The following is an 89,206-nucleotide window of genomic DNA, read 5'->3' as shown; positions in this document are numbered from 1 at the left end:
TCGCTGAGCTTTTAGGTGAAGTATTAGAAGCAGATACAAAGAAAAACTTACAAGCAAGAGTAGATGCAGAATTTGGAGCATGTGAAGGAAAGAAAGAATTAGCAACTTTAGCTAAACAATTAAACTTAGATGCAATCCATGACACAGTACACGAAATGTGTAAAGATGAAGCAAGACATGGTCAAGCATTCAAAGGAGTATTAGATAGATATTTCTCATAATTAATATATAACACTTTAAATTATTGTCGAAAAAGTCTTTAGTTTTACTAAAGGCTTTTTTTCTTTATATTAAAATATTTTAATAATGTAATTGTTTAACAATATATCATTTAATGTTTTAAATTTTATATGTTTTATAATTAAAATGATTATGAATACTACAGGATAAAGTCTTCATTTTTAGAAAGTATAATTGGATTTTTAAAAATAGTTATTTTTAATAACAAAGTAATTTAATAGGAATATAATGTAATGATTACTTAAAGGCGGTGGTTTTTTGAAAGTCCAAAATATAAAGATATTTGATGATACTTTTGTTTCATCAAGTTATCCTAATAAAAATTTTTCAAATGAAAATGTATTAGTAGTATTGAAAAGAGAAAACTTTGAGTGTGATGAAAATTTAATTAATTCACTTATAAAGTTTAATATTGAAGAAAATATACCTTGTTCAGATATATGTAAAGTAGAGCTTAAACTTTTTGTAAGAAAGATTAGCTGTAATGGAATGTATATTGATATATTATATAATTTAGAAGATTATGATTTTGAATGTGTCGATTATGATACAGCTCCTAAGGGCAATTTATTTAAGAAAAATTTATTCATATCAGGAAAGTCACAAGGAAATTATATAAGTATAGATATAACTGAACTTTTTGAAGAATTTTCTGAACTTGACCTAGAAAATATAAGTATAACGATAAAATCATCAGATAATTATAATGGTGAGGTTATACTTGATTCATCTAGGGGTATTAATGGACCTATTTTAAGTATTTTATATAAGGAAAATTGTTGTTGTGATGGTATAGAAGGACCAAGAGGACCAGAAGGTCCGAGAGGAGAAGAAGGGCCAAGAGGACCAAAAGGCGAAATGGGATCAGAGGGTCCAAGAGGACCAGAAGGTCCAAGGGGAGAAGAAGGACCAATAGGGCCCGTTGGTAAAGAAGGACCGGAAGGTGCACAAGGTCCAAGAGGATATACTGGTGAAATTGGATTAATTGGACCAGAGGGGCCAAGAGGACCAGAAGGACCTAAAGGAGAAAAAGGAGAACAAGGAGAAGAAGGCCCAGAAGGACCAGAAGGGCCAGTTGGTAAAGAGGGACCAGAAGGACCAGAAGGACCAAGGGGAGAAGAAGGTCCGATAGGTCCAGATGGTAGTGAGGGACCAAGGGGACCAGAAGGTCCAAGAGGAGAACAAGGACCAGAAGGATTAAGAGGACCAGAAGGTCCAATGGGAGAGCAAGGACCAGAAGGAGAAAAAGGAGAGGAAGGACCTGAGGGACCTCAGGGGATTCAAGGACCTATTGGAAAAATAGGACCAGAGGGGCCAAGAGGACCAGAAGGACCAGAAGGACCAATGGGTATAGAAGGGCCACAAGGACCTCAAGGAATAGAAGGACCAGAGGGGCCACAAGGAGAACAAGGAGAAGAGGGGCCAGAAGGACCTCAAGGTATTCAAGGATTAAAAGGTGAAAGGGGTCCAAGAGGACCAGTAGGACCAATGGGACCAAAAGGAGATAAAGGTGATAAAGGAGAGCAAGGAGCTAGAGGGCCAGAAGGAATACAAGGGCCTAAAGGAGAAAAAGGGGAACAAGGCCCAGAAGGGCCAGAAGGACCACAGGGAATTCAAGGACCAGTAGGAGCAAGAGGACTAAGAGGAGAAAAAGGAGAAAAAGGAGATCCAGGAGAACAGGGATTAAGAGGTCCAGAAGGACCAAGAGGACCACAAGGTATTCAAGGTGAAAGAGGACCAAAGGGAGATCAAGGAGAGCAAGGTCCAGAAGGAGCAAAAGGATCAGAAGGACCAAGAGGTAAAATTGGCCCAGAAGGACCAAAAGGAGATGTTGGCCCAGTTGGCCCAGTTGGCCCAGAAGGACCAAGAGGACCACAGGGATTAAAAGGAGAAAAAGGAGACATAGGGCCAATAGGACCAATGGGATTAGCAGGACCAAGAGGAGAAGAAGGACCAATAGGCCCGGAAGGACCAGAAGGCCCAGAAGGTAAGGAAGGACCAAGGGGACCAGAGGGGCCAAAAGGAGCTAAGGGAGATAGAGGAGAAGAAGGACCAATGGGACCAATAGGACCAAGAGGACCACAAGGATTAAAAGGAGATAAAGGAGATAGAGGAGAAGAAGGACCAGTAGGTCCAATAGGAGTTATGGGACCTAGAGGAGAGCAGGGCCCAGAAGGTAAGGAAGGACCAAGGGGACCAATAGGGCCAGAAGGACCAAGGGGACCAGAAGGGCCAAAGGGAGATCAAGGAGAGCAAGGCCCAGTAGGACCACAGGGACCAGAAGGACCAAGGGGACCAGAGGGAGCAAAAGGAGCTCAAGGAGAAAGAGGTCCAGAAGGAGAAAAAGGCCCAATAGGATTAAGAGGACCACAGGGACCAGAAGGTAAAGAAGGACCAAGAGGTCCAAAAGGAGATCCAGGAACTCCAGTAACTGATGAATATGCATATATTTCTAGTGATAAGTGTCAATTAGTTCAAGGGCACGATGAAATAAAGCTTTTTGAAAATATAATTATATCAGGAACATCAATACAACATGTTGAAGGAGCAAGCAATATATGCTTAGAGAATGGAAGTTATTTAGTGAACTTTTCAACATCTGTTTCAGGAGAAGTTTGCTCAATTGCTGAGGTAAGATTAATTTTAAATGGAAAGTCAGTTGGTATAGCAGCTAGTGAAATAATTAAAAAAGGTATGCTTATTAATATATCAAGTAGTGCAATAATCAATGTTTGCGATTGTGATAATAAAGCTTTTCTGAAATTAGTAAATGGAAGTAAACTTCCTTTAAATTATTTCTTAACACGTATAAATATAGTAAAAATAATATAATTATTAGATAAGGTATAAGATTTATTCTTATACCTTATTTTAATATAATTTAAATTAAACAGTATAATTATAATTAATTTTATATTAATAAAATGAAAAGTGTAATAATTGAATACAAATTTTAAAGATAATATAATATACTAAAAATAAAGAAAAATTAAATAGGAGGTGTAAATATATGAGTATATTTGTGGTAGTAGCAATTTCATTAATAACATTAAATATTATTTTAGCTTTTTCTTTAATTTTTATAGAAAGAAAAGATCCAACAACAACATGGGCTTGGCTTTTAATATTTATATTATTACCTGGTTTAGGATTTGTAATTTACATACTATTAGGACAAAATTTTAGTAGGCAAAAATTATTTAGAGAAAAGATAGTAAAGGATGTAAATAAGAAAAAGCAATTAAATGAAATATTAAATGATGAAAGCGGACATGATGGTGGAAAAAGATTTTTAGATTTAAGAAGAATGAACTACAATAACAATGGTGCAAGATATACTATTGGAAATGAAGTAGATATATTTATAGACGGTGAAGTAAAATTTGAAAAATTATTAGAAGATATAAAGAATGCCAAAAAATATATTCATATTCAATATTATATATTTAGAAAAGATTTATTAGGTGCAAAAATAATAAAAGCTCTAGAAGAAAGGTTAGCTCATGGTGTAGAAGTAAGGCTATTAGTAGATAGTATGGGATCTTACACTATAACTAAAAGAAAATTAAAAATATTTTTAGAGCTTGGAGGAAAATTTGCTATATTTTTTCCGGGAATTCTTCCACATATTAATACACGTATAAATTATAGAAATCACAGAAAAATTGTTGTAATTGATGGAGAGTATGGATATGTAGGTGGTTTTAATGTTGGAGATGAATATGTAAGCCGTGACAAAAAAATTGGATACTGGAGAGACACTCACGTAAGAATAAAAGGAAAAGCAGTTAATGATTTAAATGAAAGATTTTTATTAGATTGGTGTTATGCATCAGAAGAAAATATAGAAGATTTTAGTACATTTATGCCAAAGCATGAATATACAGGTGGAGATGTGGGAGTTCAAATAGTAACAAGCGGTCCAGACCATAATGAAGAATATATTAAAAATGCATATATAAAGATGATAAATAATGCAAAAGAAAGTGTATATATAACATCACCTTATTTTGTTCCAGATGAGCCAATGTTTGAATCTATAAGATTATCAGCATTATCTGGAGTAGATGTTAGAATTTTAATACCAGGGAAACCAGACCATATGTTTATGAAATGGGCAGCTGATTCTTATATAGGTGAGCTTTTAAAAGCAGGGGCAAGGGTTTATTATTATCAAAAGGGTTTTATTCATTCAAAAACTTTAGTTGTAGATACAGCTGTTTCTAGTATAGGAACTGCAAATATGGATATGAGAAGTTTTTATCTTAATTTTGAAGTTAATGCATTTATTTTTGATGAAAATAAAGCAAAAGAATGTGAAAATGACTTTATGATGGATTTAAAAGATTCTACAGAAATAAAACTTGAGAAATTTGTAAATAGGTCAAGAGGTAGAAGAATTATGGAATCTATAGTAAGATTACTGGCTCCGATACTTTAAAATAGTTATTTTAAAAATTTTTTGATATTATTTTTATTATAAATTAAACAACATAATTAGTTAGTATCTTATAAAATAAAAATGAGCTTAAGGGCTCTTTTTTATTTTATAAGATGTAATAGTCCATAAAATATTATGTTTATGGTAAACTATTATAAGAATTAATAGTAATTTACTATGATTAATAAATAAAATTAGGCTATTTATTAAAAAATTCATGAAAATTAAAAGAGGTGCTTTATGAAAAAACTTTTAGTTAATTTAGGAGATAACTCTTATAACATAGAAATAGAAAAAGGATTAATAAAAAATGTAGGAAACAAAATAAAAGAATTATTTAATTGTAATAAAGTGTTTATTTTAACTGATAAAAATGTAGATAAATATTATGGTGATATAGTAGAAAAGTCATTAGAAGAAGCTGGGTTTGAAACATCAAAATATGTAATTATTCCAGGAGAAGAAAGTAAGTCATTCCACTCTCTTTTACCTATATATAATAAATTATTAGACTTTAGGTTAACTAGAAAAGATTTAATAATAACTTTAGGTGGAGGTGTTGTTGGAGATCTTGGTGGATTTATTGCATCAACATTTTTAAGGGGTATACCTTTTGTACAAATTCCAACAAGTTTACTTTCACAAGTTGATAGTAGTGTTGGAGGAAAGGTTGGAGTTGATTTAGAAAGAGGAAAAAACTTAGTTGGAAGTTTTTGTCAACCAAAACTTGTTTTAATTGATCCATGTGTTTTAAATACATTAGAAGAAAAGTTTTTTAAAGATGGAATGGGAGAAGTTATAAAGTATGGATTCATAAAAGATTTTGAGCTGTATAAACTTTTAAATAGTTTAAATAGCAGAGAAGAAGTTATGGAGAATATAGAACATATAATTTATACTTGCTGTAATATTAAAAGAGAAATAGTAGAAAGAGATGAAAAAGATTTAGGAGAAAGAATGATTTTAAATTTTGGTCATACTTTAGGTCATGCAATAGAGAAAAAATATGGATTTAAAGAGTTTACTCATGGAGAGGCTGTTGGAATTGGTATGTATTTAATTACAAAGCTTTCAGAAAAAAAAGGTTTAGTTTTAAATAATTATTCTGAAAATGTTAAAGAAATATTAGTAAGACATGGTCTTCCATTTAATATAGATTTAGGTGATAAAGATGAAATAATAGAAACTATATCACTAGATAAAAAGAATATGGGAAGTGTTTTAAAGGTTGTAATTATGAAAGAGATAGGAAATGCAGAAGTTTATAATACAACAATAGATTTCTTTAAATAGAAGGGAGAACTATTTTATGGCTAGTATTAAAATTGGAAATAATAAGTTAAGCGGTGAACTTTTAATTCCTCCTTCAAAAAGTATGGCCCATAGAGCGGTAATTTGTGCATCTTTAAGTAGTGAGGAAAGCTTAATTAAAAATATAGATTTATCAGATGATATAATAGCAACAATAAATGGAATGAGGGCTCTTGGAGCTCAAATAGAAATTTTACAAAACTCATTAAGAATAAAAGGAATAAACTTAAATAATAAATCCTTTAAAGAAGATAGAATAATAGATTGTAATGAATCAGGTTCAACTTTAAGATTTTTAATTCCAATTGCTACATTAGTAAATGGAACTAATAGATTTATAGGCAGAGGAAATTTAGGAAAAAGACCATTGAATATTTATTATAATATATTTGAAAATAATAATATTAATTATACATATAAAGAAAATGAACTTGATTTTGTGTTTTCTGGAAAATTAAAATGTGGAGATTTTAATGTAAGAGGTGATGTAAGTTCACAATTTATAACAGGACTTATGTTTACACTACCTTTATTAAATGGAGATTCAAAAATTATTATAGAAGGAAATTTAGAATCAAAAGGATATATAGATTTAACATTAAAAGCACTTAATGATTTTGGAATTATTATAGAAAATAAAAATTATAAAGAGTTTTTTATAAAAGGAAATCAAAAATATAAAGGAAGAGAATATAAAGTTGAAGGGGATTATTCGCAAGGAGCATTCTTTTTATGTGCTGATGCAATAGGAAATAAGGTTTTATGTGATGGATTAAATATTAATTCTCTCCAAGGTGATAAAGAGGTTATAGATATATTAGAAAGAATGGGAGTTAAATTTGAAATAAAGTTAGATAAGATAATTGGTTATTCAAATGAAACTTTTGGTACAATTATTGATGCATCAGGTTGTCCTGATATTATACCTATATTATCAGTAGTAGCAGCCTTATCTAATGGGAAAACAGAAATAATAAATGCAAGAAGACTTAGAATAAAAGAGTGTGATAGACTTCATGCAATAAATTTAGAACTTTCAAAGCTTGGAGCTAAAATAGTTGAAAAAGAAGATTCATTAATTATATATGGAATAGAAAACTTTAATGGAAATGTTGAGGTTTGGAGTCATAAAGACCATAGAATTGCTATGATGCTTTCCATTGCTGCAACTAGATGTAAAGAAAGTATAATACTTAAGGATTTTGAATGTGTATCAAAGTCTTATCCAAGATTTTTTGAAGATTTTAAAAGGCTAGGAGGAAAAGTTGAATGAGCGGAGTTTTTGGAAATAATATAAAGTTATCTATATTTGGAGAATCTCATGGAAATGCTATTGGTATAACTATAGATGGACTTCCTTCTGGTTTTAATATAGATTTAGATAAAATTAATTTTGAAATGGAAAGAAGAGCTCCAGGAAGAAATAACTTATCAACTGCTAGAAAAGAAGGAGACAAAGTAGAAATATTAAGTGGAATATTTAATGAAAAAACTACAGGTACACCTCTTTGTGGAATAATAAAAAATAGTGATAAAAGATCTAAAGATTATAGTAAGCTTAAAAATTTAATGAGACCTGGTCATGCAGATTATACAGGTTTTGTTAAATATAGTGGATTTAATGATTATAGAGGTGGAGGCCATTTTTCAGGAAGAATAACAGCACCAATTGTTTTTGCAGGTTCAATATGCAAACAAATATTAGAAGAAAAAGGAATAAAAATTGTATCTCACATAAAGAGTATTTATAATATAGAAGATGATAGTTTTGATTATACAAATATAAGTGATGAATTAATAAATAATCTTCCAAAAGAAGAATTACCTTTAATAAATAAATCATTAGAAGAAAAGATAAGAGAAAAAATATTAAATGCCAAAAGATCAGGAGATTCTGTTGGAGGAGTTATTGAATGTGCAATAATAAATGTAAATCCAGGAATAGGTGATCCATTTTTTGATTCAGTAGAATCAGTTTTAGCACATCTTTTATTTTCAGTACCCGCTGTTAAAGGTGTTGAATTTGGAGAAGGTTTTAATATTACAAAGCTTATGGGTTCAAAAGCTAATGATGAATTTTACTATGAAGAAAATAAAGTAAAGACTAAAACTAATAATAATGGTGGAATATTGGGTGGAATAACAAATGGTATGCCAATAGTATTTAAAGTTGCAATAAAACCTACTGCTTCTATATTAAAGCCACAACATACTATAAATATAGAAGAAAAAACAGAAGAAGAATTAAATATAGAAGGAAGACATGACCCTTGTATAGTACAAAGAGCCTTACCTGTTATTGAAAGTGTAGCAGCTATAGGGATTTTAGAACTTTTGAAAGGACGATAGCAATGATGGATTTGGAAGATTTCAGAAAAGAGATTGATAATATAGATAAAGAAATTACAAGATTATTTGAAGAAAGAATGGATGTTGTCCTTAAAGTTGCAGAATATAAAAAGAAAAATAACTTAGAAATATTTCATAAGGGAAGAGAAGAAGATGTAATTAATAAAAATATACATAGATTAAAAAATAAAGATTATAAAGAAGAATTGAAGAAATTCTTTATTGAAATGATGGAAATATCTAAATCACTCCAAAAAAGAAAGTTAAATAGAGAAAGTTATGGATTAATTGGGGAAAAACTTTCTCATTCATTTTCTCCTGAAATTCATAAATTTATATTTAATAAGCTTAATATTGAAGGAGAGTATAATTTAATTGAAATACCAAAAGATGAAATAAAAAATATAAAAGAAACATTAAAGAAATTAGATATTAAAGGAGTTAATGTAACAATACCATATAAAGAAACAGTTATTAAAGATTTAGACTTTGTTTCAGAAGAAGCTAAAAAAATTGGTGCAGTTAATACAATATTTAATAAAAATAATAAACTTTTAGGTTATAATACTGATTATTATGGATTTAAATATATGTTAGAATATAAAGGCATTAATGTTTTTGATAAAAAAGTTATGGTTTTAGGAACTGGTGGTGCTAGCAAGGCAGTAGTTATCTATTTATTAGATAATGGTGCTAAAGAAATAATTATAGTAAGCAGAAATAAAAACCAACTATACAAGGATATTAAAAATATAAAAGTTTTAACTTATGATGAAATAAATGATATAGAAGGATATGCACTTATAAATACAACTCCTGTTGGGATGTATCCAAATATTCATAATTCTCCTGTTTCTTTTGAGGTAATTGAAAAATTTGATGTATTAATTGATCTAATATATAATCCACTTAAAACAAAGTTTTTAAAAATTGGTATGGAAAAAGGCAAAGTAACTTGTGATGGACTTATGATGCTTGTATTACAAGCTATAAAAGCAGAAGAAATATGGCAAGAGAAAAGTATTGATAAACAAATTGCATTAGAGATATATAATAAACTTTTAAAACTTTTGAATTGAGGCGAAGTTATGGAAAAGAAAGATAAAATAATTCTTATTGGAATGCCAGGCTGTGGCAAAACTACAATAGGTAAAATTTTAGCGAAAGAGCTTTCGTATAACTTTTATGACATGGACGATTATATTGAAAAAATGGAAGGTAAATCTATTAAAGAATTATTTAGTCATTCAGAAGAAAGATTTAGAGAAGCTGAAACTAAAGCTTGCACGGAACTTATAAAGAAGAAAAGATGTATTATAGCATCAGGTGGTGGCGTAATAAAAAAAGATATTAATATTGATATACTAAAGTCAGGAATTATTATATTTATAAATAGACCAAATGAAAAAATAATTGGAGATATTGATATATCGAAAAGACCATTATTAAAAGATGGAAAAGAAAAACTTTATAAATTATATAATGAAAGATTTCACAAATATAAAAACTCTTGTGATATTGAAATTTTAAATGAAGGATTTATAAGAGATGTTATTAATTCAATAAAACGTAGTTTAAAGGGAAAAATTAAATAAATGTTTATTATATATGTGATAAATAACAGAATTTAGGGGTTAATTATAGCTTATAATAAGTTTTGGAGGGAAGTACATATGATTATTGCAATGAATAAAAATGCAACAGATGATGATATAAAAAAAGTTAGAGAATGTGTAGAAAAATTAGGTCTTAGTACATATTTATCAATAGGAGATAATTATACTATAGTTGGAGCAATGGGGGAAACTGCAATATTAGATGAAAAGAAATTATTAAGATTTGATGGTGTAGATAAAGTAATTAAAATTGAAGAACCTTTTAAAAAAGCAAATAGAATATTTAAACCAGATGATACAATAGTAGATGTTTTAGGTAATAAAATAGGTGGAGGAAATCTTGGAATTATGGCTGGGCCTTGTTCTGTAGAAAGTGAAGAACAAATTATTGAAATTGCAAAAAGTGTTAAAAATTCAGGAGCAAATTTTTTAAGAGGTGGAGCATTTAAACCAAGAACTTCCCCATATAGTTTTCAAGGTTTAGAACTTGATGGACTTAAACTTTTAAAAAAGGCTAAAGAAGTAACTGGTTTACCAATAGTTACAGAACTTATGTCAACTGATTACTTAGATGAATTTGTTGAAAATGTAGATGTAATTCAAATTGGTGCTAGAAATATGCAAAACTTTGATCTTTTAAAGCAAGTTGGTAAAACAAGAACACCAGTACTTTTAAAGAGAGGATTATCAGCAACAATAGAGGAATGGCTTATGTCAGCAGAATATATAATGGCAGGTGGAAATGAAAATGTAATTCTTTGCGAAAGAGGAATTAGAACCTTTGAAACAGCAACAAGAAATACATTAGATTTAAGCGCTATACCAGTTATAAAAAGATTAAGTCATTTACCAGTAATAGTTGATCCAAGTCATGCAGCAGGATACTGGTATTTAGTAGAACCTCTTGCAAAGGCGGCTATAATGGCGGGAGCTGATGGGCTTATGATAGAAGTACATAATGATCCAAAAAATGCTTTAAGTGATGGACAACAATCAATAAAACCTGAAAACTTTGATAATCTTATGAAAAAAATTAAAAGAATTGCAGAGTTTGAAGGAAAAATAATTTAATTGTTAAAGTAGAGAGAGTTTATTCTCTCTATTTTTTTGCTTCAAAATATAATAGATTTTTATTAAATATTTTTTTGTTACTAGGTAAAACTAAATTTAAGTAAATTAAATTTATAAAATATATAGTATTTAAATGTAAAATAAATAAATTTAAATAGGAGGTTTTTATGATTAAAGCAAAGGGTGAAGAAAAGGAAAAGAAAAGAGAAGTAGTTAAGGAACATACAAATAGAAAAAGAAATTTAAAGAAAGAAGAAATTGATTGGGAACTTATAAGGTAGAGTAAAATAGAGAAACTTTAAGTTTCTCTATTTTATTTCATGTAATTATATAGAAAAAATATAAAAATATGTATTAATATAGAGCGAAATTTGTTATTATGTTTTATAAGGAGGGGGAGTAAATGGGTATTGATTATAAGAAGATTGGGAAATTTACATTAATAATTATTTCTAATATTTTGTTTTTAATTTATAGTTATTTTTCAACTATGCTTTGGTTAACAACTTTTACATTTTCAATAGAGGGAATCTCTATTCCTATTAGTGAGTTTTTATATTTCTTTAAAATTGTAATAGTACTTGCTATTATAGCTATTATACCCTTAGTATTTTCAAAGTATTTATTAATAAACATAATAATAACTATAGTAATGGCTATGGGATGGCTTATGACTTCAATAAATTCACCAACAAAAGAAATAATGAATATGAATATCTACGGATTCTCACTTAATATGATTTTAATTGCCCTTATGTCTTATTCAATTATAATAAAAAAACTAAATAAAAAATCAGATAAATTAAGTGTTATTTAGGGGATAATATGGATAAGCTTAAAAAATTAAAAATAATAAAATTTTTGTTATGGTCAGGTCTTATAATTATTCTTATATTAGACCAAAAATCTGTTATAGAAAATACATTAACAATATCATTATTATTTATGATATTAATAGCAAGTATAGATAAAAATATTGAAAAATACTTACTTAAAAAGAATAAATAAAATTTCTTTAATGTTATTTAATAATTATTATTTAATAATAATTAAAAATGGTATATAATATATTTAATGGATAAAGGTTATAACTTAAGGAGGAGAATTTATTATGATTAACAATATGAGAGAGGTTGAAATATTTAATAAAGTAAAAGAAAATGATGTAGTTACTTCGTTTTATATGAGACCGGTTGATAAAGGTGAGTTAAAGAAAAATATGCCAGGTCAATTTATATCAATAAGCCCTATTAAAGAGGGAAAAGATAAAGAAGAAATAAGACAATATAGTTTGTCAATGAAGCCTGGTTCAAATTTTTATAGAATAAGCATAAAAAGAGAAGAACATGGATTAGTATCAAGATATATGCATGACAAAGTAAATATTGGAGATACAATATTCATAACTGAACCACTTGGCGATTTCATCCTAAAAGAAGATAATAGACCAGTAGTTTTATTAAGTGGTGGTATTGGAGTTACACCAATGATGTCAATGTTATATAAATCTTTGGAGGATAAGAGAGATGTAACATTTGTACAAGCTGTTTTAAATTCAACTGCTCATACATTTAAGGGTGAAATTAAAGAATTAAAGAAAAATAATAAAAATATGAAAACAGGTGTATTTTATCAAACACCATTAGATTCTGATATATTAGGTGAAGATTATGATGAAGTTGGATTTATAACAAAGGAATGGATAGAAGAAAACTTACCTAAAGATGGAGATTTTTATTTTTGTGGACCGCTAGGATTTATGAAGCACATATATGATACATTAAAAGGAATGGGAGTCAAAGATGATTCTATACATTATGAAATGTTTGGTCCTTCAAAGGATTTAGCAAATTTATAATTGTATGAATATAATATATTAAGTATAAGAAATTATGGCTGGACTTAGTGATAGACTTTGCCCAGCCATTTTTTATTTATTTTTATTATACTCATCAATTAATTCATATATAGTTTTTGAAGTAGTATCTTTCATTGAATATCCAAGTAGTTTAAGCATATTATCTAGAGATTCTTCTGATGATGTCTCTATTTCTATGTAAGGAAATGGACAAAAATCTTTATCATTTATGTCTATTTCAACTAATCCATCTAAAAGCTTATAACTTTCTCTATATTTTTTTATAGATTGATGAAGTTTAAGACCAAGGGCTTTAAATATTCCTTCTGCCATAATTTTATTATCAACTATAACTTCATTTTCTTCCATTTCTTTAAATTTTCCTTGAGATAACATTTTTTTTGTTGTCATAAATATAATTTCTTTATTATTTAGTTTGTCATTTATAGTTCTAATTCTTGCATAACCTTTATTTTTAAGTAATCTTCCATCTTCAAAATCATAAATATCATTAATTTGATCCTCAGACTTTACAAGTTTAGCATTTAAATCTTTAAGTTTACTTCTCATATGGTCTACATTTATATTTATAATTCTAGTTTCTAATTCTTTTGCCATAAAAGATTCCTCCTAAATTTATTTATTTATAATATTATATCAGATACATATTAAATTATATTAAATATAATAATTTATTTAAGTTATGTTAAAACTAGGTTAGAAAACATTGATATTTGTGAATAAATGATAAATAAATAGTAATGAGTATTAACTTTATTTTAAATAATAGATAGAATTGATTTGTATAAAACAAATTTTTATAAAAACAAAGATTTGGAGGAATTTATTTTGGAGATATTAGGAATATTCTCAGGACTTATAGGTGGATTAGGTTTATTTCTTTTTGGAATGAAATTAATGGGAGATGGTCTTGAAAACGCTGCAGGGGATAGACTAAAGGGAATAGTTGAAAAAGTCACTAGTAATAGGTTTATAGGTGTTCTAATAGGAGCATTAGTTACTGCCATAATTCAAAGTTCTAGTGCAACAACTGTTATGGTAGTTAGTTTTGTAAATGCAGGTATAATGAATTTAATTCAAGCAACTGGTGTAATAATGGGAGCTAATGTTGGGACAACAATAACAGCTCAAATGGTTTCACTTGATTTAGAAAGCATAGCACCATTAGTAATTGGTATAGGTGTATTTATAACATTTATAGCAAAAAGTAAAAAGCATAGAGATGTTGCAAGTATACTTTTAGGATTTGGGTTATTATTCTTAGGAATGGGATTAATGTCAGATGCTATGAAACCAATTGCAGAATCAAATATGTTTAAAGAATTCGTATTTTTAGTTGGAAATAATAGAATATTAGGATTATTAACTGGTGTTGTTATGACTGCTATAGTTCAAAGTTCATCAGCAACAACTGGTATACTTATAGCACTTGCAACAACTGGAGCAATAGATCTTTATGTTGCTATACCAATAATTTTAGGATGTAATATAGGGACATGTGTAACAGCTCTACTTTCATCTGTTGGTGCTAATAGAACTGCTAAAAAGGCAGCTATAATACATCTTTTATTTAATAGTATAGGTACATTAATTTTCTTACCTTTTATAGGAATATTAATAGAAACAGTTCAGGCTATAAGTGGAACTGATATAACAAGACAAATAGCTAATGCTCATACAATATTCAATATTATAGTTACTCTTGTTTTATTACCATTTGCAAATGTATTAGTATTTATTGCAAATAAAATATTACCAGGTGACGGAGAGATAGAAAGAAATGGAGCATTATATTTAGATGAAAAGTTACTTGAAACTCCAGTTATTGCTGCAGTTCAAGCAGAAAAAGAAACTATAAGAATGGCTAATAAAGCTATGGAAAACTTTGAACTTGCCATGAAAGCTTTTTCTGAAGACAATGAATCATACATAGATCAAGTTATTAAAAATGAAGTATTAATAAATACATTAGAGAGAGAAATTGCTGATTATTTAGTTAAAATTTCTCAACAAGAATTATCAGATGATTTATCTAATGAAGTTACATCAGCATTTAATGTAATAAATGATATAGAAAGAATTGGAGATCATGCTAAAAATATAGCAGACTTAGCAAGAGAAAAAATATATGAAAAAGTTACTTACAATGATGAAGATAAACATGATTTAAAAGTTATGTTTAATACTACATTAGAATCAATGGAAATGGCAATAAGGACTTACGGCGAAAAAGACGTTAAAAAGGTTTGTAAAATAGATAAATTAGAAGATGCAATTGATGCTATGGAAAAAGAACTTAGAATTAGTCATATTAGAAGACTTAATAATGGTAAAACAACTGCATATGCAAGTGTAATATTCTTAGATGTTATAAGTAATTTAGAAAGAATAGGAGATCATGCAGCTAATATTGCAGAAAGTATTTAAAAAATAAGGACTATTTAGTCCTTATTTTTGTTTAAATGATTATTTAATTTATTACTATTTGAAAATGTTTTTATTTTATTAAAATTAAAGTCCATAATAATAAATTTATTATTTGATTTCATTATAATAGAATCAGAGGTTATATTATAAAGATTATAATTAACTTCAGGTTTAAAATTTTTACTTTCTCCAGTAGAAGTATTAATAATACTTAAATTATTATAACTTTGGTAAACTATATATTTATCGTTAAATAACATTTCATTTATAGTATCAGAGCAATTTAACTTATAATTATAATATTTATGTTCTGAATTATTATAAATACTAGCTATATAATTATTATCAGAATAACTTAAGTAACCAATAGTATCATTGAAGATGTAAAATTGAAGTATATTATCCATATTTTTAAGTATTTGCTTAATAACTCTTAAGTTTCCAGTTTTAATATTTAAAGATATAATTTGTGGTGGTGAATTTTTTTGCTCAACTATACCATATAGATGATTATCTTTGTAGTAAAAGTCTCTAAGTAATAAAGATGGGGTTTCAGGCATAAATCCATTAAAACTATCTATTATTTCATTAGTTCCTTTTTTTAGTAAAACAACAGCACCATCATAAGAAACTTTTATTGTTCTATCTTCATCAATATCTAAAGTATTTGGAGCATAATTAATATCAAAGTCTAAATTATATTCTTTGTAATTTTTGTCATATTCTAATTTTTTAAATTTACCTTTTTTAGAAATAATATAATCACCAATTATAGTTGTATTATAAGGTTGTGATTTATTATTTAAAATTGTTGTATATAATTTTTGTGATTTTGTATTGAAAAAGTAATTTTCAATCACTATATTATCATTAGACCTATAAATATCAGATGTTTTATTTACGTATTTTAAAATAGGTTTTTCTATGGATAAATTATTATTAAAATCTAATGGTAAAGATACAAAAGTTTTAAGATTTTCATCAGTATTTTTTATTGTGTATATTGTATTTTTATAAAGTAATAAATTATCTTTATATAAAGGAGCTGTTTTATTTAATATTTTATTATTATCTATAGAATATAAATAAATTTTGTTTTCAAAAAGAAATGCGGCTTTATTTAAATCAATAGTAACAGGTATTTCAGCACGAATATTAGATTTAAAAATATTAGTTGATTTATTAGTATTTAAGTCAAGTATATTTATAAAAGAACCTTCTTTGTTAATACCTGAATATATAAGTTTATTATCAGTTACTTCAAAATCTTTTATAGTAAAAAGATTATTAGAATTTTCTACTCCACTTAATAGTAATTGAGTTTTTTTGTTATTTATATTGATAGATATGATTTCTTCAGATATTAAGTCATGTATAAAAATAAAGTTATTATTACTTTTAGCAGTTGTAATATAAATAGATTTATTATTATCTTTATTTAAGTCTTTTAAATTAAAAATTTCCTTTTTGTTATTATTATTTTTATTATAAGTTGTAAGAATTAAATAGTTTTTTTCATTTATATCATTAGTATTTCCGTTTGATGTTGAAAGTGTAAAATAGTAATTTGAATTATTATTAGTAAAAAATATTGAATTAAATTTATTAGAATCATATTTTACAAACAACACAATTACAAAAGCAATAACAATAAATATATATGTTATTATAGTTGTTTTTTTCATATTAATTAGTTAGTCCCTCCTAAAAGTGTTAATAAAATTTTTAAAATTTATGCTTCACCATAAGTAGAGGAAAAGTAAAGAATTCCCGATTTTTTAACTTTAAAATTAAAAAAATCACTTTTATCATTAGGTTTAAAGTTTGTAATCTTATAAATTTTTGAATTTTCTTTTTCTAAAATTTCAGCATCTAAATTAGTTTGAAATTCATTAATTTCAAAATTATATTTAATAGCTTCAATAGGATAGCCAGTTAAAAATAATTTAGATCTAATAGATAGTTCGGGAGTTGTATGAAATACTATAAGTAGTAATGCAAACACACCAATTAAACTTAATAATATTTTTTTTAATTTGATTCTTGACGGATTAAACTCTTTAGAAAACTTTCCCATAAAATACCCCTTATTTAATAAATATATTTACATTATAACAAAATTTACAAAAATTTCTATAAAAATATAGAATATTTATTTTTTTGACTTTTATAAGAGCTAATTTAAAAGAATAAATTTCAAAATTTTTATGTTAAAATATAAAATGTTATTGAAATTTTGGTTGGAGGATTTTTATTTTATGGAGTATATAAATGATATTAATATAAATGAAGCTGTTATACATATTTTAGATAGTAATGGGGGAGAACCTATATTAAATGAATATTCATTGGATTTAAATGAAGATATATATAAATTTATATTTAAACATATAGAAAAGTGTTTTAAAGATGAGGAATTAAAGTATGCTAAATTTAATGAAGGAAGAAGTATTGTAAAAGAAGTAACACAAGATTTTTTAAATGGTATAGATAATGATTTAATAAGCCTTTCAAAAGAACTTGCAAGACAGATGTTTGCAATAATGAATGGAAATACTAATATACCTTCTTGTGATTTAATTATAGCATCTGTAGTAACAGATAAGGGACCTATGATTGCAATATTAAAAATGGATTATATAAAGAATTTTACACATAAAGTAGATTTTATAGATAATAAAATAGGAATTGGAATAGTACCTCAAGCAGCAGGACTTCCAGGAAGTTCTCAAAAGATTCAAAAGGCAGCTTTTATAAAGCCTATAAGGGAAGATGACAAATATAATCTTATGGTGCTTGATAAGCAAAAGAAAAGTAAAAACGAAGATGAATATGGCGCAAATTATTTTATAAATAATTTTTTAGGATGCTCTATAATAACTAATGAAAGAGATATGACAAAAACATTTTTAAAAGCTACAGAAACTTGGACAAGAGAAAAATTTCAAGAAGATGCAGATAGAGCAGAAAGAGTTAGATCAACAGTAAAAAATAAACTTAAAGAGGAAGAAATTATAAATATTGATAATCTTTCGGATGAATTATTTAACAATGAAAGTACAATGAAAAATGAATTTTCAAGTTTTGTTAAATCGCAAGGAATTGAAAATGTAGAAGTAGATAAAACTTGGGTTGAGAAAAAGTTAAAAAGGGTAAGGCTTAAAATTGATAAAGAAATAGATCTTTATATAGATGAAGAAGTTTATAATGATCAAGATAAGTTTGAAATAGTAAGAAATGGTGATGGAAGTATAAATATGGTAATAAAAAGGGTTAAAAATTATATAGAAAAATAAGAAAGTTTATTATTATATTTAAATAATTAAAATAAAATTTAGAAAATATAATTTTTATTAAATAGGGATTAAAATTATCTTACTTGCAAATAATAATGTAGTAAATAAAACAAAGGAGTGGTTTTATAATGGCTACATTAAGATGTGGAGTTAATGAATGTGCTCATAATAAAGAAAACTTTTGTTGTAATCAATCAATAAAAGTTGGTGGAGTTCATGCAAATATTGCTGCACATACAGCATGTGAGAGCTTTGATGAAAAAGGCAATGAAATGACTAGCTCAATTGAACAATCACCAAATCCTAATATGGCAATTAGTTGTAATGTATCTAATTGCATACATAATGAAAATCAAAGATGTGTATCAAATTATGTTGATATATCTTCAAGTGTATCAACTTATGGAAATACTACACAATGTTCATCATTTACTCAAGAATAAAAAAAGTCTTCTACCAATTAAATTGGTAGAAGATTTTTTTACAATATATTTTCTATAGTTATATTTTGTAATTTCATTAATCTTTCAGCATTATATTTAATCAAATGAAGACTCACGAGAGAATTACTAAGGTCTTTTGATTTTACAAGAACAGTAAGTTTAACTGATTCATCAATTATAGAATCTATATCTAGATGATTAAGGTATATTGTGTAGATAAAAGCATTTGATTTTAATAAATCGAGTAATTCTACACTATAATTATAAGCAGTTTCAAAATCATTGTTATCTATTGTTTGTTCTAATTTATTACTTCTAGAAATTATATCTGAACAAAGTGTTTGAATTTTTGAGTCAGAGAAAACAATGAAAGTAGTAACTGTTAAAAATAATATTAAAGATACTATTATATTTTTCATTTAATTCCCTCCTTTTGTGTATTTATCAAACAATTGATATTTAAAGTTTCCTTCTGTATCATAAAGCGCAATTAAAATTTTCTTAATATCGTGTAGTCCATATTTTTTTAATTCTTTTTTTATCCATTCATCATCCTTATTGACCTTAGTTAAAGGATTTTTATTAATCTTACCATCTGAGATTAATATTTTAGGAAGTTTAGGACTTGTTTGATTAGATTTACTATTTTCCTTATTACCTTTAGATTGATTTTGAGTTTGAGAAGTTTGGGAATTAGAAGTACCACTAACGGTATTAGGCAATATTGATATGTGACCATTTGTTTCTAATATTGCATATTGTATTTCTTCCAAATCAAAATAACCAAGTAAACGAATTTCCTCCATAAGTTCATCTATATTAATTTGTTGACTTTTAAGAGCAGAATACATTATTTTGCTTTTATAAATAAGTATAGCAGGTTCACCCTCTATTAATCTTCTTGCAAATTGACATTTTAATTGTATTTGGGATAATAGTCCCTTTAAAAGCAATAAAGTTATTATCGGTACTATACCTAATATGAGAGGAAGCCTAGCATCTTGCATAGGTATAGAAGCTAAATCTGAAATCATTATAGTTATTACAAACTCATAAGGCTGAAGTTCGCCAATTTGACGCTTTCCCATAAGTCTCATTGTTATTACAACTATTATATATAAAATAGTTGTTCTAAAAAAAATATTAAACATAAATAACACCTCATAAATAATATTTGTAAATTTAAGTGTTTTATTCAAAATATAAATATAATAAGTTTTATCAGGGAATAAAAAGTAATATAATTATATTAAAACTAGGTATAGCTACAGGAGGAGTATATATGACAAAATTATATATAACATTAGAAGATAAAAGTTCTGTATCAGTAGATGAGGGATTGAGGTTTAAAGATTTTATAGATAAATATTATAAAGATGAAGAAAAAGATATAGCATTATGTAAATTTAATGGTGAGTATTATGAACTAATGAAGGAAATACCTTCTAGTGGAACATTAGAAAAAGTTTATTTTAATACTGTAGAAGGAATGAATGTGTACACAAGAACATTACAATTTATTTTTATAAAAGCAGCATTAGATTTATTTAAAGATTCAAAAATAACAATAGAGCATTCAATAAGCAAAGGCATTTTTGGAGAAATTCATAAAGAAAAAGCTTTATGTTACGATGACATTATAAAAATAAAAGAAAATATGAAGAATATTATAGAAAAGGATATACCTATAAATAAAATAAAGGTATCAAGAAAAAAAGCAATAGATATATTTAAAAATTATAAGATGGATGATAAAGTTAAACTTTTAGAAAGTGTAGATTTTGAAAATGTAAATTTATATGAATTAGAAGGAAGATATGACTATTTTTATGGAGAAATGGCATACTCAACTGGAGTAATAAAAGCTTGGGATTTAATGTTTTATGAGCCAGGCTTTATATTGAGAAGACCTACTGAGGACAATTTAAATAGTTTACCACCATATAAGGAACAAAAAAGACTATCTAATATATTTTATGAAACAGAAAAATGGTTATCAATATTAGAGGTTGGGGAAGTTGGAAGCTTAAACGAAAAGATACTGTATAATGGTCTTAAAGATTTAATATTAGTTTCTGAAGCACTTCATGAAAAAAAGATAGCAGAAATAGCAGATAGAATATCAGATAAAAGCGGGGTTAAAATGGTATTAATTGCAGGACCATCATCTTCTGGTAAGACTACTTTCGCAAATAGACTTAGTATACAGCTTAGAGTAAATGGATTTATGCCAGTTCCTCTTAGTATAGATGATTATTTTGTAAATAGAGAAGATAGTCCAAGAGATGAAAATGGAGATTATGATTTTGAATCAATATATTCAGTAGATCTTAAAACTTTAAATGAGCACTTAGAAAGGTTGTTAAATGGTGAGGAAGTAGAAATACCAACATATAACTTTAAAAAAGGAAAGAGAGAGTGGTGTGGACATAAAGTTAAGTTACCTCAAAATGGAATACTTGTTTTGGAAGGTATACATGCTTTGAATCCTGTATTAACTCAATCAATAGGAAATGAATATAAGCATAAAGTATATATTTCTGCTTTAACTCAATTAAATTTAGATAATCATAATAGAATACCAACAACTGATGTAAGAAAAATAAGAAGAATAGTTAGAGACTTTTTATCAAGAGGATATGGTGGAGAAGAAACATTAATGATGTGGCCTTCAATAAAAAATGGAGAAAAGAAAAATATTTTTATATATCAAGAAGAAGCCGATGATATGTTTAATTCAACACTTGTTTATGAGATTTCAGTTTTAAAACCATATGCTTTAAATGAACTAAAAAAAATAACAAAAGAAAGTAGTGTATATAATGAGGCTCAAAGGCTTATATCATTATTAAATTTCTTTAAAGAAGTAGCAATAGATAAAGTTCCAGAAAATTCAATACTACGTGAATTTATTGGAGGTAGTTGTTTTTATAAATATTAAAATGAAAGGGGCTTTAAGCCTCTTTTTATTTTAGAATTTTTATATAGTAATATAATTAAAAAAGGTAGTAGTGCTATAAATATTAAAAAATAATAAATTGAAGATAAGAGAGAAACTTGTTAATTTAGTACAAATGTAGTTAAATTATTATAGAAAAAATAAATGAGGTGTAAGGAATGGAAACTAAAGAAGTTAAAGATTACATAAAAACAATATCAAAGTCATCAGCATATTTTATATTTAGAAATGGACCAGTAAAAAAACTTTATGAGGAAGGAAAGTTAACTGATGAGGAAATAAAAGAAATGCAAGAGTATCTTCAAAATCATTTAGCTTATCTTTATAATGTATTATTAGAAGAAAATAATATACAGAAATTTGATTTAATAACATCAACAATGAGTAAATTTTATGTAAATGATGATTCAGTAGTGGAATTAAAAGATGATGGATTTGATAATTTCTTTGAAAGTTTATTTAATCCTGGAAATAATAAAAATAGTGGATTAAAATTAAAAAAATAGTTAAATAAAAAGGAGATTATATATTTTTATATAATCTCCTTTAAATCTGTTATGCTTTTTCTACTTTTACTTTTTTATATTTTAATACTTCATAAAAATCGTCAAAAGATGCTTTTTTCATAGAAAAATTAAAAACTGTTTTTTCAAACTCTAATTTAATTAAGTAACTTTCTTTTGATTTTTCCTTATATTTAACTAAGTTTATTGATTTATAAGGAACATTGTAATACATATAATAAAGTGAACCATGTGTAAGTAATAATTTAGAATTTATAAATATATTTAATATTAAAAGTAATATTATTATAAATGATAATACCTTCTCAATCATTGAACTTTGATCAACACACATCATATAAATACAAGCTATTACAGCAAGTATAATTATATATATAATTGATGATAAATTATAATTTTTAAGGACTACAAAAGGTCCTTCTTTTTTTAGTGCATTTCTTTTAAAATAATTCTTTAAAATAGCAAATGAATAGATAATTATAAAAGCTAATTCTATAATTACAAATAAATCCATAAGAATTCACCCCTTAATTTTAAATTGCATTAACAGTAAGTTAAATATAACATCATTGTATGAACAATAAATTAACAGCTTTTAAAATAAAATTTAATGACTGTATTTAATAGTATTGATAAAAGTTATAATAATGGATTAAACTATAACTAAATAATAGTATTTCATTAAATAATAAAAAATATTTTAGTTTATAAAATTTATTCATAGGATAAGGTGATAAATATGAACAATGTAGGTGTTTTTGATATTTTAGGTCCAATAATGATTGGTCCTTCAAGTTCTCATACAGCAGGTGCTGCAAGACTTGGAAAAGTTGCAAGAGCGGTAGCAGGAGACGAAGTTATAAAGGTAATATTTTATCTTCATGGATCATTTGCCAAAACATATAAAGGACATGGAACTGATAGAGCATTAGTTGCAGGAATACTTGGAATGGAACCAAGTGACAAAAGACTTAGAGATTCTTTAAATATTGCAAGAGAAAAGGGATTAGATTTTTCTTTTGAAGAAGTTGATTTAGGAGATGTGCATCCAAATACAGTTAAATTTGATATGATAACTAAATCAGGAGAAAGAAGAGAAGTTATTGGTTCATCAATTGGTGGTGGTGGAATAAAAATAAGTGAAGTAAATGGAAATAAAGTTGAATTTACTGGAGATTATCCAACACTTATAATAGCTCAAAAAGATGTCCCAGGAGTTGTATCTAAAGTAACTACACTTCTTTATGATAAAGGAATAAATATTGCATTTATGAGTGTGTTTAGAAAGCAAAAGGGACAAGGAGCAAATATGGTTTTTGAATTAGATCATGGAATTGATGATGAAACAATAAATAAAATAAAGAATATAGAACATATAAGCAGAGTAATAATGATAAATCCTGTTAAGGAAGGTGAAGAATAATGCAAGCAAGAAGTGGAGAAGAACTTTTACAAATATGTGAGGAACGAAATATTTCTTTAGCAGAATATGCTATTGAGATGGAGATGGAAAAGTCAGGCGATTCAAGAGAAACTGTTATAGAAAGAATGAGAAAAACTATAAAAGTTATGATTGATTCTGCTACAGAAGGAATGGAAAAGGAAGTTTATTCAGTAAGTGGACTTATTGGAGGAGATGGATATAAAATACATGAATATTTAAAATCAAATAAAACATTAACTGGTACAACAACAGTACTTGCAATGGCAATGGCATTATCATCATCAGAGGTTAATGCATCAATGGGAAGAATAGTTGCTTGTCCTACAGCTGGTTCATGTGGAATACTTCCAGCAGTTATATTGGCAGCTGGTGGTAAGTTAAATAAAACAGAAGATGAACTTATTATGGGGCTTTTTGCATCAGCAGCTATAGGAACTATTATAGCAATGAATGCAACAGTATCAGGAGCAGAAGGAGGTTGTCAAGCAGAATGTGGTTCAGCAGCTGCAATGGCATCAGCAGCTACTGTATATATGATGGGAGGAAGCACAAAGCAAAGTTTAGATGCTGCTGCAATAGTTCTTAAAAATATATTAGGACTTGTGTGTGACCCAGTTGCAGGTCTTGTTGAAATTCCTTGCGCTAAAAGAAATGCAGCAGGAGCTGTTAGTGCACTTTGTACAGCAGATTTAGTTATGGCTGGAGTAGAATCAAAAATTCCATTTGATGATACAGTTTCAGCTATGTATAAAGTAGGAAGACAATTACCACCATCATTAAGAGAAACTGCAATGGGGGGAGTTGCAATAACAAAGACAGGAATTGAACTTAGAAAAAAAGTTTTTGGAGAAGAATAAATATATAGTAATAAGAATGGTTATTTAGAATACTATAATAACTGAAAGTACTATTTAAGGGATTTAAATTGGATTATACGAAATGAATGATTTTAATGAATTTATAAATGAATTTTCATCATTATTTGAAAATAATTTTAATAATAAAAATAATTCAAACTGTAATAATAGTGGAACTTCTAACAATAGTGCAAGTTCAGATCCAAATGAACAGTGTAGTGATGTTCCAGGAGGATTTCAAGATTTACATCCACAAATGTTTGTGCTTATTGGAGATATAATTGGTCAAGTAATGTCAGGAAATATGCCATTTAATATTCAAAACTCTATAGGAAACTGGTTTGAGTTAATAGGACAAGTTATTTTAACATATAGTGCACAACAACAATATTTTCAAAATGGACCAGGAAGATATTATAATAGAAAATATAAAAATGTAGGAAATCCTTTTTGTGAACAAAACCCAACTCCAGATAATGCAAATGATGGAACTACAAGTTCAATAAACACAACAGAATCTACTACAACTAATAAGAATATAAAATATGAAGAAGAAATAAAAAAACTAAAGTCTGATATAAATAATCTTGTTTGTGAAGTAGAATTATTAAAAAGAGAATTACAAGATGTAAGAAAAAGATAAATTTAAAGCTAGGGGAGCCATAAGTTTTGCTGAGATTGAAATTAAAAATTTCTAAACCCTTATTACCTGATATGGTTAGTACCAACGTAGGGAGTGCTTATTTATGAATATAAATATATTTAATAAATTGAGTATAACCTTAAGGTTATACTCAATTTTTATTTTGGAGGGATTTTATAATGAATAAAGAAAAAAACTTAACTTACAAATTATTATTAAGTGGATTGCTTATTGGAATATCTGTACTTTTTGGAACATTTTCAATACCTATGTTTGGAGCAAAAATATCTCCAATTCAACATTTTGTAAATGTTATTTCAGGAATAACTTTAGGTCCTTGGTTTGCAATTTTAAATGCATTTTCTTCATCATTTATTAGGAATATATTAGGAACTGGAAGTTTGTTAGCTTTTCCAGGAAGTATGATTGGTGCATTATTTGCAGGTTTATTTTATAAATGGTTTAAAAATATGTTTTCTGCAGTTATAGGAGAATTTATAGGGACAGGAATCATAGGTGCTATGCTTGCATATCCAATAGCATCTTTATTGCTTGGAAAAGAAGCATCATTATTTTTATATGTAATACCATTTTCATTAAGCTGTATAGTTGGAGCAATTTTTGCATATGCCTTCTTGAAAATATCATTAATAAATAAAATATTAGTTATGAAAAAAGATAATATTTAAATTATTAATATTAGTTTTTAAATGTTTTGATTAATATTAAATAAGATATAGATGTAAATAGAATTTATAAAGATTAATAAATTTTAATGCTACTTTATATAATTATACAAATGACTACTAAACAAAGGAGTGTTACAGTGAAAAAAATTATAATAAATATAGTTTTATTAATAATTTTATTTGGCATACCATATTTACCATACAAGAAAGCAGCAGATTATACATGTTTTGATGGAAATGGAGTTAATTTAATAGTTCAATACAATATAAATAAAGAGGAACCATTAGTTATAAAAGGTTCTTCTTATATAAAAGCATATGCAAGTGTAAATAATTTAAATGATATAAATTATTCAGAAGTTAATGCCATTGGAAATACTCCATATAAAGAATTATCTACATTTAATTTAGGTAAACCTAAGTATGTAGATTTTTTAGTTAAGGGCAGTTTTGTTGATGATATAAATAATATTGATACTTTAACATTAAATGTGTATGATTGGTATCCAATTGGAAAACATATAAGAATTATGGACACAGTATTGTGGCACAGGTATAACTTAAGTTTAATATTTAATTATTTGGTAGTTATAATTATAATTGTTATAATTTATAATATAAGAAAGGTCTTTTTTAAAAGTTTATAATTATTTATAAAAAGGTTGAAAGAAGAGGGATAAGATGAAAAACATAGGGGAAGAAAGAATTTTAATAATTGAAGATGATCAAGATATAAATGGATTAATATATAGAATTTTAACTAAAGAAGGATATAATGTTACTCAAGCTTTTTCAGGCAGTGAAGGAAGATTATGCATAGAACTTTATGATTATGATGCTGTGCTTATAGATTTAATGTTACCTGGAATAAGCGGAGAAGATATAATAAAAAAAATAAGAGAAGAAAAATTTATGCCTATTATAGTTATATCAGCTAAGACGTCACAAATAGATAAGGTAAATGCATTAAAAATAGGTGCGGATGATTTTATATCAAAACCATTTAATATAGAAGAATTACTTGCAAGACTTGAAGCTCAACTTAGAAGGTACAAAAAATTTCCACAAGAAAAGTTTGAAGAAGAAGTTGTTTTAAGATATAAGGAAATTGAATTAGATAAGGAAAAATTAGAAGTTAAAGTTAAGGGTGAGTTAATACCTTTAACAGCAAAGGAATTATCAATATTAAAATTATTATTAGAAAATCCTAATAAAGTGTTTACAAAGGCAAATCTTTTTGAATCAGTATGGAATGAAGAATTTTTAGGTGATGATAATACTATAAATGTACATATAAGTAATATACGTTCTAAAATAAATAAGATAGATAAAGAAAATGATTATATAAAAACAATATGGGGAATTGGATTTAAGTTACAATAATACATGCTAATAATATTTAATTAAGACTTTCTTAATGTTTAATTTAATATATCTTTTAAAATTTACATTAGACTCTATATATAAACATTAATAAGAAGGTGAAAAAATTTTGAGAGAAAATATAGTTATTACAAGAAATGTAACAAAGAAATATATAAATAAATTTGCAGTAAATAATATTAATATGACTATAAAAGAAGGAGATATTTATGGTTTAGTAGGTAGAAATGGTGCCGGAAAAACAACCATAATTAAGATGATTACATCATTAACAGATGAAACATCAGGTGAAATAGAGTTATTTGGAAAAGTAAATAAAAAAGAAAGAATAAAAGAACACTCGAGAATTGGGGCAATAATAGAAACTCCAATGTTTTTTCCGAAATTAAGTGCTAAAGATAATTTAGAATATTATAGAATTCAAAAGGGAATTGTAGAGAAGGATTCAGTTGATAAGACATTAAAAATTGTTGGCCTTGATAAAACAGGAAATAAAAAGTTTAGAGATTTTTCTCTTGGTATGAAGCAGAGATTAGGTTTAGCTCTTGCAATACTTGGTAATCCAGATTTTTTAATATTAGATGAACCAATAAATGGATTAGATCCAATGGGAATTAAAGAGATTAGAGATATTTTAATAGAACTTAATAGAGTAAAAAGAACTACTATTTTAATTTCAAGCCATATATTAAGTGAACTTTCTCAACTTGCAACATGTTATGGATTTATAGATAATGGAGTACTTATAGAAGAATTATCAGCGGAAGAATTAGAGGAAAAATGTAGACATCATATATCTATAAAAGTGGACGACTCTGAAAAGGCATCAGTTGTATTAGAAAAATTAGGCTGTAAATCTTATGATGTATTAAATGGAAATAATTTAAGAATTTATGATTTTATAAATGAACCTTATATAGTTAATTCTATGTTAGTAAAAGAAGGTATAAAGGTATATCAACTCCAAAGGATTGGAAGTAATTTAGAAGATTATTTTTTACAATTAGTTGGAGGTGATAAAAATGCTTAATCTAGTTAAAGCAGAGCTTTATAAGTATAGTAAAAGATCATTTATATATAAGTTACTTATTGCACTTATAGGATTGATTGCTTTAATGATGTTAGGAATTGATTTTTTTGATGGTCAAGGTATAACAAGAGAAATTATTATAGGAAGCTTTGGAATGACCTTTAATTTTATTCTTATGATTGTTATGGTATTTGCAGTTGTTTTTTTAGATGATTATAGAGAAGGTACATATAAAAATATTATAGTGTCAAATTTAACTAGAACTGAAATATATTTAGGAAAATTTATAGCTCAAATAATATTAGCTTTCATATGTATGATTATTTGTATAATAGCATTAATTATAGCATTAATGTTTTTGCCATCTGATGGAATGTCTATAAGTTTGCTAAGCAACATTATAAATAGATTTTTGTGTTCAATACCTTTATATATAGCTGGAATTTCCATTGCAAATTTATTAGCTATAACTATAAAAAGAGGAATAATTTATTTAATATATTATTTAGTCATTGGAAATATAGGTGGTATAGTTTGGATTATGGAGACTTTTGTATGGAAAAAGTTTAATATTCTTAATAATATTTTGCTAACTACATTATTATCTAATGTAGGCTCAATAAATACAAGTAATATAACTTTATTATTTTCTGTTTTAGGTGGAATTATATATACAGTGATATTTACTTCAATAGGAATATTTATATTTAATAGACAGGAAATAAAATAAATTATGAAAATAGATGTTGGTGATTAATTTGCAAGGAATAATAATAGTATTCTTATTATTTATAATTATTATTTTAATAATATTTTTAATTTTACTAATAAGAAATATAAAAGCGCTAAGGTTTGATGTTCAAAAATTAAATAATAGAAAAACAAATGAATTACTTAAGATTAAATATCCTAGTATAGAAATTGAAAAATTAATAATAGAAATAAATAAAAGTATAATTTTAAGAAAAGAGACAGAAGAAAAATATAGATGTATGGATTTAGAACTTAGGCAGGCTATAGCAAATATATCACATGATTTAAGAACGCCATTAACATCAATTATTGGATATGTTCAGTTACTTAAAGATGAAAGTATTGATAAGGATGTAAAAGAAGAATATTTAAATATAATAGAAAAAAGGTCTATAGTTCTTAAAAACTTAATATCAAGTTTTTATGATTTATCAAGACTTCAAGCTAATGAGTATGACTTAGATATAGAAAAAGTTAATTTAAACAATATATTGTGTGAAATAATAGCAGCCTTTTATGAAGAAATATCAAGTAAGGGAATAGAACCTAGTATAGATATAGATGAAAACTCATACAAAGTATATGGCGATAAAAAAGCTATAAATAGAATATTTACAAATTTAATTAATAATATATTAAAATATGCAAAAGACTGTGTAAGCATATCATTAAAAAAAGAAAATGATTATATAATAACTAAATTTTCTAATAGAACAGATGAAATAGAAGAAATAGATGTAGATAGAATTTTTGAGAGATTTTTTACTGTTGATAGAATGAGAACAGGACAAAATACTGGACTTGGGCTTGCTATAACTAAAATTTTAGTTGAAAAACAAGGACATGAGATATGGGCTGAAAAAGATGAAGATTTAAGTATAATTTCTATAATTATAAAATGGAAGATTGTATAAATACAAAAAGTGGCGAAATATTTCGCCACTTTAAATTTATTTAAGTTTATTTTTTTTATCAAAATTTAATTTTAATTCTTCTTCAACAATACCAAGTGATATAAATATAGAGAATAATGTTCCAAATAAACCAATCATTGATACTAAATCATCTGTAAGATTTAATGTTGATTTAATTATACCAATAAAAATAATTGAAACAATACCAAGAATAATCCAGAGTTTACCTAATTGAGTATTTGCAAATCTCCAAGCTTCTTTAGATTTCATAGAGCGCTTTGTTCTAAAGCCATAATTTTCATTTATATCACTTGGGGGATTGATAGCAAATAATACCCCGAAGATTATCATTGCAACTGGTAATAAAAAATCAACGAAATGACTTAATGGACTCATAAAATCTCCTCCTTTTAGTACGAGAAATGTTTTTTATTTATATATATATTATATCATGTAAATGTTATCATATGGTTAATTTAATTAACTAAATTTGTAAAAATAATATTATATTTAAGTGGAATTTGTTAAAGTAAGATGGTATAACTAATTATATGAAATATATGAGGAGGATAGACTAAAATGAATAATTTAGAGAAGGTTTATCATGCTTTATATAAGTTCTATGGATATAAAACATTTAGAGAAGGACAACTTGAAATAATAAATACTATATTAAATAAGAGAGATGTTTTTTGTCTTATGCCAACAGGTGGTGGTAAATCTATATGTTATCAGATTCCAGCAATATTATTTGAAGGAATTACTATTGTAATATCCCCTTTAATTTCACTTATGAAAGATCAAGTGGATAATTTAAAAGAAATAGGCATAAATGGAGTTTATATAAATAGCACATTAAATAATGATGAAATAAAAGAGATACTTAAAGATTGTTCATTAGGTCTTTATAAGATTATATATATATCTCCAGAAAGACTAGAGTCAAATTATTTTAAAAATATGATGAATGATTTAAATATATCTCAAGTTGCTATAGATGAAGCACATTGTGTTTCAGAATGGGGACATGATTTTAGACGGAGTTATAGATATATAAATAAATTTTGTGATAATTTAAAAAGTAAACCAGTTGTTTCTGCATTTACAGCTACAGCAACAGATGAAGTTAGAAAAGATTCAATAAGGCTTTTAGGATTAAAAAAACCTTACATATACTTAGGAGATATAAATAGAAGTAATTTAAATATACATATACTTAAGGAAGCTTATAAAGAAGAAGAACTTAAAAGTATAATAAAGAGTCATGAAGATGAATCAGGAATAGTATATTGTAATTCAAGAAAAGAAGTGGAAATTATATATGAAAATCTTAAAGATTTAGGATATAGTGTTTTAAAATATCATGCAGGAATGTCTGATGAATTAAAGCATGAGTCACAAGAAGATTTTCTGTATGAAAGAAAGTTAGTAATGATTGCAACTAATGCTTTTGGAATGGGAATTGATAAATCCAATGTAAGATATATAGTTCATGTAACATTGCCTAAAAATTTAGAAAGCTATTATCAAGAGATTGGGAGAGGCGGAAGAGATGGAGAAGAATGTGATTGCTATCTTTTTTATTCAAGAGAAGATATAAGGCGAGTTGAGTTTCTAATAAATAAAAGTAGTGTAATTGATAGACGTGAAGTAGCTCTTAGAAAACTACAATCTATAGTTAATTATGCTGAATATGAGGGATGTTATAGAGAATTTATACTAAAGTATTTTGATAATAAATATATTACCGATTTTTGTAATAATTGCACAAATTGCATAAATAGCGATGAAATTCAGGATTTTACAAGAGAAAGTCAAATTATTTTATCAACTATATTTAGAACAAGAGAAAAATTTGGAATATCTGTTTTAGTTGATATATTAAGGGGAATAAAGGGACCAAAAATAATACAAAATAAATTAGATAGTATTACAACTTTTGGACTTATGAAAGAATATAGTAATAAATTTATAAGAGAAATAATAAAAGGTTTAATACAATTTGGATATGTAAATTTAAAGCCAGGAACATATTCTATGCTTATATTAAATAATAAATCAATTAAAGTATTAAAGTCAGAAGAAAAAGTTTTTATGAAAATTGAAAAAGATAGTGAAAAGATATTAAATAAGGAACTATATAATGCTTTAAAATCATGGAGAAGAATTAAAGCAGTAAAAGAGAATATTAGACCTTATATAATATTTTCAGATTCTACCCTTATAGAGCTTGCAAATAAAAAGCCAGAAGATAAAGATGAACTTATGAAAGTTAGAGGTATGGGTGAAAAAAAACTTTTAAAATATGGAGAAGAAATAATAAATTTAATAAAAAGTATGACATAGAGATTATATTTATGGTTATATTATTTTGAAAATACAATAAATATAAAGTAAAAAAATTTTAATAACTTTTAAAAAAGTAAACTGATAGAAATTAAAAATAGATATAGGATTTATAATAATTTATACGAATTATCCTATATCTATATAATATTCTATTAGTTTATTTTTATTTAAATATAATTTAAATAAATTTATACTTTAAAGTTTTAAAATTATAAATTTTTCTTTTTAGCGATACCTGTAAGCATAAGAGCAATTGCCCCATCTCCTGTAACATTACAAGCTGTTCCAAAACTATCTTGAAGTGCAAATATAGTCAAAATAAGAGCAGTTCCAGCCTCATCAAAAGCTAATATACTTATAATTAATCCTAATGATGCCATAACAGTTCCTCCTGGAACACCAGGTGCACCTATTGCAAAAATTCCAAGTAAAAATATAAATAATATCATTGTTGGAAGACTAGGAAGTTTTCCATATAATATTTGTGATACTGTCATTAAAAAGAAAACTTCAGTAAGAACAGAACCACATAAATGTATATTAGAACAAAGTGGTATTGCGAAATCAACTATATCTTCTCTAAGTGATTTGGATTTTCTAGCACACTCTAAGGCCACTGGTAATGTAGCTGCACTGGACATAGTACCAACAGCTGTAAGATATGCAGGGCCATAATATTTAACAACTTCCCAAGGATTTTCTTTTGAAATAATTCCTCCTATTATGTATAAAACAGAAAGCCAAATAAAGTGTCCAAATAAAACTATTAAAATTACAACAAAGAAAATTGGTAATTGAGTTTTTATTCCACCTTCATATGTTAAAGCAGCAAAATTTGTTGCTATAAAAAATGGAAGTATTGGTATAATTACTTTATTTACAATGCTTAATATAATATTTTGAAATTGATCTAATAGTTTTTCAAATAAATCTGATTTTGTCCAACCAGTAGCTAATCCTAAAAGTAATGCTAAAGCTAAGGCGCTCATAACACTCATAATAGGTGGTATATCTAGCTTAAATAATAAATCTGGAAGTTTTTTTAGACCAGATGCATTTGAAGCTATTGAAAGCTTAGGAATTAAATTATATCCAGCAATCATAGATAAAAGTGCTGCAAACACTGATGAAAGGTAAGCAATAAGAACTGTATACATTACAAGTTTACCTGCATTTTCTCTAAGTTTTGCAATAGATGGAGTAATAAATCCTAAAATTATTAATGGAACTGAGAAAAATATAATTTGTCCTAGTATATATTTTATGGTAACTATTACACCAATTACTGAAGTAGAGGCGATATTACCAATTATAATACCTATGACAACTCCTAAAAGAAGCTTAAAAATTAAATTGTTAAATAATTTTTTCAAAAAAATTCCCCCTTTTTATAAATTTTTTATAAGCATAAAAAAACTTCTGCCTCCAAAATACAGAGGCAGAAGTAATAGCTTCCACGGTCCCACTCTGTTTATATGTAAAAACATATAACTCAAAATTATATAACGCTATAACGTGCGTTCACGCTTTAATCTACTTTAAATAAATTTCAATTAAAGAACTCATAGAGGCACTTTGTATTGGTAAATTACTTTAAAGTCTCTCTCAGCTAAAAAGACAATTCTCTGTATAAGTTAAATAGACCATATTTTTCTAATCAAAGTTTTTGATTTTATTTAATTTTATTAAAATATATTTAAATTATATATGAGAATTTTTAGAATGTAAATAGATGGGTATTGTTAAAAGTTATAAATTCTAATTATTTTTGGTATAGATTATATTACTTAATGAATATATTTTAACAAAGGGAGGGGACGCTATATGGATTTTAAAGAGTTTATTAAAAGTGATAGAGAAAGCCGAGAAAAAGAAAAATTTAATGGTACATTTCTTGATTATTTAGAAATAGTTAAGAAGAATCCAGAAATTGCAAAGTTATCTCATAAAAGGCTTTATGACATTATTTTAAAAGATGGAGTAGAAGTTTTAAAGGGAGAAGATAATTATAAAGTAAAAAGAATTTATGGAAATGAAGTAATAAGAAAATATGGATTTTTTAAAGATGACTTTTTTGGAATTGATAAAGTTTTAATGAAACTTGTTAATTACTTTCATTCAGCTGCAATGAGAGGTGAAGAATCAAGACAAGTTCTATATTTAGTAGGTCCTGTTGGAGCTGGTAAATCATCTTTAGTTGAATCATTAAAAAAAGCTCTTGAACATTGTGAGCCTATTTATAGTATAAAGGGATGTCCAATGCATGAGGAACCTCTGCATTTAATTCCTAATCATTTAAGGCCAGAGTTTGAAGAATTACTTGGTGTGAAAATAGAAGGAGATTTATGTCCAGTATGTAAATATAGACTTACACATGAGTATGGAGGTAAATATGAAGATATGCTTATAGAGAAAAAAAATTTCTCTATAAGGTCAAGAAAAGGAATCGGTGTAGTTCCACCAGTTGATCCTAATAACCAAGATACTTCAATTTTAACAGGTTCAATTGATATTTCTAAAATGGACATGTATCCAGAAGATGATCCAAGAATTTTCTCATTAAATGGTGCTTTTAATGTTGGTAATAGAGGAATGGTTGAATTTATAGAAGTATTTAAAAATGATGTTGAATATCTTCACACAATAATTACTGCCACTCAGGAAAAATCAGTTCCTTCACCTGGTAAAGGTTCAATGATTTACTTTGATGGGGTAATTGTAGCTCATTCAAATGAAGCTGAATGGAACAAGTTTAAAGCAGACCATACAAATGAAGCTATATTAGATAGAATAGTAAAAATAGAAGTTCCGTATTGTTTAGAACTTGATGAGGAAGTTAAAATTTATAAAAAGATTTTAGGAAAGAGTAGTTTTAATGCTCATATAGCACCTCATACAATTGAAATAGCTGCTATGTTTGCGATTCTTTCAAGACTTACAGGTTCAAATAAAGTAGATCCTATAACTAAACTTAAAATATATAATGGTGAAGAAATAGTTGAAAAAGGATCAACTAAGAGAATTGATATAGGAGAACTTAGAGAAGAAGCAGGTTCTTATGAAGGAATGAAGGGAATTTCAACAAGATTTATAATTAAATCAATAGATAATGCTCTTTCAAACTCAGAGCATAATTGTATAAATCCACTTAGTATAATGGAAAGCATAATTAAATCAGTTAAAGAAATGGATATTGGATCTGATGACAAGAAAAAATATTTAGGATTTATTCAAGACACAATTAGAAAAGAATACAATAAAATTTTAGAAAAAGAAATTACAAAGGCGTTTATACATTCGTTTAGAGAACAAGCAGAAAGCCTTTTTAATAATTATATAGATAATGCAGAAGCATTTGTAAATAAGAGTAAAATAAAAGATTTATCAACTGGAGAAGAATTAAATCCAGATGAAGAATTTATGAGAAGTATAGAAGAACAAATAGGAGTATCTGAATCATCAGCTAAAGGATTTAGAGCTGATGTAACATCATATATGTTCTATTTAGTTAGAAATGGTGGAAAGATGGAATATACATCTTATGAGCCAATTAAAGAGGCTATAGAAAAGAAACTTATGGCATCAGTCAAGGATCTTTCAAGAATAATAACAAAATCAAGAGTAAGAGATAAAGAGCAAACTGAAAAATATAATGCTATGGTAGAAGAAATGCAAAAAAATGGTTACTGTCTACATTGCTGTGATGTAATCTTAAAATATGCTGCTAATAATTTATGGAAAGATTAGATAAAAATTATGGCTATATTTAGAGATAATACTATAAATCCAATAGACCATGATAGATCTATTGAAGATAGAAGAAGGCATAGGCAATTAGTAGAAAAATCCATTAAAGAGAATTTAGGTGATATTTTATCTGAAGAAAGCATTATTGGAGAAAGTAAAAATAAAAAATTTAAAATTCCTATAAGAGGAATTAAAGAATATCAGTTTGTTTATGGTAAAAATTCAAAAGGTGTTGCAACTGGTACTGGTGAAGAAAAGCGTGGAGATAAAATAGGTCAAGGAAGACAAGGTAAAGGTCAAGGCAATAAAGGTGCTGGTAATTCAGAAGGTGATGATATATATGAAACAGAAGTTACTTTAGATGAATTATTAGATTATATAGCAGAAGATTTAAATCTTCCTAATTTAGATAAGAAGAAATATTCAGAAATAATAAGTGAAAGTGCAGGTAGAAGAAGTGGTTATCAAAGATATGGTATAAGACCTAGACTTGCAAAAAAGAAAACTGTAATGTCTAAAATAGCTAGAAAGCAGGGGAAAAAAAGAGCTATTAAAGAATTAAGGAATAATAATGAACCAGTTGATATTGGAAGATTTCCATTTAGAGAAGATGATTTAAGGTATTACAGAGTTAAACAAAAGCCAAAGAGAGAAAGCAATGCTGTTATGGTGTTTATAATGGATGTATCTGGTTCAATGGATAGTACAAAAAAATATTTAGCAAGGTCATTTTTCTTTGTATTATCTAGATTTTTAAGGAGAAAATATAATAATTTAGCATTTGAGTTTATATCACATACTACAGTTGCTAAAAGAGTTAATGAATATGAGTTTTTCCATAAAGCAGAATCAGGTGGAACTTATATATCAAGTGGACTTAATTTAGCTTTAGATGTTATAAAAGAGAAATATCCTAAAGAGATGTGGAACATTTATCCTGTTTACGCAAGTGATGGAGATAACTGGACTGAAGATAATGAAAATGCTATGGAATCTGTAAAAGAGCTTTGTAGTATTAGTAATATGTTTGGATATGCAGAACTTTTACCATCAACCTATTCAACAACTATGTATTATAGATTTAATAAAGAAATAAAAGAAGATAATTTTGTTACAGTTATAGTAAAAGAGAAAAAGGATTTATGGGAAGCACTTAGACAAATGCTAAGTAAGGAGATGGGGGAGGAGTAGATTTTCTTGGAATATAATTTAAAAGATTTAGAAATGTGGAATGAGAAAATAGAAAAAGAAGCTAAAGCTTTAGGATTAGACTACTATCCTCAAGAGTTTGAAGTAATAGGTTTTAATGAAATGATAGGATATGAAGCATATATTGGTATGCCTTCTAAATATCCACACTGGAGTTATGGAAAAGCTTACGAGAAAAATAAAACTTTATATTCATTAAATCTTACTGGTTTACCTTATGAAATGGTGATAAATTCAAATCCTTGTCTTGCTTATCTTATGAAAGATAATACTTTATTACTTCAAATATTAACTATGGCACATGTTTATGGACATAATGACTTTTTTAAAAATAATAGATTATTTAAAGAAGGAACAAATGCTGATAGAGCATTAGAAATGTTTAAATTAGATGCTGATATAATTAGAGGATATATAAATAATCCTAATATAGGATATGATAAAGTAGAAAAAATATTAGATGCAGCTCATGCTGTAAAATATAGCATAAAAAGATCTATAGGTGTAAAAGAATTAAGTGATAGTGAAATAAGAGATAGAAGAATAAAGGATTATAAAGATAAAATAGTAAATAGAGATTTTCTTGATAGTGATATTAAAATTGAAGAACCAGAAGTTGATAAGATTCCATTAGAGCCAAGAGATGATGTAGTTGGCTTTATAATAGAATATGGAAAACTTGAGGAGTGGGAAAAAAATATTTTAAGAATAGTGAAAAGAGAAACAGAATACTTCTTACCACAAATAGAAACTAAAACTATGAATGAAGGCTTTGCATGTTTTTGTCATTATAATATATTAAAAAATTTAGGATTATCAGAAGATTTATATCTTGAGTTTTTAAAAAGGCATAATGATGTAGTATCTCCAATACCTGGTGGATTAAATCCTTATTATATAGGTTTTAAAATATTTATGGATTTAGAAAAAAGATATGGAAGAGAAAAGGTATTTGAAGTTAGAGCTCTTGAAAGAGATGCTTCTTTTATAAGAAGATATCTTACAAAGGAATTATGTGAGGAACTTAATCTTTTTCAATATGGAAGAAGGAGTTTTGATTTTGTTGTTGAAGAAGTTTCAGATGATATAGGATGGGAAAGTATAAGAGATAATTTAGCATTTTCTTCTGGAATAGGAAGTATACCTCATATTAGGGTTATAGACTTAAATAAGAGAGATTATACTTTAACTTTAGAACATGTTTTTGACGGCAGAGAACTAGAATTATCTTATGCTAAAGAAACATTAAGGTATTTAGGAAAGCTTTGGGGATATAGAGTAAGACTTAATACTAAAGATAGAAATGGAGAAGAGTTTATTCTTATATGTGAGAATGGCAAGGTAGCCATATCAGAAGGGAACAAATTTAAAAGATAAGAATAAAATAAATAGAAAATAATATTATTAGGAGTTTACCGTGAAGTTAAAGGGAAGTAAAACAGAAAAAAATCTTTATAAAACTTTTTCTGGAGAATCAAGAGCTAGAGGTAAATATAATTTATATGCAGAAAAAGCTAGAGAAGAAGGATTTAGATGGGTTGCAGAAATATTTGATGAAACTGCAGGAAATGAATATGCTCATTCAAGAGAGGTTTTTGAAAAATATTTAAGCAAAATTGGTTCAACAGAAGATAATTTAATAGATGCGGCTTATTTTGAAAATGAAGAGGATAAAAATATTTATAAAGAATTTGAAAAAATAGCAGAAGAAGAAGGTTTTGAAGAAATTGCTGAGTTTTATAGAGAGCTTAGAGAAGTTGAAGAAAAACATAAAGAAAGGTTTTTAGCTCTTTGTGAAAGAATAAGGACAGGTAAAATGTTTAAGTCTGATGAAATCACTTATTGGCAGTGTATGAATTGTGGCTATATACATGAAGGAACTGAAGCGCCTGCTGTTTGTCCATTATGTAAATATGAGAGAGCATATTTTAAGCATTATTGTAAGGTAAATAAATAGGAGGAAGCTTTATGTATTGTAGATATCCTGATGGAAATGAATTCTTTTTTAAAGTAGATGTATTAAATGATGAATTAGAAGATTTTAATGATATTGAATTTGATTATAGAAATAAAGATGCAAATGGATGCTTAAAATATAAAGATAAAATAAGCTGTGAAACAGAAATGAAAAATAATAAAAAATTACAAGATGATTTTTTAAAATGGATAAACACTGATGTAGAATTTTCAGATGAAATTACTTTAAATAAGTAATATATGGGCTGTTTTTAGCAGCCCTATTTTTATTTTATATAAAATTAATTTGTATAATAATTTGTATTTAAATTAATGGAATAAAAATTTTAAAAAAAAATAATATAAAAATATAGAACTATTTTGAAGGAGTACTTTATGCCAAAAAAAGCAATGGATGTACAATATGAAGAACTTAGAAGATTATCTGATTTATTAAAGTCCTATGTTGATTCATATAGGTTATTAGTTGCTGGTGCGGCAGAACTTAATAATATATATGGAAGAAAAGATAAGGAAGTTAAAAGTGCAATTAATAGGGTTGATGCAGTTGGAGAGAAGATTGATGAAATAATGGATGTTATAAATAAGCATCAACACAATTATTTAAAATATAGTAAGATAAAAAATGATGTTGTATTTGATAGTTATACAAATGGAAAAGCAAAAAACGGAATAAAGAGCATAATACAGACAGAAATAGATACAGAGCTAAATTTATTTAATGATACAGCAAATACAATAAGAGATGAAGATGAATAAAAAATATCCCAGATACTTAAAAATATCTGAGATATTAAAATACTATAATTTCTTAAGTTTTAATGTGCTTACCATTAAATAAGATCCTAAAATCATAAGTATTACTGGAATAAATACGTTTATATTTTCTATTTTGATATAAAATGATATAATTGCGAATAATGACATAAAACAACCTACTATTGTAATAGGAACTCCAGTAAATACACCAGTAAATGTAGATGCGTTGTATCTAGCTAATCTAAATGCACCACAGATTGGGAATGCTAAAAGAATAGCATAACCTATTATTCCAAATGGTCCTAGATATTTAAAATTAAATAAAGTATAGATTAAAATAGAAGGAGCAACTCCAAATGATACAAGGTCTGCTAATGAGTCTAATTCTTTTCCAAGTTCACTTGACACATTTAAGTATCTAGCAACTCTTCCGTCATACCTATCTACTAATCCTGCAAGCAACACTAATATTGATGCTTGAACGTATTTGCCTTCAAATGTTGAAAGTAGAGAAAGAACTCCACATGATAAATTTATAAAAGTAAATACGTTAGGAATACAACTTTTTTTCATATAACCACTCCTAAAAATCATAAATAACTTACAGTTAGTAATTATAGCATACAAATTACTTAAATATAAGAAAAAATTAAATTTTAATAAAATCTTTAGATAGACTTTAGAAATAATTATTAATTGTATTTAAGTTAAATATAAGTAGACAATATTTTCTTAAAAATGTATAATATTAGTTAACTTTGACTAAAGGGGGAATAATAATGAAAAGGGTACGTTTCATTTATAATCCTTACTCTGGAGAGAACGCAATAATAAATGAATTAGATAATATAATAAAAATATATCAAGAATATGGTTACACAATAATTCCTTATAGAATAGAACGAGGAAGAGATATAAGTGAAGCTTTAGATTGTATTGATAATAATTATGCACATATACTAATAGCTGGAGGAGATGGAACTGTAGATTCAGTTTTAAATGCTATGATGAAAAAAGGTGTTAATATACCTATAGCTATACTTCCTGTTGGTACTGCAAATGACTTTGGTAAATTTATTGATATGCCTCAAGTTGTAAAAGATGCTTGTGTTAGAATTCTTACTTCAATACCTCAAAAAGTTGATATAGGTAAAATAAATAATAAATATTTTATAAATGTTGCAAGTACGGGACTTTTTACAGATGTATCACAGAAGACTGATGTACATCTTAAAAATGCTATTGGAAAGCTTGCTTACTATATAAAAGGAATTGAGGAGTTACCTAATTTTAGAAAATTAAATGTAACTTTAAAATCAAAAGAAGTTAATTATAATGGGGAAATGTATTTGTTATTAGTCTTTAATGGTAGAACAGCTGGAAATCTTAATTTAGCTACTAAAGCTGATATACAAGATGGAAAGTTAGATTTAATTTTATTTAAAGCAGTTCCTGTTATAGAATTATTACCTCTTTTTTTAAAAGTATTAAGAGGAGATCATTTAGAATCAGATAAAGTAATTCACTTTAAAACTGATGAAGTTATAGTAGAATGTGATGAAGATATAGTAACTGATATAGATGGAGAAAAGGGTCCTGACTTCCCTCTTGATATAAAATGTATAAAGGGTGGAATACAAGTTTTAGGATTAAAGGAATAAAATAAAATAATATTTAATAAGTATAAGTAACATAGTTTGTATTTAGGAGTGTTTAATATGATAAGTATTATATATTATGTACAGATTTTACTTATACTTTTTTTATTTTTAATAGCAATAAATAAATTTTATAAAAATTCACCTATAAAAATAAAAATATTTTTTATACCTTGTATGATTGGAATATTTATTAGAAATTTATCTATATTATTTATGAGTATAGTAAAAGACTCATCTTTAGCATATAATTTGAAGGGAATAGTATATTTAGATTATTTAATAGTTCCATTAGTTATAATTTGCATTTATTATGTTTATTTTAGAATAGATAATTTTTCATTTAATAAAATATATTTATTAAGTTTAATATGTATATGTTTATATGTAATATTTATTAAATTTAGTCAAGGAAAAATAATACTAAATAATATGTTTGGATATATGATAAAGTTAAATAATAATATATATATAAATTTATCATTTATTATAATTTTAGTATCATTACTTATTTTGGGAACCTTATTCTTAAATAAGAAAAATGTTTTAAAAGATAAATTAATTGAATTAATGATAATAATAGTCTTTATATTAATAGATATTATACTTATAATGATAGGAATAAATCCTATTCCATATTCTATATTTGGCGAATCTTTAATATTAATTAGCTTAAATAGTTGTGTAAAAACGTTTAAATAATAATAAATGTTATAAAAGTAGTTGCCTTTTAATCTTAATATAATATAATGTAAGTATAGAATAAGTTTATAATATAAAATTATTATTTAAAACTTTAGGCGGTTTTGTGGTATAACAAAGCCATTTTTTATTTTTATAAATTTTAATAAAAAGGATGGTGAATTAATAAATGGAGGTTGGACCCAATTTAAATGACAACCCAAAACTCAATAATGTCTTAAGGGAGACTTCTATTTAATTTACAAACTTTTTGTACTGTCATGATTTAATAGTTTAAAGGTTTCCCTTATAGGCAATAAGGAGGAGAGCTATAATGAAGCAAATGACAGTATTTTCTTATACAGATATATTAGGTAAAAAAATATATGATGAATTTAATGATACTATGGGAGTATTAAAGGATGTATATGTAACAACAGAAGAAGGATATCCAAAAATAATTGGTTATAAAGTAAAGAGAGATGGTTCTATATATCACTATGAATTTAGAGATATAAATTTTTATAAGGCTGATGGAAAAGTAATAATAGATACAAAGGGAAGTAAAGAAATCTTGCCAAGAACTTATAGTTACCTTTTATCAAGACATCTTTTAGATAAAAAGATTGTTGATATAAATGGAAAAAAGGTAGTTAGAGTTGATGATTTAAGAATAGCTAAAATTGCAGGAGAATATAGAGTAGTAGCTGTTGAAACTGGACCGCTTGTTAGATACAAGAGAATGGGGATAAGCTTTTTAGTTAAGCCAATATATAAATTACTTGGAAAAAGTTTTGAAGAAACAGTTTTAATGTGGGATGATGTTGAATCATTAGAAATGATAAATAATAATTTAAAGTTACAAGTACCATATAAGAAGCTTTCTAAACTACATCCAGCAGACCTTGCTGATATATTAGAAGAACTAGATACTAAATCAAGAAAACAAGTATTTGAATCACTTGATGATGATTTAGCTGCAAATACATTAGAAGAATTAGATCAGGAATATAAGGGGAAAATTATTAAGGAATTATCAGAAAGTAAAGCAGCTGAACTTTTAGAAAATATGCCAAGTGATGAAATAGCAGACCTTTTAGATGAACTAGATGAAGAAGAAAGAGAAAAAATATTAGTAAATCTTGAAAAAGAGGATGCTGAAGAAGTAAAAGAACTTTTAGAATATGAAGATGAAACTGTTGGTAGTATAATGGCTAAAGACTTTATATCTTTAAATTTAGATATAACTGTTAAAGAAACAGTTGATATATTAAAAGAGATGCAACCTGACGAAGAAGTTATGTATTATATTTATATAACTGATAATGAGGATAAATTACAAGGATCAGTTTCTTTAAGAGAATTAATATTAAGTGATGGAAGTAATAAATTAAGTGAAATAATGGAGACAAATATCAATTATTTAAAACATGAAGATTATATTGATGAAGCTGTAGAAATAGCGAATAAATATGACCTTTTATCTGTTCCGGTAATTGATGAGGATGAAAAACTTATTGGTATAGTTATAATTCATGATATAGTAGATGAGTATTTATATCCATTATGGAAAAAGAAGAATAGAAAACCAAAAGAAAAGTATTAGAATATATGTGTAGTAATATTGTTTAAATTTTTATTTAAACAATATTACTACACTTTTTAATTTAATTTAAAATTTTATAAAAGTTGTTGACAATAAAATAAAAGAGAATATAATAATATTATAAAACATATCAAAATACTCTGAATTAAAAACTGTGAAAAAGGAAAGTAGTATAAAGGAAGATTACAGAGAGAAAAGTGTTGCTGAGAGCTTTTTATCAAGAATTTATATGAAGTGCCCTTTGGAGTTGTAATCTGAAAGTTTAGTAAGATTTTCCGGATTCGCCCGTTATAGCGATAAAGTATTTTTATGTACTTGAATTTTTAAGGGGAATTATTTTAATTCAATTAGAGTGGAACCGCGGAAGTTACTTCGTCTCTATATTTAGAGAGGGAGTTTTTTTTATACATAAAATTAAAAGTTTTTGGGAGGTATTAATATGATTTACAAAAATAGTTTAGAAATGATAGGAAGTACACCAATATTAAAAATGAATAGTATAGACGAAAATAGTGCAGACATATACGTAAAACTTGAAAAATTTAATGTAGGTGGAAGTGTAAAAGATAGAGCTGCTCTTGGAATGATAGAAAAGGCAGAAAGAGATGGTTTATTAAAAAAAGGTGATGTTATTGTAGAGCCAACAAGTGGAAATACAGGAATAGCTCTTGCAATGATAGGAAGACTTAAAGGATATAAAGTAATTATAGTTATGCCAGATACTATGAGTGAAGAGAGAAGAGCTTTAATAAGAGCTTATGGAGCTGAACTTATATTAACAGATGGAAGCAAAGGTATGAAAGGAGCAATAGAAAAAGCAACAGAACTTTCAAATAAAGATGGATATTTTATGCCACAACAATTTGAGAATAGCGCTAATAAAGAGAAACATTATGAAACTACAGCTATTGAAATATTAAACGATATAAAGGATTTAGATGTTTTTATTGCAAGTGTTGGAACAGGAGGAACAGTTACAGGTATATCAAAAAAATTAAAAGAAGAAATAAAAGAATTAAAAACTGTAGCAGTTGAGCCAGAAAATTCTAAAGTATTAAGTGGAGGAAAACCAGGGCCGCATAAAATACAAGGGATAGGAGCTGGATTTATTCCTGCAATATATGAAAGTAAATATGTTGATGAAATAATTTCAATAACAGATGAAGAAGCATTTGAAGCTGCTAGAGAATTTGCAAAAGAAGAGGGAGTATTAGTTGGAATATCTTCTGGAAGTGCTATAGCTGCAGCTAAAAAGATAGCAAAAAGATTAGGTAAAGGTAAAAAAGTTTTAGCGATAGCACCAGACGGTGGAGAAAAATATTTATCAATGGGACTTTATTAGAAAATTTTAAAATCTAAAGGAGGAACTGCTGTTATGTTTAAAAATTTAAATTATGATTTGGAAAGAATATTAAAAGAAGACCCAGCAGCAAGAGGTAAAATAGAAGTATTATTATTGTATCCATCTGTTCATGCATTAATTGCATATAGAATATCAAATAAATTATATAAGCATAAATTATTTTTTTTAGCTAGATTAGTATCTCAAATAAGTAGGTTTTTTACTGGAATCGAAATTCATCCTGGTGCTACTATAGGAAAAGGTTTATTCATAGATCATGGAATGGGAGTAGTAATTGGAGAAACAGCAGAAGTTGGTGATAACGTTACTATATATCATGGAGTAACATTAGGTGGAACAGGTAAGCATAAAGGAAAGAGACATCCTACTATTGGGAATAATGTTATAATAGGGAGTGGTGCTAAAGTTTTAGGACCTATAAATATTGGAGATAATGTTAAAATAGGAGCTAACTCAGTTGTTTTAAAAGATATAGAAGATGATAAAACAGCAGTTGGAATACCAGCAAAGGTAGTTAAAAAAGTAAATTCTAAAATTATAACTATTAAAGATGTTGAAGGAAAATATAAAGATATATATAATGAAATGATAATTTAAATATAGGTTTTAGAAAGTGTGTTTGAAAATGGATATAAAAAATGAAATTTTAAAATTTTGCAGCAGTCTAAATTTAGATTTAGTTGGATTTATAAAGTGCAGAAAATTTGAAGAACTAAAAGGCTTCTTAAAAGAAAGACAGGATTTAAATCTTCAAAATGAATTTGAAGAAGAGGATATAGAAAAAAGAATAAATCCTAATATATATATGGAAGAGGGGAAGACTATTATATCAATAGCTTTCCCTTATGCTAATTTAGAAAACTTTGAAAATAATGGTTTTTCTATTTATACAAAAGGAGAAGATTATCATAAAGTTTTACATGAATACTTAGAAAAAATATGTGGATTTATTAATAGTTTAGGTGGAAATAGCATAGCGTTAGTAGATAGTAACTCTCTTCCTGAGAGATATATTGCAAGTTTAGCAGGTATAGGCTTTATTGGTAAAAATAATATGATAATAACAGAAAAATATGGTTCTTATGTTTTTTTAGGAGAAATAATAACTGATTTGGAAATATTTGAAGAGGATAAAATTACATTACAAGAATCTATGGAATATAAAAAATGTGGTGATTGTACTATTTGCTTTAAGGAATGTCCAACTAAAGCTATTAATAAATTTAGAAAAAATACTAATATTTGTGTTTCATATTTAACTCAAAAGAAGGACTTAAATGATAATGAATTGAATTTATTAAATGGAAGAATATTTGGTTGTGATAGCTGTCAATTAAAATGTCCATATAATGAACATATAGAGTTCTCAAATATAGAAAGTTTTAAAGTAAAAGAATTTATGAAAAATGATAATGAGGATTTTATAATAAATTTAAACAATAAAATATTTAAAGAATTTTATAAAACTACATCTTGTGGATGGAGAGGAAAAAATATTTTAATAAGAAATGCTATAATAAGAAAGTTTAAATTAAAAAAAGAAAGTATAGATAATATAAAAAGTGAATCTCCTTATATAAATAATTATATAGATAGACTTTTATAAGCATCTAGAATATAATATAGATTGATTAATATTATAGGAAGTGGGTGGGGATTTTATGTTATCACCATTTATGGCGAAGATTATAGGAATGTTACCAGAAAGCTTAGTGGTGTACGTTGGAAAGAAAATTACTGACGGGTACATAAAAAAACATGCAAATTTACATATCAGTGGATATGAAAAAATAAAAGATATAAAAGGCCCTATAGTCTTTATATGTAATCACTTGAGTAATTCTGATGGATTACTTTTAAATAAAATTTTAAAAGAAGACTTTGACCCATATTTTGTAGCTGGAGTTAAGTTATCAGGAGATCCTATAACTAATATAGGTATAAAAATGGTTAAAAATATTCCAATAAAACCAAACACAGCTGATAAGGAAGCTATGACAAAAATGGTTAAAGTATTAAGAGGTGGAGAAAATCTTTTAATATTCCCTGAAGGAACAAGAAGTAGAACAGGTGCTATGATTGAGGGGAAAAAAGGAATACTACTTCTTGCTAAGGTAAAAAATGTAACTGTTATTCCAATAGGTATGTCAGGAACAGAAAAACTTTTACCTATATGCAAAGATGGAGATATGGGTGGAGAGGTTTGGCAAGATGCTGATGTATATTTAAATTTTGGTGATCCAGTAACTTTACCTAAAAAAGAAAAAGAAGAAACAAAGCATGAATATGATGATAGATGTATGGAATTTTTAATGAAATCTATAGCTAAAGAATTGCCAGAAAGTTATAGAGGTGTATACAAATAATATTTTAAGACTCGCTCTAATATTTTTAGGGCGAGTTTATTTAAAAGAAAAAGTGGGGTGTGAATTATGAAGAAGAGAACAAAAGAAATACTTGATATATTAAAAGAAACTTATCCAGATGCAAAATGTGAATTAAATTATAAAACACCTTTTCAATTATTAGTGGCAACTATTTTATCAGCTCAAACTACTGATAAAAAAGTTAATGAAGTAACAGAAAGTCTTTTTAGAGATTATGGAGATTTAGATTCATTTTTAACTTTAACTAATGAAGATCTTGAAAAAAGAATAAAACAAATTGGTTTATATAGAAATAAAGCAAAAAACTTAGTTCTTATGGCAAGACAACTTAAAGAAAATTTTAATGGTGAAGTTCCAAATACAATGGAAGGAATAACATCACTTGCTGGAGCTGGAAGAAAGACTGCAAATGTGGTTTTATCAAATGCATTTAATATTCCATCTATAGCTGTTGATACACATGTATTTAGAGTTTCTAATAGACTAGGATTAGCTAATTCAGAAAATGTTTTAGAAGTAGAAAAGCAACTTCAAAAAGAATTACCTAAGAAAGAATGGTCTTTAACGCATCATCTTTTAATCTTTCATGGAAGAAGATGCTGTTCATCACAAAGACCAAAATGTTTTGAATGTCCTCTTAATCATATTTGTAAATGGAAGGATAAAAAACAATATATGTAAAAAAAAGCTAAGGCTATTTACCTTAGCTTTTTTATATTTTTATGCTTTTTTAGATAATTTATTGTTATATATAAACATAGCTATTGAAGCAATAATTACAATTGCATAACCAATAAAACTAAATTTAGTTGGCACTTGTCCGAATAAAATAAAACCTATAAAGGCAGTAAATATTATTTGTGTATATGAATATATTGAAATTTCTTTTGCTGGTGCATATTTGTATGCTGAAGTTAATGAGAATTGAGCAACAGATGCAGCTACTCCAGCCATTAATAAATAAAATAATTGAATTATACTAAAAGGCTTAAATGTTATGATTACAAAAGGTAATGTAAATAATATTGAAAATAATGAGAAAAAGAATACTATAGTAGGACCTTTTTCACGATTACCTAAAAATCTAACAAAAGTATAAGCTGCCCCAGCAAATATAGCTGAAGATAATCCAACTAAAGCAGGAATTATTTCTAAACTAAAGGAAGGTCTTATTATAAATAAACTTCCAAGAAATGCAGTTATTAAAATTATAAATTGATTTTTTGTAATTTTTTCTTTCAAGAAAAGGCTAGAAAATATTATTACAAAAAATGGTGAAAGTTGATTTAACATATTAGCATCAGCTAATATTAAATGTTCTATTGCATAATAGTTAGCTATAATTCCAAGAGTTCCAAGAAGAGCTCTACCAATTAGAAATTTTCTATTTTCTTTTTTACCAAATAAACTATCACCGCTTTTTCTTATAACATAAAAAGCAACTATACAACTTACAAGATTTCTAAAAAGACTTTTTTCTATTGATGGCAAATCGCCAGCAAGCTTTACAAATGTACTCATAACAGCAAATGAAAGAGCTGATATTATCATAAGTATAATAGCTTTATTTTTATTATTCATATGAAAATCCTCCTATAAAATTTTACTATGATAACAATATACTATTCTACAAATAAATGCAAATTTCATATTAAATTTATGCATTTTATAAAATATAGTGATATAATATTATAAGTTGAAAATTTATATGCTTTTGGAGGTACATTATGAAAGTTGGAGTTATAATGGGGGGTATCTCATCAGAAAGAGAGATATCATTAAACAGTGGAGAATCAATATTAGAAAATATAGATACTAGTAAATATGATGTTTGTAAAATTGTTATAGATAAAAAAGAAGATATAATAAATAAAGTTAGAGATGAAAAAATAGATTTTGCATTACTTGCACTTCATGGTCAATTTGGTGAAGATGGAACTGTTCAATCAGTTTTACAATGTTTAAATATACCTTACTCAGGTTGTGGCCCATTAAGTAGCGCAGCTTGTATGGATAAAGATATGACAAAAAGTCTTTTAAAAGCAGCGGGGGTTAGAACAGCACCTTGGATAAATGTAAGAAGTGTAGAAGAAATAGATTATGATAAAATAGAAGAACTTGGTTATCCAGTAGTAATAAAACCAACACACGGTGGATCAAGTGTTGCAACATTTATTATAAAAGATAAAAGTGAAGTTTTACATGCAGTAGAAGAAGGATTTAAATGGGATACAGAAGTTATGATTGAAAAGTTTATAAAAGGAGAAGAAATAACTTGTCCTATATTTAATGATAAAATGTATCCGGTACTTGCTATAAAACCAAAATCAGAGTTTTTTGATTTTGAATCAAAATATCAAGATGGTGGAGCTGATGAGTTTATAATAAATTTAGAAGAAGATTTACATGAAGAAGTTGAAAAAATGGCTCTTTTAACTTATAGAGCATTAAAATGTTCAGTATATGCAAGAGTTGATATGATAGTAACAGAAGATAAGGTTCCATATATATTAGAAGTTAATACTTTACCAGGTATGACTAAAAACAGCTTATTCCCAAAAAGTGCAGCTGGAATAAATATTTCATATAGTGGATTAATAGATGATATAATTGAAACTTCATTAAAAGAAAAAAGATAATAAACTTTATAATAAAAAAGGCTAAGCTTTAATAGTTTAGCCTTTTAATTTAACCTTAAAACTTTTAAGAATTTATTAAGGAAATGTTATTTAATTATTTAAGAAGTCAAATTTATAATCTTAAATATACTAGTAAAATAGTTTGGAGGAATTAATTTGAGAAGAGAGAGAATTTTAATTGTTGATGATGAAAAAGAGATAAGAGATTTAGTTGAGATATATTTAAAGGGTGAAGGATATGAAACAATTAAAGCCCAAGATGGAGAAGAAGCATTATATTTACTTAAGGAAAATGAAATAGATTTAGTAATATTAGATGTTATGATGCCAAAATTAAATGGTATAGAAACTTGTCTTAAAATAAGAGAAGAAAGTGAAATACCAATTATAATGCTTTCAGCAAAATCAGAGGATATAGATAAAATATTAGGTCTTAACATGGGAGCGGATGATTACTTAAGTAAGCCCTTTAATACATTGGAATTAATAGCTAGAGTAAAATCTCAGCTTAGAAGATATAAAAAGTTTAATAATAAACCAAAAGAAGAATCTGAATTAATGATAGTTATAGATGATTTATGTATAAAGTTAGATACTCACGAAGTGTTTTTGGGAGAAAAGAGTATAAGATTTACTCCAACGGAATTTGATATATTAGTTTTACTTGCTAAAAATCGCGGAAAAGTATTTTCAATGAGAAATATTTATGAAAGTGTATGGGATCAAGAATATATGGAATCAGATAATACTGTTATGGTTCATATTAGAAAAATAAGAGAAAAGATAGAAGAAAATCCAAGAAGTCCTAGATTTTTAAAAACAGTTTGGGGGGTAGGATATAAAATTGATAAATAGAAAAAATAAAAAAGAGAAGGAGCCAAAAGAAAGAAAAAGGGATAAATTAAAAAGAAAATATGAAGACTTTAAAAAAACAAAAATAGGAATTATGCTTAAAGAATTAATTCAAAAATTTGATACTAAAATAAAACAAAGTATTAGATTTGAGCTTATGATTATATTTGCTTTATGTTTTATAATTGCAACAATATCATATGGAATTTTAAATGATATGTTTAAAAATGTTCATACTAAAGCAGAAATTAGGTATGAATATAGTAATATGGAACATAATGCTCAAGATATAGTTAATAAAATAGAACATGAAAGTATAAATAGCGATGTAAAAATAAATAATAAAAATTTCTTTAATAGGTTAATGGATACTTATTCTAATGGGAATGATAAAATTTATATAACAGATATAGATGGAAAAGTTTTGTATAGAAATCAAAATGCATCTGAAGAAAAAATAGATATTTATACAGTACTTAAAAATGTTTCAAAAAATCCTAAAGATGAATATGATTCAAGAGAATATACTATTATATATCCAATTGATATAGGTAATGGGAAATATTACATAATATATACTGGAATTCCTAGTGCAAGAATAGAATATGTTGATTATTTTGTTTCAAATTCTTATTTAGCATTAACTTTATCTATAATAATATTTATAGTAACATTTCTAATTTTAACTAATAAGAAAACAAAATATTTAGATGAAATTGCAAAGGGAATTAAGAATATAGCTGATGGTGATTTATCTCATAGTATAAGTGAAAATGGTAATGATGAAATTGCAAATATAGCTATAAATGTTAATAATATGGCTAAGGAAATAAGTAGTAGAATAGAGGCACAAGAAGAAGCTGAGAAAACTAAAGCAGATTTAATAACAAATGTTTCTCATGATTTAAGAACTCCTTTAACATCTATAATGGGATATATAGGTTTATTAAAAGATAAAAGATATACAGATGAAAAATCAATGAATGAGTACTTAGATATTGCTTATAATAAGGCTGAAAAACTTAGAATTCTTATAGAAGATTTATTTGAGTATACAAAATATAATAATAAAGGAATAAAGCTTAATAAGGTTGATGTTAACTTATGTGAATTTGTAGCGCAAGTTTCAGAAGAATTAAAGCCTTATTTTGAGAGCTCAAGTATAGACCAAATAAAAACTTTAGCTGATGAAAAAATAATAGTAAATATAGATCCTGATAAAATGGTTAGAGTTTTAGAAAATCTTTTAACTAATGCTGTTAAATATTCTTATAAGCCCGGCGCTGTAATAATTGGGGTTTATGCAAAGGATGGATATGCAACAATAGCTGTAAAAAATAGAGGAGAAAATATTCCAAAAGAAAAGATGGATAAATTATTTGATAGATTTTATAGAATGGAAGAATCAAGAAATGCAAGTCTTGGTGGATCAGGTTTGGGGCTAGCCATTTCAAAAAATATAGTAGAAATGCATAAAGGTGAAATTTGGGGAGAATGTTATGGAAATGATATAAGTTTTTATATAAGACTACGAATTAAGTAAATTATAAGATTTTAGTAATTTTTTTAATCATGTAACCTTAAGCTGTTTAATTTAATATCTTAATAAAGAATAAGTATTTTTACTTTTGGAGGAGTTATGCAAGATAAAAATCCTAAAAGTACCTTTGGAATAGATATAAATGAATATAGCCAAGGTGTTGATTTTACAGTATTATCAAGAACTGTTGATTTTCTATATTTAAGAGCTTCTGGATCAGGTAGTGGATATTTTAGAGTTGATAAAAAGTTTTTAGAATATGCAGTAGAAAGTAGAAAATTTTCTATACCAGTAGGAGCATACCATTATGCTATGCCTTCTTATAATCTTTTAACTGCAGATTCACAATGTGATGATTTTATTGATACTCTTCAAAGAGGATTTGGAAATAAAAATTACGGAGATTTATTTCCCGTATTAGATGTTGAAGCACCAATAGATCCTAAAATGAGTACAGATGCTTTAATTAATTGGGTTGATAGATTTAGACAAAGATTTGAGAAAAAAACTAGAAGAAGACTTATGCTTTACACAGGATTATTTTTTATACAGCTTTATAATGACTTTAAATATAGTGACGGAACATATCCTTTAAAAAATATGCCTCTTTGGATTGCTATGTATACAAATATACCAAGTAATCCAAAAGTTCCACCTAATATAGGAGGTTGGACTAGATGGAGAATTTGGCAATTTAGTGAAAGTCAAAAAGTTCAAGGAGTTAATAATCCTCTTGATGCGAATTGGGGACCAAATAATTTAGATATTTTAATGCAACCAAAGCAAGTTAATGGTTTAAAAGCTTGGAGAGATAATGAGTATATTTATGTGTCATGGAATAGAAATAATGATATAGATTTATTAGGATATAATATATTTATAGATAATTATTGGGTTGGAACAGTTGATAGAGATGATACATCTTTTAGAATACCTTTAAGTAAAATTTATAAACCTAATAATAGAGTTTTAAATATTACCATAGAAGCTTTTGATTATGATGGAGAAACATCACAAATTAGAACTTTATATAAGTTGGATGGTAGATTAATATAAAATAATAATTATTAAATTAATAAGAGTCTTTCAAGATAAAAAAATTTGAAAGACTCTTTAATAAATAAAAAAAGTATTAAAAATAAATATGATATGTTATATAATGTAAATGATTAGAAGGGAATTAAAATGAACGAAGGGAGTATATAATGGGTACAGGTGAAGATGGGAAATTAAATAAAAATGATAATATGAGAAAAAAATTAATTATAGGAACTATTGTTATATCTTCAATTGCAATTATAGGTGGAGTTTCATATGGAGTATCAGCCAATAAAATAATAAATGAATGGAATAATAAAATTTATCCAAATGTATTTATTGAAGAAGTAAATGTTGGTGGTATGACAAAAGAAGAAGCAAAATCTGTAATAAAAAATAATTATACAAAAAAAATAGATGATAAAGATATAGTAGTAAATATTAAAGGAAAAGATAAAGAGTATAAAGCAAAGTATTCTGAAATATCACCTAAATATGATATTGATAAGGCAGTAGATGAAGCATTTAATTATGGGAAAGATTCAAGTTTTTTTAAGAAAAATTCTTTAATAAAAAATAAAAATAATTCAAAACAAGAAGTTCAACTTAACTTTAGTTATAACAATAAAAAACTAGAATTATTAGAAAACAAAATAGTTGACAAATTTACTACATTACCTAAAAATGCTAGTATAGCTATAAATGGAGATATTTCAATAACTCCAGAACAAATTGGTTATGGAATAGATAAAAAGGATTTGGATAATAAATTAAAAAAAGAATTAAATGGTGATATAGAAAATCAAACTAAAATAATAGTAGAGAAAAAAGAAGTAAAGCCAAAAATAACTAAAAAAGACCTTTCAAAAATTGATGGTGTTATTGGAGAATTTACAACATCATATAAATCATCAGATTCTAATAGGTCAACAAATATTCGAGTTGTAACAGAATTTGTTGATGGAACAGTTTTAATGCCAGGAGAAGAATTTAGTTATAGTAAAACTAGCCAAAAAGATAAAAGTCTTTATAAAGAAGGAAATGCATATATAAATAATCAAATAGTAAAAGATATTGGTGGTGGAATATGTCAAGTTTCAACTACTTTATATAGAGCTGTAATGAGAGCAAATATTAGGTCAACAGAAAGACATAATCACTCATTAACAGTTGGATATTCAAATCCAAGTCTTGATGCAACTGTTGCATGGGGATATTTAGATTATAAGTTTAAAAATCCATATGATTTTCCAATATATATAAAAGGAATAACTCATAACAAAAATGTAACCTTTAAAATATATGGTAATGTTGATGGATTAAAAGGAAGAAGTTATGATATGACAAATGAAATACTTAATGTTATAAATCCAAAAGAGGAGATAATAAAAGATCCAAATCTTAAAGAAGGAACAAGAATTGTTGAGTCTAATGGGCAAACAGGATATGTTTCAAAGGGATATCAATTAACTTATGAAAATGGTAAAGTCATAAAGAAAGAATTAATATCTACGGATAGTTACGCTATGGTACCGAGAAAGGTTAGAGTTGGTACTAAGAAAAATTAATTTTTTAAATTATTAAACTTTTAATTGAATAAATTTTTATGGAAAAATATAAGAGTTTTTCATAAAATATAAATAATGTATTATTAAATGAAGCAAGTTATAATATATAACTTGCTTTTGTTATAGAAAGATATTGGAGATGTATATATGATTTATAAAATGGTATGTATAGATATGGATGGAACTATGCTTGGAAAGAGAAAATCTATATCAGAAGAAAATAAAATGGCTGTAAAAGAGGTTAGTAAAAGAGGAATTAAAGTAGTTGTTACAACAGGAAGGCTTTACAATAATGCAGCATATTATTCTAATCTTATTGGTGCATCAGATTTTGTAATTGCTGGAAATGGAGCTGTTATAAAGGAAAAATATAAAGATAAACCTATATTTAAAAGCGAATTAGATATAGATATTATAAAGAAATTGCTTATAGCAGCTAAAAAGTGCAAGGTTGTATTGCATTTACATACAATTGATGAAGTAATAACAAATAGTGTTTTAAGCAGTTTAATTGCAAAAATAGTTTTACCAGATATAAGAAATAGAGACTTTCCTGTAAATATTAAAGTTCTTAAAGATTTAAAAAATATTGACGATAGTATAAAAGCATATAAAGGTAAAGTAACTAAATGTATAATGTTTTCACCTTTAAAAGAAAGAACAGAATTATTTAGACGAGAAATAGATAAAATTCAAGGAATAACATATTACTGTTCAGGGGGAAGAAGTATAGAAATAAATAAAATAGGTGTTTCAAAAGGAAATGCTGTAAAAATGTTAGCTAAATATTATGGCATTAGAAGAGAAGAAATAATTTGTATAGGTGATAATGAAAATGATATATCAATGATAGAATATGCTGGACTTGGTATAGCTATGGGAAATGGAATTCCAGAGCTTAAAGAGAAAGCAAATTATATAACAGATACAAATATAAATGATGGAGTTAGAAAAGCATTAGAAAAATTTATATTAAATAAGAGATAGAGAAATACTATTATAGAGGTGATTTTATGTTTAATCCATCTAAAATAGTATTTGATGAGAAATCATTACAATATCCTTTAGGCAAAAAATTATTAGAGAAATTTAAAAAAGAAAATAAAAATATAGTAATAAATAAAGGTGGCAGAGTTACTGGTAAAAAAGGAGAAACACCGATACAAAGTTTTGTATCTGGGAAGAAAACTTTAGTTATAGCAGTTAGAAAAATAACTGAATTTCAAAGTTGTAAGCCATCTGCTCACTATCAATTACCATTATTAAGTGGATGTAGTGGTATGTGTGAATATTGTTATTTAAATACTCAGCTTGGAAAGAGACCATCAAGTAGAATATATGTAAATATAGATGAGATTTTAAATAAAGCATTAAAATATATAGAAGAAAGAAAGCCTGCTATAACTGTATTTGAAGGTGCTGCAACATCAGATCCAATACCTGTTGAAGAATATACTGGTTCTATGAAACGTGCCATAGAATTTTTTGGAGAAAATGAATATAGTTTATTTAGATTTGTAACTAAATTTAAAGATATAGATTCATTAATTGGTGCTAAGCATAATGGAAGAACAACAATAAGATTTAGTCTAAATACAAATAAAATTATAAATGAATTTGAAAGAGGAACCGACTGCTTTGAAGAAAGAATAAAAGGAGCTAAAAAGTTGTACAATGACGGATATAAAATTGGTTTTATAATAGCTCCTGTATTTTTATATGATAATTATAAAGATGAATATTTAGATTTAATAAAAAGAATTGGAAATGAGTTTAATGATAAAGAAAGAAAAATTGAAATAGAAGTAATAACTCATAGGTATACAGAGAGAGCTAAAAATCAAATATTAAGTGTTTATCCAAAATCAAAACTTCCAATGGATAAAGAAAATAGAACTTTAAAATATGGTCAATTTGGTTATACAAAGTATGTTTATAACAAGGAAACATTAGAAGAAGTTAAAAGCTTTTTTGAAGAAAATTTAAAAAAATATATTAGTAATTGTATAATAAAGTATATTATTTAAAAAATAATTTTATAGCATTTAAATTAAAATATTAATATTATAGAGAGGTTTAAATTCTTTGACTAAAGAGAATGGATGTAGTATTATTTTTATTATAAGTTTAAAGATAAACTTTTGAAAGCTTAAGATGAATGTGAATTCATCTTCTTTTTTCTGTTTATATGATTATGGAAGGTGATTTTTTTGAATTTAAATATAGTTATGTATCAACCAGAGATACCACAAAATACTGGAAATATAGCAAGAACTTGTGTTTTAACTGGATCTAAGTTACATTTAATAAAGCCTTTAGGATTTGATATAAGTTCAAAACAAGTAAAAAGAGCAGGTCTTGATTACTGGGATGAATTACAACTTGAGGTACATGAAAGTTATGAAGAGTTCATGAAAAAGTATGGGGATAAAAAAATATATTTAGCAACAACTCATGGTGGAGAACATTATGATGAAATTAAGTTTAATGAAGGGGATTTTATTATGTTTGGAAGGGAAACTTGTGGAGTGCCGGAAGATGTTCATAATGCTCATGAAGGATTAAGAGTACCTATGATTAAGACAAGTACTAGAAGTTTAAATCTTTCAAATACAGTTGCTATTGTTGCATATGAAGCATTAAGACAGATGGGATTTCCTAATATGAAATAAAATAAAGGGGGACTGAGTGAATGGAAAAGATTAAAATTATAACAGATAGTACCGTTGATTTACCAAAAGAGCTTTTGAGTGAATTGGATATTGAGGTATTACCAGTTCTTATAAATTTTGGAGAAGAAAGTTATCTAGATGGTGTTGAAATAACATTAGATGAGGTATTCAAAAGAATAGATGAAGGTGATGTATTTCCAACAACAGGTCAGATTACTCCAAATAGATTTGTGGAAACATATAAAAAATATATTGATGAAGGTTACAAAGTTTTAGCTGTGTTAATGTCATCAGGTATGAGTGGAACATATCAATCAGCATGTGTTGCAAAACAAATGTTAGAGACAGATGATGTATATATTGTAGATTCGCAAACAATAACAGCTGGACTTGGTATTTTAGTTTTAAAAGCAGCAAAGCTTAGAGATAGTGGATTAAAAATAGAGGAAATAGTAAATGAATTAGAAGAAGTAAAACCATATATAAATAGTTCATTAAGTTTTGACTCTTTAGATAATTTAGTTAAAGGTGGAAGACTTCCAAAAGCTGTAAGTGTTGTTACAGGAATGCTTGGAATAAAACTTATACTTGAAGTTAAAGATGGAGTTATGGATGTAAAAGGTAAAGTAAGAGGACCTAAAAAAGCGGTTAAGAGAATTATAAGTGATATGGAAGAACTTGTTCCAAGAAAAGATATGCCAGTACTTTTAGTAGATGTTAATTATGATGAAATAACTCAGCCTCTTAAAGAATATTTAGAAAGCAATAATATTGATTATATAGAAGGACCTGTTGGATGTTCAGTAGGAATACATTCAGGAAATAAAGCAGGTGGATTATTTTTTATAAGTGAAAAATTAAATAAATAAAATATATTTAAATAAAAGAAGCATCAATTTTGATGCTTCTTTTATTTTGTATTAAAAAATATTTTTAGGAAAAGATAAAATTGATAAATTTTATAGAGGTGAGAAATTTATGGATAAAATAAATAAAAATAGAGAAATCTCAGTATTACTGTTATTATTGATAAGTTTATATTTAATTATGTTAGTAGGGGGATGTAAAAATGGAGCAGGATTGGTGCATAGAGGAAAGATAAATGTTGCCCTTATGGCTCAAGATTTTAATGATAAATCATTTGGATTCCTTGCTAAGAAGGGTGCTGATGAAGCAAAGGAGAAATATGATATAGCAACAGAATATGTAGAGTTTTCATCTCAAGTTGAAGGAAGCAATGAGGGAATTGATAATTTACTTAGAAAAACAATAGGAGATACAGCAATGGTAATATGTATGGGAAGGGAAACAAAAGGGGCTGTAGAGAAGGTTGCAAGAGAAAGAAGAGATAAAAGCTTTGCAATAATAGATTCTAAAGTTGAAGAAGCTAATGTTAAATCTATATTATTTAAGCATCAAGAAGGAGCATTTTTAATGGGGATAGTCGCCGGAGGAGAAACAAAAGCTAATAATGTAGGGTTTGTAGGGGCTTTAAATGATGAGAAGGGATTAGAATTTTGCAATGGTTATATAGCGGGTGTAAAAACTGTAAATGAAAAGGCTGCAGAAGGATTAATAGACGGAATAAATACTAGATTTATTCAAACTTATTCAGATGAAAAAAAAGGATATGAGAAAGCTATAGAATTGTATGATCAAGGTTGTGATATATTATTTCAAGCATGTGGAAAAGCAGGATTGGGAGTGTTTAAAGCTGCTAAAGAAAGAGGAAAGTTGGCTATCGGTATAGACGTAGATCAAAAGATAGAACTTCCAGAATATAAAGACCAAATAATATCATCAATGATTAAAAAAGTTGATAAATCCGTATTAAAAGCTTGTAAAGAAATTAAAGAGGGAAGTTTTAAAAGTGGTATAGATAATCTTGAAGAATACGGAGTAAAAGAAGAAATAATAGATTATGCGCCTTCAACAGAACAAAGTGTATCTAACAAAACTATGGAAAACTTAAAAAAATATAAAGAGATGATAAAAAATGGAGAATTACAAATACCAAAAAAATTATATGAAGTTATAGAATTTAAAGCGTAATAATATATAAATAAGTAGATATGTCAGAAAACAATTACAATTTAGTTTGTAAGTAAATTAGTATATGATATAATAATTTAAAAAGAATATTGCTTAGAGTTAATTTAGATGGAGAATAACTCCATCTAAATTAGTTTATATTAAATCATATTAAATTTTTACATATTAAGAAGAGTTAGATTGTAATTTTTTATAGTAATAAATGTGTGTAGAGAAGGGTGATATTATGAAGATGGAGTATTCTATGAATCTTACGCAAGAGCAAAGATTAGTTATGACACAAGAAATGCAAATGTCTATAAAAATGCTTCAAATGTCAGTAAATGATTTAAGAGAATACATAGATAAAGAATTTGAGGAAAATCCAATATTGGACATAAAAGATACAAGTCAGGAAAAGTCTTCAATAAGTGAAGAAAAATTTATGGACAAGTATGATTATAAAGAAATGATAAAATACTTTGAGTTTGATAATTATGGAGCTCAAAGTTATGGAAATTATGATAATGATGAATTATCCCCATTTAATTTTATATCTGAAAAAAAATCACTAAAAGAATATTTACATGAACAACTAATGGAAGTTTATATAGATGAATATACACTAGAAATCGGAGATTATATAATAGAAAATTTAGATCATAGGGGATATTTAGAATGTGATTTAAAGCAAATATGCAATGAACTTAAAATAAGTGAAGAAAAAGGTGAAGAAGTCTTAAAAATAGTGCAAGATCTTGAGCCTTACGGTATAGGAGCTAGAAATATAAAAGAGTGTTTACTTATTCAATTAAACAAATTAGCTTTAGATGATGACATTATAGTAAAAATGGTTGAAGAAAATCTTGAAGATATAGCTGAAAATAGATACGGAGTTATTGCTAAAAAGTTAAATATATCACCTAGAGAAGCACAAAGATATGGAGATATAATAAAAAGGTTAGAACCAAAACCATCAAGAGGATTTTATACTGGGGAAGAAGTGAAATTTATCATTCCAGATGCAGCTATAAGAGAATTAGATGGTGAATTTATAATAATAATGAATGATAGTGTTGTACCTAAGTTATCAATAAATAAAACTTATAAAGATGTATTAACTGATAATGATGAAATTGCATCAAATTATGTAAAGGATAGGCTTAATAAAGCTCTATTTTTAATAAAGAGTATAGAACAAAGAAGAAGCACCTTATATAAAGTTTTAGAAATAATAATAAGAAAACAAAGAGAATACTTTGAAAAAGGATATAATTTTTTAAAGCCTATGACTTTAAAAGAAATTGCAGAAGAATTGCAAGTTCATGAATCAACAATAAGTAGAGCAGTTAAAGATAAATACGTATTAACTGATAGAGGAACAGTTAGAATAAAGGATTTATTTACAACAAGCATTTCTTCATTAAATAGTGAGGATACAGGAGTTATAAAAATAAAAAATAAAATAAAAGAAATTATAGAATCAGAAGATAAAAAGAAGCCTTATTCAGATCAAAATATAAGTGATAAATTAAAAGAAAATGGTATGAATATATCAAGAAGAACTGTGGCAAAATACAGAGAGGAAATGCAAATAAGGTCCTCAAGCAAGAGAAAAAGATTATAAATATAAAATAAAATATTTAATTAAATATAAAACAAAACGTTAAATTAGGGATAAAAATGAAAAAAAATAAAATTTATACTTTAAAAATTAGTTAATATAACTTATAATAAGATTGTGGGACAAAAACATTAAGTATGGGACGCTTTATGACCAAAGGAGTGTTGAAGTTGCAGGAAATATTAAAGCTACAGAAAAAGATAGTTCCTGAACTTATAGAGGTACTCGAGAAAAGGTACAATATATTAAGGACTATATTTTTAAATCAGCCTATAGGAAGAAGAGTTTTAGCTAATGAACTTTTACTTAGTGAAAGGGTAGTTAGAACAGAAGTAAGTTTTCTTAAAGGTCAAGGATTAATACAAATTAACACAGCAGGTATGAATGTAACAAGTGCTGGTGAAGAGATAGTTGATAAACTAAGTGAATTTATTCATGAAGTTAGAGGATTATCAGAAATAGAAAAAGGAATTAAGACAGCTCTAAATTTAAAAGATGTTATAGTAGTACCTGGGGATATAAATGTTAATCAATCAGTACTTAAAGATATTGGTAAAGCAGCGTCTAATTACTTAAGAAAGATAATAAAAGCCAATTCAATTATTGCGCTAACTGGAGGAACTTCAGTTAAGGAAGTTGTTGAAGCTTTTGGAAGTATAAGAAATGTTCCAAATGTTTTAGTAGTTCCAGCAAGAGGTGGACTTGGTAGAAATGTAGAAACACAAGCTAATACATTAGTAGCATTACTTGCTAAGAAAACTAATGGAACTTATAAGATGCTTCATGTACCAGAAAGTGTTAGTTTAAAGGTTTTAAATTCTTTAAAAGAAGAAGACTCTATAAAAGATGTAGTAGATAGTATACACAATGCTGATATATTTATATATGGTGTTGGTGATGCTTTTGAAATGGCTAAAAAAAGAGGTCTTACTGAAGAAAGTGTAAAAAAACTAACAGAACTCAATGCTGTAGGAGAAGCATTTGGATGTTATTTTGATAAAAATTCAACAGTGGTTTCAAGTACAACCGCTATTGGAATAAATATAGATGAAGCCAGAAAAATTAACACGCATATTGTCGTGGCTGGTGGAAAAAATAAAGTTGAGCCGATTATAGCGACTCAAAAAAATAATGAAAATGGTGTTTTAATCACCGATGAAGCTACTGCAAGATCTATCTTAGATATTTTAAGCAGTTGTAACAATTAATTTGTTTATAAAAAAATTTTTTATAAAAGCTATTTTTAGGAGGTATTTACATTATGGTAAATGTAGCAATTAATGGATTTGGAAGAATAGGAAGATTAGCGTTAAGATTAATGATCAACAACCCAGAATTTAACGTTGTTGCAATCAATGACTTAACAGATGCTAAAATGTTAGCTCACTTATTCAAGTATGACTCAGCACAAGGAAGATTTGATGGAGAAATCGAAGTTAAAGAAGGAGCTTTCGTAGTAAACGGAAAAGAAATCAAAGTTACTGCAAATGCTAACCCAGCTGAATTACCATGGGGAGAATTAGGAGTAGACATCGTATTAGAATGTACTGGATTCTTCGCTTCAAAAGAAAAAGCTTCAGCTCATATCGAAGCAGGTGCTAAGAAAGTTGTTATATCAGCTCCAGCTGGAAACGACCTTCCAACAGTTGTATTCAACGTAAACAACGAAATATTAAAAGCAGAAGACACAGTTATTTCAGGTGCTTCATGTACAACTAACTGTTTAGCTCCAATGGCTAAAGTATTAAATGATTCATTTGGATTAAAAGAAGGATTCATGACTACAATCCACGCTTACACAAATGACCAAAACACTTTAGATGCTCCACACAGAAAAGGAGATTTAAGAAGAGCTAGAGCTGCTGCAGGATCAATCATTCCTAACTCAACAGGAGCTGCTAAAGCAATCGGATTAGTTATCCCAGAATTAGCTGGAAAATTAGACGGAAACGCTCAAAGAGTTCCAGTAATCACTGGTTCATTAACTGAATTAGTATGTGTACTTGACAAGAAAGTAACTGCTGAAGAAATAAACGCTGCAATGAAAGCTGCTGCAAATGAATCATTCGGATACACTGAAGATCCAATAGTATCAGCTGACGTTATCGGAATTAGCTTCGGATCATTATTCGATGCAACTCAAACAAAAATCATGGAAGTTAACGGAGAACAATTAGTTAAAGTTGCTTCATGGTACGACAACGAAATGTCATACACTAACCAATTAATCAGAACTTTAGGATACTTCGCTAACTTAAAGTAGTCTATTAATTAGATAGTAAACATAAAGTTTTATAAGTCTGGTTTTGTAGTATAAGGCTATAAGGCCAGACTATTTTAAAATATAGGTATAATTTATTTTAAGAGGTGAAAAGAATGAACTTCAATAAAAAGACTATAGAAGATATCAATGTAAAAGGTAAAAAAGTTTTAGTAAGATGTGACTTTAACGTACCACTAAAAGATGGTGTTATAACTGATGAAAATAGATTAAACGGAGCACTTCCAACTATCAAATATTTAGTTGACAATGGTGCTAAAGTTATTCTTTGTTCACATATGGGTAAACCAAAGGGAGAACCAAAGCCAGAATTATCATTAGCACCAGTTGCTAAGAGATTAAGTGAAATGCTTGGAAAAGAAGTTGTTTTTGCAGCTGACAACAATGTTGTTGGAGAAAATGCTAAAAAAGCAGTAGCTGAAATGAAAGACGGAGACGTTGTTTTATTAGAAAACACTAGATATAGAAAAGAAGAAACTAAAAATGGAGAAGAATTCTCAAAAGAATTAGCTTCACTTGCTGAAATTTTTGTAAATGATGCTTTCGGAACAGCACACAGAGCTCACTGTTCAACAGTTGGTGTTACTGATTTCATAGATACAGCTGTATGTGGATACTTAATCCAAAAAGAATTAAAATTCTTAGGAGATGCTGTTGAAAATCCAGAAAGACCATTTGTAGCAATCTTAGGAGGAGCTAAAGTTTCAGATAAAATTGCAGTTATAAATAACCTTTTAGATAAAGTTGATACTTTAATAATAGGTGGAGGAATGGCTTATACATTCTTAAAAGCTCAAGGATTTGAAGTTGGAACTTCATTAGTTGAAGAAGACAGAATTGAATATGCTAAAGAAATGATTGAAAAAGCTAAAGCTAAGGGAGTTAATTTCTTATTACCAGTAGATCACAGAGTAGCTACAGAATTTAAAGATGTAGAAGCTACTATTACTGAAGATCAAAACATTCCAGCTGGAAGCATGGGATTAGATATTGGACCAAAAACAGAAAAATTATATGCTGATGCAATTAAAGATGCTAAAACAGTTATTTGGAATGGACCAATGGGAGTATTCGAATTCGAAAACTTCAACAAAGGTACAATTGCAGTAGCTAAGGCTATGGCTGATTCAAATGCTACAACTATAATTGGTGGTGGAGATTCAGCTGCAGCTGTAAATATATTAGGATTTGGAGATAAGATGACTCATATCTCAACTGGTGGTGGAGCATCACTTGAATTCTTAGAAGGTAAGGTATTACCAGGAATAGATGCTTTAAATAGCTAATAAGCTGCCTAAATAGTTTTTATAAATAAATATTGCCACTCTTTATAGAGAAAAAAAAGAGTGGCTCTATGTTTTATTAAATTTGGTTAAAAACATTAAATAAATTTAGAGGTGATTTTAATGAGAAAAGCAATAATCGCAGGAAACTGGAAAATGCACAAAACTCCAGCAGAAGCTGTAGAGTTCATTAACGAATTTAAACCATTAGTAAAGGATGCTACTTGTGATGTAGTTCTTTGCCCAACATTCGTATGTTTAGAAGCTGCTGTAAATGCTGCTAAAGGATCAAATGTTAAAATAGCTGCACAAAACATGCACTTTGAAGAAAGTGGAGCTTTCACAGGAGAAGTTGCTCCAGGAATGCTTGAAGCTATGGGTGTTGAATACGTAGTAATCGGACACAGTGAAAGAAGAGAATACTTCAACGAAACTGATGAAACTTGTAACAAAAAAGTTAAAGCTGCACTTAAGCACAACATAACTCCAATCCTTTGCTGTGGAGAAACTTTAGAGCAAAGAGAATCAGGAAAATATGTAGAAGTTTTAGCAGGACAAATCAAAGCTGATTTAGAAGGATTAACTAAAGAAGAAGCAGAAAAAGTTGTTATAGCTTATGAACCAATTTGGGCTATCGGAACTGGAAAAACTGCTACATCAGAACAAGCAAACGAAACTATAGCTTCAATCAGAAAAGTTGTAGCTGAAATGTTCGGACAAGAAGTTGCTGATAAAGTAAGAATTCAATATGGTGGATCAGTTAAGCCAGCTACAATAAAAGAGCAAATGGCTCAATCAGATATCGATGGAGCTTTAGTTGGAGGAGCTAGCTTAGTAGCTTCAGACTTTGCTCAAATCGTTAACTACTAATATTAATTAACTTATTAATATTTAGAATTAACATAAAAGGCAATAGTCATGATTGAATAATAGCAATTCTTTCATACTATTGCTTTTTATTGTTTGTATTATTATATTGTAGTATAATATAAATGAAAAAAGTAGAGTATAATAGTAATATTTTTATTATTTATTAAAGTAAATAAATGGAGGTAGAGTAATGGCAAAGAAACCAGTAATGTTAATGATACTAGATGGTTTTGGAATAGCAGAAGCTTCAGAAGGTAATGCTGTTTCATTAGCTAAAAAACCAAATTTTGATAGATTAGTGAAGGAATACCCACATTCAATGTTACAAGCTTCAGGAATGGCGGTAGGTCTTCCAGAAGGACAAATGGGTAACTCAGAAGTTGGGCATTTAAATATAGGTGCAGGTAGAATAGTATACCAAGAGCTTACAAGAATAACTAAGGCAATAGCTGATGGTGAATTCTTTAAAAATGAAGAATTATTAAAAGCTATGAAAAATGCTAAAGAAAATAATTCAGCATTACACTTAATGGGATTATTATCAAATGGTGGAGTTCATTCACATATAGATCACTTAAAAGGACTTTTAGAGTTTGCTAAAAAAGAAGGACTTCAAAAAGTTTATGTTCATGCATTTATGGATGGTAGAGATGTTGCACCTTCATCAGGTAAAGAATTTATAGAAAAAACTGAAGCTATGATGAAGGAAGTTGGAGTAGGTCAAATAGCTACAATTAGTGGTAGATACTACGCAATGGATAGAGATAATAGATGGGAAAGAGTTGAACTTGCATATAATGCAATAGTTAAAGGTACTGGTGAAACTGCAAACAGTGCAGTAGAAGCTATAGAAAAATCATACCATGATAATAAAACTGATGAATTTGTATTACCAACAGTAATATTAGAAGATGGACACCCAACTACAACAGTTAAAAGTGGAGATTCAGTAATATTCTTTAACTTTAGACCTGATAGAGCTAGAGAACTTACAAGAGCTTTAACTCAAAAAGATTTTGATGGATTTAATGCTGAAAAGTTACAATTAACTTTTGTTACAATGACTCAATATGATAAAACTTTTGAAGGAGTTAATGTAGCATTTAAAGCTCAAACATTAACTAATACTTTAGGAGAGTTTGTTGCAAATAAAGGATTAAATCAATTAAGAATAGCAGAAACAGAAAAATATGCTCACGTAACATTCTTCTTTAATGGTGGAGTAGAAAAGCCAAATGAAAATGAAGATAGAGCATTAATAGCTTCACCAAAGGTTGCTACATATGATTTAAAACCAGAAATGAGTGCATATGAAGTAACAGAAGAGTTAATTAAGAGAATAGATAGTGATAAATATGATATGATTATATTAAACTATGCTAATCCTGATATGGTAGGACACACAGGAGTAATTCCAGCTGCTGTTAAAGCTATTGAAACTGTAGATGAATGTTTAGGTAAAGTTGCAGATAAGATATTAGAAAAAGACGGATCATTATTTATAACTGCAGACCACGGAAATGCAGAAACAATGATAGATTTCTCAACAGGAAATCCATTTACAGCTCATACAACTGATCCAGTTCCATTTGTTTGGGTTTCAAATCATTCAAAAGGAAAATCTTTAGAAGATGGTAAATTATCAGATATAGCACCAACTATGCTTAAAGAAATGGGTATAGATAAACCAGAAGAAATGACTGGACATTCATTAATAAAATAATGTTTAGTAATAAATAATTATAAATAAAATTATGGAACTCACAATATTTATTGTGGGTTCTATTTTTATATAAATATATTTTATATTATATTTTAGTTTTAAATATTAAAAATAAATCTTTTATATATTATTTAATATAAAAATATAGTAAAATAAAATATATTAAATAATAATTAATATTTAGGAGGAGTTATGAAGAAGTTAATAAATACATCATTTATTTATGCAATATTAGCTTTAGCATCTGGGGTTTTTTATCGTGAATTTACAAGAATGTTTGATTATGTAGGAAAAACTACATTATCAGTTATGCATGTACATTTATTTGTAATGGGAAGTTTGGTATTTTTGTTGCTTGTATTATTTGAAAAACAATTTAAAATAACTGAAAATAGATTTTTTAATAAGTTCTTTCTAACATACAATATTGGACTAGCTTTCATGTTTATAATGTTTATTTGGAGAGGAATAGATCAAGTTTTATTATTAAATGGAGGGGCTATGATTTCAGGAATAGCTGGTCTTTCTCACATATTATTTTCTATTGGAATTATAATGATGTTTATTCTTCTAAAAAAAGAAGTAGTAAAAGAAAAATAATATATTAAATAAATAAAAAACAACGATTTTAAATCTATCGTTGTTTTTTTTATGTTTAAACTAAATTTAATTTAAAATAATTTAAATTTAGTTTGAACTCCAAGTTTTAAAGTATCATTTACTATCTCAAAAAAATTTAAAGTTATATTGTAATTATCTTTTAATTTAAGTATTATATCAGAATTAGCTTTATCAACATCTATTGCATTATTACTTGTTAAATTATTAAATATAATGTTTTTATTAATATTTATAAATCCAAGTTTACCACCTTCATAATGAAGTATTCCATTACCATTTTTAGAAAAACAAGAAAAAGTAAGTTTTGCTTCTAAAGGTATGTTTAAATATTTAAATTGTATATAAAGATTTAAATATTTTCCATCAATTAAAACTTTTAATCCTTCTATTTTATCATTTATGTTAGGATCATTTTGTATAGCAAGTATGGCTAAATTAGTTAAATCAACATCAGAAAGTTCTATATTTGATTTTGTTACAATTTCTTTTAAAGAAAAATTTAAGTCATTTGGAATAAGCTTTAGTGCTACTTCTAATGGGTCAACTTTTATCTCTGAAGTTATAGGTGTAACTGGAACCTTTGGTTTAAATGAAAATTGATATAAAGAAAAAGCTCCAAGTATTATTACAATTAATATTATAATAGGTATTAAAATAACTTTGCTTTTATTTTTTGACATAATATCAAGTCTCCTTTAAATTAGCTATATATGTTTATGATAACATAAATTAAATATCTTAAATTTTAATATTATAAAAATAATAGCTAAATATATAAAAGTATTTTATATATTTTTAAAATAAATTATTTCAAATTTAAACTTTATATTTTCTAGTTGTCTTATTTTGTATATCTACCTTCTAATATATAATTTAGAATTTTTATATATTTCTAAATTAATATTTTTATATGCTTTAAAACATAAAAAATAATTATAAAAATGATAAATTAATTTTTATATAGTTATTTTTTAATATTAAATTTTTAAATAATAATTATAATAATATTATTATTTAATTTAATTAAAAGATAAATAAATGTACATATATTTAAATAATTTTATAAATTATCACAATAAAAAATAACTTTAATATTATGATAGTAAGAAATAATATAATTAGGATACTAAAATGAGAAAAAATTATGATTATTCAGTTTGTTTTGATAAGAAAACAGAAGAATTATTTAAAAAGTCAACCTATTTAGGTCAAGGAAATAACGGAATAGTATTTGAACTTCCAGAAAATAAGATAATAAAAATATTCCAAAAGGAAAAAATATGTAAAGCAGAGGCTAATACATTAATTAAATGTAAAAAATCAAAATACTTTCCTAAAATTTATTCATCAGGTTCATTGTATATTATAAGAGAAAAAGTAAACGGTGTACGTTTAGATAAGTACATAAAGAGAAATGGTTTAAGTAAAGAATTAACAAAAGAAATATATAAACTATTAAAAGAATTTAAAAAGCTTAAATTTACTAAATTAGATACAAGATGTAGAGATGTATATGTAACAAAAGATTTTAAACTTATGATGATAGATCCAAAAGGATGTTACAGTAGGAAAGTAGATTTTCCAAGACATTTAATGAAAAAACTTAATAAACTTGGAGTATTAAATACTTTTTTAGATAATATTAATGAGATAGACTCTAAATCAGCAAAGTATTGGAAAATTCAACTTGATAAATATTTTAAGAAGGAAAATATAGAATATTTATAAAGTATAAAAAGTCCTATTAGGGCTTTTTATACTTTATAAATAAAAAATAAACTAATATTGTATTATAAAAATAGATATAATGTTAATAAAAATGAAATAAAATATCAGTTGATTGACATTATCAATAAAAGAGTTATAATATATATATAAATAAAAGATATCAAACTTGTAAATAATATTTAGGGTAATAGATTTAAAGGAGGAGATTACATATGAAACAATATGTAGAAATAGTAGATATAGTAGCAAGAGAAATTTTAGACTCAAGATCATTTCCAACAGTTGAAGTTGAAGTATATTTAGAAGATGGAACAATAGGAAGGGCAGCAGTGCCATCAGGTGCATCAACAGGTATATTTGAAGCTGTAGAACTTAGAGATGGAGATAAAGAAAGATTTAATGGTAAAGGTGTTTTAAATGCAGTTAAAAATGTAAATGACACAATTGCAGATGAACTTATTGGCCTTAATGCATTAGATCAAACATTTATAGATAAAACTTTAATAGAGTTAGATGGAACTAAAAATAAAGGAAAACTTGGAGCTAATGCTATACTTGGAGTATCACTTGCAGTAGCAAGAGCAGCAGCTGAATATTTAGGATTACCTTTATATCAATATGTTGGTGGAGTAAATGCAAAAGTTTTACCAGTACCAATGATGAATATTATAAATGGTGGAGAACATGCTGATAACTCAGTAGACCTTCAAGAATTTATGATTATGCCAGCTGGAGCATGTGATTTTAGAGAAGCATTAAGAATGTGTTCAGAAGTATATCATGCTCTTAAAAAGTTATTAAATGAAAAAGGATATTCAACAGGTGTGGGTGACGAAGGTGGATTTGCACCAAACTTAAAATCAAATGAAGAAGCAATTGAAGTTATAATTGAAGCAATCGAAAAAGCTGGATTTAAACCAGGAAAAGATATATTTATTGCTTTAGACCCAGCTTCATCAGAATTCTTTGAAGATGGTAAATATGTATTAAAACATGAAGGAAAAACACTAACACCAGAAGAAATGGTTGGATTTTATGAAAACTTAGTAAATAAATATCCAATTATATCAATAGAAGATGGTATGGCAGAAGAAGATTACGAAGGTTGGAAAATCATGACTGAAAGATTAGGAAATAAGATACAATTAGTTGGTGATGATTTATTCGTAACAAATACTGAAAGATTAAAAATGGGTATTGAAAAAGGAATTGCAAACTCAATACTTATAAAACTTAACCAAATTGGTACATTAACAGAAACATTAGATGCTATTGAAATGGCAAATAGAGCTGGATATACAGCAGTAATTTCACATAGATCAGGAGAAACAGAAGATACAACAATTTCAGATTTAGTTGTAGCTGTAAATGCAGGTCAAATTAAGACTGGTGCACCAGGAAGATCAGAAAGAGTTGCTAAGTATAACCAATTATTAAGAATAGCAGAAGAACTTGATGATGTAGCTCAATATAGAGGAATGGATGCTTTCTTTAATATAAAAAAATAGTATAAACGTATTTTTGTATAAATTTTCAAGATGAGTATAGAAATAAATTTTTCTTTATGATATACTTATTAAGTTAAATAGTATAAAATTAGCGTTTAGATATTAGGAGGTGTTCCCATGCAAACAGCTTTATTAGTACTTGAGGTTATACTTGGAATTATTGTTGTTGTATCAGTACTTATGCAACCAAGTAAGTCTGATGCATTAAGCGGACTTATTCAAGGAAGTAACAACGATACTTTCTTCTCAAGAAATAAATCAAGAACAAAAGAAGTTATGTTAGAGAGAGTAACAATAGTAAGTATGTTACTATTTGCTATAAACACAATGGTTTTAAATATGATATAACATGTGTGGGAATCACAAGTTAAACTTTAATCTGATACAAACTTAAGTTTGTATCAGATTTTTTTATTATATAAAAATTTTAAAAAATATAAGTATTAAATTCTAATAATCATACAAAACTCATAGGTATATATTAGTATAATTTATGCTAAAACATACTTAAGTGAGGTGTAAATATGAATATTTTAATATTACCATTGCTCTGTGGAATTATATCATTAATAGTATTATTCATTATGAAAAGTAGGATTATAAAAAAAGATGATGGAAATGAAAAGATGAGGGAAATTGCATCACATATCGAAGAAGGTGCTATGGCATTTATAAAAAAAGAGTATAAGTATCTTTCAATATTTGTTGTATGCATTTTTATACTCATTTTTATTTTTTTAAATTATAAAACAGCTATATCATTTTTAGTTGGAGCAATATTTTCTATGATAGCTGGATATATTGGTATGAGGACAGCTGTTAAAGCAAATGTAAGAACAGCAAGTGCAGCAACACATGGAATGAAGGAGGCGTTAGGAATAGCATTTTCAGGTGGTGCTGTTATGGGGCTTTCTGTTGTTGGACTTGGGATTTTGGGGTTAACAGTATTTGCATATATATTTGATTTAAATGCAGAATATATAACTGGTTTTGGTCTTGGAGCTTCATCAATAGCTCTTTTTGCAAGAGTTGGTGGAGGAATATATACAAAAGCCGCAGATGTTGGTGCAGATTTGGTTGGTAAAGTTGAGGCGGGAATACCAGAGGATGACCCAAGAAATCCAGCTGTAATAGCTGATAATGTTGGTGATAATGTTGGTGATGTGTGTGGAATGGGAGCAGATCTTTTTGAATCTTATGTAGGTTCTATAATATCTGCAATAACTTTAGGTTCTGTACTTTCTGTTTCGTTAGGAAAGGAAGCTATATTATATCCATTAGTACTTGCTGGAGTTGGAATTTTATCATCACTTATAGGAATGTATATAGTAAAATCTTATAAAGGAAATGAGCCGCAAAAAGCTCTTAATTTAGGTAGTTTTTTATCAGGATTTATAGCACTTATATTAAGTTTAATAACTTCTTTATATTTGTTTTCTAGCTTAAAGTTATTTATACCTGTTTTAGTTGGAGTATGTGTTGGACTTTTAATTGGAAAAATTACAGAAGTTTATACATCTTCAGATTATAAATCAGTTAAGTTTATAGCTAAAGAAAGTGAAACAGGAGCTGCAACTAATATAATAGCAGGATTAGCAGTTGGGATGAAATCAACAGTTATACCAATACTTTTAATTGTTATTGGAATATTAATATCTTATTTCTTTACAGGAGGTTCAGAAAATTCAATATTAGGGTTATACTCTATAGCTATTTCTGCTGTAGGAATGCTTTCAACAACGGCTATAACTGTTGCAGTTGATGCTTATGGACCGATTGCTGATAATGCAGGTGGAATAGCTGAAATGAGTGAATTAGATGAAAGTGTTAGAGAAATTACAGATAAATTAGATTCAGTTGGTAATACAACAGCTGCCATTGGAAAGGGATTTGCAATAGGTTCAGCTGCTCTTACAGCATTAGCTCTTTTTGCATCATATACCCAAGCTGTTAATTTAGAAACAATAAATTTATTAAATCCATTAACCTTAGTTGGTGTTTTAATTGGTGGTATGCTTCCTTTTTTATTTGGAGCTTTAATAATGCAATCAGTTGGTAAAGCGGCTGGTGAAATGGTTGAAGAAGTAAGGAGACAATTTAAGGAAAAGCCAGGTCTATTAAAAGGAATAGAAAAGCCTGATTATTCAACTTGTGTTGAAATATCAACAAGAGCAGCTCTTAGAGAAATGATAATACCAGGAATAATAGCTGTTTTATCTCCAATAGTTGTTGGATTATTATTAGGTAAAGAGGCCCTTGCTGGATTGATTGCAGGAGGAGTTATAACTGGAGTGATGATGGCTATATTAATGTCAAATGCAGGTGGAGCATGGGATAATGCTAAAAAATATATTGAAGGAGGAGCTTGTGGAGGAAAAGGAAGCGACTCTCATAAGGCTGGAGTAGTTGGAGATACTGTAGGAGATCCTTTTAAAGATACTTCAGGACCAAGTATGAATATATTAATTAAACTTATGACAATAGTTGCAGTTGTATTTGCTCCACTTATAGTTGAATTTGGAGGAATATTATTTTAGATTTTATAAACTTATAATTAGTATTTAAAATAAAAGAGCTAAGTAATATTTAAACTTTATATTATTTAGCTCTAATTTTATAATGAAAATTAATATTTAAAAAAGCTTTTAATATAATTTTCTAATTAAGGAATTATAGTATATAATATGGTACTATATAGGTAGAATAATATATTGTTGGAATGGAGAATATATACTAAGAATAATATAAATATAAAATGGAGGAACACGATGGGAATAAAAGATACATTATTACAATTTATGCAAGAAGATGCATATAAACCAATGGACCTTAGTGAATTAACAGCAGTTTTTGATATAAAGTCTAATGAATATAAAGCTTTTAAAAAAGTACTTAAAACAATGGAAAGAGAAGGGTTAATAGTTAGAAACCAAAAAGAAAAATACTCAACTCCGGAGAGGTCAGGTTTAATAACAGGAAGACTTCAAGGACATCCAAGAGGTTTTGGTTTTTTAATATCTGAAGTAGAAGGGGAAAAGGATGTATTTATCTCTGCATCATCTATGAATAGTGCCATGAATGGTGATAGAGTTTTAGTTAAAATAACTAGAGATGATAGAAATGGTAAGAAAAGAGAAGGGGAAGTTGTTGATGTAATAGAAAGAGCTAATAAAACAATTATTGGAGTTTATGAAAGCAGTAGAAACTTTGGATTTGTAGTTCCTGAAGATACAAGATTACATCAAGATATATTTATTTCTAAAAAAGATAAAAATAATGCTACTGATGGTGATGTAGTATTGGTAGAAGTTATTAAGTGGCCTGAAAAAAGAAGAAGCCCTGAAGGGGTAGTTAAAGAAGTATTAGGAAAAAAAGGTGATAAAGGCCTTGATATACTTACAATAATTAAAAAGTTTGGATTACCAGAAGATTTTCCAACTAAAGTATTAACATTTGCAGATTCAATACCAGAAGAAATAGATAAAAAAGAATATGAAAGAAGAACTGATTTTAGAGATGTAAAAATGGTAACTATTGATGGAGAAGATGCTAAAGATTTAGATGATGCTGTATCAATAGAAAGATTACCAGATGGCAAATTTAAACTTGGAGTTCATATAGCCGATGTTACTCACTATGTTAAAGAAAACAATCCTTTAGATAAAGAAGCTTTAAAGAGAGGAACATCGGTATATCTTATAGATAGAGTAATTCCAATGTTACCTAAAAAACTTTCAAATGGGTTATGTTCTCTTAATCCAAAGGTAGATAGATTAACTCTTAGTTGCATAATGATTATAGATAAAAATGGTAAGGTAGTTGATCATGAGATACATGAAGGTATAATAAGGACAAATGAGAGAATGACATATACTGATGTAACTAAAATTTTAAAGGATAAAGATGAAGAGTTAATAAAAAAATATGATTATCTTTATGATGATTTTTTAGCTATGGAAGAGTTAGCTAATATATTAAACAAAAAAAGAATGAGAAGAGGAGCTATAGATTTTGATTTTGAAGAAGCAAAAATAACTTTAAATGAACTTGGAAAACCAATAGAAATTAAACCATATCCAAGAGAAATTGCAAATAGAATAATAGAAGAATTTATGCTTGCTTGTAATGAAACTATAGCAGAATATATGTATTGGACTAATTTACCGTTTGTATATAGAGTTCACGAAAATCCAGATGAAGAAAAACTTATGAAATTTAGAGAATTTATTTATAATCTTGGATATACAATGAAGATGAGTCAAGATATACATCCAAGATGTCTTCAAGAAGTACTTGAAAAAGTTAAGGGTAAAAAAGAAGAAACAGTAGTTAGTACATTACTTTTAAGATCAATGATGAAAGCTAGATACTCTCCAGAAAGCCTTGGTCATTTTGGATTAGCTGCAAGATATTATTGTCATTTTACATCACCAATTAGAAGATATCCAGATCTTCAAATACACAGAATAATAAAAGAACAATTAAATGGTAAAATTGATGGTGGAAGAGCTAAGAAGCTTATAGGAATAGTTGATTATGCATCAAAACAATCATCAGAAACAGAAAGAGTTGCACAAGAAGCAGAAAGAGAAGTTGATGATTTAAAGAAAGCAGAATACATGGAAGAAAGAATTGGAGAAGAATTCGACGGAATTGTATCTTCAGTTACTTCATTTGGTATGTTTGTAGAACTTCCAAGCACAATCGAAGGTTTAGTTCATATAAATTCATTAGAAGATGATTATTATGTATATGATGAAAATCATCTAGCATTAATTGGAGAAAGAACAAAGAAAATTTATAGACTTGGTGATGAAGTAAAAGTTAAATGTAGCAGAGTTGATATAGAAAATAGAGAAATTTATTTTGATTTATTAGAAGATAATGAAAATGATGAAGACGAAAATACTTTAAAAGAGCTTCAAGAAAAAATACCATATGTTAAAGGAAAAGTAAAAGAGGCTTTAGCTAATGGTGAAATTGAAGAATTGCTTATTGAAAAGGAATTAGAAGAAGAATAGAATATTTAAATTAAAATAAGGGGCTATATGCCCCTTATTTTAAGATGTTTTTATATTATGTTAAAAAATATATATAAGTAAACTATTAAATTGCAGAATTGATAATAAATAAAATATATAATATAATTTTATTAATGTATAACTTTGTATTTAGAAGTAGGTGAACAAGATGGCAAGAAAGAAAAATTCAAATTCTTTAGTAGAAAATAGAAAAGCGAGACATGATTATTTTATACAAGAAACTATTGAAGCTGGATTAGTTTTAGTAGGAACAGAAGTAAAATCAATAAGAAATGGTAGAGCTAATCTTAAAGATTGTTATGCGGAAGTTAGAAATGGGGAAATTTTTATAAGAGGAATGCATATAAGTCCTTATGAACAAGGTAATATATTTAATGAAGATCCATTAAGAGATAGAAAATTACTTCTTCATAAATCAGAAATTGGTAGATTAGCAGGTCTTGTATCAAGAGAAGGATTAACTCTTGTACCTTTATCATTGTATTTAAAAAATGGAAGAGTAAAAGTTGCTCTTGGAGTTTGTAAGGGTAAAAAGAATTATGATAAAAGAGATTCTTTACTTGAAAAAGCTCATAATAGAGAAATGCAAAGAGAACTTAAAAACAAGAATAGATATTAATTTTAAAGAGTATTTTAGTAATTCTAGAGTACTCTTTTTGTTTTATTGATTTACAAGATAAATTAATGTAAATATTGTATAAATATGTTTATACAACGCTAGATTTAGTATTATAATAGTAAATGTGGAAAATATTGAATAAGCATATCGCTAGGGGGAGCTTATATGGAATTTAATAATAGAAATTTAATTATTAACTCACATGAAAGAAGTAAAAAGTATGGAATAAAAGAGGATATAAAAACATCAAATAAAAGCATTAGAAATGATATATTAGAAAAGCTTCTTAAAGAAAACTGTGAACTTATAAAGACATCAAAAATTTATATGGATATATTTAAAGATGTACTAAGAGATGAAAATTTCATAATAGTACTTACAGATAAAGAAGGATGTATATTACATGTGAGTGGACAAGATAAAGTAATAAAAGAATATGAAAAAGTTAATATAAAAAATGGAATGTATATGGATGAAAAGAATATAGGAACAAATGCAATGGCAATAGCTCTTGAGGAGGATAGACCTGTTCAAGTAACTGCAGATGAACATTATATAGATATATTTAAAAGTTTAACATGTTCTGCAGCACCTATACATGGAATAGATGGAAACATAATAGGAACACTTAACTTAACATCTGATTGGACTAATAAGCATCCACATACATTAGGATTAGTGTTATTTGGTGTTAAAGCAATAGAAAATGAATTGGAAAGAAGTCATATTAGTGATGTTTTAAAAGAAACCTATAATTATGTAGGAAGTGTAATAAACAATGTTGGAAAAGGAATAATTACTGTTGATTCTGATGGGAATATTAATAATGTAAATAATTTAGCTATAGAATTATTAGATATTGTACAAGGAGATTTGATAGGAAAGAGAATTGAGAGCATTATTCCAGGATGGAATAATATATATATGAGTTTTAAAAGCAAAAACTACAATGCATATATAAAAGAAATGAAATTATTTAATAAAAAAATAGCTTTAAAAATAAAAGCTATAAGATTAAATAATAAAATTGTTGGCGCAGTTATTATAATTACTAATGAAGGTGAAAGAACAATTAATAAAGATTTAGGTGCTTATAAAACTTTTGATGATATATTAGGGGAGAGCGATGCTATATTAAATGTAATAACAAACTGTAAGATAGTAGCCAACAGTCCTTCTACAATATTAATTCAAGGGGAAAGTGGTACAGGAAAGGAAATTTTGGCACAAGCAATACATAATTATAGTTATAGACGAGAAAATAAATTTGTTGCTATAAACTGCGGTGCAATACCAAAAAATTTAATAGAAAGTGAACTTTTTGGATATGAAGAAGGAGCTTTTACAGGAGCTAAAAAAGGTGGGAAAATAGGAAAATTTGAACTTGCAAATGGAGGAACAATATTTTTAGATGAGATTGGAGAAATGCCACTTGAAATGCAAGTACATCTGCTTAGGGTAATACAAGAAGGTAGGATTTGTAGAGTTGGAAGTGATAAGGAAATTCCAATTGATGTTAGAATAATTGCAGCTACAAATAAGGATTTAAAGTCAGAGGTTAACAAAGGTAACTTTAGAGAAGATTTATTTTATAGATTAAGTGTTATTCCAATACATTTGCCGCCTCTTAGAGAAAGAAGTGGAGATGTAGAGAAATTAATAAAGCATTTCTTAAGAGTGAAAGCTTTTAAACTTAATAAAGAAGTTCCTAAAATAAGCGAAAGTTTATATAACAAGTTAATAAATTATTCATGGCCAGGAAATATAAGGGAACTTGAAAATTGTATAGAAAATATAGTTAACTTAGATGGTGATATGTCCTACGAATTTACAGGAGATATATTGAGCAATGCAATTTCTGTAGATACAAGCAAAAGAAAATGTAAAAAAGAAAAAGATATTAATTATGATAATGAAAATGATGATAAAGGAATATATATAAAAATAGGAAATGGATTTAATATAAAAGATATAGAAAAAACTTTAATTGAAAGAGCAATAAAATTTAATGATTATAATATGAGTAAAACCGCAAAGTCTTTAGGGATAAGCAGAAATACTTTGTATTATAAGATAAACAAGTATAGAATATATTAAAATAAAATATGTTAATTAATATTACAATGTCCTAAAAAAATACAGTACAAAAGTATACATGTAATAATATATTACAAAAATATACTTTTTTATTTGAGTTTAATTTGTTAAAAAAATGACATACTTACAAGGTTTTTTGAGAATTTATTTTAAAATAGGAATATTGGCATGGAAGTTGCTAATATATTTAAGTGTTGATAATAAAAATTAGAATTTTGAATATTATGAATTGAGGGGAGTTTTTTATATGGCAAGATTTACATTACCAAGAGACATTTATCATGGAAAAGGTTCAATAGATGTATTAAAAGAAATAAAAGGTAAGAAAGCCATGATAGTAATGGGTGGAGGATCAATGAGAAGATTTGGCTTCTTACAAAGAATAGAAGACAATTTAAAAGAAGCTGGTCTTGAAGTTCAAGTTTTTGATGGTGTTGAATCAGATCCATCAGTTGAAACAGTTATGAAAGGTGCAGAAGCTATGAGAAGCTTTGAACCAGATTGGATTATAGGCCTTGGTGGAGGTTCACCAATAGATGCTGCTAAAGCTATGTGGATATTCTATGAATACCCAGATTTTACTTTTGAACAAGCTATAGTTCCATTTGGATTACCAGAGTTAAGAAAAAAAGCTAAATTTATAGCTATAGCTTCAACAAGTGGTACAGCAACAGAAGTTACTGCATTTTCAGTAATTACTGACTATAAAGCTAAAATTAAATATCCATTAGCTGATTTTAATATAACACCTGATATTGCTATAGTAGACCCAGAACTTGCAGAAACAATGCCAGCTAAATTAGTTGCACATACAGGTATGGATGCAATGACTCATGCAATTGAAGCATATGTATCAACAATTGCAGATAACTTTACAGATCCATTAGCTCTTAAAGCTATTGAAATGGTTAGAGATAATATAAAGAAATCATATGATGGAGATATGGAAGCAAGAAGTGAAATGCATGATGCTCAATGTTTAGCAGGAATGGCATTTAGTAATGTTTCACTTGGAATTGTTCATTCAATGGCTCATAAAATAGGAGGAGTATTCCATGTACCACATGGATGTGCTAATGCTATATTACTTCCATCAGTTATAGAATTTAACTCAGTAGAATGTGAAGAAAGATATGCAAAAATAGCAAAAATGCTTGAACTTGAAGGAAAGAACAATAAAGAGTTAACAAAATCATTAGTTAAATTAATAAGAAAATTAAATGAAGAGCTAAATATTCCAAAAACATTTAAAGATTATGGAGTAGATGAAGCTGAATTCATATCATATTTAACATACATGGCAGAAAATGCAGTTTTAGATGCATGTACAGCTACAAATCCAAGAAAGATAGACAATGATCAAATGGCTAGACTTTATAAAGCTGCTTTCTATGGAGAAGAAGTTAATTTTTAGTATTTAGTTTCATGGTGAGAAAAGCCTTAGAATACTAGCTAAGCATAAGATTTTTCTTGAAATTTCTAGTGTTAGTCTTGTATTTTAAGACTTTTCTTTTTGAAAATAATCCTTCTATTAATGTGAATAAAGAGGTGTATAAAATTTATGTATAAAATAGTTTCAAAAAGAAAACTTACAGACAATATATATTTAATGGATATAGAAGCTAAGAGAATTGCAAAATCAGCAAAACCAGGACAATTTATAATTATAAAAATAGATGAACACGGGGAAAGAATTCCTCTAACAATAGCAGACTTCGATAAGGAAAAAGGAACTGTTAGTATAGTATTCCAAGTAGTTGGTAAAGGAACTAAAGATTTAGAAAACTTAGAAGTCAATGATTACATAAGTGATTTTGTAGGACCTCTTGGAAGGCCTAGTGACTTCGTGTCAGAAAATATAGAAGATTTAAAGAAAAAAAATATTATATTTATTGCAGGTGGAGTAGGAGCAGCTCCAGTATATCCTCAAGTTAAGTGGATGAAAGAACATGGTATAGATGTTGATGTTATTATAGGTGCTAGAAGTAAAGACATATTAATATTAGAAGATGAAATGAAAAAGGTAGCTAATAATTTATATATAGCTACTGATGATGGGTCATATGGATTTAATGGAAGAGTTACTGATATGTTAAATCATTTAGTTAAGGACTTAGGTAAAAAGTATGATGAAGCTATAGTTATAGGTCCAATGATAATGATGAAATTTACATGTATGTTAACTAAAGAGTTAAATATTCCTACAATAGTAAGTTTAAATCCTATTATGGTTGATGGAACTGGAATGTGTGGTGCATGTAGAGTAACTGTTGGAGATGAGGTTAAGTTTGCATGTGTTGATGGTCCAGAATTTGATGGACATTTAGTTAATTTCGATGAAGCAATGAGAAGACAAGCTATGTATAAAACAGAAGAAGGAAGAGCTATATTAAAGGAAATAGAAGGAGATACACACCATGGTGGATGTGGTCATTGTGGAGGTGAGGACTAATGGATATGAAAGAAAGAATGATTAAAATACCAGTAAGAGAACAAGATCCAAAGATTCGTGCAACTAATTTTGAAGAAGTTTGCTTAGGATATAATGAAGAAGAGGCTATTAAAGATGCTAAAAGATGCCTTCAATGTAAAAATCCAATGTGTAGAAAAGGTTGTCCTGTATCAATAGATATACCAGGTTTTGTTAAAGAAGTTTCAGAAGGAAATTTTGAAGAAGCAGCAAAAATAATTTCTAAATATAGTGCACTTCCAGCAGTTTGTGGTAGAGTATGCCCACAAGAAACACAATGTGAAGGTAAATGTGTTCTAGGTGTAAAGGGAGATGCTGTTTCAATAGGTAAACTTGAGAGATTTGTAGCTGATTGGGCTAGAGAACATAATATAGACCTTTCAGAAAAAGAAGAGTCAAAAGGTAAAAAGGTAGCGGTTATAGGAAGTGGTCCAGCTGGACTTACATGTGCTGGAGATTTAGCAAAAAAAGGTTATGACGTAACTATATTTGAAGCACTTCATGAACCAGGTGGAGTTTTAGTATATGGTATTCCAGAATTTAGACTACCAAAAGAAAAAGTAGTAAAGAGTGAAATTGAGAATATAAAAAAATTAGGTGTTAAAATTGAAACAAATGTTATTATAGGAAGAACTATAACTATTGATGAGCTTTTAAATGAAGAAGATTTTGATGCAGTATTTATAGGTTCAGGAGCTGGACTTCCAAGATTTATGGGAATTAAGGGCGAAAATGCAAATGGAGTATTTTCAGCAAATGAATTTTTAACAAGAGTAAACTTAATGAAAGCATTTAAAGATGAATATGAAACTCCAGTAAGAGTAGGTAAAAAAGTAGCTGTTGTAGGCGGTGGTAATGTTGCTATGGATGCTGCAAGAACAGCACTTAGACTTGGCGCTGAGACACACATTGTATACAGAAGAAGTGAAGCAGAACTTCCAGCAAGAATAGAAGAAGTTCATCATGCAAAAGAAGAAGGAATAATATTTGATGTTTTAACTAATCCAACTGAAATATTAATAGATGAAAATGGATGGGTTAGTGGAATGAAATGTGTAAAGATGGAACTTGGAGAACCTGATGAATCAGGTAGAAGAAGACCAGTAGAAGTTAAGGGATCAGAATTTATTATGGATGTTGATACTGTAATAATGTCTCTTGGAACATCACCTAATCCATTAATTTCATCAACAACAAAAGGACTTGATATAAATAAAAGAAAATGTATTGTTGCAGAGGAACACACAGGTAAAACTTCAAGAGAGGGAGTTTATGCTGGAGGAGATGCAGTAACAGGTGCAGCAACAGTAATTCTTGCAATGGGTGCAGGTAAAGATGCTGCAAATGCAATAGATGAATATTTAAGTAAATAAGTAAGTATAAATCCTTAATTGTATTATTAAATACAATTAAGGATTTTTTGTTTATTAGAATATAAATTAAATTTTACAATAAATTTATTAATTTAATTTAATTAATAGATTTTTATATGTCTAAAATGTAAACAATAAGTTTAAAATAAGAAATTTTTTAAAATATATAGTACAATGTTATTTGTTCAATGTAAACATTAAACACATTGAATTTACATAATATTTTACTAAATTGGACAGAAAGGAAGGCTTGAAATGAATAATAAGAAAAAAGGAATCTCTCTTGTGTTGATTGCAACTCTTTTTTGGGGTATGATGGGTGTTACAAGTAGAACACTTGCAAATTCAGGAATAGATTCAATGAGTATTTCATTTTTCAGATGCTTAATAGCATCAATAGGATTTTCAATATTTTTATTAATTTTTAACAGAAAAGCATTTAGTATTGATTTAAAAGGAATTATAATTAGTGGTATTTATGGAATAGTTACCTTTGGATTATCATTCACTACGTTTAATATTGCAGTGGAAAGAGTACCAATTGCTGTTGCAACAGTACTTATGTTTACTAATCCAATATGGGTAACTATATTTAATGCAATATTTTTTAAAGAAAAAATAACTGCAAGAAAAGCAATAATAATATTACTTGCAATAACTGGTTGTATATTAATTTCAAACATATTTGGTGTTGGACTTGAAAATCTTGACATAGTAGGTCTTTTAATAGGACTTTCAACTGGAATATTATTTGCACTACAACTTGTAATACCTAGATTTTTTGTCGGTACATATTCAAAGGATAGTATGCTTATATATGGATTTATATTTAGTACAATAGCATTAGCATTCTTTACAAACTTTGATGCAATAGGAACAGCCGTAACAAATAATGCATCACCTGCATTTGTTATAGCTAACATATTATCAATAGGTGTATTAAGCACATTTATAGCTAATATAGCATATGTAAAAGCAACTGATTATATAGAAACAGGAGTAGCATCAGTACTTGTCGCGTTAGAGCCGGTATTAGGTAGTTTTTTTGCTTACTTAGTATATGGTGAAACATTAACTGCATTCCAGTTACTTGGCGGTTTATTTATAATAGCAGCTGCAATATGGTTATCACGAATTTCAGATTAAATAAAAATTTTAAAAAGCTACTAGATAAGTTTGGTATCTAGTAGCTTTTAGTATATATTAAATATATAGAATGTTTTAAGTACATTTAAGGGGAAATATTTAAATAGGGAGGCTTTTAGCTATGAAGTCTAAAAATACTAAAGAAAAAATAAATGTATTAAGCTTAATAAATAATACATATAAAAATTTTAAAATAAATTTTTGGGCGTGTACATATTTTGAAATGTGTTATCGAATTTTAACTGCTTTTATATTTGCACCAATTATTTATTTTATACTTAAGTATTTTATGAAAATAGAAGGATTTTTCTCTTTGACTAACAAGGATTTTATAACATTTGGGTTAAGTATTAAGGGATTAATATGTATCTTTTTATTACTTATTATGGCTTTTGGTATGATTTTTATTGAGATAGGTACACTTACATATATTGGGGTAGAATCTCATAGAGGAAATAAGGTTAAGGTTATAGATAGTATATTTAATGTATTTGGTATATTAAAAAATATAATTGATGTAGGTATAATCCCACTTATATTAATTACAGGTGTTATAGGGCCCTTAACAGGAGTTGGACTTTGTAGTTCACTTATTAGAGATTATTCAATACCTCCATTTATAACTATAGAACTTAAAAAAACTTTATTAGGAAAGGGGTTATTAGTCTTAATAGGTTTAACTTTAATATTTTTATTATTAAGGTGGATACTTTCAATTCCAATAGTTGTTATTGAAAAGGTAAAAGGAAAAGATGCAATAAAAAGAAGTAATAAATTATATAAGAAAAATAAATGGTTAATATTAAAATCTATTCTTTTATTTGAAATAGTTTTAATATTGGTTTCAATAATAATAGTTTCAATATTTTTATTTGGTGGAATTTCAATTGGAGAATATATATTAGGACCAGAATCTTATGCTAGCAAAATGGTTCTTGGATTTTTATTAATTTTATTTTTTATTATTTTTGTAATAATAACTATTCTAATAACTCCTCTTTTTGTAAGTTTTTTAGTTGAACTTTACTATAATATTCAAAAAGATAATGTAGAAGAGAGAGTATTTAAAACATTTGAGGATTACAAAAAAAATTCCTTATATAATTTTTCAAAAATAGGATCAACTTGGTTCGTATTTGTACTTATAATTTGCTTTACTATTTATAGTGGAACAATTGCTTATGGAACAGTATTTAATAGAGTAATTAATGATAAAGCTCAAATAACTGCACATAGAGGAGCAAGTAAAGATGCACCAGAAAATACTTTATCAGCAATAAATGAAGCTATAAAGCAAGGAGCTAATTTTGCGGAGATTGATGTACAAACTACAAAAGATGGAAAAACTATATTACTTCATGATAATACATTTAAAAGAACTTCAGGAGTACACAAAGCTCCAAAAGATTTAACTTTAGCTCAAATAAAAGAGTTAGATAATGGGTCATTTTTTTCATCTAAATATAAAGGAGAAAAAGTACCAACATTAGATGAAGTTTTAAAAAAGTCAAAAGGGAAAATAAAGCTTAATATTGAACTTAAGCCAAAAGGAAAAGATGATAAGTTAGTTGAAAATGTTAATAAAATAATAGAAGAAAATCATATGGATAATGATGTTATAATATCTTCAAATAACTTTAATTCTCTTCAAGAGATGAAAAAAATTAATCCTAAAATAAAAGTTGGATACATTGTTCTTGCAGCGTTTGGAGATTTTGAAAACTTAAATGTAGATTTTTTTAGTATGGAACAATCTTTAATAAATTCAAAGACTGTTTATGCTCTTCATGCAATAGGGAAAGAGGTTCATGCATTTACTATAAATGACAAAGAAAGTGCAGAAAAGATGTTAAGGTTAGGTGTAGATAATATAATTACTGATAATGTAAAACTCATTAAAGATACAGAAAAAGAAATGAGAGAAGAAAAGCATTATGATTATGTAACCTTTTATTATGAATCTATTATAAGTATAATAAATTATACAAAAATTTAATTAAATTGGTTGCAAAAACTTAAAAAAATGATATTATATAGTAAAAGAAAATTTAATATTGATAATCCGTTTTAGAAGGAAGAGTAGGTAAGTTAAGCTTTATTAAAGAGAGTTAGTGATGGTGAGATACTAGCAAGAAGAAATTTATTGAATGGACCTTTTAGGAATAAAACGAAATCTATTTTTAGAGAGTAGCATTTATGGTGGGCTGCACCTTATAGCAGATAGAGTATGATAGTACTTGAATTTTAGAGTGGTGATTAATACATAATTAATCACAATTTAGGTGGCAACGCGGAAAGTTTATTCGTCCTATGATTTAGTTCATGGGGCGTTTTTTTATTAATAAAAATTAAAGGAGGTGATTTAAGTGTTATGAAATGATGAAGAACTAGGAGAATGAATGAAAAATAAAAAATTAAGTAGAAAAGGAGAAATATATATGAGAAATATTGAAAAAACAAAAAAAATGATAATTAATGCATTATTACTAGGAATAGGTGCTATACTTCATCAAGTTACGCCAGCACTTGGATTACCTATGCAACCAGATTTTGCTCTTATTATGTTATTTATAATTATGATGATAAATAAAAATAATTATAAAACATGCTTAATATCAGGAATAATTACAGGAATATTTACAGCAATGACAACTAAGTTTCCGGGTGGACAACTCCCTAATATGATAGATAAGTTAGTTACAGTTAATTTAATGTTTATCCTTATTATGATAATAAATAAAATGAAATTAATAAAAAATATTTCAGAAAATAAGAAAAAAGTTATTGAAAGTTTAATAATATTTCCAATTGGAACTTTAGTTAGTGGATTAACATTTTTATTATCAGCAAGTATTTTAGTTGGGTTGCCAGCAGGCTTTACTTCATTATTTGTTGTAGTTGTAATTCCAGCAATAGCAATAAATTTAGTAGTAGGATTTTTCTTATTTAGAATTATAAAAAGTTCTATGAAAGCTATAAGTTTAAAAGAAAATTAAATATAAAACAATTAAAATAAATAATTTATAAAGTTAAAACTGATATTATATTAAATTTTATTGTTATAGATTAAATTGTTTAATATATTTAGTCTATAATAATTAGTTTTTAGTTTAATATCAGTTTTTTTATGATTTTGTGAAAATTTTAGGAGAAAATTGGAAGAAGTTGAATGAATAAAATGTTTATATTATAATAAAATTGTTGCTAAATTATTAAAATTGTTAACAAATAAAATTGAGATAAATGAGAGGTGTTTTTTTGAAAAGTAAAAAATTAAAAATGATAATAAAAGCGGCTTTAATTATGTTTGCTATATCATCTGCACCATTTTTCGAAAATACAACAACTGCAGATAGTATATCAAACTTAGAAGAGCAATTTTTATCAGTAACTGAAGGGTATGGAAGTGAAGAAGTAGTTGTAGAAAATGGAGTTTCATTAAAATTTGGTGAAACTTTAAATTTATCAAAATATAAAAATGCTAAAATGTCAAATTCAGACATAGTATCAATTAGCAACACAGGGGTTGTTACACCTAAAAAAGAAGGAACTGTTTATTTAAGTAAAAAGATTGGAAATAAAGTTCATGTAATAGAAATTTATGTTTCTAATAGTAAATCGTTTTATTCTTCTAATTCTCCAAAAGAAGTGGATAGAAGTTATTACAAAGTATTTATAGATCCAGGACATGGTGGGCATGATGATGGAAGCTCTGCTTTTGGACTAAAAGAAGATGAGTTAAATTTAAAAATAGGATTAAAGATACAAAAGAAATTAGAAGAGAAAGGTATAGAAGTTAAAATGAGTAGAACTTCTGATATATATCTTTCATTAGATGAAAGAGCAGAAATGGCAAATCAATATGGAGCAGATATATTTGTATCAAATCATATAAACTCATTTGAGAAAGAATCAGCTTATGGAATGGAAACATATTATCATAAAGATAAAATAGCTCATAAACCATTAAGTGATGATATACAAGATAATGGAATAAAGGAAACTGGAGCATTTAATAGAGGTGTTAAAAATGCTAATTTTGCAGTTTTAAGAGAAAGTGAAATGCCATCATCACTTTTTGAAGCTGGATTTATTTCAAATAAAGAAGAATCTAATAAGTTAAGGGATGAAAAATATCAAGAAAAACTAGCAAAGGCAGTTGCAGATGGAGTAGAAAAATATTTAAAAGATAATATAAAATTAAATGGAAATAATTCAACTCCAGAAGTTAAACCAGAGGACAAGCCTATAGAAAAACCAACTGAAAAGCCTGATACCTCAATAAAAACAGGAACAGTAACAGCAAGTGCGTTAAATGTAAGAAGTGAAGCATCAACAAGCTCGTCAATAAAAGGAAGTTTAAGCAGGGGAAGCAAAGTAGAAATAGTATCAACATCAAAAGGATGGCACAAAATAAAATATAAAGGCTCATATGGATATATATCAGCAGATTATGTAAAAATAAATGATTCATCC

83 protein-coding genes, 1 riboswitch and 1 other annotated feature are annotated in these 89,206 nt (G+C 27.0%); of the genes, 72 read left to right on the top strand and 11 right to left on the bottom strand.

Annotation, left to right across the window (positions count from 1 at the left end):
* From AC4FQ1_RS08825 to AC4FQ1_RS08770, 12 genes are all read left to right on the top strand, one after another.
* Window positions 1-221 (top strand): ferritin family protein (locus AC4FQ1_RS08825; protein ID WP_491169492.1); only part of this gene is annotated, 221 nt, incomplete at its 5' end.
* A 277-nt stretch (window positions 222-498) separates the two neighbouring features.
* Window positions 499-3,072: a DNRLRE domain-containing protein gene (locus tag AC4FQ1_RS08820; RefSeq protein WP_491169491.1), complete on the top strand. Its 2,574-nt coding sequence runs from the start codon at window positions 499-501 to the stop codon at window positions 3,070-3,072.
* A gap of 178 nt (window positions 3,073-3,250) precedes the next feature.
* A complete protein-coding gene (gene cls / locus AC4FQ1_RS08815) occupies window positions 3,251-4,681 on the top strand; it encodes a cardiolipin synthase (protein ID WP_303129246.1) in 1,431 nt (476 codons plus the stop codon).
* Between the two features lie 240 nt (window positions 4,682-4,921).
* Complete coding sequence (aroB, locus tag AC4FQ1_RS08810; RefSeq protein ID WP_491169490.1) at window positions 4,922-5,974, top strand: 3-dehydroquinate synthase; 1,053 nt, start codon at window positions 4,922-4,924, stop codon at window positions 5,972-5,974.
* Between the two features lie 16 nt (window positions 5,975-5,990).
* Window positions 5,991-7,265: a 3-phosphoshikimate 1-carboxyvinyltransferase gene (gene aroA / locus AC4FQ1_RS08805; RefSeq protein WP_491149128.1), complete on the top strand. Its 1,275-nt coding sequence runs from the start codon at window positions 5,991-5,993 to the stop codon at window positions 7,263-7,265.
* The gene (gene aroC, locus AC4FQ1_RS08800; RefSeq protein ID WP_491169489.1) at window positions 7,262-8,341 is read left to right on the top strand and encodes a chorismate synthase; all 1,080 of its coding nucleotides are present in this window, start codon (window positions 7,262-7,264) and stop codon (window positions 8,339-8,341) included. The genes aroA and aroC overlap by 4 nt, the downstream gene beginning before the upstream one ends.
* A gap of 2 nt (window positions 8,342-8,343) precedes the next feature.
* Entirely contained in the window at window positions 8,344-9,420 is a 1,077-nt protein-coding gene (gene aroE, locus AC4FQ1_RS08795) for a shikimate dehydrogenase (RefSeq protein WP_491169488.1), read from the top strand.
* 9 nt (window positions 9,421-9,429) lie between these two features.
* Complete coding sequence (locus AC4FQ1_RS08790; protein ID WP_491169487.1) at window positions 9,430-9,936, top strand: shikimate kinase; 507 nt, start codon at window positions 9,430-9,432, stop codon at window positions 9,934-9,936.
* A gap of 78 nt (window positions 9,937-10,014) precedes the next feature.
* Window positions 10,015-11,028, top strand: coding sequence for a 3-deoxy-7-phosphoheptulonate synthase (gene aroF / locus AC4FQ1_RS08785; protein ID WP_303129238.1), 1,014 nt, complete (start codon window positions 10,015-10,017; stop codon window positions 11,026-11,028).
* Between the two features lie 403 nt (window positions 11,029-11,431).
* Complete coding sequence (locus AC4FQ1_RS08780; RefSeq protein ID WP_491169486.1) at window positions 11,432-11,845, top strand: hypothetical protein; 414 nt, start codon at window positions 11,432-11,434, stop codon at window positions 11,843-11,845.
* Window positions 11,846-11,853: 8 nt separating this feature from the next.
* Entirely contained in the window at window positions 11,854-12,036 is a 183-nt protein-coding gene (locus AC4FQ1_RS08775) for a hypothetical protein (RefSeq protein ID WP_303129235.1), read from the top strand.
* Between the two features lie 103 nt (window positions 12,037-12,139).
* The gene (locus tag AC4FQ1_RS08770; RefSeq protein ID WP_303129234.1) at window positions 12,140-12,886 is read left to right on the top strand and encodes an FAD-binding oxidoreductase; all 747 of its coding nucleotides are present in this window, start codon (window positions 12,140-12,142) and stop codon (window positions 12,884-12,886) included.
* A 72-nt stretch (window positions 12,887-12,958) separates the two neighbouring features.
* On the opposite strand, the gene AC4FQ1_RS08765 is transcribed toward AC4FQ1_RS08770, so the two are convergent.
* Window positions 12,959-13,504 (bottom strand): class IV adenylate cyclase, encoded by a 546-nt coding sequence (locus AC4FQ1_RS08765; RefSeq protein ID WP_303129232.1) that lies wholly within the window; start codon window positions 13,502-13,504, stop codon window positions 12,959-12,961.
* A 231-nt stretch (window positions 13,505-13,735) separates the two neighbouring features.
* Here AC4FQ1_RS08765 and AC4FQ1_RS08760 point away from each other — a divergent pair, with 231 nt between their 5' ends.
* Window positions 13,736-15,334: a Na/Pi cotransporter family protein gene (locus AC4FQ1_RS08760; RefSeq protein WP_303129230.1), complete on the top strand. Its 1,599-nt coding sequence runs from the start codon at window positions 13,736-13,738 to the stop codon at window positions 15,332-15,334.
* Between the two features lie 14 nt (window positions 15,335-15,348).
* On the opposite strand, the gene AC4FQ1_RS08755 is transcribed toward AC4FQ1_RS08760, so the two are convergent.
* Together AC4FQ1_RS08755 and AC4FQ1_RS08750 are read right to left on the bottom strand one after the other, a co-directional pair.
* Window positions 15,349-17,019, bottom strand: coding sequence for a hypothetical protein (locus tag AC4FQ1_RS08755; protein ID WP_491169485.1), 1,671 nt, complete (start codon window positions 17,017-17,019; stop codon window positions 15,349-15,351).
* A 47-nt stretch (window positions 17,020-17,066) separates the two neighbouring features.
* Window positions 17,067-17,411: a YjcN family protein gene (locus tag AC4FQ1_RS08750; RefSeq protein ID WP_303129227.1), complete on the bottom strand. Its 345-nt coding sequence runs from the start codon at window positions 17,409-17,411 to the stop codon at window positions 17,067-17,069.
* 181 nt (window positions 17,412-17,592) lie between these two features.
* On the opposite strand from AC4FQ1_RS08750, the gene AC4FQ1_RS08745 reads away from it, so the two are divergent.
* Together AC4FQ1_RS08745 and AC4FQ1_RS08740 are read left to right on the top strand one after the other, a co-directional pair.
* Window positions 17,593-18,630: a nucleoid-associated protein gene (locus AC4FQ1_RS08745; RefSeq protein WP_303129225.1), complete on the top strand. Its 1,038-nt coding sequence runs from the start codon at window positions 17,593-17,595 to the stop codon at window positions 18,628-18,630.
* A gap of 128 nt (window positions 18,631-18,758) precedes the next feature.
* On the top strand, window positions 18,759-19,073 hold the full coding sequence (locus AC4FQ1_RS08740) for a DUF1540 domain-containing protein (RefSeq protein ID WP_491169484.1): 315 nt from the start codon (window positions 18,759-18,761) through the stop codon (window positions 19,071-19,073).
* A gap of 38 nt (window positions 19,074-19,111) precedes the next feature.
* Here AC4FQ1_RS08740 and AC4FQ1_RS08735 read toward each other — a convergent pair whose 3' ends face one another.
* Complete coding sequence (locus AC4FQ1_RS08735; protein WP_491169483.1) at window positions 19,112-19,492, bottom strand: DUF4363 family protein; 381 nt, start codon at window positions 19,490-19,492, stop codon at window positions 19,112-19,114.
* Window positions 19,493-20,224: a DUF421 domain-containing protein gene (locus tag AC4FQ1_RS08730; RefSeq protein ID WP_303129220.1), complete on the bottom strand. Its 732-nt coding sequence runs from the start codon at window positions 20,222-20,224 to the stop codon at window positions 19,493-19,495.
* A 131-nt stretch (window positions 20,225-20,355) separates the two neighbouring features.
* Here AC4FQ1_RS08730 and AC4FQ1_RS08725 point away from each other — a divergent pair, with 131 nt between their 5' ends.
* Together AC4FQ1_RS08725 and AC4FQ1_RS08720 are read left to right on the top strand one after the other, a co-directional pair.
* Window positions 20,356-22,014, top strand: a complete 1,659-nt coding sequence (locus AC4FQ1_RS08725) for a nucleoside kinase (protein WP_491169482.1) — start codon at window positions 20,356-20,358, stop codon at window positions 22,012-22,014.
* A gap of 176 nt (window positions 22,015-22,190) precedes the next feature.
* Complete coding sequence (locus AC4FQ1_RS08720; protein ID WP_303129216.1) at window positions 22,191-22,538, top strand: hypothetical protein; 348 nt, start codon at window positions 22,191-22,193, stop codon at window positions 22,536-22,538.
* Window positions 22,539-22,587: 49 nt separating this feature from the next.
* Here AC4FQ1_RS08720 and AC4FQ1_RS08715 read toward each other — a convergent pair whose 3' ends face one another.
* Window positions 22,588-23,070, bottom strand: coding sequence for a hypothetical protein (locus tag AC4FQ1_RS08715; protein WP_303129214.1), 483 nt, complete (start codon window positions 23,068-23,070; stop codon window positions 22,588-22,590).
* A gap of 225 nt (window positions 23,071-23,295) precedes the next feature.
* Here AC4FQ1_RS08715 and sdaAB point away from each other — a divergent pair, with 225 nt between their 5' ends.
* From sdaAB to AC4FQ1_RS08670, 9 genes are all read left to right on the top strand, one after another.
* Window positions 23,296-23,979, top strand: a complete 684-nt coding sequence (sdaAB, locus tag AC4FQ1_RS08710) for an L-serine ammonia-lyase, iron-sulfur-dependent subunit beta (protein WP_303129213.1) — start codon at window positions 23,296-23,298, stop codon at window positions 23,977-23,979.
* Entirely contained in the window at window positions 23,979-24,857 is an 879-nt protein-coding gene (gene sdaAA, locus AC4FQ1_RS08705; RefSeq protein WP_303129211.1) for an L-serine ammonia-lyase, iron-sulfur-dependent, subunit alpha, read from the top strand. The genes sdaAB and sdaAA overlap by 1 nt, the downstream gene beginning before the upstream one ends.
* Window positions 24,858-24,939: 82 nt before the next feature.
* Window positions 24,940-25,500, top strand: coding sequence for a hypothetical protein (locus AC4FQ1_RS08700; RefSeq protein WP_303129209.1), 561 nt, complete (start codon window positions 24,940-24,942; stop codon window positions 25,498-25,500).
* A riboswitch (TPP riboswitch) is annotated at window positions 25,501-25,611 on the top strand.
* A 68-nt stretch (window positions 25,612-25,679) separates the two neighbouring features.
* Entirely contained in the window at window positions 25,680-26,189 is a 510-nt protein-coding gene (gene thiW / locus AC4FQ1_RS08695; RefSeq protein WP_491169481.1) for an energy coupling factor transporter S component ThiW, read from the top strand.
* A 137-nt stretch (window positions 26,190-26,326) separates the two neighbouring features.
* Window positions 26,327-26,836, top strand: coding sequence for a hypothetical protein (locus AC4FQ1_RS08690; protein WP_491169480.1), 510 nt, complete (start codon window positions 26,327-26,329; stop codon window positions 26,834-26,836).
* Window positions 26,837-26,870: 34 nt separating this feature from the next.
* On the top strand, window positions 26,871-27,572 hold the full coding sequence (locus tag AC4FQ1_RS08685) for a response regulator transcription factor (protein WP_303129205.1): 702 nt from the start codon (window positions 26,871-26,873) through the stop codon (window positions 27,570-27,572).
* Between the two features lie 109 nt (window positions 27,573-27,681).
* The gene (locus AC4FQ1_RS08680) at window positions 27,682-28,602 is read left to right on the top strand and encodes an ATP-binding cassette domain-containing protein (protein WP_303129204.1); all 921 of its coding nucleotides are present in this window, start codon (window positions 27,682-27,684) and stop codon (window positions 28,600-28,602) included.
* Window positions 28,595-29,332: a DUF2705 family protein gene (locus AC4FQ1_RS08675; protein WP_303129203.1), complete on the top strand. Its 738-nt coding sequence runs from the start codon at window positions 28,595-28,597 to the stop codon at window positions 29,330-29,332. Before AC4FQ1_RS08680 ends, AC4FQ1_RS08675 begins: the two co-directional genes overlap by 8 nt.
* Before the next feature lie 28 nt (window positions 29,333-29,360).
* On the top strand, window positions 29,361-30,269 hold the full coding sequence (locus AC4FQ1_RS08670) for a sensor histidine kinase (protein WP_491169479.1): 909 nt from the start codon (window positions 29,361-29,363) through the stop codon (window positions 30,267-30,269).
* Window positions 30,270-30,305: 36 nt separating this feature from the next.
* Here AC4FQ1_RS08670 and AC4FQ1_RS08665 read toward each other — a convergent pair whose 3' ends face one another.
* Complete coding sequence (locus tag AC4FQ1_RS08665; RefSeq protein ID WP_303129198.1) at window positions 30,306-30,665, bottom strand: SdpI family protein; 360 nt, start codon at window positions 30,663-30,665, stop codon at window positions 30,306-30,308.
* A 183-nt stretch (window positions 30,666-30,848) separates the two neighbouring features.
* Here AC4FQ1_RS08665 and recQ point away from each other — a divergent pair, with 183 nt between their 5' ends.
* Entirely contained in the window at window positions 30,849-32,615 is a 1,767-nt protein-coding gene (gene recQ, locus AC4FQ1_RS08660; RefSeq protein ID WP_491169478.1) for a DNA helicase RecQ, read from the top strand.
* Window positions 32,616-32,827: 212 nt separating this feature from the next.
* Here the strand turns inward: recQ and AC4FQ1_RS08655 are convergent, their stop codons facing one another.
* Window positions 32,828-33,991, bottom strand: coding sequence for a dicarboxylate/amino acid:cation symporter (locus tag AC4FQ1_RS08655; protein WP_303129196.1), 1,164 nt, complete (start codon window positions 33,989-33,991; stop codon window positions 32,828-32,830).
* A gap of 451 nt (window positions 33,992-34,442) precedes the next feature.
* Between AC4FQ1_RS08655 and AC4FQ1_RS08650 the strand changes: the two genes are divergently transcribed.
* The 6 genes from AC4FQ1_RS08650 to AC4FQ1_RS08625 all read left to right on the top strand — a co-directional run bounded on the left by AC4FQ1_RS08650 (window position 34,443) and on the right by AC4FQ1_RS08625 (window position 40,310).
* On the top strand, window positions 34,443-36,365 hold the full coding sequence (locus tag AC4FQ1_RS08650; protein WP_491169477.1) for a PrkA family serine protein kinase: 1,923 nt from the start codon (window positions 34,443-34,445) through the stop codon (window positions 36,363-36,365).
* A 9-nt stretch (window positions 36,366-36,374) separates the two neighbouring features.
* Window positions 36,375-37,556, top strand: a complete 1,182-nt coding sequence (yhbH, locus tag AC4FQ1_RS08645) for a sporulation protein YhbH (protein WP_491169476.1) — start codon at window positions 36,375-36,377, stop codon at window positions 37,554-37,556.
* A 6-nt stretch (window positions 37,557-37,562) separates the two neighbouring features.
* Window positions 37,563-38,951: a SpoVR family protein gene (locus AC4FQ1_RS08640; RefSeq protein WP_303129192.1), complete on the top strand. Its 1,389-nt coding sequence runs from the start codon at window positions 37,563-37,565 to the stop codon at window positions 38,949-38,951.
* Window positions 38,952-38,991: 40 nt separating this feature from the next.
* Entirely contained in the window at window positions 38,992-39,531 is a 540-nt protein-coding gene (locus AC4FQ1_RS08635) for a rubrerythrin family protein (RefSeq protein WP_491169475.1), read from the top strand.
* Between the two features lie 11 nt (window positions 39,532-39,542).
* Window positions 39,543-39,788 carry a hypothetical protein gene (locus AC4FQ1_RS08630; RefSeq protein ID WP_491149095.1) on the top strand — a complete coding sequence of 82 codons (246 nt, stop codon included), beginning with the start codon at window positions 39,543-39,545 and terminating at the stop codon, window positions 39,786-39,788.
* 138 nt (window positions 39,789-39,926) lie between these two features.
* Window positions 39,927-40,310 carry a hypothetical protein gene (locus tag AC4FQ1_RS08625; protein WP_303129188.1) on the top strand — a complete coding sequence of 128 codons (384 nt, stop codon included), beginning with the start codon at window positions 39,927-39,929 and terminating at the stop codon, window positions 40,308-40,310.
* Between the two features lie 42 nt (window positions 40,311-40,352).
* Here AC4FQ1_RS08625 and pssA read toward each other — a convergent pair whose 3' ends face one another.
* Complete coding sequence (pssA, locus tag AC4FQ1_RS08620; RefSeq protein WP_303129187.1) at window positions 40,353-40,883, bottom strand: CDP-diacylglycerol--serine O-phosphatidyltransferase; 531 nt, start codon at window positions 40,881-40,883, stop codon at window positions 40,353-40,355.
* A 206-nt stretch (window positions 40,884-41,089) separates the two neighbouring features.
* On the opposite strand from pssA, the gene AC4FQ1_RS08615 reads away from it, so the two are divergent.
* From AC4FQ1_RS08615 to nth, 8 genes are all read left to right on the top strand, one after another.
* On the top strand, window positions 41,090-41,971 hold the full coding sequence (locus tag AC4FQ1_RS08615) for a YegS/Rv2252/BmrU family lipid kinase (protein ID WP_303129186.1): 882 nt from the start codon (window positions 41,090-41,092) through the stop codon (window positions 41,969-41,971).
* 57 nt (window positions 41,972-42,028) lie between these two features.
* On the top strand, window positions 42,029-42,670 hold the full coding sequence (locus tag AC4FQ1_RS08610; protein ID WP_491169474.1) for a hypothetical protein: 642 nt from the start codon (window positions 42,029-42,031) through the stop codon (window positions 42,668-42,670).
* A gap of 313 nt (window positions 42,671-42,983) precedes the next feature.
* Window positions 42,984-44,255: a magnesium transporter gene (locus AC4FQ1_RS08605; protein ID WP_303130106.1), complete on the top strand. Its 1,272-nt coding sequence runs from the start codon at window positions 42,984-42,986 to the stop codon at window positions 44,253-44,255.
* A 145-nt stretch (window positions 44,256-44,400) separates the two neighbouring features.
* Window positions 44,401-44,638 (top strand) — a binding site (T-box leader).
* A gap of 56 nt (window positions 44,639-44,694) precedes the next feature.
* Window positions 44,695-45,597, top strand: a complete 903-nt coding sequence (gene cysK, locus AC4FQ1_RS08600) for a cysteine synthase A (protein ID WP_303130104.1) — start codon at window positions 44,695-44,697, stop codon at window positions 45,595-45,597.
* Window positions 45,598-45,630: 33 nt separating this feature from the next.
* Window positions 45,631-46,215 carry a serine O-acetyltransferase EpsC gene (gene epsC, locus AC4FQ1_RS08595; protein WP_303130102.1) on the top strand — a complete coding sequence of 195 codons (585 nt, stop codon included), beginning with the start codon at window positions 45,631-45,633 and terminating at the stop codon, window positions 46,213-46,215.
* A 28-nt stretch (window positions 46,216-46,243) separates the two neighbouring features.
* The gene (gene queG / locus AC4FQ1_RS08590) at window positions 46,244-47,224 is read left to right on the top strand and encodes a tRNA epoxyqueuosine(34) reductase QueG (RefSeq protein WP_491169473.1); all 981 of its coding nucleotides are present in this window, start codon (window positions 46,244-46,246) and stop codon (window positions 47,222-47,224) included.
* A 55-nt stretch (window positions 47,225-47,279) separates the two neighbouring features.
* Complete coding sequence (locus AC4FQ1_RS08585) at window positions 47,280-47,984, top strand: lysophospholipid acyltransferase family protein (protein WP_303130099.1); 705 nt, start codon at window positions 47,280-47,282, stop codon at window positions 47,982-47,984.
* A gap of 66 nt (window positions 47,985-48,050) precedes the next feature.
* Complete coding sequence (gene nth / locus AC4FQ1_RS08580) at window positions 48,051-48,686, top strand: endonuclease III (RefSeq protein WP_303130097.1); 636 nt, start codon at window positions 48,051-48,053, stop codon at window positions 48,684-48,686.
* A gap of 39 nt (window positions 48,687-48,725) precedes the next feature.
* On the opposite strand, the gene AC4FQ1_RS08575 is transcribed toward nth, so the two are convergent.
* Entirely contained in the window at window positions 48,726-49,586 is an 861-nt protein-coding gene (locus AC4FQ1_RS08575) for a DMT family transporter (protein ID WP_303130094.1), read from the bottom strand.
* A gap of 146 nt (window positions 49,587-49,732) precedes the next feature.
* Here AC4FQ1_RS08575 and AC4FQ1_RS08570 point away from each other — a divergent pair, with 146 nt between their 5' ends.
* From AC4FQ1_RS08570 to AC4FQ1_RS08490, 17 genes are all read left to right on the top strand, one after another.
* The gene (locus tag AC4FQ1_RS08570) at window positions 49,733-50,644 is read left to right on the top strand and encodes a D-alanine--D-alanine ligase (RefSeq protein WP_491149084.1); all 912 of its coding nucleotides are present in this window, start codon (window positions 49,733-49,735) and stop codon (window positions 50,642-50,644) included.
* Between the two features lie 156 nt (window positions 50,645-50,800).
* On the top strand, window positions 50,801-51,499 hold the full coding sequence (locus AC4FQ1_RS08565) for a response regulator transcription factor (protein WP_303130090.1): 699 nt from the start codon (window positions 50,801-50,803) through the stop codon (window positions 51,497-51,499).
* Window positions 51,489-53,039, top strand: a complete 1,551-nt coding sequence (locus AC4FQ1_RS08560; RefSeq protein ID WP_491169472.1) for a sensor histidine kinase — start codon at window positions 51,489-51,491, stop codon at window positions 53,037-53,039. The genes AC4FQ1_RS08565 and AC4FQ1_RS08560 overlap by 11 nt, the downstream gene beginning before the upstream one ends.
* A 96-nt stretch (window positions 53,040-53,135) precedes the next feature.
* Window positions 53,136-54,092 carry a glycoside hydrolase family 25 protein gene (locus tag AC4FQ1_RS08555; protein ID WP_303130088.1) on the top strand — a complete coding sequence of 319 codons (957 nt, stop codon included), beginning with the start codon at window positions 53,136-53,138 and terminating at the stop codon, window positions 54,090-54,092.
* 149 nt (window positions 54,093-54,241) lie between these two features.
* Window positions 54,242-55,642, top strand: a complete 1,401-nt coding sequence (locus AC4FQ1_RS08550) for a VanW family protein (RefSeq protein ID WP_491169471.1) — start codon at window positions 54,242-54,244, stop codon at window positions 55,640-55,642.
* A gap of 147 nt (window positions 55,643-55,789) precedes the next feature.
* Window positions 55,790-56,629: a Cof-type HAD-IIB family hydrolase gene (locus AC4FQ1_RS08545; protein WP_491149079.1), complete on the top strand. Its 840-nt coding sequence runs from the start codon at window positions 55,790-55,792 to the stop codon at window positions 56,627-56,629.
* A 26-nt stretch (window positions 56,630-56,655) separates the two neighbouring features.
* Window positions 56,656-57,669 (top strand): spore photoproduct lyase, encoded by a 1,014-nt coding sequence (gene splB, locus AC4FQ1_RS08540; protein ID WP_491169470.1) that lies wholly within the window; start codon window positions 56,656-56,658, stop codon window positions 57,667-57,669.
* A 183-nt stretch (window positions 57,670-57,852) separates the two neighbouring features.
* Window positions 57,853-58,314 carry a tRNA (cytidine(34)-2'-O)-methyltransferase gene (locus AC4FQ1_RS08535; RefSeq protein ID WP_303130081.1) on the top strand — a complete coding sequence of 154 codons (462 nt, stop codon included), beginning with the start codon at window positions 57,853-57,855 and terminating at the stop codon, window positions 58,312-58,314.
* A gap of 20 nt (window positions 58,315-58,334) precedes the next feature.
* Window positions 58,335-59,183 carry a DegV family protein gene (locus AC4FQ1_RS08530; protein ID WP_491149077.1) on the top strand — a complete coding sequence of 283 codons (849 nt, stop codon included), beginning with the start codon at window positions 58,335-58,337 and terminating at the stop codon, window positions 59,181-59,183.
* Window positions 59,184-59,292: 109 nt separating this feature from the next.
* On the top strand, window positions 59,293-60,366 hold the full coding sequence (locus AC4FQ1_RS08525) for a BMP family lipoprotein (protein ID WP_491169469.1): 1,074 nt from the start codon (window positions 59,293-59,295) through the stop codon (window positions 60,364-60,366).
* Window positions 60,367-60,592: 226 nt separating this feature from the next.
* Window positions 60,593-61,972: an RNA polymerase factor sigma-54 gene (rpoN, locus tag AC4FQ1_RS08520; RefSeq protein WP_491169468.1), complete on the top strand. Its 1,380-nt coding sequence runs from the start codon at window positions 60,593-60,595 to the stop codon at window positions 61,970-61,972.
* Window positions 61,973-62,118: 146 nt separating this feature from the next.
* A complete protein-coding gene (locus tag AC4FQ1_RS08515; protein ID WP_303130073.1) occupies window positions 62,119-63,177 on the top strand; it encodes a sugar-binding transcriptional regulator in 1,059 nt (352 codons plus the stop codon).
* A gap of 53 nt (window positions 63,178-63,230) precedes the next feature.
* Window positions 63,231-64,232, top strand: a complete 1,002-nt coding sequence (gene gap / locus AC4FQ1_RS08510) for a type I glyceraldehyde-3-phosphate dehydrogenase (RefSeq protein WP_491149073.1) — start codon at window positions 63,231-63,233, stop codon at window positions 64,230-64,232.
* A 113-nt stretch (window positions 64,233-64,345) separates the two neighbouring features.
* Entirely contained in the window at window positions 64,346-65,536 is a 1,191-nt protein-coding gene (locus AC4FQ1_RS08505; RefSeq protein WP_491149071.1) for a phosphoglycerate kinase, read from the top strand.
* 120 nt (window positions 65,537-65,656) lie between these two features.
* Complete coding sequence (gene tpiA / locus AC4FQ1_RS08500; RefSeq protein WP_303130067.1) at window positions 65,657-66,403, top strand: triose-phosphate isomerase; 747 nt, start codon at window positions 65,657-65,659, stop codon at window positions 66,401-66,403.
* 190 nt (window positions 66,404-66,593) lie between these two features.
* Window positions 66,594-68,126, top strand: coding sequence for a 2,3-bisphosphoglycerate-independent phosphoglycerate mutase (gpmI, locus tag AC4FQ1_RS08495; RefSeq protein ID WP_491149069.1), 1,533 nt, complete (start codon window positions 66,594-66,596; stop codon window positions 68,124-68,126).
* A 192-nt stretch (window positions 68,127-68,318) separates the two neighbouring features.
* On the top strand, window positions 68,319-68,726 hold the full coding sequence (locus tag AC4FQ1_RS08490; RefSeq protein ID WP_491169467.1) for a DUF2871 domain-containing protein: 408 nt from the start codon (window positions 68,319-68,321) through the stop codon (window positions 68,724-68,726).
* Window positions 68,727-68,797: 71 nt separating this feature from the next.
* Here AC4FQ1_RS08490 and AC4FQ1_RS08485 read toward each other — a convergent pair whose 3' ends face one another.
* The gene (locus tag AC4FQ1_RS08485) at window positions 68,798-69,427 is read right to left on the bottom strand and encodes a hypothetical protein (protein WP_491169466.1); all 630 of its coding nucleotides are present in this window, start codon (window positions 69,425-69,427) and stop codon (window positions 68,798-68,800) included.
* Between the two features lie 451 nt (window positions 69,428-69,878).
* On the opposite strand from AC4FQ1_RS08485, the gene AC4FQ1_RS08480 reads away from it, so the two are divergent.
* The 14 genes from AC4FQ1_RS08480 to AC4FQ1_RS08415 form a co-directional block, all read left to right on the top strand.
* The gene (locus AC4FQ1_RS08480; protein ID WP_491169465.1) at window positions 69,879-70,475 is read left to right on the top strand and encodes a protein kinase; all 597 of its coding nucleotides are present in this window, start codon (window positions 69,879-69,881) and stop codon (window positions 70,473-70,475) included.
* A 212-nt stretch (window positions 70,476-70,687) separates the two neighbouring features.
* On the top strand, window positions 70,688-71,983 hold the full coding sequence (gene eno / locus AC4FQ1_RS08475; protein ID WP_303130208.1) for a phosphopyruvate hydratase: 1,296 nt from the start codon (window positions 70,688-70,690) through the stop codon (window positions 71,981-71,983).
* 117 nt (window positions 71,984-72,100) lie between these two features.
* Window positions 72,101-72,331, top strand: coding sequence for a preprotein translocase subunit SecG (secG, locus tag AC4FQ1_RS08470; protein WP_303130206.1), 231 nt, complete (start codon window positions 72,101-72,103; stop codon window positions 72,329-72,331).
* A gap of 176 nt (window positions 72,332-72,507) precedes the next feature.
* Window positions 72,508-74,520: a sodium-translocating pyrophosphatase gene (locus AC4FQ1_RS08465; RefSeq protein ID WP_491169464.1), complete on the top strand. Its 2,013-nt coding sequence runs from the start codon at window positions 72,508-72,510 to the stop codon at window positions 74,518-74,520.
* 231 nt (window positions 74,521-74,751) lie between these two features.
* Window positions 74,752-77,004 carry a ribonuclease R gene (gene rnr / locus AC4FQ1_RS08460; protein WP_491169463.1) on the top strand — a complete coding sequence of 751 codons (2,253 nt, stop codon included), beginning with the start codon at window positions 74,752-74,754 and terminating at the stop codon, window positions 77,002-77,004.
* Between the two features lie 169 nt (window positions 77,005-77,173).
* The gene (gene smpB, locus AC4FQ1_RS08455; protein ID WP_303130200.1) at window positions 77,174-77,644 is read left to right on the top strand and encodes an SsrA-binding protein SmpB; all 471 of its coding nucleotides are present in this window, start codon (window positions 77,174-77,176) and stop codon (window positions 77,642-77,644) included.
* Between the two features lie 165 nt (window positions 77,645-77,809).
* Complete coding sequence (locus AC4FQ1_RS08450) at window positions 77,810-79,741, top strand: sigma-54-dependent Fis family transcriptional regulator (RefSeq protein WP_491169462.1); 1,932 nt, start codon at window positions 77,810-77,812, stop codon at window positions 79,739-79,741.
* Window positions 79,742-79,988: 247 nt separating this feature from the next.
* Complete coding sequence (locus tag AC4FQ1_RS08445) at window positions 79,989-81,155, top strand: iron-containing alcohol dehydrogenase (protein WP_303130196.1); 1,167 nt, start codon at window positions 79,989-79,991, stop codon at window positions 81,153-81,155.
* A gap of 147 nt (window positions 81,156-81,302) precedes the next feature.
* Window positions 81,303-82,193 carry a sulfide/dihydroorotate dehydrogenase-like FAD/NAD-binding protein gene (locus tag AC4FQ1_RS08440; RefSeq protein ID WP_303130194.1) on the top strand — a complete coding sequence of 297 codons (891 nt, stop codon included), beginning with the start codon at window positions 81,303-81,305 and terminating at the stop codon, window positions 82,191-82,193.
* Window positions 82,193-83,584 carry an NADPH-dependent glutamate synthase gene (gltA, locus tag AC4FQ1_RS08435; RefSeq protein WP_491169461.1) on the top strand — a complete coding sequence of 464 codons (1,392 nt, stop codon included), beginning with the start codon at window positions 82,193-82,195 and terminating at the stop codon, window positions 83,582-83,584. The genes AC4FQ1_RS08440 and gltA overlap by 1 nt, the downstream gene beginning before the upstream one ends.
* Before the next feature lie 255 nt (window positions 83,585-83,839).
* Entirely contained in the window at window positions 83,840-84,730 is an 891-nt protein-coding gene (locus AC4FQ1_RS08430; protein ID WP_303130191.1) for a DMT family transporter, read from the top strand.
* Between the two features lie 121 nt (window positions 84,731-84,851).
* On the top strand, window positions 84,852-86,726 hold the full coding sequence (locus AC4FQ1_RS08425) for a glycerophosphodiester phosphodiesterase family protein (RefSeq protein ID WP_491169460.1): 1,875 nt from the start codon (window positions 84,852-84,854) through the stop codon (window positions 86,724-86,726).
* 403 nt (window positions 86,727-87,129) lie between these two features.
* Window positions 87,130-87,726, top strand: coding sequence for a tryptophan transporter (locus AC4FQ1_RS08420; protein WP_491169459.1), 597 nt, complete (start codon window positions 87,130-87,132; stop codon window positions 87,724-87,726).
* A gap of 262 nt (window positions 87,727-87,988) precedes the next feature.
* On the top strand, window positions 87,989-89,206 hold a 1,218-nt coding region (locus AC4FQ1_RS08415), incomplete at its 3' end, for an N-acetylmuramoyl-L-alanine amidase (protein ID WP_491169458.1).

Source organism: Clostridium sp. TJA020 (assembly GCF_058310295.1).
Note: the sequence above shows the minus strand (reverse complement) of the source record. Positions and strands in the feature narration are given on the sequence as shown.

What these genes read in the sequence shown, in the direction of transcription:
- AC4FQ1_RS08605 (WP_303130106.1), top strand. Translation starts at nt 42,984, where the DNA reads ATGAAGCAAATGACAGTATTTTCTTATACAGATATATTAGGTAAAAAA.
- yhbH (WP_491169476.1), top strand. Translation starts at nt 36,375, where the DNA reads ATGGCTATATTTAGAGATAATACTATAAATCCAATAGACCATGATAGA.
- aroE (WP_491169488.1), top strand. Translation starts at nt 8,344, where the DNA reads ATGATGGATTTGGAAGATTTCAGAAAAGAGATTGATAATATAGATAAA.
- rpoN (WP_491169468.1), top strand. Translation starts at nt 60,593, where the DNA reads ATGAAGATGGAGTATTCTATGAATCTTACGCAAGAGCAAAGATTAGTT.
- AC4FQ1_RS08650 (WP_491169477.1), top strand. Translation starts at nt 34,443, where the DNA reads ATGGATTTTAAAGAGTTTATTAAAAGTGATAGAGAAAGCCGAGAAAAA.
- AC4FQ1_RS08545 (WP_491149079.1), top strand. Translation starts at nt 55,790, where the DNA reads ATGATTTATAAAATGGTATGTATAGATATGGATGGAACTATGCTTGGA.
- nth (WP_303130097.1), top strand. Translation starts at nt 48,051, where the DNA reads ATGAAGAAGAGAACAAAAGAAATACTTGATATATTAAAAGAAACTTAT.
- AC4FQ1_RS08425 (WP_491169460.1), top strand. Translation starts at nt 84,852, where the DNA reads ATGAAGTCTAAAAATACTAAAGAAAAAATAAATGTATTAAGCTTAATA.
- sdaAA (WP_303129211.1), top strand. Translation starts at nt 23,979, where the DNA reads ATGCAAGCAAGAAGTGGAGAAGAACTTTTACAAATATGTGAGGAACGA.
- AC4FQ1_RS08700 (WP_303129209.1), top strand. Translation starts at nt 24,940, where the DNA reads ATGAATGATTTTAATGAATTTATAAATGAATTTTCATCATTATTTGAA.
- AC4FQ1_RS08765 (WP_303129232.1), bottom strand. Translation starts at nt 13,504, where the DNA reads ATGGCAAAAGAATTAGAAACTAGAATTATAAATATAAATGTAGACCAT.
- tpiA (WP_303130067.1), top strand. Translation starts at nt 65,657, where the DNA reads ATGAGAAAAGCAATAATCGCAGGAAACTGGAAAATGCACAAAACTCCA.
- aroA (WP_491149128.1), top strand. Translation starts at nt 5,991, where the DNA reads ATGGCTAGTATTAAAATTGGAAATAATAAGTTAAGCGGTGAACTTTTA.
- smpB (WP_303130200.1), top strand. Translation starts at nt 77,174, where the DNA reads ATGGCAAGAAAGAAAAATTCAAATTCTTTAGTAGAAAATAGAAAAGCG.
- AC4FQ1_RS08775 (WP_303129235.1), top strand. Translation starts at nt 11,854, where the DNA reads ATGGATAAGCTTAAAAAATTAAAAATAATAAAATTTTTGTTATGGTCA.
- AC4FQ1_RS08780 (WP_491169486.1), top strand. Translation starts at nt 11,432, where the DNA reads ATGGGTATTGATTATAAGAAGATTGGGAAATTTACATTAATAATTATT.
- AC4FQ1_RS08515 (WP_303130073.1), top strand. Translation starts at nt 62,119, where the DNA reads ATGACCAAAGGAGTGTTGAAGTTGCAGGAAATATTAAAGCTACAGAAA.
- aroF (WP_303129238.1), top strand. Translation starts at nt 10,015, where the DNA reads ATGATTATTGCAATGAATAAAAATGCAACAGATGATGATATAAAAAAA.
- AC4FQ1_RS08585 (WP_303130099.1), top strand. Translation starts at nt 47,280, where the DNA reads ATGTTATCACCATTTATGGCGAAGATTATAGGAATGTTACCAGAAAGC.
- AC4FQ1_RS08465 (WP_491169464.1), top strand. Translation starts at nt 72,508, where the DNA reads ATGAATATTTTAATATTACCATTGCTCTGTGGAATTATATCATTAATA.
- cysK (WP_303130104.1), top strand. Translation starts at nt 44,695, where the DNA reads ATGATTTACAAAAATAGTTTAGAAATGATAGGAAGTACACCAATATTA.
- cls (WP_303129246.1), top strand. Translation starts at nt 3,251, where the DNA reads ATGAGTATATTTGTGGTAGTAGCAATTTCATTAATAACATTAAATATT.
- rnr (WP_491169463.1), top strand. Translation starts at nt 74,752, where the DNA reads ATGGGAATAAAAGATACATTATTACAATTTATGCAAGAAGATGCATAT.
- AC4FQ1_RS08675 (WP_303129203.1), top strand. Translation starts at nt 28,595, where the DNA reads ATGCTTAATCTAGTTAAAGCAGAGCTTTATAAGTATAGTAAAAGATCA.
- epsC (WP_303130102.1), top strand. Translation starts at nt 45,631, where the DNA reads ATGTTTAAAAATTTAAATTATGATTTGGAAAGAATATTAAAAGAAGAC.
- splB (WP_491169470.1), top strand. Translation starts at nt 56,656, where the DNA reads ATGTTTAATCCATCTAAAATAGTATTTGATGAGAAATCATTACAATAT.
- secG (WP_303130206.1), top strand. Translation starts at nt 72,101, where the DNA reads ATGCAAACAGCTTTATTAGTACTTGAGGTTATACTTGGAATTATTGTT.
- AC4FQ1_RS08715 (WP_303129214.1), bottom strand. Translation starts at nt 23,070, where the DNA reads ATGGATTTATTTGTAATTATAGAATTAGCTTTTATAATTATCTATTCA.
- recQ (WP_491169478.1), top strand. Translation starts at nt 30,849, where the DNA reads ATGAATAATTTAGAGAAGGTTTATCATGCTTTATATAAGTTCTATGGA.
- sdaAB (WP_303129213.1), top strand. Translation starts at nt 23,296, where the DNA reads ATGAACAATGTAGGTGTTTTTGATATTTTAGGTCCAATAATGATTGGT.
- eno (WP_303130208.1), top strand. Translation starts at nt 70,688, where the DNA reads ATGAAACAATATGTAGAAATAGTAGATATAGTAGCAAGAGAAATTTTA.
- AC4FQ1_RS08730 (WP_303129220.1), bottom strand. Translation starts at nt 20,224, where the DNA reads ATGTTTAATATTTTTTTTAGAACAACTATTTTATATATAATAGTTGTA.
- AC4FQ1_RS08430 (WP_303130191.1), top strand. Translation starts at nt 83,840, where the DNA reads ATGAATAATAAGAAAAAAGGAATCTCTCTTGTGTTGATTGCAACTCTT.
- AC4FQ1_RS08750 (WP_303129227.1), bottom strand. Translation starts at nt 17,411, where the DNA reads ATGGGAAAGTTTTCTAAAGAGTTTAATCCGTCAAGAATCAAATTAAAA.
- AC4FQ1_RS08440 (WP_303130194.1), top strand. Translation starts at nt 81,303, where the DNA reads ATGTATAAAATAGTTTCAAAAAGAAAACTTACAGACAATATATATTTA.
- AC4FQ1_RS08445 (WP_303130196.1), top strand. Translation starts at nt 79,989, where the DNA reads ATGGCAAGATTTACATTACCAAGAGACATTTATCATGGAAAAGGTTCA.
- AC4FQ1_RS08725 (WP_491169482.1), top strand. Translation starts at nt 20,356, where the DNA reads ATGACAAAATTATATATAACATTAGAAGATAAAAGTTCTGTATCAGTA.
- pssA (WP_303129187.1), bottom strand. Translation starts at nt 40,883, where the DNA reads ATGAAAAAAAGTTGTATTCCTAACGTATTTACTTTTATAAATTTATCA.
- AC4FQ1_RS08420 (WP_491169459.1), top strand. Translation starts at nt 87,130, where the DNA reads ATGAAAAATAAAAAATTAAGTAGAAAAGGAGAAATATATATGAGAAAT.
- AC4FQ1_RS08735 (WP_491169483.1), bottom strand. Translation starts at nt 19,492, where the DNA reads ATGAAAAATATAATAGTATCTTTAATATTATTTTTAACAGTTACTACT.
- AC4FQ1_RS08790 (WP_491169487.1), top strand. Translation starts at nt 9,430, where the DNA reads ATGGAAAAGAAAGATAAAATAATTCTTATTGGAATGCCAGGCTGTGGC.
- AC4FQ1_RS08770 (WP_303129234.1), top strand. Translation starts at nt 12,140, where the DNA reads ATGATTAACAATATGAGAGAGGTTGAAATATTTAATAAAGTAAAAGAA.
- gltA (WP_491169461.1), top strand. Translation starts at nt 82,193, where the DNA reads ATGGATATGAAAGAAAGAATGATTAAAATACCAGTAAGAGAACAAGAT.
- aroC (WP_491169489.1), top strand. Translation starts at nt 7,262, where the DNA reads ATGAGCGGAGTTTTTGGAAATAATATAAAGTTATCTATATTTGGAGAA.
- AC4FQ1_RS08665 (WP_303129198.1), bottom strand. Translation starts at nt 30,665, where the DNA reads ATGAGTCCATTAAGTCATTTCGTTGATTTTTTATTACCAGTTGCAATG.
- AC4FQ1_RS08610 (WP_491169474.1), top strand. Translation starts at nt 42,029, where the DNA reads ATGATAAGTATTATATATTATGTACAGATTTTACTTATACTTTTTTTA.
- AC4FQ1_RS08530 (WP_491149077.1), top strand. Translation starts at nt 58,335, where the DNA reads ATGGAAAAGATTAAAATTATAACAGATAGTACCGTTGATTTACCAAAA.
- AC4FQ1_RS08720 (WP_303129216.1), top strand. Translation starts at nt 22,191, where the DNA reads ATGGAAACTAAAGAAGTTAAAGATTACATAAAAACAATATCAAAGTCA.
- AC4FQ1_RS08480 (WP_491169465.1), top strand. Translation starts at nt 69,879, where the DNA reads ATGAGAAAAAATTATGATTATTCAGTTTGTTTTGATAAGAAAACAGAA.
- AC4FQ1_RS08685 (WP_303129205.1), top strand. Translation starts at nt 26,871, where the DNA reads ATGAAAAACATAGGGGAAGAAAGAATTTTAATAATTGAAGATGATCAA.
- AC4FQ1_RS08570 (WP_491149084.1), top strand. Translation starts at nt 49,733, where the DNA reads ATGAAAGTTGGAGTTATAATGGGGGGTATCTCATCAGAAAGAGAGATA.
- AC4FQ1_RS08615 (WP_303129186.1), top strand. Translation starts at nt 41,090, where the DNA reads ATGAAAAGGGTACGTTTCATTTATAATCCTTACTCTGGAGAGAACGCA.
- gpmI (WP_491149069.1), top strand. Translation starts at nt 66,594, where the DNA reads ATGGCAAAGAAACCAGTAATGTTAATGATACTAGATGGTTTTGGAATA.
- AC4FQ1_RS08575 (WP_303130094.1), bottom strand. Translation starts at nt 49,586, where the DNA reads ATGAATAATAAAAATAAAGCTATTATACTTATGATAATATCAGCTCTT.
- AC4FQ1_RS08745 (WP_303129225.1), top strand. Translation starts at nt 17,593, where the DNA reads ATGGAGTATATAAATGATATTAATATAAATGAAGCTGTTATACATATT.
- thiW (WP_491169481.1), top strand. Translation starts at nt 25,680, where the DNA reads ATGAATAAAGAAAAAAACTTAACTTACAAATTATTATTAAGTGGATTG.
- gap (WP_491149073.1), top strand. Translation starts at nt 63,231, where the DNA reads ATGGTAAATGTAGCAATTAATGGATTTGGAAGAATAGGAAGATTAGCG.
- aroB (WP_491169490.1), top strand. Translation starts at nt 4,922, where the DNA reads ATGAAAAAACTTTTAGTTAATTTAGGAGATAACTCTTATAACATAGAA.
- AC4FQ1_RS08490 (WP_491169467.1), top strand. Translation starts at nt 68,319, where the DNA reads ATGAAGAAGTTAATAAATACATCATTTATTTATGCAATATTAGCTTTA.
- AC4FQ1_RS08755 (WP_491169485.1), bottom strand. Translation starts at nt 17,019, where the DNA reads ATGAAAAAAACAACTATAATAACATATATATTTATTGTTATTGCTTTT.
- AC4FQ1_RS08525 (WP_491169469.1), top strand. Translation starts at nt 59,293, where the DNA reads ATGGATAAAATAAATAAAAATAGAGAAATCTCAGTATTACTGTTATTA.
- AC4FQ1_RS08485 (WP_491169466.1), bottom strand. Translation starts at nt 69,427, where the DNA reads ATGTCAAAAAATAAAAGCAAAGTTATTTTAATACCTATTATAATATTA.
- AC4FQ1_RS08550 (WP_491169471.1), top strand. Translation starts at nt 54,242, where the DNA reads ATGGGTACAGGTGAAGATGGGAAATTAAATAAAAATGATAATATGAGA.
- AC4FQ1_RS08555 (WP_303130088.1), top strand. Translation starts at nt 53,136, where the DNA reads ATGCAAGATAAAAATCCTAAAAGTACCTTTGGAATAGATATAAATGAA.
- AC4FQ1_RS08625 (WP_303129188.1), top strand. Translation starts at nt 39,927, where the DNA reads ATGCCAAAAAAAGCAATGGATGTACAATATGAAGAACTTAGAAGATTA.
- AC4FQ1_RS08740 (WP_491169484.1), top strand. Translation starts at nt 18,759, where the DNA reads ATGGCTACATTAAGATGTGGAGTTAATGAATGTGCTCATAATAAAGAA.
- AC4FQ1_RS08450 (WP_491169462.1), top strand. Translation starts at nt 77,810, where the DNA reads ATGGAATTTAATAATAGAAATTTAATTATTAACTCACATGAAAGAAGT.
- AC4FQ1_RS08505 (WP_491149071.1), top strand. Translation starts at nt 64,346, where the DNA reads ATGAACTTCAATAAAAAGACTATAGAAGATATCAATGTAAAAGGTAAA.
- AC4FQ1_RS08630 (WP_491149095.1), top strand. Translation starts at nt 39,543, where the DNA reads ATGTATTGTAGATATCCTGATGGAAATGAATTCTTTTTTAAAGTAGAT.
- queG (WP_491169473.1), top strand. Translation starts at nt 46,244, where the DNA reads ATGGATATAAAAAATGAAATTTTAAAATTTTGCAGCAGTCTAAATTTA.